The organism is Micromonospora sp. NPDC057141 (assembly GCF_042670805.1).
Lineage (GTDB): Bacteria > Actinomycetota > Actinomycetes > Mycobacteriales > Micromonosporaceae > Micromonospora.
The window spans coordinates 56,323-148,053 of record NZ_JBHUVA010000007.1 but is presented as its reverse complement, the minus strand read 5'-3'; the positions used below and the strand labels follow the sequence as shown (position 1 = coordinate 148,053).

87 protein-coding genes, 2 pseudogenes and 2 riboswitches (1 of these 91 only partly in view) are annotated in these 91,731 nt (G+C 74.1%); of the genes and pseudogenes, 41 read left to right on the top strand and 48 right to left on the bottom strand.

All coding sequences use genetic code 11. The features are described 5' to 3' along the window. Nucleotides 1-45: 45 nt before the first annotated feature. Entirely contained in the window at nucleotides 46-813 is a 768-nt protein-coding gene (locus ACFT41_RS07665) for a phosphoglyceromutase (protein WP_377582317.1), read from the bottom strand. A 151-nt stretch (nucleotides 814-964) separates the two neighbouring features. On the opposite strand from ACFT41_RS07665, the gene ACFT41_RS07660 reads away from it, so the two are divergent. Continuing rightward, nucleotides 965-2,242, top strand: coding sequence for an MDR family MFS transporter (locus ACFT41_RS07660; protein ID WP_377582315.1), 1,278 nt, complete (start codon nucleotides 965-967; stop codon nucleotides 2,240-2,242). Between the two features lie 408 nt (nucleotides 2,243-2,650). Here the strand turns inward: ACFT41_RS07660 and ACFT41_RS07655 are convergent, their stop codons facing one another. From ACFT41_RS07655 to mshA, 3 genes are all read right to left on the bottom strand, one after another. Then, entirely contained in the window at nucleotides 2,651-3,463 is an 813-nt protein-coding gene (locus tag ACFT41_RS07655; protein WP_377582312.1) for a hypothetical protein, read from the bottom strand. A gap of 78 nt (nucleotides 3,464-3,541) precedes the next feature. Continuing rightward, nucleotides 3,542-4,075 (bottom strand): YbjN domain-containing protein, encoded by a 534-nt coding sequence (locus ACFT41_RS07650; protein ID WP_377582309.1) that lies wholly within the window; start codon nucleotides 4,073-4,075, stop codon nucleotides 3,542-3,544. Between the two features lie 132 nt (nucleotides 4,076-4,207). Further along, nucleotides 4,208-5,572 (bottom strand): D-inositol-3-phosphate glycosyltransferase, encoded by a 1,365-nt coding sequence (gene mshA, locus ACFT41_RS07645; protein ID WP_377582306.1) that lies wholly within the window; start codon nucleotides 5,570-5,572, stop codon nucleotides 4,208-4,210. A 191-nt stretch (nucleotides 5,573-5,763) separates the two neighbouring features. On the opposite strand from mshA, the gene ACFT41_RS07640 reads away from it, so the two are divergent. Further along, on the top strand, nucleotides 5,764-6,528 hold the full coding sequence (locus ACFT41_RS07640; protein WP_377582303.1) for an SDR family NAD(P)-dependent oxidoreductase: 765 nt from the start codon (nucleotides 5,764-5,766) through the stop codon (nucleotides 6,526-6,528). 28 nt (nucleotides 6,529-6,556) lie between these two features. Next, nucleotides 6,557-7,342, top strand: coding sequence for a class I SAM-dependent methyltransferase (locus ACFT41_RS07635; protein WP_377582301.1), 786 nt, complete (start codon nucleotides 6,557-6,559; stop codon nucleotides 7,340-7,342). Nucleotides 7,343-7,376: 34 nt separating this feature from the next. On the opposite strand, the gene ACFT41_RS07630 is transcribed toward ACFT41_RS07635, so the two are convergent. Continuing rightward, a complete protein-coding gene (locus ACFT41_RS07630) occupies nucleotides 7,377-8,468 on the bottom strand; it encodes a UDP-N-acetylmuramate dehydrogenase (RefSeq protein ID WP_377582298.1) in 1,092 nt (363 codons plus the stop codon). 68 nt (nucleotides 8,469-8,536) lie between these two features. Here ACFT41_RS07630 and ACFT41_RS07625 point away from each other — a divergent pair, with 68 nt between their 5' ends. The 7 genes from ACFT41_RS07625 to ACFT41_RS07595 all read left to right on the top strand — a co-directional run bounded on the left by ACFT41_RS07625 (nucleotide 8,537) and on the right by ACFT41_RS07595 (nucleotide 15,662). Continuing rightward, complete coding sequence (locus ACFT41_RS07625) at nucleotides 8,537-9,295, top strand: maleylpyruvate isomerase N-terminal domain-containing protein (protein ID WP_377582295.1); 759 nt, start codon at nucleotides 8,537-8,539, stop codon at nucleotides 9,293-9,295. A gap of 186 nt (nucleotides 9,296-9,481) precedes the next feature. After that, nucleotides 9,482-10,786, top strand: coding sequence for an extracellular solute-binding protein (locus tag ACFT41_RS07620; RefSeq protein ID WP_377582292.1), 1,305 nt, complete (start codon nucleotides 9,482-9,484; stop codon nucleotides 10,784-10,786). A gap of 83 nt (nucleotides 10,787-10,869) precedes the next feature. Then, nucleotides 10,870-11,886 carry a carbohydrate ABC transporter permease gene (locus tag ACFT41_RS07615; RefSeq protein WP_377582289.1) on the top strand — a complete coding sequence of 339 codons (1,017 nt, stop codon included), beginning with the start codon at nucleotides 10,870-10,872 and terminating at the stop codon, nucleotides 11,884-11,886. Continuing rightward, nucleotides 11,883-12,716 (top strand): carbohydrate ABC transporter permease, encoded by an 834-nt coding sequence (locus tag ACFT41_RS07610; RefSeq protein ID WP_377582286.1) that lies wholly within the window; start codon nucleotides 11,883-11,885, stop codon nucleotides 12,714-12,716. The genes ACFT41_RS07615 and ACFT41_RS07610 overlap by 4 nt, the downstream gene beginning before the upstream one ends. Further along, complete coding sequence (locus tag ACFT41_RS07605; protein WP_377582283.1) at nucleotides 12,713-14,104, top strand: GH1 family beta-glucosidase; 1,392 nt, start codon at nucleotides 12,713-12,715, stop codon at nucleotides 14,102-14,104. The genes ACFT41_RS07610 and ACFT41_RS07605 overlap by 4 nt, the downstream gene beginning before the upstream one ends. Before the next feature lie 19 nt (nucleotides 14,105-14,123). Next, nucleotides 14,124-15,131, top strand: a complete 1,008-nt coding sequence (locus ACFT41_RS07600) for a LacI family DNA-binding transcriptional regulator (RefSeq protein ID WP_377582280.1) — start codon at nucleotides 14,124-14,126, stop codon at nucleotides 15,129-15,131. 126 nt (nucleotides 15,132-15,257) lie between these two features. Next, a complete protein-coding gene (locus tag ACFT41_RS07595) occupies nucleotides 15,258-15,662 on the top strand; it encodes a RidA family protein (protein ID WP_377582277.1) in 405 nt (134 codons plus the stop codon). A 51-nt stretch (nucleotides 15,663-15,713) separates the two neighbouring features. Here ACFT41_RS07595 and ACFT41_RS07590 read toward each other — a convergent pair whose 3' ends face one another. The 3 genes and pseudogenes from ACFT41_RS07590 to ACFT41_RS07580 all read right to left on the bottom strand — a co-directional run bounded on the left by ACFT41_RS07590 (nucleotide 15,714) and on the right by ACFT41_RS07580 (nucleotide 17,329). Continuing rightward, nucleotides 15,714-16,259, bottom strand: a complete 546-nt coding sequence (locus ACFT41_RS07590) for a hypothetical protein (RefSeq protein ID WP_377582274.1) — start codon at nucleotides 16,257-16,259, stop codon at nucleotides 15,714-15,716. A gap of 94 nt (nucleotides 16,260-16,353) precedes the next feature. Further along, nucleotides 16,354-16,467, bottom strand: a pseudogene (locus ACFT41_RS07585) (macro domain-containing protein); the annotation flags it as partial. A gap of 1 nt (nucleotide 16,468) precedes the next feature. Next, nucleotides 16,469-17,329, bottom strand: a complete 861-nt coding sequence (locus ACFT41_RS07580) for an EI24 domain-containing protein (RefSeq protein WP_377582272.1) — start codon at nucleotides 17,327-17,329, stop codon at nucleotides 16,469-16,471. A 64-nt stretch (nucleotides 17,330-17,393) separates the two neighbouring features. Between ACFT41_RS07580 and ACFT41_RS07575 the strand changes: the two genes are divergently transcribed. Beyond that, nucleotides 17,394-18,422: a helix-turn-helix transcriptional regulator gene (locus tag ACFT41_RS07575; RefSeq protein ID WP_377582269.1), complete on the top strand. Its 1,029-nt coding sequence runs from the start codon at nucleotides 17,394-17,396 to the stop codon at nucleotides 18,420-18,422. A 7-nt stretch (nucleotides 18,423-18,429) separates the two neighbouring features. Here ACFT41_RS07575 and ACFT41_RS07570 read toward each other — a convergent pair whose 3' ends face one another. Beyond that, nucleotides 18,430-19,350 (bottom strand): SDR family oxidoreductase, encoded by a 921-nt coding sequence (locus ACFT41_RS07570; RefSeq protein ID WP_377582266.1) that lies wholly within the window; start codon nucleotides 19,348-19,350, stop codon nucleotides 18,430-18,432. A gap of 75 nt (nucleotides 19,351-19,425) precedes the next feature. Here ACFT41_RS07570 and ACFT41_RS07565 point away from each other — a divergent pair, with 75 nt between their 5' ends. Next, nucleotides 19,426-20,115, top strand: coding sequence for a DNA polymerase beta superfamily protein (locus tag ACFT41_RS07565; RefSeq protein ID WP_377582263.1), 690 nt, complete (start codon nucleotides 19,426-19,428; stop codon nucleotides 20,113-20,115). Between the two features lie 27 nt (nucleotides 20,116-20,142). On the opposite strand, the gene ACFT41_RS07560 is transcribed toward ACFT41_RS07565, so the two are convergent. The 4 genes from ACFT41_RS07560 to ACFT41_RS07545 all read right to left on the bottom strand — a co-directional run bounded on the left by ACFT41_RS07560 (nucleotide 20,143) and on the right by ACFT41_RS07545 (nucleotide 23,067). Further along, nucleotides 20,143-21,030, bottom strand: a complete 888-nt coding sequence (locus ACFT41_RS07560; protein WP_377582260.1) for an alpha/beta fold hydrolase — start codon at nucleotides 21,028-21,030, stop codon at nucleotides 20,143-20,145. Further along, complete coding sequence (locus ACFT41_RS07555; RefSeq protein ID WP_377582257.1) at nucleotides 21,027-21,344, bottom strand: DUF2516 family protein; 318 nt, start codon at nucleotides 21,342-21,344, stop codon at nucleotides 21,027-21,029. Before ACFT41_RS07555 ends, ACFT41_RS07560 begins: the two co-directional genes overlap by 4 nt. Before the next feature lie 170 nt (nucleotides 21,345-21,514). Further along, nucleotides 21,515-22,393 (bottom strand): hypothetical protein, encoded by an 879-nt coding sequence (locus ACFT41_RS07550; protein WP_377582254.1) that lies wholly within the window; start codon nucleotides 22,391-22,393, stop codon nucleotides 21,515-21,517. After that, entirely contained in the window at nucleotides 22,390-23,067 is a 678-nt protein-coding gene (locus ACFT41_RS07545) for a helix-turn-helix domain-containing protein (RefSeq protein ID WP_377582251.1), read from the bottom strand. Before ACFT41_RS07545 ends, ACFT41_RS07550 begins: the two co-directional genes overlap by 4 nt. A 136-nt stretch (nucleotides 23,068-23,203) precedes the next feature. Here ACFT41_RS07545 and ACFT41_RS07540 point away from each other — a divergent pair, with 136 nt between their 5' ends. Beyond that, nucleotides 23,204-24,001, top strand: a complete 798-nt coding sequence (locus tag ACFT41_RS07540; RefSeq protein WP_377582248.1) for an alpha/beta fold hydrolase — start codon at nucleotides 23,204-23,206, stop codon at nucleotides 23,999-24,001. Nucleotides 24,002-24,040: 39 nt separating this feature from the next. Here ACFT41_RS07540 and ACFT41_RS07535 read toward each other — a convergent pair whose 3' ends face one another. The 4 genes from ACFT41_RS07535 to ACFT41_RS07520 all read right to left on the bottom strand — a co-directional run bounded on the left by ACFT41_RS07535 (nucleotide 24,041) and on the right by ACFT41_RS07520 (nucleotide 27,626). Next, nucleotides 24,041-25,000: an asparaginase gene (locus tag ACFT41_RS07535; protein WP_377582245.1), complete on the bottom strand. Its 960-nt coding sequence runs from the start codon at nucleotides 24,998-25,000 to the stop codon at nucleotides 24,041-24,043. A 123-nt stretch (nucleotides 25,001-25,123) separates the two neighbouring features. Then, nucleotides 25,124-25,960, bottom strand: coding sequence for a 3-keto-5-aminohexanoate cleavage protein (locus ACFT41_RS07530; protein ID WP_377582243.1), 837 nt, complete (start codon nucleotides 25,958-25,960; stop codon nucleotides 25,124-25,126). Between the two features lie 92 nt (nucleotides 25,961-26,052). Next, nucleotides 26,053-27,159, bottom strand: coding sequence for a YgfZ/GcvT domain-containing protein (locus ACFT41_RS07525; protein WP_377582240.1), 1,107 nt, complete (start codon nucleotides 27,157-27,159; stop codon nucleotides 26,053-26,055). Next, complete coding sequence (locus ACFT41_RS07520; RefSeq protein WP_377582237.1) at nucleotides 27,156-27,626, bottom strand: Fur family transcriptional regulator; 471 nt, start codon at nucleotides 27,624-27,626, stop codon at nucleotides 27,156-27,158. Before ACFT41_RS07520 ends, ACFT41_RS07525 begins: the two co-directional genes overlap by 4 nt. A gap of 96 nt (nucleotides 27,627-27,722) precedes the next feature. On the opposite strand from ACFT41_RS07520, the gene ACFT41_RS07515 reads away from it, so the two are divergent. Then, a complete protein-coding gene (locus tag ACFT41_RS07515) occupies nucleotides 27,723-28,568 on the top strand; it encodes an aminotransferase class IV (protein WP_377582326.1) in 846 nt (281 codons plus the stop codon). 61 nt (nucleotides 28,569-28,629) lie between these two features. Here the strand turns inward: ACFT41_RS07515 and ACFT41_RS07510 are convergent, their stop codons facing one another. Together ACFT41_RS07510 and mtfM are read right to left on the bottom strand one after the other, a co-directional pair. Continuing rightward, nucleotides 28,630-29,223: an FABP family protein gene (locus ACFT41_RS07510; RefSeq protein WP_377582234.1), complete on the bottom strand. Its 594-nt coding sequence runs from the start codon at nucleotides 29,221-29,223 to the stop codon at nucleotides 28,630-28,632. A 4-nt stretch (nucleotides 29,224-29,227) separates the two neighbouring features. Beyond that, entirely contained in the window at nucleotides 29,228-29,332 is a 105-nt protein-coding gene (mtfM, locus tag ACFT41_RS07505) for a small membrane protein MtfM (RefSeq protein ID WP_267897534.1), read from the bottom strand. Between the two features lie 23 nt (nucleotides 29,333-29,355). Here mtfM and ACFT41_RS07500 point away from each other — a divergent pair, with 23 nt between their 5' ends. From ACFT41_RS07500 to ACFT41_RS07490, 3 genes are read left to right on the top strand one after another with little or no spacing between them, the layout of a single operon-like run. Beyond that, on the top strand, nucleotides 29,356-29,718 hold the full coding sequence (locus ACFT41_RS07500) for a DsrE family protein (RefSeq protein WP_377582231.1): 363 nt from the start codon (nucleotides 29,356-29,358) through the stop codon (nucleotides 29,716-29,718). 48 nt (nucleotides 29,719-29,766) lie between these two features. Continuing rightward, nucleotides 29,767-30,159, top strand: coding sequence for a hypothetical protein (locus ACFT41_RS07495; protein WP_377582229.1), 393 nt, complete (start codon nucleotides 29,767-29,769; stop codon nucleotides 30,157-30,159). A gap of 10 nt (nucleotides 30,160-30,169) precedes the next feature. Further along, nucleotides 30,170-32,224 carry a glycogen debranching N-terminal domain-containing protein gene (locus tag ACFT41_RS07490; protein WP_377582226.1) on the top strand — a complete coding sequence of 685 codons (2,055 nt, stop codon included), beginning with the start codon at nucleotides 30,170-30,172 and terminating at the stop codon, nucleotides 32,222-32,224. A 28-nt stretch (nucleotides 32,225-32,252) separates the two neighbouring features. Here the strand turns inward: ACFT41_RS07490 and ACFT41_RS07485 are convergent, their stop codons facing one another. Next, nucleotides 32,253-33,107 (bottom strand): hypothetical protein, encoded by an 855-nt coding sequence (locus ACFT41_RS07485; protein ID WP_377582223.1) that lies wholly within the window; start codon nucleotides 33,105-33,107, stop codon nucleotides 32,253-32,255. A gap of 212 nt (nucleotides 33,108-33,319) precedes the next feature. On the opposite strand from ACFT41_RS07485, the gene ACFT41_RS07480 reads away from it, so the two are divergent. From ACFT41_RS07480 to ACFT41_RS07470, 3 genes are read left to right on the top strand one after another with little or no spacing between them, the layout of a single operon-like run. Next, nucleotides 33,320-34,525: a glycosyltransferase gene (locus ACFT41_RS07480; protein WP_377582220.1), complete on the top strand. Its 1,206-nt coding sequence runs from the start codon at nucleotides 33,320-33,322 to the stop codon at nucleotides 34,523-34,525. 11 nt (nucleotides 34,526-34,536) lie between these two features. After that, nucleotides 34,537-34,677: a hypothetical protein gene (locus ACFT41_RS07475; RefSeq protein ID WP_377582217.1), complete on the top strand. Its 141-nt coding sequence runs from the start codon at nucleotides 34,537-34,539 to the stop codon at nucleotides 34,675-34,677. A 56-nt stretch (nucleotides 34,678-34,733) separates the two neighbouring features. Further along, entirely contained in the window at nucleotides 34,734-35,321 is a 588-nt protein-coding gene (locus tag ACFT41_RS07470) for a DinB family protein (protein WP_377582214.1), read from the top strand. A gap of 211 nt (nucleotides 35,322-35,532) precedes the next feature. Here ACFT41_RS07470 and ACFT41_RS07465 read toward each other — a convergent pair whose 3' ends face one another. Next, the gene (locus ACFT41_RS07465) at nucleotides 35,533-35,772 is read right to left on the bottom strand and encodes a winged helix-turn-helix domain-containing protein (protein ID WP_377582210.1); all 240 of its coding nucleotides are present in this window, start codon (nucleotides 35,770-35,772) and stop codon (nucleotides 35,533-35,535) included. Nucleotides 35,773-35,874: 102 nt separating this feature from the next. On the opposite strand from ACFT41_RS07465, the gene ACFT41_RS07460 reads away from it, so the two are divergent. Then, on the top strand, nucleotides 35,875-36,474 hold the full coding sequence (locus tag ACFT41_RS07460; protein ID WP_377582207.1) for a DivIVA domain-containing protein: 600 nt from the start codon (nucleotides 35,875-35,877) through the stop codon (nucleotides 36,472-36,474). Next, nucleotides 36,471-36,719 (top strand): annotated as a pseudogene (locus ACFT41_RS07455) (hypothetical protein); the annotation flags it as partial. The gene ACFT41_RS07460 and the pseudogene ACFT41_RS07455, both read left to right, overlap by 4 nt. Nucleotides 36,720-36,838: 119 nt before the next feature. On the opposite strand, the gene ACFT41_RS07450 reads toward ACFT41_RS07455, so the two are convergent. From ACFT41_RS07450 to ACFT41_RS07425, 6 genes are all read right to left on the bottom strand, one after another. Beyond that, entirely contained in the window at nucleotides 36,839-38,287 is a 1,449-nt protein-coding gene (locus ACFT41_RS07450; protein ID WP_377582204.1) for an ATP-binding protein, read from the bottom strand. Between the two features lie 261 nt (nucleotides 38,288-38,548). Then, nucleotides 38,549-38,881: a DUF1416 domain-containing protein gene (locus tag ACFT41_RS07445; RefSeq protein ID WP_377582202.1), complete on the bottom strand. Its 333-nt coding sequence runs from the start codon at nucleotides 38,879-38,881 to the stop codon at nucleotides 38,549-38,551. 3 nt (nucleotides 38,882-38,884) lie between these two features. Then, entirely contained in the window at nucleotides 38,885-39,733 is an 849-nt protein-coding gene (locus ACFT41_RS07440) for a sulfurtransferase (RefSeq protein ID WP_377582199.1), read from the bottom strand. 206 nt (nucleotides 39,734-39,939) lie between these two features. Continuing rightward, nucleotides 39,940-40,017, bottom strand: coding sequence for an Ms5788A family Cys-rich leader peptide (locus ACFT41_RS07435; RefSeq protein ID WP_311202345.1), 78 nt, complete (start codon nucleotides 40,015-40,017; stop codon nucleotides 39,940-39,942). A 117-nt stretch (nucleotides 40,018-40,134) separates the two neighbouring features. Next, nucleotides 40,135-40,923 carry a DUF2993 domain-containing protein gene (locus tag ACFT41_RS07430; protein ID WP_377582196.1) on the bottom strand — a complete coding sequence of 263 codons (789 nt, stop codon included), beginning with the start codon at nucleotides 40,921-40,923 and terminating at the stop codon, nucleotides 40,135-40,137. Between the two features lie 135 nt (nucleotides 40,924-41,058). Further along, the gene (locus tag ACFT41_RS07425; protein WP_377582193.1) at nucleotides 41,059-42,111 is read right to left on the bottom strand and encodes a hypothetical protein; all 1,053 of its coding nucleotides are present in this window, start codon (nucleotides 42,109-42,111) and stop codon (nucleotides 41,059-41,061) included. A gap of 252 nt (nucleotides 42,112-42,363) precedes the next feature. Between ACFT41_RS07425 and ACFT41_RS07420 the strand changes: the two genes are divergently transcribed. From ACFT41_RS07420 to mshD, 3 genes are all read left to right on the top strand, one after another. Further along, nucleotides 42,364-43,077, top strand: coding sequence for a winged-helix domain-containing protein (locus tag ACFT41_RS07420; protein ID WP_377582190.1), 714 nt, complete (start codon nucleotides 42,364-42,366; stop codon nucleotides 43,075-43,077). Nucleotides 43,078-43,266: 189 nt separating this feature from the next. Next, nucleotides 43,267-44,157, top strand: a complete 891-nt coding sequence (locus tag ACFT41_RS07415) for a polysaccharide deacetylase family protein (protein WP_377582187.1) — start codon at nucleotides 43,267-43,269, stop codon at nucleotides 44,155-44,157. Between the two features lie 112 nt (nucleotides 44,158-44,269). Next, the gene (gene mshD / locus ACFT41_RS07410) at nucleotides 44,270-45,193 is read left to right on the top strand and encodes a mycothiol synthase (RefSeq protein ID WP_377582184.1); all 924 of its coding nucleotides are present in this window, start codon (nucleotides 44,270-44,272) and stop codon (nucleotides 45,191-45,193) included. 80 nt (nucleotides 45,194-45,273) lie between these two features. On the opposite strand, the gene ACFT41_RS07405 is transcribed toward mshD, so the two are convergent. Continuing rightward, the gene (locus tag ACFT41_RS07405; RefSeq protein ID WP_377582181.1) at nucleotides 45,274-46,107 is read right to left on the bottom strand and encodes an NUDIX hydrolase; all 834 of its coding nucleotides are present in this window, start codon (nucleotides 46,105-46,107) and stop codon (nucleotides 45,274-45,276) included. A 78-nt stretch (nucleotides 46,108-46,185) separates the two neighbouring features. Between ACFT41_RS07405 and ACFT41_RS07400 the strand changes: the two genes are divergently transcribed. Next, nucleotides 46,186-47,154: a Gfo/Idh/MocA family protein gene (locus tag ACFT41_RS07400; protein WP_377582178.1), complete on the top strand. Its 969-nt coding sequence runs from the start codon at nucleotides 46,186-46,188 to the stop codon at nucleotides 47,152-47,154. A gap of 125 nt (nucleotides 47,155-47,279) precedes the next feature. Here the strand turns inward: ACFT41_RS07400 and ACFT41_RS07395 are convergent, their stop codons facing one another. The 3 genes from ACFT41_RS07395 to ACFT41_RS07385 all read right to left on the bottom strand — a co-directional run bounded on the left by ACFT41_RS07395 (nucleotide 47,280) and on the right by ACFT41_RS07385 (nucleotide 50,027). Next, the gene (locus ACFT41_RS07395; protein WP_377582175.1) at nucleotides 47,280-48,287 is read right to left on the bottom strand and encodes an anion permease; all 1,008 of its coding nucleotides are present in this window, start codon (nucleotides 48,285-48,287) and stop codon (nucleotides 47,280-47,282) included. Nucleotides 48,288-48,291: 4 nt separating this feature from the next. Continuing rightward, nucleotides 48,292-48,918 carry a DUF47 domain-containing protein gene (locus tag ACFT41_RS07390; RefSeq protein ID WP_043965192.1) on the bottom strand — a complete coding sequence of 209 codons (627 nt, stop codon included), beginning with the start codon at nucleotides 48,916-48,918 and terminating at the stop codon, nucleotides 48,292-48,294. A gap of 197 nt (nucleotides 48,919-49,115) precedes the next feature. Continuing rightward, nucleotides 49,116-50,027 carry a PPK2 family polyphosphate kinase gene (locus ACFT41_RS07385; protein WP_377582324.1) on the bottom strand — a complete coding sequence of 304 codons (912 nt, stop codon included), beginning with the start codon at nucleotides 50,025-50,027 and terminating at the stop codon, nucleotides 49,116-49,118. A gap of 167 nt (nucleotides 50,028-50,194) precedes the next feature. Here ACFT41_RS07385 and ACFT41_RS07380 point away from each other — a divergent pair, with 167 nt between their 5' ends. Continuing rightward, nucleotides 50,195-50,890, top strand: coding sequence for a sigma-70 family RNA polymerase sigma factor (locus ACFT41_RS07380; protein ID WP_377582172.1), 696 nt, complete (start codon nucleotides 50,195-50,197; stop codon nucleotides 50,888-50,890). A 48-nt stretch (nucleotides 50,891-50,938) separates the two neighbouring features. Here the strand turns inward: ACFT41_RS07380 and ACFT41_RS07375 are convergent, their stop codons facing one another. After that, nucleotides 50,939-51,445 (bottom strand): DUF402 domain-containing protein, encoded by a 507-nt coding sequence (locus tag ACFT41_RS07375; RefSeq protein ID WP_377582169.1) that lies wholly within the window; start codon nucleotides 51,443-51,445, stop codon nucleotides 50,939-50,941. A gap of 138 nt (nucleotides 51,446-51,583) precedes the next feature. On the opposite strand from ACFT41_RS07375, the gene ACFT41_RS07370 reads away from it, so the two are divergent. Next, nucleotides 51,584-53,746 (top strand): ATP-dependent DNA helicase, encoded by a 2,163-nt coding sequence (locus tag ACFT41_RS07370; protein ID WP_377582166.1) that lies wholly within the window; start codon nucleotides 51,584-51,586, stop codon nucleotides 53,744-53,746. A 39-nt stretch (nucleotides 53,747-53,785) separates the two neighbouring features. On the opposite strand, the gene ACFT41_RS07365 is transcribed toward ACFT41_RS07370, so the two are convergent. Continuing rightward, nucleotides 53,786-55,189, bottom strand: a complete 1,404-nt coding sequence (locus ACFT41_RS07365) for an AI-2E family transporter (RefSeq protein WP_377582163.1) — start codon at nucleotides 55,187-55,189, stop codon at nucleotides 53,786-53,788. A 92-nt stretch (nucleotides 55,190-55,281) separates the two neighbouring features. Between ACFT41_RS07365 and ACFT41_RS07360 the strand changes: the two genes are divergently transcribed. After that, the gene (locus ACFT41_RS07360) at nucleotides 55,282-55,629 is read left to right on the top strand and encodes a GroES family chaperonin (protein WP_377582160.1); all 348 of its coding nucleotides are present in this window, start codon (nucleotides 55,282-55,284) and stop codon (nucleotides 55,627-55,629) included. Between the two features lie 161 nt (nucleotides 55,630-55,790). Further along, on the top strand, nucleotides 55,791-55,952 hold the full coding sequence (locus ACFT41_RS07355) for a hypothetical protein (RefSeq protein WP_377582329.1): 162 nt from the start codon (nucleotides 55,791-55,793) through the stop codon (nucleotides 55,950-55,952). A gap of 61 nt (nucleotides 55,953-56,013) precedes the next feature. On the opposite strand, the gene ACFT41_RS07350 is transcribed toward ACFT41_RS07355, so the two are convergent. Beyond that, a complete protein-coding gene (locus tag ACFT41_RS07350; protein WP_377582157.1) occupies nucleotides 56,014-57,519 on the bottom strand; it encodes a PrsW family intramembrane metalloprotease in 1,506 nt (501 codons plus the stop codon). A 24-nt stretch (nucleotides 57,520-57,543) separates the two neighbouring features. After that, a riboswitch (SAM riboswitch) is annotated at nucleotides 57,544-57,662 on the top strand. 46 nt (nucleotides 57,663-57,708) lie between these two features. Between ACFT41_RS07350 and ACFT41_RS07345 the strand changes: the two genes are divergently transcribed. Continuing rightward, entirely contained in the window at nucleotides 57,709-59,007 is a 1,299-nt protein-coding gene (locus ACFT41_RS07345; RefSeq protein ID WP_377582154.1) for an aminotransferase class V-fold PLP-dependent enzyme, read from the top strand. Nucleotides 59,008-59,059: 52 nt separating this feature from the next. On the opposite strand, the gene ACFT41_RS07340 is transcribed toward ACFT41_RS07345, so the two are convergent. Next, nucleotides 59,060-60,319 carry an aromatic acid exporter family protein gene (locus ACFT41_RS07340; protein WP_377582152.1) on the bottom strand — a complete coding sequence of 420 codons (1,260 nt, stop codon included), beginning with the start codon at nucleotides 60,317-60,319 and terminating at the stop codon, nucleotides 59,060-59,062. 332 nt (nucleotides 60,320-60,651) lie between these two features. Here ACFT41_RS07340 and ACFT41_RS07335 point away from each other — a divergent pair, with 332 nt between their 5' ends. After that, nucleotides 60,652-62,046 (top strand): FAD-binding oxidoreductase, encoded by a 1,395-nt coding sequence (locus ACFT41_RS07335; protein WP_377582149.1) that lies wholly within the window; start codon nucleotides 60,652-60,654, stop codon nucleotides 62,044-62,046. A 54-nt stretch (nucleotides 62,047-62,100) separates the two neighbouring features. Here the strand turns inward: ACFT41_RS07335 and ACFT41_RS07330 are convergent, their stop codons facing one another. Together ACFT41_RS07330 and ACFT41_RS07325 are read right to left on the bottom strand one after the other, a co-directional pair. Further along, a complete protein-coding gene (locus ACFT41_RS07330) occupies nucleotides 62,101-62,637 on the bottom strand; it encodes a hypothetical protein (RefSeq protein WP_377582146.1) in 537 nt (178 codons plus the stop codon). An 85-nt stretch (nucleotides 62,638-62,722) separates the two neighbouring features. Further along, nucleotides 62,723-64,555, bottom strand: coding sequence for a glycerol-3-phosphate dehydrogenase/oxidase (locus ACFT41_RS07325; protein ID WP_377582144.1), 1,833 nt, complete (start codon nucleotides 64,553-64,555; stop codon nucleotides 62,723-62,725). Between the two features lie 159 nt (nucleotides 64,556-64,714). On the opposite strand from ACFT41_RS07325, the gene ACFT41_RS07320 reads away from it, so the two are divergent. Both ACFT41_RS07320 and ACFT41_RS07315 read left to right on the top strand, forming a co-directional pair. Continuing rightward, nucleotides 64,715-67,264 carry a S8 family serine peptidase gene (locus ACFT41_RS07320; protein WP_377582141.1) on the top strand — a complete coding sequence of 850 codons (2,550 nt, stop codon included), beginning with the start codon at nucleotides 64,715-64,717 and terminating at the stop codon, nucleotides 67,262-67,264. Nucleotides 67,265-67,449: 185 nt separating this feature from the next. Continuing rightward, nucleotides 67,450-67,695, top strand: coding sequence for a hypothetical protein (locus ACFT41_RS07315; RefSeq protein ID WP_377582138.1), 246 nt, complete (start codon nucleotides 67,450-67,452; stop codon nucleotides 67,693-67,695). 108 nt (nucleotides 67,696-67,803) lie between these two features. Here the strand turns inward: ACFT41_RS07315 and groL are convergent, their stop codons facing one another. The 3 genes from groL to ACFT41_RS07300 form a co-directional block, all read right to left on the bottom strand. After that, complete coding sequence (gene groL / locus ACFT41_RS07310; protein WP_377582135.1) at nucleotides 67,804-69,426, bottom strand: chaperonin GroEL; 1,623 nt, start codon at nucleotides 69,424-69,426, stop codon at nucleotides 67,804-67,806. 317 nt (nucleotides 69,427-69,743) lie between these two features. After that, complete coding sequence (locus ACFT41_RS07305; protein WP_377582132.1) at nucleotides 69,744-70,772, bottom strand: hypothetical protein; 1,029 nt, start codon at nucleotides 70,770-70,772, stop codon at nucleotides 69,744-69,746. Nucleotides 70,773-71,074: 302 nt separating this feature from the next. Further along, nucleotides 71,075-71,278 (bottom strand): cold-shock protein, encoded by a 204-nt coding sequence (locus ACFT41_RS07300; RefSeq protein ID WP_007073263.1) that lies wholly within the window; start codon nucleotides 71,276-71,278, stop codon nucleotides 71,075-71,077. Nucleotides 71,279-71,646: 368 nt separating this feature from the next. Here ACFT41_RS07300 and ACFT41_RS07295 point away from each other — a divergent pair, with 368 nt between their 5' ends. Next, a complete protein-coding gene (locus ACFT41_RS07295; protein ID WP_377582322.1) occupies nucleotides 71,647-72,150 on the top strand; it encodes a GNAT family N-acetyltransferase in 504 nt (167 codons plus the stop codon). Between the two features lie 109 nt (nucleotides 72,151-72,259). On the opposite strand, the gene paaN is transcribed toward ACFT41_RS07295, so the two are convergent. The 3 genes from paaN to thrC all read right to left on the bottom strand — a co-directional run bounded on the left by paaN (nucleotide 72,260) and on the right by thrC (nucleotide 76,583). Next, nucleotides 72,260-73,933 (bottom strand): phenylacetic acid degradation protein PaaN, encoded by a 1,674-nt coding sequence (gene paaN, locus ACFT41_RS07290; protein ID WP_377582130.1) that lies wholly within the window; start codon nucleotides 73,931-73,933, stop codon nucleotides 72,260-72,262. 76 nt (nucleotides 73,934-74,009) lie between these two features. After that, a complete protein-coding gene (locus tag ACFT41_RS07285; protein WP_377582128.1) occupies nucleotides 74,010-75,029 on the bottom strand; it encodes a GNAT family N-acetyltransferase in 1,020 nt (339 codons plus the stop codon). 267 nt (nucleotides 75,030-75,296) lie between these two features. Continuing rightward, nucleotides 75,297-76,583: a threonine synthase gene (gene thrC, locus ACFT41_RS07280; protein ID WP_377582126.1), complete on the bottom strand. Its 1,287-nt coding sequence runs from the start codon at nucleotides 76,581-76,583 to the stop codon at nucleotides 75,297-75,299. Nucleotides 76,584-76,595: 12 nt separating this feature from the next. Then, nucleotides 76,596-76,727: riboswitch (SAM riboswitch) on the bottom strand. Nucleotides 76,728-76,912: 185 nt separating this feature from the next. Here thrC and ACFT41_RS07275 point away from each other — a divergent pair. After that, entirely contained in the window at nucleotides 76,913-77,395 is a 483-nt protein-coding gene (locus ACFT41_RS07275; RefSeq protein WP_377582123.1) for a hypothetical protein, read from the top strand. Between the two features lie 72 nt (nucleotides 77,396-77,467). Continuing rightward, nucleotides 77,468-78,172, top strand: a complete 705-nt coding sequence (locus tag ACFT41_RS07270) for a hypothetical protein (RefSeq protein ID WP_377582121.1) — start codon at nucleotides 77,468-77,470, stop codon at nucleotides 78,170-78,172. 131 nt (nucleotides 78,173-78,303) lie between these two features. Here the strand turns inward: ACFT41_RS07270 and ACFT41_RS07265 are convergent, their stop codons facing one another. From ACFT41_RS07265 to ACFT41_RS07255, 3 genes are all read right to left on the bottom strand, one after another. Next, nucleotides 78,304-78,753, bottom strand: coding sequence for a DoxX family protein (locus ACFT41_RS07265; protein WP_377582118.1), 450 nt, complete (start codon nucleotides 78,751-78,753; stop codon nucleotides 78,304-78,306). 286 nt (nucleotides 78,754-79,039) lie between these two features. Next, on the bottom strand, nucleotides 79,040-81,880 hold the full coding sequence (locus tag ACFT41_RS07260) for a hypothetical protein (RefSeq protein ID WP_377613761.1): 2,841 nt from the start codon (nucleotides 81,878-81,880) through the stop codon (nucleotides 79,040-79,042). 50 nt (nucleotides 81,881-81,930) lie between these two features. Continuing rightward, nucleotides 81,931-82,446 (bottom strand): hypothetical protein, encoded by a 516-nt coding sequence (locus ACFT41_RS07255; protein WP_377582112.1) that lies wholly within the window; start codon nucleotides 82,444-82,446, stop codon nucleotides 81,931-81,933. Between the two features lie 283 nt (nucleotides 82,447-82,729). On the opposite strand from ACFT41_RS07255, the gene ACFT41_RS07250 reads away from it, so the two are divergent. Next, nucleotides 82,730-83,413 carry a hypothetical protein gene (locus tag ACFT41_RS07250; protein WP_377582109.1) on the top strand — a complete coding sequence of 228 codons (684 nt, stop codon included), beginning with the start codon at nucleotides 82,730-82,732 and terminating at the stop codon, nucleotides 83,411-83,413. A gap of 21 nt (nucleotides 83,414-83,434) precedes the next feature. Here the strand turns inward: ACFT41_RS07250 and ACFT41_RS07245 are convergent, their stop codons facing one another. Then, a complete protein-coding gene (locus tag ACFT41_RS07245) occupies nucleotides 83,435-84,307 on the bottom strand; it encodes an ABC transporter permease subunit (protein WP_377582107.1) in 873 nt (290 codons plus the stop codon). Further along, entirely contained in the window at nucleotides 84,307-87,177 is a 2,871-nt protein-coding gene (locus ACFT41_RS07240; RefSeq protein ID WP_377582104.1) for an alpha/beta fold hydrolase, read from the bottom strand. The genes ACFT41_RS07245 and ACFT41_RS07240 overlap by 1 nt, the downstream gene beginning before the upstream one ends. Before the next feature lie 367 nt (nucleotides 87,178-87,544). Here ACFT41_RS07240 and ACFT41_RS07235 point away from each other — a divergent pair, with 367 nt between their 5' ends. The 3 genes in view from ACFT41_RS07235 to ACFT41_RS07225 are tightly spaced (each overlapping or abutting the next) and all read left to right on the top strand, a layout consistent with a single transcriptional unit that may run on beyond the window. Continuing rightward, nucleotides 87,545-88,780, top strand: coding sequence for a hypothetical protein (locus tag ACFT41_RS07235; protein ID WP_377582101.1), 1,236 nt, complete (start codon nucleotides 87,545-87,547; stop codon nucleotides 88,778-88,780). Continuing rightward, nucleotides 88,770-91,688, top strand: coding sequence for a nitrate- and nitrite sensing domain-containing protein (locus ACFT41_RS07230; protein WP_377582098.1), 2,919 nt, complete (start codon nucleotides 88,770-88,772; stop codon nucleotides 91,686-91,688). The genes ACFT41_RS07235 and ACFT41_RS07230 overlap by 11 nt, the downstream gene beginning before the upstream one ends. Beyond that, nucleotides 91,685-91,731: the 5' end (the start) of a roadblock/LC7 domain-containing protein gene (locus ACFT41_RS07225; protein WP_377582096.1), read on the top strand. It continues 418 nt past the right edge of the window; 47 of the gene's 465 nt are visible here — the first part of the coding sequence; its start codon is at nucleotides 91,685-91,687; its stop codon lies off the right edge, out of view. The genes ACFT41_RS07230 and ACFT41_RS07225 overlap by 4 nt, the downstream gene beginning before the upstream one ends.

Genomic DNA, 91,731 nt, shown 5'->3' with positions numbered 1-91,731 from the left:
GCCTTGTCATCGCGAAAGCGATGACAAGGGGCCCTTCCTTGCCGGTCAGCGGCCCTGGTTGGCGACCGCGGCGGCGGCCTCCTTGGCGGCGGCCGGATCGAGGTACGTCCCGCCGAGGACCTGCGGACGCAACTGCGGGTCCAGGTCGTAGCGCAGCGGGATGCCGGTCGGGATGTTCAGCTTGGCGATCGCGGAGTCGGAGATCTGGTCGAGGTGCTTGACCAGGGCGCGCAGCGAGTTGCCGTGCGCGGCCACCAGCACCGTCCGGCCCGCCAGGATGTCCGGCACGATCGAGTCGTACCAGTAGGGCAGCATCCGCTCGACGACATCCTTGAGGCACTCGGTGCGCGGCATCAGCTCGGTCGGCAGCAGCGCGTACCGGGGGTCGCCGACCTGCGACCACTCGTCGTCGTCGGCGATCGGCGGCGGCGGGGTGTCGTACGACCGGCGCCAGAGCATGAACTGCTCCTCGCCGTACTCGTCGAGGGTCTGCTTCTTGTTCTTGCCCTGCAGGGCGCCGTAGTGGCGCTCGTTGAGTCGCCACGACCGGCGCACCGCGATCCAGTGCCGGTCGGCGGCGTTCAGCGCCAGCTCGGCGGTGCGGATCGCCCGGCGCATCACGCTGGTGTGCACCACGTCCGGCAGCAGGCCGTGCTCGCGCATCAGCTCACCGCCGCGGCGCGCCTCCGCCTCGCCCTTGGCGGTCAGGTCGACGTCGACCCAGCCGGTGAAGAGGTTCTTCGCGTTCCAGTCGCTCTCGCCGTGCCGCAGCAGGACCAGCGTCCCGACGGTGGGCCCTTCGCTCGCAGTCATGCCGATCATCCTGCCGCACGCCGTCGATGGACACGCGGGGACCTGCGGTGACGACCACCACGTGGAAAAGCCGGTGACCAGCCTCCGCCCCCGCGACTAGGTTGTAAGGCGCATTGAATTGATCGGTCATTACCGAAGCGGGGGCGCGAGCGTGCGGACGATGCGGGGCTGGTTGCGGGACACCACCGGCGGGCTGCCGAGAACCTTCTGGTACCTGTGGACGGGCACCCTGATCAACCGCCTCGGCTCGTTCGTCCTGGTCTTCCTGGCCATCTACCTCACCCAGGAACGCGGCTTCGACGAGCTGGCGGCCGGCCTCGTGCTCGGCCTGTGGGGCGTCGGCGGCGCGGTCGGGACGACGCTGGGCGGGACGCTCGCCGACCGGTGGGGCCGGCGACCGACACTGCTCACCGCCCACCTCGGCGCGGCGGGCATGATGCTCACCCTCGGCTTCGCCCAGGAGCTCTGGGCCGTGGCCGGCGGCGCGCTGCTGCTCGGCCTGTTCGCCGAGGCGGCCCGCCCGGCGTTCGGCGCCATGATGGTCGACGTGGTGCCGGAGCGGGACCGGTTGCGCGCGTTCTCGCTCAACTACTGGGCGATCAACCTCGGCTTCGCCTGCGCGGCGATCCTCGCCGGCCTGGCCGCCGAGGCCAGCTACCTCCTGCTGTTCGTGATCGACGCGGCGACCACCCTGGCCACCGCCGTGATCATCTTCGCGAAGGTGGCCGAGACCCGCGTCCCGGTCCGCGTCGGTGCGGCCCCCGCCGGGGCCGCCCGCCCCCGGGGGGCGCTGCGCACCATCCTCGGCGACCGGGTCTACCTGGGCTTCGTGGCGCTCAACCTGCTCGGCGCGCTGGTCTTCCTCCAGCACATCTCGATGCTGCCGATCGCGATGGGCGACGACGGCCTGAGCCCGTCCACGTACGGCATGGTCATCGCGCTCAACGGGGTGCTCATCGTGGCCGGGCAGCTCTTCGTCCCCCGGCTGATCCACGGGCGCAGCCGCTCACACGTGCTCGCCCTCGCCGCCGTGGTGACGGGCGTCGGGTTCGGGCTGACCGCGTTCGCCGACGCCGCCTGGCTCTACGCCCTCACCGTGCTCGTCTGGACCCTCGGCGAGATGCTCAACTCGCCGTCGAACTCCACGCTGATCGCCGAGCTCTCCCCCGCCGACCTGCGCGGCCGGTACCAGGGCGTCTTCTCGCTGTCCTGGCAGGTCGCCGGGGCCAGCGCGCCGATCGTCGGCGGCCTGGTCCGGCAACAGGCCGGCAACGCGGCGCTCTGGCTGGGCTGCGCGGCGATCGGCGTCGTGGTGGCGGTCGCCCACCTGGCCTCCGGGCCGGCCCGGGAACGGCGGGCCACGGCGCTGCGCCCGCCGGCCGAGCCCGCGCCGGCGGAAAGTGGACAGTTGACGTCCGTCGTGAGCTGAAGATGTCCAAGATCCGGGTGTACGGGGGCCGGCGCGCCCGGGACGACGCAAAGCGCCCACCTCGACCCCTTGGTCGTGATGGACGCCCGCATCGTGCCGGCGGCGGCGGGCGACACTCACCCCCGTAAGCGTCGCCCGCTCGCGCCGCCGGTTCCAACGGGTGGCGCCGTCCCCCAACGGCGGGATCCACCCGTCCCTGCGCCTGTGCTCGTGCGCGGATCTGATCGATCCACCGCTCCCCCGAACGGTTACGAGCGTGGCGCGTGCAATAAAGCTAGTTTCCCCTGGTTGCGGATTCAACCCGGGACGGCTGTCTCGCCGGTCACAGCATCACCGTCCGAAACGGGATCTGCTCTCCGGGTCACTGCCGACACACCGGGACTACCCGTGGGCCGGTCCCGCAAACGCCTACGCGTCCTCACGATCGGGTGACTCCGTACGGAAGAAGTTGCTCTGCCGGCCGTCCCGCAGCTGCTCCTGGTAGATCAGGTTCAGTCGGCGGCCGTCGAAGGTCCGGAACCACTCGTCCCAGGTGATCTCCCGCACCCGGCTGCTCTCCCGGTACCCCGGCAGGTTGAACGTCAGCACCCCCGCCCGGCCGTTCCGCTCCGTACCCGCGATCGTGGCCGGCCGGGCGTTGCGCTCCCGCGCCCAGCGCCGGATCACGTCGTGGTTGGTGGTGACCAGGCTGCGTCCGGGACGCTCCGGCCGGTCCCGGAGCGAGGTGATCGGCTGCGAGGACCGCGCCGAGCGTGACGACGACCGACCGGTCCGGATCGCCGACCGCTGGGGTGCGCCCTGGCTGGCCCGCGCCCGGGCGGCCGGGGCCGCCTTCCTCCCCGGGGCGGCCCTGCGTGCCGGGGCCGGGGACGCCTTCGCCCGCGCCGGAGCCGCCTTCGCCCGGGCGGGGGCGGCGTTGCGCGTACCCCCGGTGGTCTTGGCCTTCGTGCCGCTGGCGCGGCCCGCGGGCCCGGTGCTGCGCCGCGCCGCGCCACGGCCCTCGGCTCGCAGGGTACGGGCCAGGGCCTTCACCAGCTCCGGCTTGCGCAGCGCGGAGATCCCGGCGACGCCCCGCCGGCGCAGCTGGCCACGGATGTCGTCCACCCGCATGCGGGAGATCTCCGACTCGGAGATCGTCGGGGTGTTCGGGGTCTGGTTGCCCGTCTGTCGTCTCGTCCTGGTCGCAGTCCCGCCGCGACCTGAGCTGTTCCGCTGAGCCATGGGATGCTCCGCTCCTTGACAGTCCGTCCTCGGCGCGCGGCGGATCCAAGTGCCGCACCGCGCGGTGCGGCATACCCGTCAGGACGGCTCCGAACCTCCCGCCGCAGCCTTGCCGGCGGGCGACGGCTCGAAGAGGTGCGCGAACGCCGCCAGGTTGGCCGTGGACTCGCCGCGCCTGACCCGCCACTCCCACTCCCGCCGGATGGCGGTGCCGAAGCCGATCTCCAGCATCGTGTCGAACGACTCGTCGGCGTACGTCAGCACGCTGCCGAGCAGCCGGTCCAGCTCGTCCTCGTCGACCCCTGCCAGGTTCACCCGCCCGGTCAGGTAGACGTCGCCGACCGCGTCGATGGAGAACGACACGGCGTACATCCGGGCGTTGCGCTGCAACAGCCAGGCCCACAGCTCCTCGCGCCGCTCGTCCGGCTGGCGCATCACGAACGCCTCGATCCGCAGCGCGTGCTCGCCGACGACGAGGTTGCAGATCGTCTTGAGCTTGTGGGTGCCGGGCAGGGTCACCGCGTACGACGCCTCGCCGGTGGACTCGACCGCCAACTCCCGCTCGGCGCAGACCGATTCGATCAGGGCGGCCACCTGGCTCCTCGCGCTCATCCGCCCCACTCTACGGCCGCCGCCGCCCACCCGCCGTGGGCGGCGACGGGGGCGGCGACGGCGACGTGGGCGGCGACGGGGTGAGAAGGGTGCCCTTCTCTACCGCAGGCGTCAACAGGGGCCCCTCCTTGCTCACCAGGCGCAGGAGAGCGCCGGGTCCACCGCGAGCCGGCCGGCGAGCCGGCCCCGGTGCTCGGCGATCGTCTCGCCGTAGACGGCGAGCAGGTTGCCGACCGTGCGGTCCCAGGAGAAGTTGCGGGCGTGCCGCTCGGCGCCCCGCCCCAGGCCCGCCCGGCGGGCCCGGTCCGGCAGCAGCCCCGCCAGCGTGCGGGCCCAGTCGGCCGGGTCGTGGCTGTCGACGAGCACCCCGCTGACCTGGTCGCGTACGGCAGTCACCAGGCCACCCACGGCGGCGGCCAGCACGGGCGTGCCGCACGCCTGCGCCTCCAGGGCGACCAGCCCGAACGACTCGTTGTGCGACGGCACGGCGACCAGGTCGGCGGCCCGGTACACGGCCGGCAGGTCGTCGCCGGTGCACGGCGGCAGGAAGCGCACCCGGTCGGCGATCCCGAGCGAGGCGGCCAGCTCGATCAGGGCCGTGGGCCGGTCCAGCCCGCTGCCGCTGGGCCCACCGACGATCGCCACCGTCAGCTCGTCGGCGAGCCGCGGGTCCCGTTCCCGCAGCGCGGCGGCGGCGCGGATCAGCACGTCGGGGGCCTTCAGCGGCTGGATCCGGCCGACGAAGGCCACCACGTATCCCTGCGTGGGCAGGCCGAGCCGGCGGCGGGCGGCGAGCATGGCCGCGTGCCGGCCCCCGGCGGCGGGCCGGAACCGGTCCAGGTCGACGCCGGGCTCGACCACGGCGACCCGGGCCGGGTCGGCGTCGTACCGGTCGAGCAGGTCGCGGGCCTCCACCCGGGTGTTCGCGACGAGCCGGTCGGCCTCGGCGACGACCTGTTCCTCGCCGATGACCCGGGCCTTCGGCTCGGGCCGGTCCCCGGCGGCGAGCCGGTCGTTCTTGACCTTGGCCAGGGTGTGCGCGGTGTGCACCAGCGGCACCCCCCAGCGCTCCTTGGCCAGCCAGCCGACCTGCCCGGAGAGCCAGTAGTGCGAGTGGATCAGGTCGTAGTGGCCCGGCGGGCGGGCCGCCTCGGTGCGCAGCACCCCGGCCGTGAACGCGCAGAGCTGACCGGGCAGCTCCTCCTTGGTCAGCCCCTCCAGGGGGCCCGCCGTGACGTGCCGGACGTGCACGCCCGGGGACATCTCGACCACCGGCGGCAGGTCGCCGGAGGTGGCCCGGGTGAAGATCTCCACCTCGACGTCGGCCTCGGCCAGCCGGCGGGCGACCTCCAGGATGTAGACGTTCATGCCGCCCGCGTCGCCCGTGCCGGGCTGATGCAGGGGCGAGGTGTGCACCGACAGGGTGGCGATGCGCCGGGGGCGCGGCCACGGCCGGGCACCTCGCTGACGACCGACGCCGGTGTGCTGTTCCGCCACGTCCGCTCCCTCTGTCACGGTTGATGCCGTCCCGCACGACCGGCGCTCCTCGGTCAACCCACGCGCCGCGTGTCATCTTCCCCATCGGGCACCGGAAATGCGTACCGGCGTCCCCCGGGCGTGACGGACCTCATCGGCGCGACCGCCCGGCCGGCGGCGCGCGCCCACCCCGGCGGGGTGAGAATGGCCCGATGACCTCTGTCGCGATCGTCACCGGGGCGTCCAGCGGGATCGGCGCGGCCACGGCCCGCCGGCTGGCCGCCGAGGGGTTCCACGTGCTCGCCGCCGCGCGGCGCACCGACCGGCTGGCCGCGCTCGTCGCGGACATCGGGGCGGCCGGCGGGGCCGCCACCGCCGTCGAGTGCGACGTCACGTCCGCGGCGTCGGTGGCGGGCCTCGCCGAAGCCGCCGCGGCGGCCCCCGGGCCGGTCACCCTCCTGGTCAACAACGCCGGCGGCGCGCGCGGGCTCGACCCGGTGGAGTCCGGGTCGGTGGGCGACTGGCAGTGGATGTACGACGTCAACGTGCTCGGCACCCTGCGCGTCACCCAGGCGCTGCTGCCCGCGTTGGAGGCGTCCGGGGCCGGCACGATCGTGATCGTCTCCTCGACCGCCGGCCACGTCGTCTACGAGGGCGGGGGCGGCTACAGCGCCGCGAAGCACGCGCAGACGGCGGTCGCCGGCACGCTGCGGCTGGAGCTGTGCGGCCGGCCCGTCCGGGTGATCGAGATCGACCCGGGGATGGTGCGGACCGACGAGTTCGCGCTGGTCCGCTTCGACGGCGACGCCGACCGGGCCGAAGCCGTCTACGCCGGGGTGGCCGAGCCGTTGGTCGCCGAGGACGTCGCCGACTGCGTCGCCTGGTGCGCGACCCGCCCGCAGCACGTCAACGTCGACCGGCTCGTGGTCCGCCCGCTGGCGCAGGCCGCGCAGCACAAGGTGCACCGGGCGGGCTGATGGGGCCCAGGTCGCGCGGGCGGAGGCGGTGACGGTGAGGCCGCAGGGGGTCGTCACCCGGGGCACGACCAACCCGAACCGGCTGCGCCGCGTCGACAACTGGATCGTCGAGACCTGCGGCGGCCGGCTGCGGGACGCGGCGGACCCGCTGGTGGTCGACCTCGGCTACGGCGCGACCCCGGTCACCGCCGTGGAGCTGCGCGCCCGGCTGGCCGCCGGGGTCCGCGCCGACGTGCGGGTGGTCGGGCTGGAGATCGATCCGGTACGCGTCGCCGCCGCGCAGCCCGCCGCCGACCCGCCGTGGCTCGCCTTCGCCCGGGGCGGGTTCGAGCTGGCCGGGCTGCGGCCCGCCCTGGTCCGGGCGTTCAATGTGCTCCGGCAGTACGACGAGGCCGAGGTCGCCGCCGCCTGGCGCACGGTCACCGACCGGCTGGCCCCGGGCGGCGTGCTGGTCGAGGGCACCTGCGACGAGCTGGGCCGGCTCGGCGGCTGGCTGCTGATCGACTCCGCCGGCCCGCGCACGCTCACCCTGGCGGCGAAGCTCACCACGCTGGGCAGCCCCGCCGAGCTGGCCGAGCGGCTGCCGAAGGCGCTGATCCACCGCAACGTGCCGGGCGAACGGATCCACGGCCTGCTCCGCGACCTGGACGACGCGTGGCGCTCCGCCGCCGCGTACGCCCCCTTCGGGCCCCGGCAGCGGTGGCTACGCGCGGTGGCGGCGGTCCGCGACGCGGGCTGGCCGGTCCTCGACGGGCCCCGCCGCTGGCGGCACGGCGAGCTCACCGTCGGCTGGCCCGCCGTCGCCCCCGCCTGAGCCGGCCCGCCCCTCGCCCTCGCCGGGAGGGTGGTCACACGGCGCAGTTGACCAGGACCGGTTCCGGGTGCAGGGGCACGCCGAAACGGGCGTGCACGCCGTCGCGGATGTCGCGGGCCAGGGCGATCAGCGCCGCGGTGCTGGCGGTGCCGCCCCGGTTGGTCAGGGCGAGAGTGTGCTTGCTGGAGATGGCCACCCCCTCCGGGCCGGGGTGGCCCTTGGCGAAGCCGGCCTTGTCGATCAGCCAGGCGGCGCTCACCTTCACCGTGTCGCCGGCCCCGGGCCAGTGCGGCGGCTCGCCGAGGTCGGCGGCGCGCTCGCGCAGCAGCTCGTACGCCTCGCCGTCGAGCACCGGGTTGGTGAAGAACGAGCCCACCGAGCGGGTGTCGGGGTCGGCGGGGTCGAGCACCATGCCCTTGCCGGCGCGCAGCCGCAGCACGGCGGCCCGGGCGTCGGCCAGCGGCACCGCGTCGCCGGGCTCGACGCCGAGTGCCCGGGCCAGCTCGGCGTAGCGGACGGGGCCGGACAGCGGGGAGCGGGCGAGCCGGAAGTCGACCGACAGCACCACCCAGCGTTCGCTGTACTTGAAGATGCTCGAGCGGTACGCGAAGCCGCAGTCGGCCGCCGCGACCCGGCCGAGGGTCTTCTCGGCGCGGTCGTACACCTCGACACCGGTGATCGTCTCGGCGACCTCCTGGCCGTACGCGCCGACGTTCTGGATCGGGGTGGCTCCGGCCGACCCGGGGATGCCGGAGAGGCACTCCAGCCCGGACCAGCCGTTGGCGACGGTGGCGGCGACGAGGTCGTCCCACGGCTCGCCGGCCTGGACCCGTACGGTGACGGTGTCGGCGTCCTCGGCGACGACCCGCAGCCCCCGGGAGCGCACCAGCACGACGGTGCCGGGGAAGCCGGCGTCGCCGATGACCACGTTGCTGCCGCCGGCGAGGATCAGGACCTCCTCGTCCCGCAGGCGGGCCTGCCGCACCTTTTGTACGATCTCCTCGGCGCTGGCAGCGGTCTCGATCCGTCCGGCCGGGCCACCGAGGCACAGGGTGGTGTATCCCGCCAACGTCGTCGAGTCGGCGGCGCGGGTTTCGGTGGCCGGGTGGGCACTAACGTCTGACACGCCTTTCACCCTAGGCTGAGAGGGAGCCGTGGCACCCACTGGTGGCCCGGTCGCCCGGGAGGATCGTGATGAGCAGACTGCACGGCACGAAGGACTTCTGGATCGGCGCGCTGCGGGCGGAGGGGCCCGCGTTCGCCGCCGCCGTCGCGGAGGCTCCCCCCGAGACACCCGTGCTTTCCTGCCCCGGCTGGACGATCACCGACCTGACCCGGCACCTCGGGGACGCCTACCACTGGATCACGATGATCGTGCGGGCCGGCGGCACGACCCGGCCCGCGCGCCCGGAGCCGGGAGCGTTGCCCGCCGGGACGTCCGCGCTGGAATACTGGCAGCAGGGGTACGACCGGCTGATGGCGACCTTCGACGGGCTTGACCCGGAGGCACCGGCGTGGAACTGGGCGCCGCAGCCGAAGAAGGCCGGCTTCTGGCCGCGCCGGGCGGCGCACGAGACGGCGGTGCACCGCTGGGACGCCCAGCTCGCCATCGCCGCCGGTGAGCCGATCGAGGCCAAGCTCGCGGCCGACGGGGTGAGCGAGGTGCTGGACACCTGGCTGCCGGCCGGTCGGCGCACGGCCAGCGGCCAGTGGCACGGGGTGGTGCACCTGGCCGCCCCCGACGCGGGTCAGGACTGGTACCTGCGGCTGCGTGGCGAGGGCGTGGCGCTGCTGGACACCGACACCCTCCTCGACCACGACGACCACCGCGCCCGGGCCGAGGTCACCGGCACGGCGAGCGACCTGCTGCTGGCGCTGATGGGCCGGGTCAGCTTCGACACCCTCGGGGTTCGGGGCGACCGGGCCCTCCTCGACGGCCTGCGCACCGGCTGACCTCCCCCACCTCGTCCTCGCGTGGCCCCCGGCGTCGCCGGGGGCCACGCGTCGTCGTGCCTGCCCGGAGAGCGCTCTATTGACATCGCGGCGGCCAGCGATCAATCTCTTGTGAGAGCGCTCTCTCGAAGGTTTCACCCCGTCCCCACCACCACCCGCACGACCTGAGAGGGGTCCGAGAACAAGATGGGTGTCTTTCCGCGCCGCCGCCTCGCGGCCGTGGCCCTCGTCGCGGCCACCGCACTGCTCACCACCGCCGGCTGCGGCGGGGACGAGCCCGCCGAGGGCGGGCCGGTCACGCTGACCGTCGACGTCTTCGGCCAGATGGGCTACCAGGAGCTCTACCAGGAGTACATGGCCGCCCACCCCGACGTGAAGATCGTCGAGCGGGGCACCGGCGGCAACCTCGACGAATACTCGCCGAAGCTCACCCAGTGGCTCGCCGCCGGCAAGGGCGCCGGTGACGTGGTCGCCATCGAGGAGGGCCTGCTCGTCGAGTACAAGGCCAACCCGCAGAACTTCGTCAACCTGCTCGACCACGGCGCGGCCGAGCTCAAGGGCAACTTCCTCGACTGGAAGTGGAACCAGGCGCTGACCGCCGACGGCAAGCAGCTCATCGGCCTCGGCACCGACGTCGGCGGCATGGCGATGTGCTACCGCAGCGACCTGTTCGCCAAGGCCGGGCTGCCGACCCAGCGCGACGAGGTGTCCAAGCTCTGGCCCACCTGGGCCGACTACGTCGCCACCGGCGAGAAGTTCAAGGCCGCCAACACCGGGGCCGCGTTCCTGGACTCGGCCACCAACATCTTCAACACGATCGTGTTGCAGACCGCCGGCAACGCGCAGGGCTACCACTACTACGACACCGCCAACAACCTGGTGGTGGACAGCAACCCGGCCGTGCGGCAGGCCTGGGACACCACGATGGACATCCTCGACTCCGGCCTGTCCGGCAAGTACGGCTCCTGGTCCGAGGAGTGGGTGTCGGCGTTCAAGCAGGCGAAGTTCGCCACCATCGCCTGCCCGGCCTGGATGACCGGCGTCATCGAGGGCAACGCCGGCCCGGCCGCCAAGGGCAAGTGGGACATCGCCCAGGTGCCCGGCAACGGCGGCAACTGGGGCGGCTCCTTCCTCGCCGTGCCCAAGCAGAGCAGGCACCAGGCCGAGGCGATCGAGCTGGCGAAGTTTCTGACCAGCGCCAAGGGCCAGATCGGCGCGTTCAAGGCCAAGGGCCCGCTGCCGTCCAACCCGCAGGCGCTGGACGACCCGGCCGTGGCCGACTCGACCAACGCGTACTTCTCCGACGCCCCCGTCGGCAAGATCTTCGCGGCCGGCGCGAAGAGCCTCAAGCCGGTCTACATGGGCCCGAAGAACCAGGCCGTCCGCACCGAGGTGGAGAACGCCGTGCGCACCGTCGACCTCGGCCAGCGCAGCCCCGAGCAGGCGTGGACCGACGCGGTGACCAACGCCAAGAAGGCCGCCGCCAAGTAGGCCCGACTCGGACGCGCGGGCGGGGCTCCGGTACGCCGGGGCGCCGCCCGCGCCGCGCAGACGCGGAAAGGAGTGACCGGGCCATGAGTGTCCAGCTCGACGCCCCGCCGCCGGTGACACCGGCGACCCGGGGCACCGCCCGCCCCCTGCGGGGCCACCGGCTCAGCCGGCTCGACGAGAAGTACTCCCCCTACCTCTACATCGCACCGTTCTTCCTGCTCTTCGGCGTGTTCGGGGCGTACCCGCTGGCGTACACGTTCTGGGTGTCGCTGCACGACTGGGACCTGCTCGCCGTGGAGCACCCGTTCGTCGGCGGGGAGAACTACACCCGGCTGCTGGCCGACCCCGACTTCTGGCACTCGGTGGTCAACACCCTCGGCATCTTCGTCATCTCGACCGTGCCGCAGCTGCTCGCCGCGCTCTGGCTGGCCAGCCTGCTCAACCGGCAACTGCGGGCCCGGACCACCTGGCGGATGGCGGTGCTGGTGCCGAACGTCACCTCGACCGCCGCCGTGGCGATCGTCTTCGGGGTGCTGTTCGGCCGGCAGTTCGGCATGATCAACTGGCTGCTCGACCTGGTCGGCGTCGGCGCGATCGACTGGAAGTCCAACCGGTTCGCCTCCTGGGTGGCCATCTCCACCATGGTCGACTGGCGGTGGACCGGCTACAACGCGCTGATCTTCCTGGCCGCCATGCAGGCCATCCCCCGCGACCTGTACGAGTCGGCGGCGATCGACGGGGCCAGCCGGGCCCGGCAGTTCTGGAAGATCACCGTGCCGCTGCTCAAGCCGACGATCATCTTCGCGGTGATCGTGTCGACCATCGGCGGCCTCCAGCTCTTCACCGAGCCCCGGATGTTCCACTCCGGCACCAACCCGATCCGGGGCGGGCCGCTGCGCGAGTCGCAGACGATGACCATGTACATGTTCGAGAACGCCTTCGCGCCGCACTACAACTTCGGCTACGGCTCGGCGGTCGCCTGGCTGCTGTTCGCCCTGATCGCGATCGTCGCGGCGATCAACGTGGTGATCCTGCGCCGGCTCGGCGGCACCGACGGGCCGACGCGGGTCCGCCGGCCCCGGAAGGAGCGCACCCGATGAACCGACTCTGGTCCGCCGGCCGGCTCACGTACGCCGCCCTGGCCGTCTCCGCCCTCCTGTCGGTCTTCCCGATCTACTGGATGTTCGTGGTGGCCAGCCGCTCCAGTGACGCGATGGGCCAGATACCACCGCCGGTCACCCCCGGCGGCAACCTGGGCGCGAACATCGCCCGGCTGTTCGCCAACACCGACGCGTACTTCCTCACCGGCCTGATCAACTCGGCGATCGTGGCGGTCACGGTCACCGTCTCGGTGGTCTTCTTCTCCACCCTCGCCGGGTTCGCCTTCGCCAAGCTGCGGTTCCGGGGCCGCAACGCGCTGCTGCTGGTGATCGTCGCGACGATGATGGTCCCCACCCAGCTCGGGGTGATCCCGCTGTACCTGCTGATGACGAAGCTGAACTGGAACGACCGGCTGCCGGCCGTGATCGTCCCGGCGCTGGTCACCGGGTTCGGGGTGTTCATGATGCGCCAGTACGCCAGCCAGGCCGTCAGCACCGAACTGATCGAGGCCGCCCGGATGGACGGCTGCGGCACCGCGCGGATCTACTGGAACGTGGTACTGCCGGCGCTGCGCCCGGCCGCCGCCGTCCTCGGCCTGCTGACGTTCATGACGACCTGGAACGACTTCCTCTGGCCGTACGCTGTGCTCAACGACCCGGAGAACCCGACGGTGCAACTGTCCCTGCGGGCACTGTCGGACGGCTACTACCAGGACATGTCGCAGGTCTTCACCGGCACGGCCATCGCGACCCTGCCCCTCTTGCTGGTCTTCGTCCTGTTCGGCCGCCAGATCATCGGCGGAATCATGGAAGGTGCGGTCAAGGCGTGAGCGCGAGCAGCGAGCTACGGTTCCCCGACAACTTCGTCTGGGGCGCGGCCACCGCCGCGTACCAGATCGAGGGCGCGGCCCGCGACGACGGCCGCGGCCCGTCCATCTGGGACACCTTCAGCCGTACGCCGGGCCGGGTCTTCGCCGGCCACACCGGCGACGTCGCCTGCGACCACTACCACCGGTACGCCGACGACGTGGCCCTGATGGCGGAGCTGGGGCTGAGGGCGTACCGGTTCTCGGTCGCGTGGCCCCGGATCCAGCCCGACGGCACCGGCCCGGTCGAGCCGCGCGGGCTGGACTTCTACGACCGGCTCACCGACGCGCTGCTCGACCGGGGCATCGATCCGATCGTCACGCTCTACCACTGGGACCTGCCGCAGGCCCTGGAGGACCGGGGCGGCTGGACCAGCCGGGAGACCGCCGAGCACTTCGCCACGTACGCGGCGGCCGTGCACGGCCGGCTCGGCGACCGCATCCGCACCTGGACCACGCTCAACGAGCCGTGGTGCTCGGCCTACCTCGGATACGCCAACGGGGTGCACGCCCCCGGCGTACAGGACGCGGGCGCGGCCTTCGCCGCCGTACACCATCTGCTGTTGGGGCACGGCCTCGCGGCCCGGGCGCTGCGCGCGGGCGGCGCGGAGGTCGTCGGGATCACCCTGAACCCGGCGGAGGTGCAGCCGGCGGACCCAGACAGCGCGGCGGACGCGGCGGCGGTCCGGCTGGTCGACGGGTTGCAGAACCGGATCTTCCTGGACCCGCTGACCGGTGCCGGCTACCCCGCCGACGTGCTGGAGCACGTGTCCCGGATGGTCGATCCGGCGTCGTTCGTCCGGGACGGCGACGAGAAGCTGATCGCCGCCCCGATCGACCTGCTCGGCATCAACTACTACGCCCCCACGTACGTGGCCGGGCGGCCGGACGGGGCGGGCGGCAGCGCCTGGCCGGGCACCGAGGGGGCGGTGCAGTTCCTGCCGGCAACCGGGCCCGTGAGCGACATGGGCTGGGCGATCGAGCCGGCCGGGCTGGGCCGGCTGCTCGACCGGCTGGCCGCCGACTACCCGGGCCTGCCGCTGATGATCACCGAGAACGGCGGCGCGTTCCCCGACCGCACGACCGAGGACGGCCCGGACTCCGCCGGTCGGGTGGCCGACGCCGACCGGATCGGCTACCTCGACGGGCACCTTCGGGCGGCGCACGCGGCCATCGCCCGGGGAGTGGACCTGCGCGGCTATCTCGTATGGTCGTTGCTGGACAACTTCGAGTGGGCCGAGGGCTACCGCAAGCGGTTCGGGATCGTCCACGTCGACTACCTGACCCAGCGGCGCACACCGAAGGCGAGCGCCCGGTGGTACCAGGAGGTGATCTCCCGGAACGGGCTGTGACGAGATGGGGAGCGCTCCGATGACGACGGCTCAGCGGCCAACCCTGGAGGCGGTGGCCCGGCGGGCCGGCGTCTCCAGGGCGACCGTGTCGCGGGTGGTGAACGGCTCCACCACCGTCGCCGCGCCGATCCGGGAGGCGGTCCGCCGGGCCGTGGCCGAGCTGGGGTACGTGCCGAACCTGGCCGCCCGCAGCCTGGTCACCCAGCGGACCGACTCCATCGCCCTCGTGCTGCCCGAGGAGGCCACCCGGGTCTTCTCCGACGACCAGGTGTTCCCGAGCATCATCCGGGGCGTCGCGCAGGAGCTGGAGGCGGCCGACAAGCAACTCGTGCTGATGCTCGCCGGCTCGCCGGCCGGGCACGCCCGGGTGGAGCGGTACACCACCGGGCGGCACGTCGACGGGGTCGTCTTCGCCTCGCTGCACGGCGCCGACCCGCTGCCGGCGAAGCTTGCCCGCATCGGCATCCCGGTGGTGTGCAGCGGCCGGCTCCTCGGCGACGCCGGGGTGCCGTACGTCGACGTCGACCACGTCGGCGGGGTGACCCGGGCCGTGCGGCACCTGCTCGACTCGGGGCGGCGGCGCATCGCCACCATCGCGGGGCCGCAGGACATGTTCGCCGGGGTGGAACGCCTCGCCGGCTACCGGGCCGCAGTCGCCGAGGCGGGGCTGCCGGAGCGGGTGGCCTACGGGGACTTCACCCGGGAATCGGGGGCGGCTGCGATGCGGCAACTCCTCGACGCCCACCCCGACCTGGACGCCGTCTTCGCCGCGTCCGACCTGATGGCGCACGCCGCCATGCGTACGCTGCGCGAGGCGGGACGGCGGGTGCCCGCCGACGTGGCGGTGATCGGGTTCGACGACATCGAGACGGCCGCGTACACGGACCCACCGCTGACCACCGTGCGGCAGCCGATCCTCGACCTGGGCCGGGAGGCGACCCGCCAGCTGCTGCGGATGGCGGCCGGCGAGGACGTCGAGCCGTCCCTCGTGCTCCCCACGGAGCTGGTCCTGCGCGCGTCGGCGTAGAAAGGAGGGGCCCCTTGTCAACGCATACGGTAGAGAGGGGTTCCCTTCTCACCACCTCCTGCTGGGCGCTGGCGCGGGGCGTTGTCGCGTGGCGGCAGGGCTGATGGGCGGGCTAGCGTCGCGCGGGTGAGCGATCCCGTGGCGCTGGTGCGCGTACCCGAACTCTCCGACGTCGCCGAGTACGCCTACGCGGCGACCGTCGACCCGCCGGCCCGGCTGGTGTTCGCCGCCGGCGCCTGCCCGCTGGACGCCGACGGGCGTACGGTCGCACCGGGCGACCCGGCGGCGCAGGCCCGGCAGGTGATGGCCAACCTGGAGGTCGCCCTCGCCGCCGCCGGGGCGCGGCTTGCCGACGTCGTCAAGACCACGGTGTACGTGGCGTCGTCCCGGCAGGCCGACCTGGTGGCCGCGTGGGAGGTGGTCCGGGACTCGTTCGGCGACCACGAGCCGCCGAGCACCCTGCTCGGGGTGACCGTGCTCGGCTACACCGACCAGCTCGTCGAGGTGGAGGCGGTCGCCGCCGTCCGGTAGCCCGGCCGGTGACGGTGCGCTCCGCCGGTGAGGTTGCACCGGGCAGGCCGCTCAGGACGACGGCGTCGCGAACGCCGGGCAGACCGCCACGAGCGCGAAGGACCCGGCGTTGCCGGCGATCGCCGCCGACCCGCCCGCCAGGGTCCAGCCGGCGGGCAGGCGCAGCCACGCCGCGCTGGCACCAGCATCGTCGACGGTCAACGCGCCGCCCTCGGTGGGCACGGTGAGGGCGACTCGTTCCCGGTCCGGGGCGATGAACTCGGGCGTCACCGCGACGAACCGGGCCCCGGCCCCACCGGCCGCCAGGCCGAACACCCACACGTCCTCGTCCGGATACGGCCCGCCGCCCAGTCCCGCGGTGCAGGCCGGCTCGCGCCCGGTCGCCTGGACCGGCACGTCGGCCGGGTCCAGCCGGATCGTCGTACGTGGACCGGGCAGGGGCGGGTGCGACGGCGGGTGCGGCGGCGCGGGCGGACGGCCGGTCGGCGGGTCGGGCCGGCCCTCGCGTCGGGGCAGACCCGCGACCCCGAGCACCATCAGGCAGGCCGTGGTCACCGAGACCGCAGACCTGAACCGGACGGCCCTCACGCGACGCATACCCGTATTGCACCTTTCACCCGATTTAGGATAGGCGCTCGCCGCTCACCCGTAGGGCGGATGGTTTTCTCCGCAGCACCCACGCATCGCCGCGCCGGTGGATCGCACCGTCCACGCCCCCGCCGCCCAGCAGCGACGAGTTGGCCGCGTTCACGATCGCGTCGACCCGCTGCGCGGTGATGTCCCCCTCGACCAGCGTGACCTCCACCTCAACGCTCCCCGACGTCGCGGGCCGGCTGCTCGATGGGCTGGCCCAGGGAGCGGCGGGTGAGCAGGGTCGCGCCGGCCACCGCAGCCGGCATGACCAGCACCGCGCCGAGCGGGATCAGGAAGCACACGAAGACGGCCACCCCGAAGCCCAGCGTCGTCGGCCGGTCGGCCTTGAGCAGGGAGCGGCGGTCGGGCAGCCGCATGCCGCGCCGGTAGAAGGGCGCCCCCGCCAGCTCCAGCGCGAGGAACCAGCCGCCCACGGCCGCCCCGATCACCGATACGACGGTCTGGCCGACCACCGGGATGAAGCCGGCCGCGAAGAGCGGAATGCCGACGAGCACGGAGATCGCCACCAGCCGCAGCGAGTCGACCACGCTGCGGCGCAGCGACGCCCAGAACGGCGCCTCCACCGCGCCGGGCGTGCCGCCGTAGCGCTCGTCGACCCGCTCGGAGATCTTCTCGTAGAACGGGTCGCCGATGACCAGGGTCACGGCGGTGAAGGTGAGCACCGCGAGCAGCCCGCCGACCCCGAGAAACGCCAGCCCCGCGATCACCCGGACGAGGCTGCGGGCGGTGCCGGACCAGTCGTCGGCGAACGGGGTGACCAGCGCGGCGAGGTCGTCCACGAAGTACACGAGGGTGGCGAAGGCGGCCACGAAGAGCGTGCCGGAGATCAGCGCCGGCACGATGCCGAGCAGCATCAGGCCGGGGCTGCGCACGTACAGGCCGATGCCGCGCAGGAGCAGCCCGATCCCGGAGAGGAAGCGGCCGACGACGCCGGTCACCGGCGCGGTGATACTGGGTACATTCACGACCGCTGAGCCTAACGGCGACCGGCACGCCCGGCCCGCCAACCACATTGCGGCGGGGTGAGAGGGGTTCCCTTCTATACCGCAGGCGTTAACAGGGGCCCTTCCTTGCACAATGTCGGGGGTGCGGGCCTCGCGGTTGATCTCGTTGGTGCTGCTGCTCCAGTCGCGGGAGGCGATGACGGCGGCCGAGCTGGCCCGCGAGCTGGAGGTCTCCGAACGGACCGTGTACCGGGACGTGCTGGCGCTGTCGGCCGCCGGGGTGCCCGTCTACGCCGACCGGGGCCGGGCCGGCGGGTACCGCCTGCTGGGCGGCTACCGGACCCGGCTGACCGGGCTCACCCGGGACGAGGCGGAGGCGCTGTTCCTCGCCGGGCTGCCCGGGCCGGCGGGCGACATGGGGCTGGCCGACGCGGTCGCCTCGGCCGAGCTGAAGGTGCTGGCCGCACTGCCGCCCGCGCTGCGCGACGCCCCCGCCCGCGCCGGGCAGCGGTTCCACCTGGACGTGCCGGGCTGGTTCCGCGACGCCGCGCCGCCGCCCCGGCTGGCCGAGCTGGCCCGCGCGGTGTGGGGCGACCGGGTCGTCGAGCTGCGCTACCGGCGCGGCGACGGCGAGGTCGTCCGGCGGGTCGAGCCGTACGGGCTCGTGCTCAAGAGCGCGGTCTGGTATCTGGTCGCCCGCGTCGGCGACGGCACGCGCACGTACCGGGTGGACCGGGTGGTCGACGTGACCGTGGACGGGGGGACGTTCGACCGCGACGAGGGCTTCGACCTGGGCGGATACTGGCGGGAGCAGGCCGAGGCGTTCCTGCGGGGCATGCAGCGGGCCCGGGTCCGCGTCCGGCTGAGCCCCGCCGGCCTGCGCGCGCTCCGCAACGCCCCGGAGACCCCTCTCGGGTACGCGGAGGCGACGGCCGCCGCCGGCGAGCCCGACGGCGCCGGCTGGGTGGTCACCTGGCTGCCCGTCGAGTCCGTCGACGTGGCGTACGACCTGGTGCTGCGGCTCGGGCCGGAGGTGGAGGTGCTCGACCCGCCGGAGCTGCGGGGGCGGGTGGCCGCTGCCGCCGCCCGGCTCACCGCGCTGTACGGCGGGCCGGGCGGCGGACGGGAGGGTCACGAGCAGCCGGGCGACGGTCGGCGGTAGTCGACGGTCAGCGGTAGTCGGCGACGTCGGCCTGCTTGCCGCCGTGCACGACCTCGGTGAGGTAGCGGAAGCCGTCCGGCCGGCTGCCGTCGAGGTCGGTGAAGCCGTACACCCGGCTCAGCTCGCCGGCGGAGACGGACCTGCCGTTCCAGCGGGCCCGGTCGGGGTCGGCGGCCAGCGCGGCGACGGCCCGCCCGACGTACGCCGGGGTCTCCGAGATGAGGAAGTGCGGGTCCTTCGCCGCGCCGTCGCGCCAGTTGGCCTCGGTGACCCCGAAGTGTTCCAGCATGAACTCGGAGCGGATCCAGCCGGGCGAGAGCGCGACGGCGGTGCCGCCGTGCGGCTCCAGCTCGTGCGCCTGGGTGAAGGCGAGCCGGTTCACGCAGGTCTTGGCCAGGTCGTAGAAGACCGACAGACGGTAGTTGGCGTCGTTGTACTCCCGGGTCCCGTCGCCGATCTCCACCACCAGCCCGCCGGGGCGGCGGATCAGCAGCGGCAGGGCGTAGTGGCTGGTGACGATGTGGGTGTCGACCGCGAGCCGCAGGGTGCGGAAGCCGGCCTCCAGGGGCTGTTCCCAGACGGGCTTCTCCCAGGTGATCAGGGGGTCGGCGCCCCACACGTCGTTGACCAGCACGTCGAGCCGGCCCTGCTCGGCGTCGATCCGGGCCACCAGGTCGCGGACCTGCTCGGGGACGAGATGGTCGACCCGGGCGGCGATGCCGGTGCCGCCGGCGGCGGTGACCAGCTCGGCGGTCTCCTCGATGGTCTCGGGCCGGTCCAGTTCGGAGCGGCCGGCGGTGCGGCTGCTGCGGCCGGTGGCGTACACCGTGGCACCGGCCGCGCCGAGTTGGACCGCGATCTGCCGGCCGGCGCCCCGGGTCGCCCCGGCGACGAGCGCGATCTTCCCGGTCAGGGGTTTCGTTGTCATGCGTCGACCCTGACAGCAATACCTGACAGCCGAAGTCCGGTTTCGCGGACGGGTGTCCTGCGTCATGCTCGGCGCATGCACCTGCTGCTCTCGGGGATCGTCGGCTCGGTGGCGTACGGGCTGGCCCGGCCCGGCTCCGACGTCGACCGGATCGGCGTGTTCGCCGCGCCGACCGTCGCCTTCCACGGCCTGCACCCGCCCCGCGAGTCGGTGGTCACCACCGACCCGGACGTCACCCTGCACGAGGCCGGCAAGTACGCCCGGCTGGCGCTGGGCGGCAACCCGACCGCCACCGAGCTGATGTGGCTGCCCGACGACTGCTACGAGGCCCGCACGGAGCTGGGCGACCGGCTGGTCGGCATCCGATCGGCGTTCCTGAGCGCACCCCGGGTCCGCGACGCCTACCTCGGGTACGCCGCGCAGCAGTTCCGCAAGCTGGCCTCCCGGGGCGACGGAACGTTCTCGGCCGACACGCGGCGGCGGACCGCCAAGCACGCCCGGCACCTGGCCCGGCTGGTGCACCAGGGCCGGCTGCTGTACGCCACCGGCGTCCTGGAGATCCGGCTGACCGACCCGGAGCGGTTCCGGGCGTTCGGGGAGCGGGTCGCCGGCGGGGAGCTGGCGGAGGCGCGGGACCTGCTCGCCGAGGCGGAACGGGACTTCGACACGACGCGTACGCCGTTGCCGCAGCGGCCCGACGAGGCGACCGTGGAGCGCTGGCTGCTCGACGTGCGGGCCGCCCACCTGCCGCCGGTCGGGGCGTGACACGGGTGACACCCCCGACGACCGGCGTCACCCGTTGAGGAACCCCGAGATCCGCTCCCGCAGGTCGGCGCGCTCCGACCAGAGCACGCCCGGGCGGTCGTAGACGTGGAGGGTGGCCCGGGGCAGGGCGGCCGCGAGCTGCTCGGCGACCTCGACCGGGTGCAGGTCGTCGCCCGCGCAGGCGAGCACCAGGGCCGGGGCGGTCACCGCGGCCAGCTCCGCCCCGTCGTCCAGCGGGGCCTGGTCGGGCAGGTCGGCGAGGCCCGCCGCGAGGCCGTCGCGGAGGAGCTGGTCGAGCCGCTGCCGCAGGTACGCCCACCCGGCGGGCGTGTTGCGCACGGCGGGCGGCAGCTCGGCCGAGACGACGTCGGCGGCGGCGGAGGCATCCCCGTTCTCCACCGCCTCGAGCAGGGCGGTGATCCGGTCCCGGGCGGCGGGAGCCCGGGGCCGGTCGAGCGCCGCGGGGAGGAAGAAGACCAGCCGGTCGAAGCGCTCCGGGCTCTCGGCGAGCAGCCGGCACAGCGCGCCCGCGCCGAGACTCGCGCCGAACGCGCGGGTGGCGTTGCCGAGGTCGGCGACGGCCCGCAGGTCCCGGGCGAGGTCGAGGTAGTTCCACGGGCCGGGGGGCGCCTCGGAGCGGCCGTGCCCCCGGAACTGGAAGAAGACCTTGCGGCCGGTGACGCCGCTGCCGAAGGGCCGGGTGGTGGCGATGCCGTTGCCCAGCCCGTGCGCGAACACGGTGACCGGGTCGCCGACGCCGGTGACGAGCTGTTCGAGGCGCACCCCGTGCGGGGTGGTGACCAGCTCGGTTTCCGGCTCGGGCAGGGCCGGCCGGCCCGTGCGCGGGGCGCCCGGGCCGGGGCCCCAGGTCCGTGGCCCGCCGTCCGGCGGCGGTGGCCAGCGAAACCCTCTCACCAGGAGGATCCCCGGCCGTCGTGCAGGTCACGCAGCCCGACCCGCACGTCCAGCAGGTAGATCAGAGCGGCGGCGATGCCGACCAGGCCGAAGATGTTCAGCACGTTGTTGGTCAGCAGGGTGAGTGCCAGGCAGACCGCGAGGATGGCGATCCACCCGCCCTTGGGCAGGGTCCCGATCGCGGCGAAGGCCTCGCCGCGCTGGGTGATCGCGTGCACGAGTGCCACCCCCTCGATGACGAGGGCGAACACCAGCAGCAGCATGGTGATCCAGTACTGGACCTGGAAGGCGAAGATCGGCGCGGCGATGGCCATGCCGGCAAGCTTATGCCGACGACCCCGGATCCGTCCGCCAGGACGTCTCCGGGGTCGTGCGACGTATCCCTCCGGCGGGCCGCATCGCCCGTCGCGGCCCAGCTCCCGACGGAACCGGTCGGCTACTCGGCGGCCGGGCGGGGCGGGCCGGCCACCGGGCGGGGCATCGGCTACTCGGCGGCCGGGCGGGTCCGGCGGGTGGCCTTGGGCAGCTTGGCCGACGGGGTGTCGGCGGCCTTCGGGGTCGTGCTGTCGGCGGCCTTGGCCTTGGCGGTGGCCTTGGCGGTGGTCGCCTTGGTCGCGCGGGTGCGCGGGGTCCGGGCGGTGGCCGGCTTGGCCTCGACGACCTCGGCCACGTCGGCCGGGGTCGGAACGTCGGCCTTCGCCGCCGGCGTGGCCTCGGGCTGCGACTTCGCGTCCGTCGCGGGCTGCGCCTGAGCGACCGGCGCGGTCTCGGCGGGGGCGGTCGGGGCCGGGTTCAGCTCGGCCTCGGTCGCCTCGATGTCGGCGTTGACCGTGCCGGCGGCCTCCAGCACGCCCGCACCGACCACCCGCTCGCCACGGGCGACCAGCTCGGCGTACGCGGCCAGGGCCCGCTCCTGGGCGGCCTGCGCGCCGGCGACGACGACGGCCGCGTTCCGGGCGGCCAGCCCGCGCAGCCGGTCGAGGTCGGTCAGCCCGCGCAGCCGGTCGAGGTCGGTCAGCCCGCGCAGCCGGTTGACGTCGGCGACCTCGCGCAGGCGGTTGACGTCAGCCGCCTCGCGCAGGCGGTTCAGGTCGGCCGCCTCGCGCAGGCGGCTGAGCTCGGCGGGAACGGACCTGCCGCGCAGCTCGGCGGCGGCCTGGTTCGCCGTACGCAGGGTCTCGGTGGCCTTCTGGCGCAGCTCGAAGCCGGTCACGATGGCCTTGCCGCCCAGGTCGGCGGCGACCTTTCCACTGAGGTCCGTGACCACGGTGGGCAGCTTGCGGAGCTGCTCCAGGGCCAGGTCGCCGGCGCCGGCGGCGGCGTAGAGCGGGGCCGGGATACGGTGGGTCTTCGGCTGGGTCATGACTTTCCCTCCTCGACCGCGGCGGCGGTCTGCTCGGTCGCCTTCTCGGCGGCCTTCCTCGCGGGCGTGCTGCTGGGCGGCGCGGGTGCCGGCCCGGCTTCGGTGACGGCGACCGACTCCAGGACCGCCTCGGTCGGGGTGCCCTCCACTGTGGTGGGCCCGGTCGCCGCCGGGGTGGTCGTGCCCGGGGCCTCCGGGGCGGTGCCCGGCGCGGACGGGGCGGCGGACCCGGTGGCGGGCTGGGCGGCGGCCTGGGTGGCTTCGGCGGCGGCCTCGGCGGCGGCCTCGGCGGCGGCCTCGGCCGCCTCGGTGGCGGCCGTCGCCTCGGCGAGCCGGCTGTTCTCCCGGCGGAAGGTCTCGTAGATCTGGGTCAGGGACTGCTTCTGCGCCATGGTGAGGTCGGGATCGACCGCGATGGCGGCGAGCACGCCCTGCCCCTCCTTGTCGTCGAGCAGGCCGGCCCGCAGGTACATCGCCGGGGTGGAGACCCGCAGCGCGCTGGCGAGCTGCTGGAGCACCTCGGCGCTGGGCTTGCGCAGGCCGCGCTCGATCTGGCTGAGATACGGGTTGCTGACGCCCGCCTGCTCGGCGAGCTGCCGCAGCGAGATCTTCGCGTTCCGCCGCAGGTCACGGATGAACCCGCCGACGTCAGGTAGGTCCTTGGGACTGGCCATGGCCCCACGCTAACCGGCCCCGCTAGCTGCTGCAAGCAAAACGCTAACCCCAGTTAGCAAGGTCTCACGGCCCTGGTCAGCGCCGCCCGCCTGCGGCCTGTTGCGCGCCGTCCGTCCGGTCCGTACCTTCCCCGGGATGACGAGGATCGAGATCAACGGCGCGAAGCTCGCGTACGACGACACGGGTGACGGAACGCCCGTGCTCCTGCTGCACGCCGGCATCGCCGACCGGCGCATGTGGCGGGAACAGGTGCCCGCTTTGGCCGCCCGGCACCGCGTGATCGCCGTCGACCTGCGCGGCTACGGCGACTCCGAGCTGCCCACCGACCCGTTCGCCCACCACGACGACGTCGTCGGCCTGCTGGACGCCCTGGAGCTGCCCCGGGCCGCGCTCGTCGGGTGCTCCTTCGGCGGCGCCGTGGCCGTCGACACCGCCCTCGCATACCCGGATCGGGTCGGCGCACTCGCCCTGTTCGGCACGGCCGTCAGCGGCAACGAGTGGTCCGAGGAGGCCAACGACCTCTGGGACGACCTGGTCGGCGAGACGGACCCCGAGGACTTCGCGGCCACGGCGGCCGGCGAGGTGCGGTTCTGGGTGGTCGGGCCGCGCCGCCGCCCCGAAGACGTCGACCCAGCGCTGATCCGGTTCGCCGAGGAGATGGACCGCCGGGCGCTCGCGGCCGAGCTGGCGTTGAGCGCCGTCGAGGTGACCGAACTCGACCCGCCCGCGATCGAGCGGCTCGGCGAGCTGCGCGTACCGGTGCTGGTGGCCGCCGGGGCCGCCGACGTGCCGGACATCGGCCGGCTCGCCGACCGGATCGCCGCCGAGGTGCCGGGCGCGGTGCGGCTGCCGGACGTACCGGACGCCGGACACCTGCTCCCCCTGGAACGCCCGGACGCCGTCAACGGCGCGCTGCTGGACTTCCTGCGGTAAGAACGATCCGGCGTCGTCCCCCGGGCCGGTCCGCCACCGTCACCAGACCGGGCGGACCGCCCCGACCGGGACCCCGCCGCCGAGCAGCGGCAGCTCGGCGTACTCGTCGAGGACGGGCGCCCGGACGCCCAGCCGGCGCAGCGCGGAGACCAGGACCGGCATCCGGGCCCGCGTCGCCCCGTCGTCGATCTTCAGCGCGACCGCGCCGACGCCCGGGAGCGCGGCGGCGATCACCCCCTCCGCGCCGATCTTCGCGAGTGCGCCGGGCAGGCCGCGCATCAGCCGGCTGTCCTCGGCCCAGGTGCCGCCGACCAGCTCCGGGTGCGCCCGCATGGCGTCCGCGACGACACGCTCCGGCGAGCCCGGCCCGGCGGAGACCAGCCGCAGGTACGCGCGGGCCAGCCCGGTCAGCGACACGGCCAGCACCGGCGCGCCGCAGCCGTCGACCCCGACCGCCGCCACCGGCTCCCCGGTGCACTCCTCCACGGCCGCCCGTAGCGCCCGCTGCAACGGGTGCTCCGGCTGCCGGTACCCCGCGCGGGGCCAGCCGGCCGCCAGGCAGGTGAGCAGCATGCCGGTGTGCTTGCCGGAGCAGTTCATCCGGCCCCGGGTCGGCCCGCCGCCCGCGCGCAGCACCGCCTCCCGAGCCAGCTCGCCCATCGGCAGGTCGGGCGGGCAGCCCAGGTCGGACTCGTCCAGCCCGGCGCCGGCCAGCAGCGCGCCGACCCGGGCCACGTGGAACTCCTCCCCGGCGTGGCTGGCCGACACGATCGCCACGTCGGCCGGGTCGGTCAGCGGCAGCCCGGCGCGGAGCATGCCGACGGCCTGTATCGGTTTGCTGGCCGAGCGGGGAAAGACCGGTGACCCGGCGTCCCCGGCGACCGCCACCGGCGCGCCGGCCGCGTCGAGCACCACCACCGAGCCGCGGTGCAGCCCCTCCACGAACCCGGAGCGGACCACCTCGACCAGCGGCACGCCACCCTCGTACGTCTTCGTCACACGCTGGACGGTACCGACACCGCCGGCGGCGGCCGGAGGGCGGGTGACCAGGGCGGTCGCCACCGCCACGACAGGGGCGGAGGCCGGTTCAGGGCTTACCGGCACGCGCCGCCCAGCCGGGATCTACCGGGGCGCGACGCCGAGCAGCGCGCGGGCCTCGGCGGTGGTCAGCGGCGGGCGCTGCGCGAGCTGGGCGAAGCCCACCGCCCGCGCCACGAGCTGCATGTTCGACTCGACCGGCCGGCCCTTCGCGTACGTCACCGTGTCCTCCATGCCGACCCGCAGGTGCCCGCCGGCCGACAGCGAGGCCAGCAGCACCGGGATCGTGCTGCGCCCGATGCCGGTGGCCGAGAACGTGGCGCCCTCCGGCAGGTCGCGCAGCGCCTGATGGGCGGCGGCCAGCGTCGACGTGGTGCCCGGCATGCCGCCCGGCACGCCCATCACGAAGTCGACGTGCACGTGCCCGCCGTGCGGCAGGCCATGCTTGCCGAGGAGCCGCGCAAGGGCGGTGAGGTGACCGAGGTCGAAGATCTCGTACTCGGGCACGATGCCGCGCTCCTGCATCCGGGTGTGCAGGTCGACGATGAACTCCCAGCGGTTGAGGAAGACGTCGTCGCCGAAGTTGAGCGTACCCATGGTGCAGGACGCCATGTCCGGCCCGGCGTCCAGCACGGCCAGCCGGTCGGCCTCCGGGTCGGTCACCGCGCCGCCGGTGGAGAGCTGCACGATCAGGTCGGTGCCCTCGCGCAGCGCCGCCACGGTCTCCCGCAGCCGCCCCTGGTCGAGGGTGGGCCGGGCCTCGCCGTCGCGGATGTGGACGTGGATCACGGCGGCGCCGAGCGCCTCGCACTCCTTGGCGGTCAGCAGCAGCTCGTCGAGGGTCACCGGCAGCGCCGGGACCTCGGCCTTGGCCGACTCCGCGCCGGTGGGGGCAACCGTGATCAACGTCCCTGTCGTCATGCCGGCGATCCTAGACGCCCCGCAGGGGCCCGGTCGACGGCGCGCGCTCCCACAGCGGACGCCACCGTCCGGCAGCCGGCCGCGTAGCTGCCTTACTCGATGGCGGCGGTCGACTCGCCGACCAGCAGGGTGGCGGAGTCCGGGACGTTGCGCTTCAGCACCGCCAGCGCGACCTGGCCCAGCTCGTGGTGCAGCACCGCCGTGCCGACGAAGCCGACCGCCCGGCCGTCGAGGGTCACCGGCGTGCCGGCGGCCGGCAGCCGGTCGGTGGTCACCCCGTCCAGGTGCAGCAGTACGAGGCGACGCGGCGGCCGCCCCATGTTGTGCACCCGGGCCACTGTCTCCTGCCCCCGGTAGCAGCCCTTGTCGAGGTGCACGGCCGAGGCGATCAGGTCCACCTCGGCCGGGATGGTCCGGTGGTCGGTGTCCACCCCGACCCGGGCCCGGCGGGCGGCCACCCGGATCGCCTCGTACGCCCACAACCCCACCGCCGGCACCCCCGCGTCGCGCAGCTCTGCGACGACCTGGTCCATGGCGGGCCGGGGCACCAGCAGGTCCACGCCGAGCGGGCCCCGGCGGGCCCAGCCGCCGGCCGGCAGCGGCGCGACCGCATACCGGACGGTGGGCCGGGACGGCAGCTCGCCGGCGCGGAACTTCGGGCCGGGCACCGCGACGGCGTCGGGCGCGGCGAGCCCGGTCACGCCCAGCGTGGCGAGCGCCCCGGCCGCCTCCGGGCCGACGAGCGAGAGCAGGGCGTGCTCGGCGGTGGCGTCGCGGGGCTCGACCTTGCTGAAGAAGCGCATCTTCTCCAGGTACGTCAGCAGGCCCCCGGTCGCGCCGGGCTCCGTGTCCAGCCAGGTGGTGTCGCCGTCCTCGGCGACCATGGCGTGCTGCTCGACGTGCCCGTGCGGGGAGAGCACCAGCAGCTCGGTGCCCTCGCCGGGGGCCAGCGTGGCCAGGTGCTGGGTGGTGAGGGTGTGCAGCCAGCCGATCCGTTCCTCGCCGGGCACGGCGACGACGCCCCGGTGCGACCGGTCGACGAGGCCGACGGCGGTGTCGAGGACGCGCTGCTCCCGCAGCGGGTCGCCGTAGTGGGCGGCGACGGACCGCACCCCCGCCGCCCGGTGCGCCGGCTCCGGCTGGTCCCGGGTCTCCTCGTCGATGGCCTCGGTGGCCACCGCGCCCGCGATGTCGATCATTTCCGCTCCCCGTCCTCGCTCCGGCCCGCTTCCGCGCCCGCCCCTGCTCTGCCGTCCGCGCAGTGGTCGCAGACGCCGAACAGCGCCACGTGCCCGATGTCCACCCGGAACCCGCGCTCGGCGACCAGCCGGTCGGCCAGCGGCCGGAGCAGCTCCGGGTCGATCTCGTCGATCGCGCCGCACTCCCGGCAGACGAGGTGGACGTGCTGGTGCTCGCCGGCCGCATGGTAGGTGGGCGAGCCGTGCGACAGGTGGGTGTGGGTCACCAGGCCGAGGCGTTCCAGCAGCTCCAGCGTGCGGTAGATGGTGGTGATGTTGACCCCGGCGGCGACCTCGCGGACGGCGGTGTGCACCTGCTCCGGGGTGGCGTGCCCGAGGTCCAGCACCGCCTGGAGGATCAGCTGCCGCTGCGCCGTCAGCCGCAGCCCACGGGCGCGGAGCACTTCCGCGAGGGATGATTCGGACACCGTCCGATCATAGTTCGGCCGCCGCGACGCGCCGGCCACCACGGGGGTACGCGGCTAGGCTGACCGGTCGGGGCGGAGGTGGCGAGCGTGGCGGACGTGGCGGACGTGAGGATCGCGGTGCTGGGGCGGGGCGTCGTGCTGGCCGGCGAGGCGGTGCTGCGCGGCGACGATCTGGGCGCCCTCCAGGGCGACGGGCTCTTCGAGACCATGCACGTGCGCGACGGGCGGCCGTGGCTGCGCGACGAGCACCTGGCCCGGCTGTCGCGGGGGGCGGCCCGGATCGGCCTGCCGCTGCCGCCGGCCGGGGTGCTGGTCGACCTGCTGGAGGAGGTCTGCGCGGGCTGGCCGGCCGAGGCGGAGGGCGCGCTGCGGCTGGTCTGCACGCGGGGGCCGGAGGGCGGCGGGCCGCCCTCGGTGCACGCGACGCTCGCCGGGGTGCCGGCCGCCGCGCGGCAGGCCCGGCGGGCCGGGATCTCCGTGGCGACCCTGCCGCTGGGCGTGGCCGCCACCGCCCGCCCCGCCCTGGGCTGGCTGCCGGTCGGGATCAAGTCGACGTCGTACGCGGTGAGTGTCGCCGCCCGCCGCTGGGCCGCCGGGCACGGCGTGGACGACGTGCTCTGGGTCTCCACCGACGGCTACGCCCTGGAGGGGCCGACTGCGAACGTCGTCTGGCTGGCCGGACGCACCCTGTGCACGGTGCCGGCCGCCGCCACCGGCATCCTGCCCGGGGTGACCGCCGCCTGGCTGCTGGCGCACGCCGCCGAGGTGGGCCTGACCGCCGAGGAGCGCATGGTCACCCCGGCCGGGCTGCGCGCCGCCGACGGGGTCTGGTTCACCTCGTCGCTGCGCGGCCTGGCCCCCGTGCACACCCTGGACGGGGTACGCCTGCCTCGCTCGGCGCACACCGACGCCGCCCAGGCCCTGCTCGCCCACCCCCGCTGACCGGCCCGAGGCGGGGCAGCGCAGGGCCAGGGCGGGCAGGCCGGGGCCGGGGCAGCGAGGGTCAGCCGGCGACGCGGAGCAGGCGGGCCGAGAGGTGCGGGGTCAGGGATTGGCCCACGGCGGCCATGTCCTGCGCGTACAGCAGGGCGCCCTCGACGATGCCGAAGAGGCGGTGGCCGGCGGTCACCTCCTTGGCGGTGGCGGTGCGCACCACGGCGTCGGTGACGAACTCCACCTGGGTGCCCTTGCGCTTGCCGATGTGCAGCTCCATCACGCCCGTCGGCACGGACATGAGAGCCTCCAGCTCGTCGGTGGCCCGGCCGTCGCCGTCGAGCACCGGACGCCACCAGCCGATCTCACGGCCGCCGGGGCGCACCGGCCTGCTCTGCTCGTCGAGGATCCACGCCCGCGACTCGTAGTGCAGGAACGGCCGGCCGTCGTGGCTGATCCGGATCTCCTGGGCGAAGTCGAAGTCCTCGATCGTCGGGTAGCCGCCCCGGCCCCGGCCGCGCCACACCCCGACGTACGGCAGCAGGCCGTCCAGCGTCGGATGCAGCTTCGGACCGACGCGCAGGTCGTGGCTCTCCTCGTACGGGTATTCATCGACCGGGGGCGCGTTCAGCCACGGCGGCTGGAGGGGGTTCTCGTCACTCACCGGGTCACCAGCGTCCTCTCGAAATGCGTACAGCCAGGTAGACCAGGCCACCGGCGAGCGCGCCCAGGCCGGCGACCAGCAGGCTGACGAACCCGATCTCGGTAACCATCCCGGCCATCCTATGCTGGGCCCATGGCCCGTTCTCTCGTCGTCAAGGCGACCGCCGGGGCCGACGCCCCGGAGCGGTGCGCCCAGGCCTTCACCGTCGCCGCCACGGCCACCGCCGCCGGTGTGGACGTGTCGCTCTGGCTGACCGGGGAGTCGACCTGGTTCGCGCTGCCGGGCCGGGCACAGGCGTTCGAGCTGCCGCACTCCGCGCCGCTGGGCGAGCTGCTGCACGTGATCCTGACGACGGGCCGGGTCACCGCCTGCACCCAGTGCGCGGCCCGCCGGGACATCGGCCCCGGCGACGTGCTGCCCGGGGTGCGGATCGCCGGGGCGGCGGTCTTCGTCGAGGAGGCGATGGCCGAGGGGGCGCGGGCACTCGTCTACTGAGTGCCGATAACCACCCGGTTCATCCGCTGCCCCGCCTACGATCGCCCTGTGACCGAGGCGACGACCGAGGCGACGGAACGGTTCTTCGCGACGCTGCCGGCGCGCGCCCCCGCGGTCCTGCGCGGCCCGGTGCGCGGCGCGCTCCTGCTCCGGATCACCACCGGCAACCACAGCGAGCACTGGCGGGTCGAGATGGCTCCCGGCTTCGCCCGGGTCACCCGGGAGGCCGGGCCGGCGGACGCCTACTGGTACGGCAGCGCCGACCTGTTCGACCAGCTCGTCACCGGCCGGGCGCACGGCGTGTCGTCGATGCTGCGCAACGAGAGCACGTTCACCGGGGACGTGGTGCTCTTCCTGGCCTTCCGGCGGTTCTTCCCCACCCGGCCGGGCACCCGGGACCCCCGGGTGGTGGCCCGGGAGCAGGCCGGGCGGCCGGCGTGAGGGAGCCGGTGTGACGGAGCAGGTCAGCATCCTCGACGGCAACACGTTCCTGGTCAGCGACCGGCGGGGCGACATCGAGCCGTCGCAGGACTTCCCCACCGGGCTGTTCTCCTTCGACACCCGGTTCCTGTCGACCTGGGTGCTGACCGTCGACGGGAAGCGGCTGCATTCGCTCTCCATCGACGACGCGTTCTCGTACCGCACCCGGTTCTTCCTGGTGCCCGGCGCGCCGACGCACTACCTGGACGCGAAGGTGTCGGTGATCCGCAGCCGGTCCATCGGCGGCAGCTTCGCCGAGGAGCTGACCGTGCTCAACCACTCCGGGCGGGAGGTCGAGTTCGTCGTCCGGCTCGACATGGGGGCCGACTTCGCCGACCTGTTCGAGATCAAGCAGACCCGGCGCAAGAAGGGCCGGGCCACCGCCACCCCGGGGGAGCACGAGCTGCGGTTCACGTACCGGCGCGAGGGTTTCCACCGGGAGACGGTGGTGAGCAGCAGCGCCACGGCGACCGTCGACCCGGCGGGCATGACGTTCCGGGTGTGCGTCGACCCGCGCGGGGAGTGGACGACCCGGCTCACCGTGGACACGGTGATCTACGGGGCCCGGGGGGAGGACATCCGGGCCAACCTGCCGCTCGGCGCGCACCGCTCGGTCGCCGAGATCCACGCCGAGCACGAGGAGACCGTCGCGCGGGCACCGAAGCTCGGCTGCGACTGCGAGCCGCTGGCCGGGGCGTACCTGCGGAGCCTGCACGACCTGGCGGCCCTGCGCTACGAGTCGATCGCCCTCGGGGTGCGGCTGATGGCCGCCGGGCTGCCCTGGTTCATGACGCTGTTCGGGCGGGACAGCATCTTCACCTCGCTCCAGGTGCTGCCGTTTCTGCCGGACCTGGTGCCGCCGACGATCACCATGCTGGCCGGGCTCCAGGGGTTCCGGGTCGACGACTTCCGCGACGAGGAGCCCGGCAAGATCCTGCACGAGCTGCGGTACGGCGAGACGGCGGGCTTCGAGGAGCAGCCGCACTCGCCGTACTACGGCTCCGCCGACGCCACGCCCCTGTTCGTCATCCTGCTCGACGAGTACGAGCGGTGGACCGGCGACGCTGCGCTCGTGCGGCAACTGGAGGCTTCGGCCCGGGCTGCGCTGGAGTGGATCGACACGTACGGCGACCTGCTGGGCACCGGGTACGTCTGGTACCGGACCCGCAACCCGGAGACGGGGCTTGCGAACCAGTGCTGGAAGGACTCCTGGGACGCCATCTCCTACTCCGACGGCCGGCTGCCGGGTTTCCCCCGGGCCACCTGCGAGACCCAGGGGTACGCGTACGACGCGAAGCTGCGCGGGGCGCGGCTGGCCCGCACGGTCTGGAACGATCCCGCGTACGCCGAGCGGCTGGAGCGGGAGGCGGCGGAGCTGAAGGAGCGGTTCAACCGGGACTTCTGGCTGCCCGACCGCGAGTACTACGCGCTGGCGCTGGACCCGGACGGGCGGCCCGTCGACGCCCTGTCGTCGAACATCGGTCACCTGCTGTGGAGCGGGATCGTCGACGCCGACAAGGCCGGTCGGGTCGCCGCGCACCTGCTCGGGCCCCGACTGTTCTCCGGCTGGGGCGTGCGTACGCTCGCCGACGACCAGGGCCGCTACAACCCGATCGGCTACCACGTCGGCACGGTGTGGCCGTTCGACAACTCGATCATCGCGTGGGGCCTGTGGCGGTACGGGTTCCGCGAGGAGGCCGGCCGGATCTGCGAGGGCATCTTCTCCGCGTCCCGGCACTTCGGCGGGCGGCTGCCCGAGGCGTTCGCCGGCTACGAGCGCAGCCTCACCGACTATCCGGTGGAGTATCCGACGGCGTGCAGCCCGCAGGCCTGGTCGGCCGGCACCTCGCTGCTGCTGTTGCGGGTGATGCTCGGCCTGGAGCCGCAGGGCGAGCACCTGATCATCGATCCGGCGGTGCCGGACGGCATGGGCCGGGTGGAGCTGCTCGACATCCCCGGCCGGTGGGGGCTGGTCGACGCGCTGGGCCGCAGCCGCACCGCGAGCGACCCGGTCCGCCGCCGGTGACCCCTGCCGGGCTGCTCCTTGCGGGGGCTCAGGGGCAGGGCGTGGTGGCGGTGAGGTGGTCGCCGGTCAGGGCCACCGTGACCCCGCCGGCACGGTAGGCGTACCCCTCGGGGGTGTCGAGCAGGACCGCGCCGCCGGCGGCCGGGGCGAGTGCGGTGGCCGGCGCGGCCGGGGCCGGGTCGAGGGTGACGCGGGCGGTGCGGGCCTGGCCGTCGCCGCCCGGGCAGGGCGCGGCGAGCAGTTCGGGGGCCGGCCCGGTGGGGGCGGCCAGCGCCCGCAGGGCGGCGGCGAGCGCGCCCGCCTCCGGGCCGCCCTGGGCGGACGGCGGGCGGTAGCCGTCGCCGACGGGCCGGCACCCGGTGCGGACGGTCAGCCGGAGCCGGCCGTCGCCGGCCGGGCGGCCCTCCACCAGCACGAACTCCCCCGCGTCGGCCCGCAGCCGGGGGCCGTCGCCGGTCACCCGGACGCCGGCCTGCCAGTCCGCCGGCAGCCGGCCGGCGACGTCGGTGAGCACCGCGCGCGGGTCGGCGGCGGGGTCGAGGATCTCCACGCCGCGCTCCAGGGTCGCGCCGTCGAGCATGGGGGTCACCCGGCAGCCCGCCTCGGTCCGGGCGGGCGTGAGCGCGACGGCCCGGTCGCCGGCCGCCGCGACCAGCTCGCCCACCGCGCGGTCGACCACCGGGCCGGCCTGGGCCAGGCTGCGCTGCTCGCGGACCGTCGGCCCGTCGTCGCGGACCGAGACCCAGGTGAGTACGCCGAGCAGCACCGCCCAGGCCACGGTCGCCGCGAGCAGCCAACGGGACCGGCGGCCCGGCGGGGTCGGCTCTCGTCTTCCGCCGGGGCCGGTCGGCGGGGCGTATCCGGCAGGGGCAGCACCACTCACCCGCTCATCGTGTCACGCGGGGCCGAGCGCCCGGTGGGCACGCCACTTCCAGCCCCTGACCGGCCGCTACTCCCCCGGCCGGCGACGGCGGGTCAACCGAACGGTCAGAACCCGGGCCGGCATTTGGCGACCACCAGGTGAACACGTAGCGTTACCGCAGCGCCGCAACGTGAGCGGCTTTCGCATACCCCCTCACCTGCGAAATGGGCCTCATGCGGGAAGCTTTCCTGATCTCCACAGTTACTCTCAGTGGGATCGTCCTGTTCCTCATCCTGTCCGCGTTCGGCTACGGTTTCCTCCGTCCCGAGCGGGTCACCCGGCACGGCGAGCGACCGGAGTTCCCCCGGTACCGGCCGGTCGCCCCCGACGAGGTGGCCATCATGATCGCCTGCCGGAACGGGGCGGCGACGATCGCCGGGGCGGTGCGGGCCGCCCGCGCCACCGGTGCCCGGGTCTACGTGGTCTCCGACGCCTCCACCGACGCCACGGCGCGGGAGGCCGGCGAGGCCGGGGCCGAGGTGCTGGAGCTGACGGAGAACATCGGCAAGCCGGCCGCCCTGCACGCCGGGTACGTCCGGTTCGGGCTGGGCACGGCGTACCGGGCCGTCGCCATCCTCGACGACGACGTGCTGATCGCACCCGACTTCGTCACCACCGCGCTGGAGCACCTCACCGAGCAGGTGGCGATCGTCGTCGGGCACAACGTCACCTGGTGGCCGCCGGAGCGGCGATGGAACCCGTGGCTGGCCAAGCGCGCCTACAGCTACTGGAACTACCAGGCCGTCGTACGCCGCATCCAGAGCCACTTCAACGTCATGAACTGCATCTCCGGCTCGAACTCGATCTACCGCACCGAGCTGCTCGACGTGCTGCTACCGCAGCAGCCGCCGTACATCGTCGACGACACGTACTGGGTGCTGGAGACGCACCGCCGGGGCCTGGGCCGCGTCGTGTACGCCCCCCGCGCCGTCGCGCTGTTGCAGGACCCGACGAACGGGCGGGACTGGTACAAGCAGAACCTGCGCTGGCTGTGGGGCACCTTCCAGGGGATCATCGGGCACCGCGTCGGCCGCCGGAACACCCGCTTCGACTACGCGTACGTGCTGCTGATGGCGCACTGGCTGGTCTACGTGCTCGGCGCGCCGCTCACGCTGTGGCTGCTCGCCACCGCCGGGCCCGGCCTCGGCACGGGCCTGCTGTTCCTGCTCGCCGGCCAGGGGCTCTGGGTCGCGCTCGCCGCCTGGCGGCTGCGCCGCCCCCGCCTGCTGCTGTTCCTGCCGGCGATCGTGCTGGCCGACCTGCTGTACCGGGTGATCCTGGTGCACGCCCTGGTCAAGGCCATCCGCCAACCAACGGTGGACCGGTGCGTGTGGGCCTCGCCCACCCGCTTCGCCGTCCCCGCCACGACCGACGCGTGAGGGAGGTGAACATGTCCGCGAGCCAGGATCTGCCGGTGACGGGGGCCTCCACGGCGGCCGTCGGCCTGATCGGCGCCCTCGCCCTCGGCCTCGGCGCGCTGCTGGTGACGGTGGCCCAGTGGGGCGCCAAGCTCCGCCGCCGAGGCAACTGACCCCCGGCCCGTTCCCCCGCCCGCCCCGGGCGGGGGGCGGGTGGCAGGGTGGGCGGATGACGCCACCGGACGCCAAGGCCGACCTGCACCAGTACCTGCGTGACGCCCGCCAGGCCCTGCTGTGGAAACTCGACGGGCTCCCCGAGTACGACATCCGCCGGCCGGTGACCCCGACCGGCACCAACCTGCTGGGGCTGGTCAAGCACCTGGCCGGCGTCGAGTTCGGCTACTTCGGGCCGACCTTCGGCCGGCCGTACGACGAGTCGATGCCCTTCGACTCCGACACCGACCCCAACGCGGACATGTGGGCGACCGCCGACGAGTCCCACGAGCAGATCGTCGCGCTCTACCGCCGGGCCTGGTCACACGCCGACGCCACGATCGAGGCGCTGCCGCTCGACGCGATCGGCACCGTCCCCTGGTGGCCGGCCGGGAGCAACCGGGTGACCCTGCACCTGGTCCTGGTGCACGTGACCGCCGAGAGCCACCGGCACGCCGGGCACGCGGACATCGTCCGAGAGATGATCGACGGCACCGCCGGCATGATGCAGAGCCACGACAACCTGCCGTACGGCGACGCGAGCCGGTGGGCGGAGCACCGCGCCCGGGTACAACGGGCAGCCGAGCAGGCGTCGGACGGATAGCGGGTAGCGACCGGGCGGGGCCACCCGTTCGGCCCCAAGATCGTGCTCGATCAGGGAAAGAGTGGCCTCCCAGCCCGGCTGATGCCACTCCTTCCGGGATCGAGCACGATCTTGCCCGCCTGCCCCGCCCCGTCACGCCCCGCCGGAAGTAGGAGATCTTGGAAGTTTGTGGCCCCTCCGGGGGCCGAAATCTTCCAAGATCTCGCCCCGGTCAGGGCTTGCGCAGCCAGGTCGCCGGATCAGTGACGAAGATGCCCTTGCCCTGGTGACGGCTGATCACCCCGAGCGCCTCAAGCCGCACGTTGACAAGCTGGATCGTCGACGGACTTACGAAGTACTGCTTACACAGTTGGGCAATCGAGGGCAACTTGTCCCCCGGCTTGTACTTCCCCGATCTGACGTCGGCAACTATCTCGTCAGCAATCCGGAGGTAGTCCGGGGTCGCAGGCATGGCACTCCTCGCGTGGCACCTCCGATTCGATCACGGCGACACACCTTCCGACAAGTTCCGCCCTTATCTTGTGTTCAACCTCTTCCTCATTTAAGTTAGGCGGTGAGCGCTCCTCGCGTGGCAACGAGTAGGGCTCTTCCCCCGGTCGGGGCGGGTATCGATGTTGGAAGGGGTATACCCGTCCCGGCCACCTTCCCCGGCAGCGCCGCTCCCGGCTGCCCTTGCGGAGAGGTGGTCCTCATCGTGCGCATACTCCTGCGGCTGTTCCGCCCGAACCGGTCGACGGCAACCCGCCGATCCGCAGCAGCTGAGCGACCCCCCGACCGCCGCCCACCGGCCCGACACCGCGCCACCACCCGGCCGGGGAACGGGCCACCCACGAGCACCCCACCCACAAACAGCCGACCTACGGCCGGCAGGGCTGCAAGCCGACCCGGGCCGCCGGGGCGGCACAATGCGGGCCACCATCACCGCTCGACGGCGTACCCGCCGCTCTGCGCCCGTCAGGTGCGGCAGCAGCGGTTCGGCCGGTGCCGGCGCGGGCTGGACCCGGCCGAGGTGGACGGCTACCTGCGCCGGATCGCCGACGAGCTGGCCGCGCTGCACGCCGAGTTGAGCCGTACCCGGGAGGAGAACGCGCGGATCAAGGGCGCGCTCCGCGACTGGCAGTCCCGGTTCGGGCCCCGGGTGGTGCGCGGGTGACCGCCGCGACCGGGCGCGAGCGGTACGTCGTACACCTGACCGTCGCCGCCGACGACCTGCCGGCGGCGCGGGTGCTGGCCCGCGCGATCGGCCGGTCGCTGGCGTTCCTGCCGGAGCTGGTGCTCGGCGAGACGACGGTGTCGCAGGAGGGCGCGCCGGACGCACAGCACCAGGTCTTCTGCGACCGGCGGCTCGGCGGTCGACGCCGCTGCGTGCGCCGCGTCGATCATGCCGGCGGCTGCACCTCGTAAGCGCATTCTCAGCCGGCTGCATCTGCCTCGCGGCACGGCTCGGGCCGGTCATCCCTGGACGGAGTGGCCGGCCCGAGCGCTCCTGCCGTGCTGATCTACGCCGCAAGCCCCGCCTAGGTTCGGCGTGGGGTGGGAGTCCGCCGGTATGTGGTGGGGCGGCCTCTGCCGCCGTCCTGGTGCACGAGGCCGCGATTGCGCAGGCTCCGCAGGGCCTTGCGGATGTTGGGTCCGGTCAGGTCGAGCGTGGTTTCGAGTTGGGCGACGGTTCTCGGTCCGGCGGCGAGCGCGTCGTAGATGCGTAGCTCGGTGGTGTTGAGCGCCGGGCTCGTTGGCGTGCTTGCGGGGCTGCGGAGCAGCACGGTGAACCTGATGTTGGTGTCGATGTACTGCGCCGGTGGCAGGGCCCGGTCCGCCAGTTCGTGAGCGATGGTGGGGATGCCGCTGGCGAGGGCCTCGATGACCCGGCCGCCGGTGGCGGCTGAGCGGACGTGTTGGCAGATGGCCACAAGGAGCCCGTTGCGGGCGGAGGTGACGGCGTCGCGGCCGAGGCGGTCGACGGTGATGCCGTACAGACCACCAGGGTTGGTGATGACAAGACGGTCGCGGCGTAGCCGCACCTCGATGGCGAATGCCTGCGACCAGTGGTCGAGGTCGCGGTGGATGAGGGCGTTGGCAACGATTTCACGAAACGCGACCAAGGGGTACGTGGGTCGATCGGCGACGCTGCCGTCGGGGTTGGCGACGATGGCCGTGTCGAACGTGCGCCGGGCCCAGTCCAGTGCGGTGTCGAGCATGCGGGGAATGGGGCCTGTGATCGTGATCTGGTTGCGCGCTCGCACCGTGGGTGAATCATGGGGCAGGGGTTCGGCGGCAGCCTGGATGACGTAACGGGGAAAGAACTGCTGCGGGTGGACGCCGAGGGCGAGCAGGCCAGCCGTGGTGGGTTGCCCGCCACTCACGGTCACGCCGGCCCGGCGCAACAACTCGGCGTCGTCGGCGAAGCGCCCCAGCCCGGCGGCGTCCCGCTCGCGTACCGTCGCCAGATACGAAGCGACCAGGGCTGGGTCGAGGTCATCGAAGCTGGCCCCGTCGACGGGTCGGCGGTCGAACAGTGGCGGTCGCCGGGCGGCAAGGAACCCTTGCGTCTCCAGGTCGGACAGCGGAAAGTCGCCGTCGTAGCCACGAAGGTAAGCGGTGCCCGTGGCGGTGACCCGGCACGGTTTTGCCGACGGATCACATTCGTGAACCCGAGCGACGATCACCGGTTGTCCGTCGACGATGCCGTCGTCGATGGAGAGGCGCACCGGCGGTGTGTATGCGCGCGCCTTCGTGGCGAGGCCCTGCTTGAGGACCTGCGGATCGGCCAGTGGCACCGGGCGGAAGCCGGTACGTTCGTCCAAGCCCAGAATGACCGTCCCACCACCGGGAAGGTTGGCCAAGGCACTCAACGAGGCGGTCAGCGAGACAGGCAACCCGCCTGCGGCGGCCTTGACTTCGACATTGGTCGTGTCCCCGCCTGAGGCGCGCAGCGCCTGTATCAGGTCGTCCAAGTTCTCGGCCATGGCGCGAAATGTAACTGCACAGGGGTTACATTTCAAGCTCTTGGGTTACATTTTGCGTTGCACCCACGACGGGGCGACGCCGCTGCGAACGGCGGCTGCGTCTTCTGAGTGCATTCTCCGCCGGCGTCTGCCTCGCGACACGGCTCGGGCCGGTCACCCCCTGGACGGGGCGGCCGGCCCGAGCCGATGCACACGGTGCGGAGGTGTTAAGAGGGGGCCCTTCCTATACAGAAAGCGTTAACAGGGGGCCCTTCCTTGCACCTACGGCGCTACGGTGACCGTCACCTCGTTGATGCCGCGGGCGGCGGTCACGGTGCTGTCGCCGTTGCCGTGCCGGGACAGCGCCCGCAGCGTCCAGGTGCCCGGCGCGGCGAAGAACCGGAACTGGCCGGCCGGGGAGGTGACCACCTCGGCGGTGAACTCGCCGGTCGAGTCGAGCAGCCGGACGTACGCGCCCGCGACGGCGTCGCCCGCCTCGGACCGGACGACGCCGGTGATGACGGTCTCCTTCTCCAGGTCCAGGCTGGCCGGCAGCGGGGCGGCCTGGTCGGGCGCGGCGCAGCCGGCAGCGGTCTGTGCGGTGGGAGCGGTCATGGCTCAGGCCTCCCCGGGCTCGTCGCCGAGCGCGACCGGCACGCCGACCAGCGAGCCGTACTCGGTCCAGGATCCGTCGTAGTTCTTCACGTTGGCGTGGCCGAGCAGCTCCTGGAGCACGAACCAGGTGTGCGACGAGCGCTCGCCGATCCGGCAGTAGGCGATCGTCTCCTTGCCGTCGTCCAGGCCGGCCGCGGCGTAGATCTTGCGCAGCTCGTCGTCGGACTTGAAGGTGCCGTCCTCGTTCGCCGCCTTGGACCACGGCACGCTGATCGCGGTGGGGATGTGACCGGCGCGCTGGGCCTGCTCCTGCGGGAGGTGGGCGGGGGCGAGCAGCCGGCCGGCGAACTCGTCGGGGCTGCGCACGTCGACCAGGTTCTTGGTGCCGATCGCGGCGACCACCTCGTCGCGGAAGGCGCGGATCGAGGTGTCCGGCTCCTGCGCGACGTACTGGGTGGCCGGGCGGGTCACCGCGTCGGCCACCAGCGGGCGGGCGTCCAGCTCCCACTTCTTGCGACCGCCGTCGAGCAGCTTGACGTCGCGGTGGCCGTAGAGCTTGAAGTACCAGTACGCGTACGCGGCGAACCAGTTGTTGTTGCCGCCGTACAGGACGACGACGTCGTCGTTGGAGATGCCGCGCTCGGAGAGCAGCGCCTCGAACTGGGACTTGTTGACGAAGTCCCGGCGGACCGGGTCCTGGAGGTCGGTGCGCCAGTCGAGCTTGATCGCGCCGGCGATGTGCCCGGTGTCGTAGGCCGAGGTGTCTTCGTCGACCTCGACGAAGACGACGCCCGGGGCGTCGATGCTCTTCTCGGCCCATTCGGCCGAGACGAGTGCGGTGTCGCGACTCATCAGATCACTCCCTGGTGAGGATGGATGGTGAGCCTGCGCGAGGACGAAGTCTGTGGCTGTCGCACCACGCGCGGGACCCAGTGGGAAGGACGGGATCACGGGTTCGTGCGACGGCGCCGCTGCCGGGCGTTCAGGGGGGAGAACCGGAGGGTACGCAGACCCTGTGGCCGGTGGCCGCCGTCAGGCGGCCGAGGACAGCCCCGCCGTCAGATGACGGGGCGACACAGGCAGGTGGCCACGCGGCACAGGTCGACCGCGCGCCGTTTGGTGAGGAGCGTCCCCATGAGCAGGGACACTACCAGCCATCCCGGGGACCGCCACCGGCCCGACCAGCATCCGGGACGCCCGTCCCGACGGACAGTCGCCGGACCGGCGCGCGCCGTGCCCGCCCCGCAGCGGGGTCAGCCGGCCGAGTTGATCGGGACCTCTTTGGCGGCGGCGGTCACCGCCAGGCCCTGCGGCAGCGGCTTGACCTCGCGCACCGCCAGCTGGAAGGGCAGGTCGGGCAGGGGGACGTCGATCGAGATGTCCTTGGCGTAGTTGCGCAGCAGGGTGCGGGCCCGCGGGACGTTCGGCAGCCCCTCGGCGTCGACGTCGTTGAAGCGCAGCGAGATCGCCCCCTCCTTGCCGACGGTCACGTCGGCGGTCCCGGTGAGCGTCAGCTTCTGCCCGAGGATGTCGACGGGGGCGGTGACGGCGAGCCGGCCGTCGCGCTCGCCGAGGGTCAGGCCGGGCCGGTCGAGGAGCGCGGCGAGGCTCGCGTACGTGATGGTGCCGGTGCCGTCGACGGTCTCGGCGACCACGTCGCCCTGTTGGGTGCGCAGGGTGTCCAGGGAGGCCCGCACGTTGCGGGCGTCGACATCGAGCTCCGGCAGGGCCACCGCGTCGCCGTTCACCGAGCCCTGCACGTCGCGCAGCCGGATGGAGATCCGCTCGTACCTGCCGTCGAGCACCTGGGTGAGGAAGGGGAAGCCGCCGACCTCGACCTCGGGCGGCGACGACTGGGCGCCCTGCTTGGTGATCTCCTGGGTGATCTGGTCGGTGATGGCCCGCTCGGCCACCCCGGCGGCCACCCGGTCGGCGGCCACCAGCAGCCCGCCGAGGATCAGCAGGAGGACCAGCAGCGTGATGAGCACCTTGCGCCCGCGTCGCCGGGGACGTTCCTCGTACGCCGGGTGGGCCGTCGCCACGCCGCCTCCTTCTGCCGTGCCGGCGCGCCCGTGGCACCGGTGCCGCCCGAGCGGCGCCCCGGAGAGTACCCGAAGGGAGAAAACCTCAACCCCCGGTCGCGCCCCGCCGCCCGGCCCGCCCCACCCGTCAGGCGGTCAGAGGAACAGCACACACATGGCGTACGCCGCCGGGGCGGCCAGGGCGAAGCCGCCGAGCGGGCCCTGCATGTGCCGGGCGACCCACATCGTCGGCGGCTCGCCGGCCATCAGCCGGCCCGCCTCCGCGTATCCGACGGCGAGGTCGGCCAGCACGGCGGTGCCGGCGGTGACCAGGCCGATCACCGCTCCGCTGGTCGGGGTGAAGCTGACCAGGTAGCTGCCGAGGACCGCGCCCGCGAGGGTGCCGACCATCGCGCCGATCACGACGCCCGCCGCGCCCCGGGGCACCTGCGGGGCGAGCCGGGGCCAGGGCAGCACCGCGTCGGTGATCCGGGCCACGGTCAGCGCGACGCCGGTGGCGGTGAGGCAGACGGTGATCGCCTGGGTGCCCGCCGGGATCCGGCTGAGCACGATCAGCGTGGCGAACGCGACCACGCCGACCACGATCAGCAGCGTGGTGCCGAGCGAGTCGGTGACCCGGACCCGGTCGACCCGGCGGACCAGTTGCCCGAGTACGCCGAGCAGGAAGCCCCCGGCCGCGAGGTAGCCCAGCGGCGCGAGGCCGGCGATGTCGGACTGCACGGCGGCGATGTCGGCGGCGGCGGCCACCACGGCGCTGGTGAGCGCCACCAGCAGCAGCGCGGGCGGGCGCATGGCCATCGTCCAGGCCAGGACGAAGATCAGCTGCACGCCGAAGATGATGAGGGCGAACGGCAGCCGGTGCCCCGGCCCGGCGGTCTGCGCGCCGAGCACCAGGCCGACGCCGAGCAGCGCGGCGAACCCGGCGACGGTGAGGGCGAGCGGCCGGCGTACTTCGACCGGCTCGATCTCCTCCTCGCCCGCCTCGTCGACGGCTTCGTCGTCGGGTCGCCGGGCGGGTTCGCCGCCCCGGCGCAGCCGGCGGGGTCGCCCACGGCGCACCGGGGGCCCGTCGTCGTCGACGAGCGGGCCGGTGCGCGGGGCCGGCGGGTGCGCACGACCGGCCGGCCCAGGGTGGACGTCGTCGACCCACGGGTCCCGGCCGGCCTCGGAGGAGGTCGAGGGAAACACGCCCTGATCGTGCCAGACCGGGGTGTCGGATCGGTGGCCACGGTTTCCGCGACGTTAAAACCTGCGGCGCGATCGTGGGCAAGACCGACAAACGGGAAACGACCTGGAGGCACGGGCGGGGCGATCGGTTACGCTCAAGCCGTTACCCGCCCGTCAGCGACGCCGGGACCCACGCAAGTTCTCAGCGCACCCCGCCTCAGGGTGCCGCTGGTCGCGCGCGGCCGTGAAGGCCGCCGGGACGGAGGTGATCGTGTGGAGATCCTTTTGCTGGTGACCGCGCGCGCAGGTGAACCATCGGTGGTGCTGCCGGCGCTCGACCTGCTGCCACACTCGGTGCGCACCGCGCCACGCGACGTCCGCACGCTGGTCGCCGGCCCAAGCCCGGACGCCGTCCTCGTTGACGCGCGCTCGGAGCTGAGCGAGGCCCGGGCCACCTGCCGGATGTTGCACGCCACCGGGCTCGGGGTGCCGCTGGTCGCGGTGGTCACCGAGGCCGGGCTGATCGCGCTCAACGCGGACTGGGGCGTCGACGACGTCATCCTCGCCAGCGCCGGTCCGGCCGAGGTGGAGGCGCGGCTGCGGCTGGCAGTCGGCCGGTTGAGCAACGCCACGTCCGGGGCCGGTGGCTCGATCCGGGCGGGCGAGCTGAGCATCGACCCCGACACGTACGCCGCGAAGCTCAAGGGTCGGCCGCTCGACCTGACATACAAGGAGTTCGAGCTGTTGAAGTTCCTGGCCCAGCACCCGGGTCGGGTCTTCACCCGGGACCAGCTGCTGCGCGAGGTCTGGGGTTACGACTACTTCGGCGGCACCCGCACGGTCGACGTGCACGTACGGCGACTGCGGGCGAAGCTCGGCTCGGAGTACGAGTCGATGATCGGCACCGTGCGCCAGGTCGGCTACAAGTTCGTCGTGCCGCCGTCGCGGTCGCTGGCCGAGTCGGAGCACGCCCCGATCCCCGTCTGACCTGCTCCGGTCCCCCGGCTGACCCGTCCCACTCATCACTCCAGCGCCCGATTGCCGGTTTGCCCTTTTTGCGCCACTCGCCAGTTTTATCCTGACTGGCGAGTGGCCGAGGAAAGGGGCAATGGTGCGTACGATGACCACGGGGGCGACGAGGGGCCGACCCCCGCAAGCGAGCGGCGGCGACCACTGATGCGCGTCGATGCAACCGGGCGGTTCGTGGCGCTCGCCACCCTGGTGGTGGCCTCCCTGCTCGGCTCCGCGTACGCGCTGGGCCGCAGCATGGTGCCCGAACCGAGCCGGCAGTCCACCGGGGTCACCGCGAGCGCGGACGACCCCAGCTTCGCCGACCAGCCGACGCAGACCGGCCCCGGCCGGGGCGGGGCGCCGCCCTCCGCCGCCGGCGGGCCCGCCGGGGCCGGCCAGGACAGCGAGGCCGGCCAGGACGGCGAGACCGGGCAGCCGCCGGAGACCGCCGACGGCCCGTTCGGCGCCCGGGTCACCACCGGGTCGCCCCAGGTGGCGCTCACCTTCGACGACGGGCCCGACCCGCAATACACGCCGCAGGTCCTGGCGCTGCTGCGGGAGCACGGCGTAACCGCCACGTTCTGCGTGGTCGGCGAGAACGCGCAGAACCACCCCGACCTGATCCAGGCGATCGTGGCCGACGGCCACACCCTGTGCAACCACTCCTGGCACCACGACGAGCTGCTCGGCAAGCGGTCGGTCGACGTCATCCGGGCCGACCTGCTGCGCACCAACGCGGCGATCCGGGCCGCTGTGCCGAACGCCCAGATCGCCTACTACCGCCAGCCGGGCGGCGCGTGGACGTACCCGGTGGTGTCGGTGGCCGAGGAGCTCGGCCTGGTCCCGCTGCACTGGACCGTCGACCCGTCGGACTGGCGGGCACCGGGGGCGTCCCGGATCGCCAATGTCGTCTCCGCCGAGGCGCAGCCCGGCTCGATCGTGCTGCTGCACGACGCCGGCGGCGACCGGCAGGGCACGGTGGACGCGCTGCACAGCCTCCTGCCGGACCTGGCGGCCCGGTTCCGGCTGGAGGCACTGCCCCCGGGCACCACCTGAGCCGGCGGCCCGCCCACGGGCACCCGGCCCGGCGGCCCCGCCCACCGGCGCCTGAGCCGACGGTCCCGCCCACCGGCCCCACCTGAGCGGCGGTCCCGCTACCGTTGGTCGGGTGAGCAGCGCCGAGCCGACGACCGACCGGGTGACCCGGGCCGATCTGCTGACGCCGGGCGAGGTGGCCGACGTGCTGGCCCTGGCCCGTGCGGCGGGCGACGCCGACGGCGCCGAGCCGTTCGACGAGCACACGCTGCTGCGGCTGCGCGACCCGCACGCCCCGGCCGTGCACCTCACGGCCCACGCGCCGGGCGGCGTCCTGACCGGGTACGCCCACCTGGACACCACCGACCCGGCCGGCGGCGTCGGCGTGGAGCTGGCCGTGCACCCCGCGCACCGGCGGCGGGGCGCCGGTCGGGCGCTGGCCCGGGAGGCGCTCGCGGCAGCCACCGGGCCGGTACGCGCCTGGGCGCACGGCGACCACCCGTCCGCCGCCGCGCTCGGCGTCGACCTCGGCCTCACCCGGGCCCGGGTGCTCTGGCAGCTGCGTCGGCCACTGGTGGACCCGCTGCCCGAGCCGCGTCTGCCCGACGGGGTGGCGCTGCGCGCGTTCGTCCCCGGGCAGGACGACGACGCCTGGCTCGCGCTCAACGCCCGGGCCTTTGCCAGTCACCCGGAGCAGGGCCGCTGGACGGCCACCGACCTGCGGGTACGCCTCGCCGAGCCGTGGTTCGACCCGGCCGGCTTCCTGCTCGCCGTCTCCGCGGAAACCGGCCGGCTGCTCGGCTTCCACTGGACCAAGGTGCACTCCCGGCCCGGCACGGCCGGCATCGGCGAGGTCTACGTGCTCGGCGTCGACCCGGCCGCGCACGGCGGCGGGCTCGGCAAGGCGCTCACCACGGCCGGGCTGGCACACCTGCGCAGGCGGGGGCTGGACCGGGTCATGCTCTACGTGGACGAGTCGAACACCGGGGCGGTCGCCCTCTACGAGCGGACCGGGTTCGCCCGCTGGTCCGCGCACGTCAACTACCACCTCGGCTGACCGGTCGCCCCGCCCGGGCGCGTCGCGACAGCCTCGCGACAGCGTCACGGCGGTGTCACGGGGTGGCCTCGGCGCGGCGCTCAGCCGAGCACGAAGCGGGGCTCGCCGTCGACGGGCAGGTCCAGACGCGGGGCGATCGGCGTCGCCGCGTCGCGGGTGGCCGACGCGCGGGCCACCCCGGTCAGGTCGCCGGCGGCGGCCACCTGGGCCAGCGTCACCAGGGTCGGCGGCAGCATGGTCAGCTCGCCGGCCTCCGCCCGGGCCAGGGCGTCCGCCGGGCGTACCCACATGGTGTGGTCGGCCTCGCCGGAGACGTCCCGGGTCCGCTGCCCGGCCGGCAGCAGTGCCACGAAGAAGTACGTGTCGAAGCGGCGCGGCTCGAACTCGGGAGTGATCCACCGGCTCCACGGCAGCAGCAGGTCCGACCGGAGGGTCAGCCCCCGCCCGGCGAGCAGGTCGGCGAAGCCCCGCCGACGGGCCTCCAGGTCCTGCCGGGCGGACTCCCAGTCGTCCCCGCTGACGTCGCCCACCACGGTCGCCGCGTCCGGGCCGGCCAGCAGCACCCCGGACTCCTCGAAGACCTCCCGGGCGGCGGCGCACACCACCGCCTGCGCGGCTTCCGGCGCGACGCCCAGCCGCCCGGCCCAGCCCGCCGGCTCGGGCCCGGCCCAGTCGAGGTGGGCCGCCGAGTCGGACGGGTCCACCCCGCCGCCGGGGAACGCGTACACGCCGCCGAAGGCCATCGCGGCGACGCGACGGATGACGTACACCTCGAAGTCGTCGCCGGCCGGACGCAGCAGCAGCACGGTGGCCGCGACCCGGGGCCGCGCGGGCGTGCCGCCCCCGGCGCGGAACCGGCGGGCGTGCTCGACCAGGGCCGGCGGGGCGGGGAAACCGTGACTGTCGATGGTCATGCGCCGAGCCTAGTCCCGCAGCATGGTTCGGCCGGTCCGGCGACCGTTGGGCCGCCCACGCCCGGCTAGCGTGGGCGCATGACACGTTGGGGGATTCTGGCCACCGGCCACATCGCCGGCCGCTTCGCCGAGGACCTGCGGCACGTGCCGGGGGCCGAGCTGGTCGCGGTCGGCTCGCGGACGCCGGAGGCGGCACGGTCGTTCGCCGACAGGCACGGCGCGCAGCGGGCGTACGGCTCCTGGGCGGAGCTGGCCGCCGACGACGAGGTGGACGCCATCTACGTGGCTACCCCGCACGCGGCGCACCACGAGGCGACCATGACCTGCCTGGCGGCGGGCCGGGCGGTGCTGGTGGAGAAGCCGTTCACCCTCGACCTGGCCGACAGCGCCGAGCTGGTCGGGGCGGCCCGCGCCCGGGGCGTCTTCCTCATGGAGGCCATGTGGATGCGCACGAACCCGCTGATCCTGCGGGTGGTCGAGCTGCTCGCCGACGGGGCGATCGGGCAGGTCACCGGCGTGCAGGCCGACTTCGGGGTGGCCGGGCCGTTCGCGCCGGAGAGCCGGATGCGCGCCCGCGCGCTCGGCGGGGGCGCCCTGCTCGACCTGGGCGTCTACCCGGTCAGCCTGGCCCACCTGCTGCTCGGCGTCCCGCAGCACGTGCGGGCCTGGGCGAAGATCGGCCCGGAGGAGGTGGACGAGAACACCGGCATCGTGTTCGGCTACGACTCGGGTGCCGTGGCGACGCTGAGCTGCGGCATGATCGGGGCCACCCCGCTGGTCGCCTCGATCACCGGCACCGCCGGCCGCATCGAGCTGCCCGCGCCGTTCTTCCGGCCGCCGTCGGCGACGCTGCACCGGGCCGGCGCGGAGCCGGAGACGATCCCCGCCGACCTGACCGGCGGCGGCTACCAGTACGAGGCGATCGAGGTGCAGCGCTGCCTCGCGGCGGGGCTGACGGAGAGCCCGCTGGTGCCGCACGCCACCACGCTGGAGGTGATGGCCCTGTTGGACGACATCCGCACCCAGATCGGCGTCCACTACAAGTGAGCTGCGGGGCGATGTGCAAGGAAGGGCCCCCTGTCAACGCATTCTGTTGTACAGGGGGCCCTTCCTAACCGCCGGGCCGGCGGGCGCGCCGACGCAGCGAGCGCGCAGGGGCGGCGGGGCGGCGGTCAGCCGAAGAGGGGGCGGACCAGCAGGTAGGTGAGGCAGGCGATCAGCGCCGCCGCCGGGAACGTGACGATCCAGGCGATCACGATGTTGCCCGCCACGTTCCAGCGGACCGCGGAGAGCCGCTTCGTGGCCCCCACGCCCATGATCGCCGAGGTGATCGTGTGGGTGGTGGAGATCGGCGCGTGGAGCACCAGGGCGTTGAAGTAGAGCACCGAGCTGGCCACCGTCTCGGCGGCGAAGCCCTCCGGCGGGCCCAGGTCGATGATCTTGCGGCCCAGCGTCCGGATGATGCGCCAGCCGCCGGCGTACGTGCCGGCCGCCAGCATGGCCGCCGAGGTCCAGAAGACCCAGCCGGGGATGTGGGTCTTGTCGTCCTGGAAGCCGCCCGTGTAGAGGGCGAGGACCACGATGCCCATGGTCTTCGCGGCGTCCTGCATGCCGTGGCCGACGGACATGGCCGCCGCCGACACGGTCTGCGCCCAGCGGAAGCCCCGGTTGAGCTTGCCCGGCTGCCCGTGGCGGAACAGCCACAGGATCGCCAGCATCAGCAGGTAGCCCAGGGCCAGGCCGACGATCGGCGAGAGCACCATCGGCAGCAGGACCTTCTCGGCGATGTTGACCCACTGCACGATGCCGCCGGTGGCCAGCAGGGTCGCCCCGACCAGGCCGCCGAACAGCGCGTGCGAGGACGACGACGGCAGGCCGAAGTACCAGGTGATCAGGTTCCAGGCGATCGCGCCGAGGACTCCGGCGAAGACCACCCCCAGGCTCGCGATGCCGGTGGGCAGGGTGACCAGGTCGTCGCCGACGGTCTTGGCGACCCCGGCGCCGAAGTGGGCGCCGACGAAGTTGCCGACGGCGGCGAGGGCGAGCGCGACCCGGGGTGTCAGTGCGCGGGTGGAGACGCTGGTCGCGATCGCGTTGGCGGCGTCGTGGAAGCCGTTGGTGTAGTCGAACGCCAGGGCCACCGCGATCACCGCCAGCACGGCGATGAGTTCGGGACTCACAGGATCAGGACTCCTTGACCGCGATGGTCTCGACGGTGTTGGCCACGTGCTCGAAGGCGTCGCAGGCGGCCTCCAGCTCGTCGGCGACCTCCTTCATCTTGAGCACCGTGAGCGCGTCGTACTCGCCGGAGAAGAGGCGGACCAGCAGCATCCGGTACGCCTGGTCGCCGTCGTTCTCCAGCCGGTTGCACTCGATCCAGTAGTCCTCGAGGTCCTTCATCGACTTGAGTCGGGGCATCGCCTCTGCGGTCAGCTTGGCCTGCTGGTCCAGCACGTTGACCAGCTCGTGCAGCTCGCGCGGGAGCGCCGGCAGCTTGGTCAGCCCGTAGAGGTAGAGCAGGTTGCCCACGGCCTCCAGGTGGTCCATCACGTCGTCGAGCAGGGAGCCCAGCCGGTAGATGTCCTCCCGGTCGAACGGGGTGATGAAGGTAGAGTTGATCTTCTTGTACAGGTCGTGGGTGATCTGGTCGCTGTCGTGCTCGACCTCGGTCAGCCGCTCGCTCACCGACTGCACGTCGACGCCCGGCAGGGCCAGCTCGTTCAGCAGCTCGGTGCCCCGCACCAGGTTCTGCGCGGCCCTGGTGAAGAGCTCGTAGAAGGCGCCCTCGGTGGGGCGGAAGGAAAACTTCACAGCCTGGACCTCGTCGTGTCGGTGGAAGGGTGGCGGACGCCCGGGGGTGCCTGCAACGGGAATGCTAGGAAACGGCGGAGCCGCGAATTCGTCGGCCCACCCCTGGCCAGCCGCCATTCACCGGTCGTTCACCTTCCGTTTACCTAGATCCGGTCAATCGGCCCGCAACCGCCGGTCGGGCGCCCGGCAACCGCCGGTCAGTCGCCCCGCAACCGCCGGCGTTCCGCCGCCACGTCGAAGTCCGCCGGCGGATACCCGAGATCCAGGTCGTCGAACGTCTCCCGGAGCAGGTGGGCCACCGCCCAGTCCCGGTACCACTTCCGGTCCGCCGGCACCACGTACCAGGGCGCGGCGTCCGCGCCGCACCGGCTCAGGGCCTCGGCGTACGCGGCCTGGTAGTCACCCCAGCGGGCCCGGGAGTCCAGGTCGCTCGGGTGGTACTTCCAGTGCTTCGTCGGGTCGGTCAGCCGCGCCAGCAGCCGCTCGCCCTGCTCGGCGTACGAGATGTGCAGCATGACCTTGACCAGCCGCACCCCGGCGTCGGTCAGCTCCCGCTCGAAGGCGTTGATCTCGTCGTACCGGGCCCGCCAGGTGGCCTCCGGCACCAGCGACTCCACCCGGGCGATCAGCACGTCCTCGTAGTGCGAGCGGTTGAAGACCCCGACGTACCCGGGCGGCGGCAGGGCCCGCCGGATCCGCCACAGGAAGTCGTGCCGCCGCTCCCGCTCCGTCGGTGGGCCGAACGAGCGGATGTGCAGCCCGAGCGGGTTCATCGCCCCGGCCACCCGCCGGATCGTGCCGTCCTTGCCGCCGCAGTCCATGGCCTGGAGCACCAGCAGCACCCGGTCGGGTCGGCCCCGCCCCGGCCCGGCGTCGGCCGCCGTGGCAGCGCCGGTGGGCGCGCCCGGACCGGCGGCGGCCTGCGCGGCGGCGTACAGCATCTCCTGTTGCCGCCCCAGGGTCGCGCCGAGCAGCCGCACCTGCTCGCGCGCCCACGCCTTGGGGCTCCCGTCGCTCTCGGCGGCGGACGCCGGCAGCCCCGGCGTCGACCGGGGATCGATCGCCGCCAGGTCGACGGCGCCCCCGCCCACCCGCAGCAGTTCCCGCATCGTCGCCCCCTCGGGCGGCACGACGTCACGAACAGCGTGGGCGGCATCCGCCCGCGCACCATCGAACCCGCTCATAACAGGATCATGACCCACCCCGGCCACTTCCGCCCGTCGGGCGCCGTGTCACGTTCGGGGTCGCCGGGGCGTCAGGTGGTGGGGAGAATCGTGTGCACCGGAGGTGGCGGCGTGACGGAGCTGGTCGACGGTTCGAGGCGGAGCGGGGGCGGCTGACCGCCCTGGCGCACCGGATGCTGGGCAGCCGCAGCGAGGCCGAGGACGCGGTCCAGGAGACCTGGCTGCGCTGCGCCGGCGCGCTGGGCGACCCGGCGCGGCGGGCGGAGGTCGGCAACCTGGCCGCCTGGCTGACCACCACCTGTGGGCGGATCTGCCTCGACGTGCTGCGCTCGGCCCGGGTGCGCCGGGAGACGTACCCGGGGCAGTGGCTGCCCGAGCCGGTCGTGACGCCGTTGGGCGGCGAGGGCTTCGCGCCCGACCCGGCCGAACGCGCCGCCCGCGCCGACCGGGTCGGCACGGCCCTGCTGGTGCTGCTGGAGCGGCTCGGCCCCGAGCAGCGGGTCGCCCTGGTGCTGCACGACGTGTTCGCGGTGCCGTTCGACGAGGTCGCCGAGGTGCTCGGCACGACGGCGGTGGCCGCCCGGCAGCTCGCCTCGCGGGCCCGGCGGGCCCTCGCCGCGCCCGACGCGCCCAGGCACACCGCCGACCTGGCCGAGCAGCGGCGGGTGGTCGCCGCGTTCGCCGTGCACGACGGCCGGATCACCGGCATCTTCAACCAGCTCAACCCGGACAAGCTGACCCGGCTGCCCGACCTCGGGGCGGAGGCCGACTGGCCGCCGCGCTGGTAACTGGTCACGGGCCGCCGCGCCGGCGACGGGCCGCGGGCGGCGGCGGGCTCAGACCACCAGGGCCAGCCACTTCCGGTACTCCGTGGCGAACGGCTCGCTGCCGTCACCGAGCGCGCCCAGCAGCCGGCGGGACGCGGCCTCCGCCTCGGCCACCAGGTCGTCGGGATAGCCGAACAGCTCCCGGTGCTCGGCGAACTCGTCCTCGTCGCGCAGCTCGACCAGCCCGGTGCCCCGGCGGCGCACCACGTCGAGGTCGAGGTCGAACAGGTGGACGGTGTCCTCGCCCTCCCAGCGGGCCGGGGTGGCGATGTCGCAGTAGACCTCGCTCGTGCGCGGCGGCGGGTTGAACATGCACGTCCACCAGGCGTGGTGCGGCACCAGCAGCACGAAGGGAATCTGCTCGACGGAGGGCCGGCCGTGGTAGACGGACTCGGTGCCGGCCGGCACGCCGAGCCACACGCCGAGGTCGTCGGTGGCCAGGCGGCGGGCCGGGTAGTCGCGGTGGGCGCTGCCGTCGTACTTGCGGTAGATCACGCGGACCACGTCGCTCGGCATGAGTCGCACCCTAGTCGATACCGCCCATCCGCCGCGCGGGGGGAAGTAACGGAATCGATGCCGGGAGATTCCGTACCGTGACCCCGCCACGCGGGGCGGGGGCGGACCGGTGTCGGCGGCGACGGGTACCGTCGCACGGTGACTCCGCCGCGCACCGCTCCCGGTTCCGCCCTCCCCCGCACCTCCGCCCGGCGGCGCGGAAAGCGGGCCGACGCCGGGGAGCTGCTCGCCGCGGCGGTCGGCGCGGTCCCCGGCGGCGCGGCCCGCCCCGGCCAGCAGCAGATGGCCACGGCGATCGAGGAGTGCGTTGCCTCCGGCGAGCACCTGCTGGTGCAGGCCGGCACCGGCACCGGCAAGTCGCTGGCCTACCTGGCCCCGGCCCTGACCGTGGACGGCCCGGTGGTGGTCTCCACCGCGACCCTGGCGTTGCAGTCCCAGCTCGTCGAGCACGACCTGCCCCGGCTCGCCGACGCCGTGGAGCCGGTGCTCGGCCGCCGGCCCACCTTCGCCGTGCTCAAGGGCCGCCACCACTACCTGTGCCTGGCCCGGCTGGACAACTCGACGGAGGACGAGCCGACGGACACCCTGTTCGACGCCGTCGAGCCCCGGCCGGGCGGCGGGGGCGGGAAGTGGCTCGGCGAGGCCGGCCGGCTCGGCAAGCAGATCGAACGGCTGCGCGACTGGGCGGCGGAGACCGACACCGGCGACCGCGACGAGCTGGACCCGGGCGTCGACGACCTGGCCTGGCGGCTGGTGTCGATGCCGGCCCGGGAGTGCGTGGGGGCGTCCCGCTGCCCGTTCGGCGCGGAGTGCTTCGCCGAGGCGTCCCGGGCCCGCGCCCGGGAGGCCGACATCGTGGTCACCAACCACAGCCTGCTCGCCGTCGACATGATCGCCGGGCGGCACATCGTGCCGCCGCACAAGCTGCTGATCGTCGACGAGGCGCACGAGCTGGCCGACCGGGTCTCCTCGGCGGCCCAGGCCGAGCTGGTGCCGGAGCTGATCGACCGGTCCACCCGGCGGGCCCGGCCGCTGCTACGCCCGGAGGTCGCCGAACGGCTCACCGAGGCCGGCGACGCGCTCGCCGTCGGGCTGGCCGAGGTGCCCGCCGGCCGCCTCACGGCCGGGCTGCCCGGCCCGCTGCGCGAGGCGTGCACGCTGCTCGACGCCGCCACCCGGGCCGCGCTGGACGCGATCGGCGACGTCAAGTCCGACGACCCCGACCCGGTCCGCAAGCAGCAGGCCAAGGCGGTGCTCGACGAGCTGTCCGCCACCGCCCAGCGGCTGCTGGAGGAGGCCGAGCACGACGTGGCGTGGGTGGAGAAGCCCGACAACGGCAGCCGCCGGGCCCTGGTGGTGGCCCCCCTGTCGGTCGCCGGCACCCTCGCCACCCACCTGTACGACGAGCGCACCGTCGTCGCCACGTCGGCGACCCTGGCGCTGGGCGGCCGGTTCGACACGGTGGCCCGGGCGCTGGGGCTGGACGCACCGCCGCCCGCCCCGCCGTCCCCGGCCGCCGCCGCGCTGGCCGCCACCACGGCCCGGGGGGACGCCCCGGCCGGCGCGACACCGGTGGCCGCAGGCCCGGGCAGCCGCCCCGGCACCGGCACCGTGCCCGCCACGGAGGGGCCGGGCTGGCGGTCGCTCGACGTGGGTTCCCCGTTCGACTACGCCCGGCAGGGCATCCTGTACGTCGCCGCGCACCTGCCCCGCCCGGCCGCCTCCGGGCTGCCCGACGCGGCCGGCGAGGAGCTGCTGGCGCTGGTCGGGGCGCTCGGTGGGCGTACCCTCGGGCTCTTCTCCTCCCGGCGGGCCGCGCAGCAGGCGGCGGAGCTGCTGCGCGCGAAGACCGACCTGCCGGTCCTGCTCCAGGGCGAGGAGGCGCTGCCGCTGCTGGTGCGCAGGTTCCGCGAGGAGCGGTCGAGCTGCCTGTTCGGCGTGATGTCGCTGTGGCAGGGGGTCGACGTGCCGGGCGATGCCTGCCAGCTCGTGGTGATCGACCGGCTGCCGTTCCCCCGGCCGGACGAGCCGCTCGCGGCGGCCCGCGCCGCCGCAGTGGACGCGGGCGGCGGCTCGGGGTTCTCCGCCGTCAGCGTGCCGATCGCGGCGGTCCGGCTGGCGCAGGGGGTGGGCCGGCTGATCCGGGCCACCGGGGACCGGGGCGTGGTCGCGGTGCTCGACTCACGGCTGGAGACGGCGCGGGGCTACGGCCCGTTCCTGCGCCGCTCGCTGCCCCCGTTCTGGTATACGACGCGCCCCGAGGTCGCCCGGGGGGCGCTGGAGCGACTCGGCAAGCCGTGACCGGGCCCGACCCACCCCGGAGAGGCCTGGTCCGGCCGGTCAGGGCACCCGCGAGGCGACCACCACGGCGTCCGCCGGGGTGTCCGGCACCGTACGCGCGGCGAGCCGGCGGACGGCCGTGTTGAGCACCGCGATCAGCGGCACCGAGACCAGCGCGCCGGTGATCCCGGCGAGCACCACGCCGGCAGCAATCCCGATGATCACTGCGAGCGGGTGGATGGCCACCGCCCGGCCCATGATCAGCGGCTGGAGCACGTGCCCCTCGACCTGCTGCACGCCGATCACCACGCCCAGGATGATCAGTGCGGTGACCGGGCCGCTGTCGACCATCGCCACCAGCACCGCGACGACGCCGGAGAGCGCGGCGCCGACGATCGGGATGAACGCACCGAGAAAGACCAGCGCGGCCAGCGGGAACGCGAACGGGATGTCGAAGATGACCAGAAAGGTGCCGATCCCGACCGCGTCGATGAACGCGACCAGCACCGTGGCCCGCACGTAGGCGCCCAGCGTCTCCCAGGACGCCCGGCCGGCGTCGTCGACCTTCCACCGGGCCGCCACCGGCAGCAGCCGCACCAGGAAACGCCAGATCCGGCTGCCGTCACGCAGGAAGAAGAACGTGGCGAAGAGCACCAGCACGATGCCGGTCAGCACCTCGGCCAGGGTCGCCGCCGTAGAGACGGCCCCGCTGGTGAACCGCTCGGTGTTGTTGTTGATCCAGGCCTGTGCCTCCTCGATGTACCGGTCGAGCTGGCTGTCCGACAGGTGCAGCGGGCCGGTCTTCAGCCAGTCCTGGATCTGCCGGACGCCCTCGGAGGACTTCTTGCTCAGCTCCGGCACGCCCTGGATGAACTCGTTCACCACCAGCGTCAGCGTGCCGATCACGGCGGCCAGGCCACCGACCAGCACCACCGCGGTCGCCAGCGAACGCGGGAAACGCGCCCGCAGCAGCCAGCCCACGGCCGGCGCGAGCAGCGCCGAGAGCAGCATGGCGATGGCCAACGGGATGATCACGATGCTGACGGTGGCGACGACCTTCAGCAGCGCCCAGAGCACGACGCCGATGACGATGAGCCGCCACGACCAGGCGGCCCCGATGCGCAGCCCGTGCGGCACGTCCGCGTCGTCCCGGCTGGAGGTGGAGTTGTGCAGCGCGGCGGGCGGCTCGGCGCCGACCACGACCGCCGTCGGCGGTGCCACCGGCCCCGGCGAGCGGGGCGAGGCCACCCCGGCCTCGTCCGGCACGTCGATGCTGCCGGGCAGCGCGCGACGACCCGTCACGTCGGCCCGCCCGGTCGGGTCGGCGCGGGCCTGCCGCACCGCGTCCCGTCCCGCCTCGTACGCGCGGCGCAGCCGTCCCCGTACCCGCTCGAAGCGGCTCAAGCGCACCTCCCGCAGCAGAACCCGCGCCCAGACGACAGGGGGCAGGATACGTCCGACCACCCCAGCCTAGGGCGGTTGCGCCAACATTGCCCCGGGCCGCGACCGCGTAACCACCGGCGGACCGGTCCACGGGGACGCGGTACCGTTCCGTCGTGACCGCCGATGACAATCTCGACGCCGGCCTGCCGATCCGCCTGCTGCACGACCGGGTGCTGGTGCGGATGGAGGGGAGCGAGGGTGAGCGCCGCTCCACCGCCGGCATCGTGATCCCGGCGACCGCCGCCGTCGGCAAGCGCCTCGCCTGGGCAACCGCCGTCGGGGTGGGCCCTCACGTCCGCTCGATCGTCTCCGGCGACCGGGTCCTCTTCGACCCTGACGACCGCTCGGAGGTGGAGCTGCACGGCCGGGGATACGTGCTGCTGCGCGAGCGGGACGTGCACGCCGTGGCCGCCGAACGAATCGAGCCGGAGTCGACGGGCTCCACCGGCCTCTACTTGTAGGGAAGGGCCCCCTGTCAACGCTTCAGGTAGAGCAGGGGCCCCCTGTTAACACTCCTCCCCCCGGGGCGCATCGTGTGCGGCCTGGCGGGGGTGCTTCGTTTGCGGCCGTCCGCGAGGGGAACGCCAGGCACGTCCAGCACCCTGGGGAGGGGAGCCTGCCGGTGTTCGTGAAGAAGGTGTTCCTCTGGGGCGGCGTCGCGTTCCTGATCTACTTCGTGGCGTTCCGGCCGGACGGCGCGGCGCAGGTGTGCAGGTCGGTCGGCGTGGGCCTGATGGCGATGGCCCAGGGCATGGGTGACTTCCTCACCGGCCTGACAACCTGACCCGGCCCTGACCTGGCCCGGCCTGACCCGACTCGGCCCGGCCCGGAGGGCTGCCGGGCTGTCACCCCAGGCGCGGTGGCCAGGGTGCGGGCTGGTGCGGGCCGTGCCAGCCGGGCGGGGTGTAGCCTGCCGGATGGGCCGGGGCCGGAGGCGGGGGCGGCGGAACGAGCACCACCGGGATCGGCACCACCGGTTCGTCCGGCGCGTCGACCGGCCGGTGCGAGCCGTCGGGGAACCGCAGGTGGTAGCGGTGGCCGTCCCAGCTGCCGACCGGGGTCTGCGGGTCCCGGCCGACGAAGAACGACCGGTACGCGGTGAGCGCGTCCAGCAGCTCCCGTTCCTCCCGCACGGTCCGTTCCCGGTCGACCGGCCGGCGGTCCAGCCCCCGGCGCGTCCCGTCGCGCAGCAGCGCCAGCCGGGTGGCCGAGAACTGGTATCCCCGCATCGCCTTGAGGCCCGCGTCGCCGGCCACCCGGCGGGCCCACGTGCGGGCGGCGTGCCGCCGGCCGAGGCTGCCCAGCGACGCCACCTCGGGCGGGGTGAGCCAGCCGGCCCGCACGTAGTCGGGCAGGGTGCGTTCGGTCAGCCGCCCCTCCCAGCCGCGCAGCCAGACGGCCAGCCCGACCATGGCGAAGAAGATCGGCACCATCACGCCGAGGTAGCCGTACAGGGCGATCATGGCCTCTCCGGTGGCCTGGGCCAGCGACGGCAGCAGGTTCCAGGTGCCGTGCAGCATCATCGCCAGCAGCAGGCCGGCGAGCGGGGCGAGGAACCGCACCCGCCGGTCGGCCGTCCGGGCGGCGATGCCGAGCCCCACCCCCGTCATCGAGGTGAACAGCGGGTGCGCGAACCCGAACAGCAGGATCCGGACGATGAAGATCGCGATGACCTGCCGCGCGCCGGTGGCGGGGCCGTACTCGTCGACGCCGGAGGCGTAGCCGTAGCCGCCCAGGTAGAGGATGTTCTCCACCATGGCGAAGCCGACCGCCGACAACCCGCAGTAGACCAGGCCGTCGGTGATCCCGGACCACTCGCGGCGGCGGAAGATCAGCAGCAGGATGGGCCCGAGCGCCTTGGTCAGCTCCTCGATGAACGGGGCGACCAGCACCCCGGTGAGGGCGTTCGGCAGCCCCCAGTCCGCGAACCGGGCGGCGAAGAACTCGTTCACGGTCAGCGAGGCGGCCGTGGAGACGAACGCCCCCCACGCGAAGCAGAAGATCAGGTACTTCAGCGGCTCCGGCTCGTACCGGTCGAGCCACAGGAAGCAGGAGACGAGCACCGGCACCGGCAGGATCGCGGCGACCACGCCGATCAGCAGCGCCTGAGGCCCGAGGTTGGAGCCGAGCACGAACAGCATGTAGACCGCGCAGGCCGCGATCAGCAGCACCACCAGGGCCAGCACCAGGAACCGCCGCCAGCCCAGCCGGCGCAGCGGCATCCGGGGGGCGGCCCCGCCGGGCGGCGGGGGGACGTCGGGCGCGGTCCACGGCGGCACAGGGGCGCCGCCGGGCGGGGTGTCGGCCATTCTGTCAGCGTAGTCACCCCCCGCCGGCCGTTCCGGGCGCATCCGGCGACCGTTATCCTGTCGTCAGGTCACGAGCGCCAGCGTCAAGCCCCGGCTTGCTGGCCGGCAACCCTCGTCGAGTTCGCGGTGGGGTGCCCCGGGTGATGACCGGGCCCAGCCCGTCCGGCGCTGGGCAAGCGCGGACCCCGTCCCGGTGACGTCACCCGGGGTCCCCGGACCCGGAGGTCGGCCATGACCGTCACCCTCGTACCCCCGCTCGCCCCGCTGCCCGCGCGGACCGCGCCGGCGTCGTCGCGGCCGCTCGACGTGCTCGGCGTGCCGGGCCAGACCAACCTGGACCACGCGGCCAGCGCGCCGTGCGCGCGGGCGGCGGCCGACGCCGTGGCCGAGCTGCTTCCCTGGTACGCCAGCGTGCATCGCGGCGCCGGGGCGCTGTCGCGGCGCTGCACCCTCGCCTACGAGCGGGCCCGGCAGACCGTCGGCGACTTCTTCGGCGCCCGGGCCGGCGACCACGTGATCTTCACCCGCAACACGACGGACGCGCTGAACCTGCTGGCCCGCGCCCTGCCCGCCGGGACGACGGTGGTGACGTTCGCCGGGGAGCACCACGCCAACCTGCTGCCCTGGCCGCGTGGCTCGGTGCGGCTGCCCGTGCCGGCCAGCCCCGGCGAGGCGGTCCGGGCGCTGGACGCGGCGCTGACCGAGCTGCGCCGGGACGCGACAGCCGCGACCGCCGGCGCAGCGGGCACCGCCGGCCCGCCGGTCCTGGTGGCGGTCACCGGGGCGAGCAACGTGACCGGGGAGCGCTGGCCGGTGGCCGAGCTGGCCGCCGTCGCCCGCCGGCACGCCGCCCGGATCGTCGTGGACGCCGCCCAGCTCGCCCCGCACGCCCCGGTCGACGTGGCCGCGCTCGGCGTGGACTACCTGGCGGTCTCCGGGCACAAGTTGTACGCGCCGTTCGGCGCGGGGGTCCTGCTCGGGCGGGGCGACTGGCTCGATGCCGCCCCGCCGTACCTGGCCGGTGGGGGCGCGACCAGCCACGTCGGGGACGCCACGCACGAGGTGCGCTGGGCCGCCGGCCCGGCACGGCACGAGGCGGGCACCCCCAACCTGCTCGGCGCGGTCGCCCTCGCGGCGGTCTGCGCGGCCCTCGCCGCCGCCGACCGGGACGCGCTGCACGCCCGGGAGCAGGCCCTGCTGGCCCGGCTCCGGCAGGGCCTGGCCGCCCTGCCGCACGTGGTCGAGCTGCGCACCTTCGGTCCGGACGCGCCCCGGGTCGGCATCGTCTCGTTCGTCGTCGCCGGCCGGGACTCCGCCGAGGTGGCGACCGAGCTGGCCGCCCGGCACGACGTCGGGGTGCGCGACGGGCTGTTCTGCGCCCACCCGCTGGCCCGGCGGCTGCTCGCCGAGGCGGCGACCCGCAGCGGCCGGGCGGACCTGCCGCCGACCGCCCTGCGGGCGAGTCTGGGCCTGGGCAGCACGGCGCGGGACGTCGACCGCCTGCTGGTCGCCCTCGCCGAGCTGGGCTGAGCAGCCTCACTGGGCTGGGCTGGGCTGATCGCGGATCCGCCCGTCCCGTCCTTCAGCCGACGGGCGGGGCGACGGGCGGCTTCGGGGAGCCCTCGGACCCGCCCGTGCCCGGGGTCGGCTTCTCCTGCTCGCCGAAGGACTCCCGGACCAGCCGGTTCGCCTCCTGCTGATCGATGCCGGAGGCCACCAGCAGGTCGCTGGCGGTGGTCCGTACCTGCGCGACCACCACGCTGCCGGAGAAGCCGACCCCCCGCTCGTACGCCCGGCCGGCCTCGCTCACGGCCCGCAGGGACCGCTCCCGGGCCTTCTCCGGGTCCGCCCCGACGGCGAACTCGTGGCAGAGCAGGCGGACCGCCTCGGCGAGGTGGGCCACCGCGTCGGGCATGGGGTCGGGCACCGGCTCCCCGTCCTCGATCATGGTGACCGAGCGCCGGATCAGGGTGCCGCTGTTGCGCATCGCCCGGTCGATGGGCTCGGCAGCGTCGGCGTAGTGGGTCAGCTCGCTGCGCCGGTGCCAGCGGGCCGGGGAGAGGGTGCTGGTCTCCTTCGCGCCCTCGATCGCCTCCGTGAAGGTGGCCAGCTCCGCCTTGTTCTCCCGGAGCCGCTCCAGGGCGCCCTGGGCGCGGTCCCGGTCGCGGTCGCGCAGCGCTCCGGCGGCCACGTCGAGCTGGTCGGCGAGCAGGTCGAGCGCCGGCCGGGCGGCCCGGTTGATCACCCGCAGCGGGTTCAGCGGCAGCAGGATCGCCGTCACCGCCAGCGCGATCCCGCCGCCGACGAACGCGTCCACGAAGCGCGGTATCTCCAGGTTCTGGGTGGACGGGCTGAGCGTGACGATCAGCACGGCCGTGGCGGCGGCCTGGATGACGATCGCCACGCTCGCGCCGAAGAAGATGGTCAGCAGGATCGCCGCCGTCACCACGATCCCGAGCTGCCAGCCGCCGGTGCCCAGAAAATAGATCAGCACATCGCCGAGGAACACCCCGACCGCCACCCCGATGATCAGCTCGACGGTCCGCCGCAGTCGCTGGCCGAGCGACGCGGCCAGCGTGCCGACCGCCGAGATCGGCGCGAAGACCGGCTGCGGGTTGTGCAGCAGCTCATAGGAGACGATCCAGGCCAGCGCGGCGGCCAGCCCGGCCTGGACGGCCAGCCCGAGCGCCATCCGGACCCGGTGCAGCCGGTCGTGCAGCGTGGCCCGGCCCCGGTGGCGCAACTGCTCCATGGCCGCCGCGATCCGTGGCGCGTCGACGTCGCCGTCGCGCTTCCCGGCATGCCGCAGCAACGAGGGTCGGCGGTCCCGGGCCACGGCCATGGCGGGGACTACCCGCAGCGGGGACGGTGAATCCTCGCCCGCTGCGGCAGAGTCGGCCGGGTGACAGAACTGGGCGACGACCGGGGCGGCGGCGCACTCGACGGCCCCGCGCTGGCCCGCCCGAGGAGTACGACCGCTCCGCCGCCATCCGCCATCCGCCAGGAGTACGCACACGTGCCGGAGCGGGACTTCCGGCAGGGCCGCGCAAGCATCCTGGAGTCCCTCCTGTCCCTGCCCAGCCTCTTCCCCTCGCCACGCAAGGAAGGGCCCCCTGTACAACAGGGCCCTTCCTTGCGTGGCCGCCGACCTGGGCGGCGGTTAGCCTCTGCTGCATGTCACCCCTCCTCGCTGAGCTGCGCGCCGTCCTCGGCGACGCCGCCGTCCTGACCGACCCGGACCTGCTGCGGATGCACGAGCGGGACGAGGCCGACCTGTGCGCCTCCGGCACGCCGCTGGTGGTGGTCCGCCCGCGCGACACCGGGGAGGTGGCCGGCGTGGTGCGGGCGGCGGCCCGGCACGGCGTACCCGTGGTGCCGCAGGGGGCGCGGACGGGGCTGGCCGGCGCGGCGAACGCGGTGGACGGCGCGGTGGTGCTGAGCACCGTGGCGATGGACCGGATCCTGGAGATCGACCCGGTGGGCCGGATCGCCGTGGTCCAGCCCGGCGTGGTGAACGCGACGCTGGCCGGGGCGGTCCGCCGGGAGGGGCTCTACTACCCGCCGGACCCGGGCTCCTGGGAGTCGTCCACCATCGGCGGCAACGTCGCCACCAACGCGGGCGGCATGTGCTGCGTCAAGTACGGGGTGACCACCGAGTACGTGCTCGGCCTGGAGGTGGTGCTCGCCTCCGGCGAGGTGCTGCGCACCGGCCGGCGCACCGCCAAGGGCGTCGCCGGATACGACCTGACCCGGCTCTTCGTCGGCTCGGAGGGCACCCTCGGCGTGATCACCGAGGTGACCGTCGCGCTGCGGCCCGCCCCGGAGGAGTCGCTGACCCTGGTCGCCGTCTTCGACTCCACCGCGGACGCCGGCACGGCGGTGGCCCAGATCGCCGCGAAGGGGCTCACCCCGAGCCTGCTGGAGCTGCTCGACCGCACCCACCTGCGGGCGATCGAGGCGTACCAGCCGATGGGGCTGCGCACCGACGCGCAGGCGCTGCTGCTCGCCGCCGTCGACACGGGTTCGCGGGCCGCCGACGACCTGGCCCGGATCGCCGAGGTGTGCGAGAGCGCCGGTGCCGACGAGGTGTACGCGGCCACCGACGCCGTGGAGGCGGCGGCGCTGTTGCAGGCCCGCCGGCTGGCCCACCCGGCGATGGAGAAGTTCGCCGCCGACGCGTACCCGGGTGGCAACGGCGGGCTGGTCATCGACGACGTGGCGGTGCCGCGCGGAGCGCTCGCCGAGCTGCTGGACGGGGTGGCCCGCATCGCCGAGGAGTGCGCCGTGCCGATCGGGGTGGTGGGGCACGCGGGCGACGGCAACCTGCACCCGAACATCGTGGTCGACCGCGCCGACCCGGCGAGCGTGGAGCGGGGCCGGCGGGCGTTCGACGAGATCATGCGGCTTGGTCTGGCGCTGGGCGGCACCTGCACCGGCGAGCACGGGGTGGGGCTGCTCAAACGGGACTGGCTGGCCCGGGAGATCGGGCCGGTCGGAGTGCGGGTGCACCAGGCGATCAGGGCTGCGCTCGACCCGGCGGGGCTGTTCAACCCCGGCAAGGTGCTCTGACTGACGCCGGCCGCCGGTCGGGAATCGAACAGCCGGGCCCGATCGAACAGACCGTCAGGCGGTGGCCTCCGCCGGGGTGGCCTGGGTGAGCAGCAGCAGGATCTCGTACCCCAGGGGTGGGCGCTTTTCTCCCGGGCAGTCCTCGATCGTGATCTGGCCGAACGACGTCACCAGGACGGACGCCAAGGCGTCGATGCAGCTGACCCGGTAGCCCCGGGCCGTGTCGGTCTCGGCGGCGAGCCGTTCGTCGGTGAGCAGCCCGCGCAGCCGCTGCGTCTGCTCCGCGTCGAGCTGCCCGGTCGACCTGACGTCGTCGCCGGCGCAGTTGGTGCAGTCCCACCGCCCGTCGGGCGACACGGACAGGACCCGCACCGCGCCGTCCTGGCCGTGCTTCTGCCACAGGTTCACCCGCGCCGGCCCGCTGGCCGCCGCGCCGCCGGGCGGGGACACCGGCGACCCGTCGGGCGGTGGGGCGGTCGCCGTGCCGGCCCGCCGGACCGGCCCGACCGCCGAACAGGCGGCGAGCGCCACGACGAGCAGTGCGCCGGCCGCCAACGGGATGATCGAACGCGCGCGGAAAGGGCGGATCACGCGCCGGAACGTACCCGATCATGCTGCCGCCGGGTACCGGCCGAGCGGCCGGACAGGGGTGGACCGCCTTCCGGTAAGGGTTCGGCTACCGGGGGGACGACGGAAGTTCGACGGGATCGCCGTCGGCGCCCCGGTCCGCCGCGAAGCCGCGCACGTCCGGCGCGCCGAGCCGGGCCGCGTCCGCCGTCGCGTCGTCCGGCATCAGCTGGGACTCCCGCTCCGCCTCCACCCGGGCCCGGTAGTGCGCGACCTCACGCTCCCGGGTCGCCGCGTCCCAGCCCAGGACCGAACCCATCAGCTCGGCGGTGTGCCCGGCCGATTCCAGGCCGCGGTGGGTGGTCTCGAAGGAGATCCGGGTACGCCGGGTCAGCACGTCCTCCAGGTGCAGCGCCCCCTCGGCGCGGGCCGCGTACGTCACCTCGGCCGCCAGGTATTCCGGCGCGCCGGCCAGCGGGGAGGCGAGCAGCGGATCCGCGTCGACCAGCGCCAACAGGTCGAGGGTGAGGGTGCCGTACCGCTCCAGCAGGTGCTCGACCACCCCGACCGGCACCCCGTGCCGGCGGGCCAGGTCGGCCCGGTCCCGCCACATCGCGGCGTATCCGTCGGCGCCGAGCAACGGCAGGTCGGCCGTGCGGGACGGGCGGACCCCGCCGAGCCGGCGGGCCGCGCGGTCCACCACGTCGGAGGCCATCACCCGGTACGTCGTGTACTTGCCCCCGGCGACCAGCAGCAGCCCGAGCATGGGCTCGACCACCGCGTGCTCGCGGGACAGCTTGGAGGTGGAGTCCGCCTCGCCGGCCAGCAGCGGCCGCAGGCCGGCGTAGACGCCCTCGATGTCGGCGGTGGTCAGCGGCCGGTCCAGCACCGTGTTGACCTGCTCCAGCAGGTAGGCGATGTCGCGGGCGGACGCGGCCGGGTGGGACCGGTCGAGCCGCCAGTCGGTGTCGGTCGTGCCGATGATCCAGTGCCCGCCCCAGGGAATGACGAACAGCACGCTGGTGGCGGTACGCAGGATCAGCCCCGCCTCGCCGGTGATCGCCGAGCGGGGCACCACCAGGTGCACCCCCTTCGACGCCCGGACCCGGACCCCGCGGCGCAGCCCGACGTCGTCGAGCATCCGCGACATGTCGTCGGTCCACACGCCGGTGGCGGCGATGACCGTGCGGGCGTGCACGTCGAACTCGGCGTCCGGTGAGCCCGGCGGGGCCTCCAGGTCCCGGACCCGGACCCCGGTCACCTCGCGCGCCTGCCGGACGAGGCCGACCGCGCGGGCGCTGCTGACCACGGTCGCCCCCAGGCTGGCCGCGGTGCGGGCCAGGGTGACCACCAGCCGGGCGTCGTCGACCTGCCCGTCGTAGTAGCGGATCGCCCCGGCGAGGCCGTCGGCGCGCAGGCTCGGGAAGACCCGCCGCGCGCCCTCCCGGGTGAGGTGCCGGTGCAGCGGCATCCCCCGCCCGCCCCCGAACAGCCCGGCGAACGCGTCGTACGCGGCCACGCCGAGGCCGTAGTAGGAGCGGCGGAAGGTGCGGCCGGGCAGGTCGCGCACGCCCTTGCCGGCGGGCAGCGGCACCAGGATCGGCACCGGCCGGACCAGGTGCGGGGCGAGCCGGGTGGCGAGCAGACCCCGCTCGGTGAGCGCCTCGTGGACCAGGTGGAACTCCAACTGCTCCAGGTAGCGCAGGCCGCCGTGGATCAGTTTGCTGGACCGGCTGGAGGTGCCGGCGGCGTAGTCGCGGGCCTCCACCAGGGCCACCTTCAGGCCCCGGGAGGCGGCGTCGAGCGCCGCACCGGTGCCGGTGGCGCCGCCGCCGATCACCAGGACGTCGAACCGTTCGGCACGCAGTCGCCGCAGGTCGGCGGCGCGGCGCACCGGGGAGAGTTGGCCGGCGACGCTTCGGGAGACGTTGGGGTCACGCACCCGTCCACCGTATCCGCCGGGGCCACCACGCGGCACGTGGTGATCCGGCCGTAGGTGGGAAGCCCAGCACCCGGGCTGAACGGCAACAGGTCACCACGCCACTTCACGTCGACCCAGACACGCGCCCGGGGAGGCGGGGCGGCGTCGTACCGTTCTTCAATGCCGAGCGATCCGCCCCACCAGCCGAGCCACCACTCGTTGCCCCCCGCGCCGGACCGCCCCGGCCCGTGGCCGGTGGTGGCCGCGGCGTTGATCGGGTGCTGGACGGTCGCGGTCGTCGCGCCGGGCGAGCTGGTCGGCTGGCTGGCCGACCAGGTCCGGCTCGCCACCGGGCTGGACCGGGTGGTCTGGCTGTGGCCGGTGGTCGCCGCCGTGACGGTGCTGCTGACCGGGGTGCCGGCGCTGCTGCTGGCCCTGCTGCCCCGCTCCGGGGCGGTCCGGGCCACCGGCCGGGCCTGGCTCGCCGGGCTGCTCGCCCTCGGCGCGCTCACCCTGCCGCGGGCCCTGCCGCCGGTGCACCACGAGGCGTACCTGGCCGCGCTGGCGGCGACGGCCGCCCTGCTCGCCGTGGTGCCGCCCCGGCTGACCCGGGGCCCCGCGCCCACCCCCGCGCCGCCGCCGACGACGCCGACGAGGCCGCCGACGCCGACGCCGACAGCCTGCCCCGACCGGCCGCACGACCCTGCCGCGCCTGCTGGGCCGGCTGGACCGGCTGGACCCGACGCCCCCGCCGGCCCGCGCCGGCCCGTTCCGGCGGCCCCGCCGGCCGTGACGTGGCTGGCGGTGGCCGCCGGGCTGGCGACGCTGCTGCCCTGGGCGTGGTTCGGGGCGCTCGGCGGGCTGCTGGAGACCGTGCTCGCGGCGGCGGCTGCGGCGGCCGTCGGCGGCCTCGCCGGTGCGCTGCTCGACGCCCGGTTCTGGGCGCACCTCGCGGGCGGGCCGCCGCCCCGGCCGGCGCGGCTGGTGCTGGTCGGCGGCCTGGTGGCCGGGGTGACGCTGCTGCTGCTCGCCGCCGGCACCGGGCAGGCCGGCGCGCAGCTGCCCGCCCTGCTGACCCTGCCGCCGCTCGGCTTCGCGCTGGCCGCCCTCCAGGCGCCCGCGCTGCGGGCCGGCGGGCCCGCCGGCCCCGCGCCCGTGCGCTGGCTGGTCGGGCTCGCCGCGTTCGGGCCGCTGGCCTTCGCCGACCCGGAGGAGATCACCCTGCTCCTGGCGACCACCCGGGACGTCCCGTTCTGGGTGGCGGTCGCCGCCGCCGCCGGGCTCGCGGTGGCCGCGCTCCTGGCCGTCGCGTACGGCGTGCTGCTGGCCCGCCCGCGCGACCGCGCGCCGAGCCGGCCGGTGGCGGCGGCGACCGCCGTGGTCCTGCTCGCCGGGGCGGCGCTGGTCCACCTCGGCCCCGGCCAGCCGGGCCTGCACGGCGAGCGGCTGCTCGTGGTGCTGCGCGAGCAGGCCGACCTGGGCGGCGTGCCGGCCGGCGGGGCGGGGCAGGCGGGCCGGGACGCCCGCGCCCGGGAGGTCTACCGGCGGCTGGTGGCCACGGCCGGGCGCACCCAGGCCGGCCTGCGCCGCGACCTGACCCGGCTCGGGCTCGACCCGACGCCGTACTACCTGGTCAACGCGATCGAGGTGGACGGCGGGCCGGCCGTGCGGGCCTGGCTGTCGCGCCGCCCGGAGGTGGACCGGGTGCTGCTGAGCCAGCGGCTGCGCCCGCTGCCGGCCGGGGCACCGACCAGCCGGGGCGATCAGGCGGCACCCGCCGGGCCGGCCTGGAACGTCTCCCTGCTCCGCGCCGACCGGGTCTGGTCGCAGCTCGGGGTCACCGGGGCCGGCGTCGTCGTCGGCAGCTCCGACTCCGGGGTGGACGGCCGGCACCCGGCCCTGTCCGGCGGCTTCCGGGGCGGCGACGACTCCTGGTACGACCCGTGGGACGACACCCGGACGCCCACCGACCAGGGCGGCCACGGCACCCACACGACGGGCAGCGCCGTCGGGCGGGACGGGGTCGGGGTGGCCCCCGGGGCGAGCTGGGTCGGCTGCGTCAACCTGGACCGCAACCTCGGCAGCCCGGCGCGCTACCTCGACTGCCTCCAGTTCATGCTGGCCCCGTTCCCGGCCGGCGGCGACCCGTTCACCGACGGGCGGCCGGAGCGGGCCCCGCAGGTGCTGACGAACTCGTGGGGCTGCCCGCCGATCGAGGGCTGCGACCCGGCGGCGCTGCGGCCGGCGACCGCCGCCCTGGACGCGGCCGGCATCTTCGTCGTCGCGGCGGCCGGCAACACCGGGCCGGACTGCCGGTCGATCGAGGACCCGCCGGCGACGTACCCGGACGTGTTCACGGTCGGGGCGACCGACCGGGACCGCCAGGTCGCCGACTTCTCCAGCCGGGGGCCGGTGCCCGGCGCGGCGAAGCCGGACGTGGTCGCTCCGGGCGTGGGAGTGCTCTCCGCGATGCCCGGCGGCGGGTACGCCACCCTCGACGGCACGTCGATGGCGGCCCCGCAGGTCGCGGGCGTGGTGGCGCTGATGTGGTCGGCGAACCCGGCGCTGGTCGGTGACCTGGAGCGCACCCGCCGGATCCTGCGCGACACCGCCGTCCCGGCCGGGGCCACGTACGCCTCCCGTGCTCCGGCGGACGCCTGCGGCGGCGACGCGAACATCACCGGGGCGGGCCTGGTCGACGCGTACGCCGCGGTCCGCGCGGCGCTGTGAGTGAGAGGAGGGGCCCCTTGTTAACGCATACGGTAGAGAGGGGTCCCCTTCTCACCACCGCCGCCGGCGCGCCCGACGCGTGGCGGCACACCCCGGCGGCGGGTGAAACGGGCACGGGGTCGTATAGCGCCGTTCGGCCGCCCCGGCCATCGACGGCCACCTACCGTCGAGGTGAGGAGGCAACCATGACCACCGACGACGAGCAGGCCGCCGACCCCCGCCCCGCCACCTGGATACCGGTCGAGGAGATCCCGGAGCAACTGCCGTTCGACCGGCTGGACTACGGCGACGCCGAGCAGCTCGCGGAGATGGCCGGGGCCGACGCGCTCCCGGCCGAGGAGCCGGTCGCCCTCGTCGACGAGCCGATCCGCATCCGCCGGCCGTACGACCGGCCCCGGAGGCGACGCGACCAGCCGCCCCTGCCGACGTGAGGGCCGCCAACCCGAGACGGTACGACACGGAAGGGGCGGGCCGCTGACGCGACCCGCCCCTTCGGCGTGCGGTGGAGCTGAACTCGGTTCAGCCCGGTGGGGCTGGACTCAGAAGTCCATGTCCCCGCCACCCGGGCCAGCCGGGGCGGCCGGGGTCTTCTCCGGCTTGTCCGCGACGACGGCCTCGGTGGTGAGGAAGAGCGCCGCGATCGACGCGGCGTTCTGCAGCGCCGACCGGGTCACCTTGGCCGGGTCGATGATGCCCGCGGCCAGCAGGTCGACGTACTCGCCGCTGGCGGCGTTGAGGCCGTGGCCCGGGTCGAGGTTGCGGACGCGCTCGACGACGACGCCACCCTCGAGGCCGGCGTTGACGGCGATCTGCCGCAGCGGGGCGTCCAGCGCGATCTTGACGATCTGCGCGCCGGTCGCCTCGTCGCCGGCCAGGTCCAGCTTGTCGAATGCGGTCTTGCCGGCCTGCACCAGCGCGACGCCACCACCCGGGACGATGCCCTCCTCGACGGCGGCCTTCGCGTTGCGGACGGCGTCCTCGATGCGGTGCTTGCGCTCCTTCAGCTCGACCTCGGTGGCCGCGCCGACCTTGATCACCGCAACACCGCCGGCCAGCTTGGCCAGGCGCTCCTGCAGCTTCTCGCGGTCGTAGTCGGAGTCGCTCTTGTCGATCTCGGCCCGGATCTGGTTGACCCGGCCCTGGATCTGGTCGGCGTCGCCGGCACCGTCGACGATGGTGGTCTCGTCCTTGGTCACCACGACCTTGCGGGCGCGGCCCAGCATGTCGAGGCCGACGGCGTCGAGCTTGAGGCCGACCTCCTCGCTGATGACCTGGCCACCGGTGAGGATGGCGATGTCGGCCAGCATGGCCTTGCGGCGGTCACCGAAGCCCGGCGCCTTGACGGCGACCGACTTGAAGGTGCCGCGGACCTTGTTGACCACGAGGGTGGCCAGGGCCTCGCCCTCGATGTCCTCGGCGATGATCAGCAGCGGCTTGCCCGACTGCATGACCTTCTCCAGGATCGGGAGCAGGTCCTTCACCGAGGAGATCTTGCTGTTGACGATCAGGAGGTACGGGTCGTCGAAGACGGCCTCCATACGCTCCGGGTCGGTCATGAAGTAGGCGGAGATGTAGCCCTTGTCGAAGCGCATGCCCTCGGTGAGCTCAAGCTCCAGGCCGAAGGTGTTGCTCTCCTCGACGGTGATGACGCCTTCCTTGCCGACCTTGTCCATCGCCTCGGCGATGATCTCGCCGACGGTGCTGTCACCGGCGGAGATGGAGGCGGTGGAGGCGATCTGCTCCTTGGTCTCGACGTCCTTGGCGAGCTTGGACAGCTCCTCCGAGACGCTGGCCACGGCGGCCTCGATGCCCCGCTTCAGGGCCATCGGGTTGGCGCCGGCGGCCACGTTGCGCAGGCCCTCGCGGACCAGGGCCTGGGCCAGGACGGTCGCCGTCGTCGTGCCGTCACCGGCAACGTCGTCGGTCTTCTTGGCGACCTCCTTGACCAGCTCGGCGCCGATCTTCTCGTACGGGTCCTCGAGCTCGATCTCCTTGGCGATGCTCACACCATCGTTGGTGATGGTGGGGGCACCCCACTTCTTCTCGAGCACCACGTTGCGGCCCTTCGGGCCGAGGGTCACCTTCACGGCGTCGGCGAGCTGGTTCATGCCCCGCTCGAGGCCGCGGCGAGCCTCTTCGTCGAACGCGATCATCTTGGCCATACGGCGTTGTCCTCCTGGACACTCACGGGCCACCCGAGTGTGTGTCCCGGATGGGCCGCCTGGTGTACACACCTTGGGACGTCGCCACCTGGCGACGACGACGTCTCCTCGGCCGGGCCGGATAGCCCGCGACGACTGGCCATGTGCCACCCGACGGATTTCCGCCGTGCGGCCGTGGCCCCACCGTCCCGACCATTGGCACTCACCCAAGGCGAGTGCCAATGACTTGTTTAGCACTCTCCCCTGTCGAGTGCAAGCACGATGCGGCGGACGGGCCGGGTTCACGCCGCCTGACCAGCGCGACCCGGCCCACCGGTTCAGCCGATTTCACCCGCCAGCCGGGCGGCGGTAACCGGGCCCTCGTGCGCCCGCTGCTCGGCGTACGTGACGACCAGGCCGACCAGGTACACCAGGGCGACCGGGACCGCGACCAGGGCCGCGCCGACGGCGTACGCGACGTTCCACCCGTCCAGCGAGGCGGCGTCGGCCGGGTCGGCGAACAGGATGGCCGCGAACTGGATCGGGGCCACGACCATGGACGCGAAGGAGGCGGCGAGCCCGATCAGCGCGATCCGCCCGAGCACGGGCCCGAGGCGGGCGTGGAACATCTGCCGGGCCCGGCCGAGCGGCGCGCCGCGCTCGAAGAGGAGCACCGGGCCGAACAGGCTCAGCGCGGCCATCACGTACAGGCCGGGCAGGTAGCACAACACGAAGCCGATCAGCATCAGCAGGCCGTAGACCAGCGTCCAGCCCCACAGCGCCGGGGCCCGGCGCAGGCCGTACACCAGGGCGTCGCCCACCGATGTCGGCTCGCCCGCGGCCTGCCGCGCCACCACCCGGGTGCCGGCGGCCCAGCCGACCGCCTGGACGAACCCGAGCAGGCAGCCGAGGCCGATCATCGTGGCGAAGAAGACCCCGAGGTCACCGAGGTAGCCGTCGGGCAGCGGGGGCGGCGGCTCGCCGGGCGCGGTGGGTTCCAGCGGCGGCAGCGGGTACAGCGGCACGGTCACCAGCAGCAGCACGAGCGTCGGCAGGGCATGGGTGAGGGCCAGGACCGGCACCAGCAGCCGCCAGCTGCGGCGCAGCGTGCCGGAACACCGGGAGAACCACCCGCTCAGCCCTTCACCGGGCAGGGTGACCAGCGGATCGGCCGGGTCGTAGCCGGGCGGCGGCCAGGGCGCGGCGTAGCCCGGCGGATAGCCCGGCGGCAGCGCCGGGCCGGGGTGGGGCTGCGGGCCCGGGTGGGCCGGGAGCCCGGCGTAGGTGCCACCGGCGGGCGACTGCTGCGGGTACGCCCACCCGGTGGGCGCGGCCCCCGGCTCGGGCGCGGCCCGCAGCTCAGGCACGGCGGGATCCTGGGCCGGCGGGGGACCGGCCGCAGCCGGACCCTCGGGACCCGGGTGGGATCGATCGGGTGGGGGCGGCTGGGACATGAACCCTCCTGAGCGGTGACGCCGGAACGGCTCATGATCTTCCCTGGTCAGGCCGGCGCCACTCCCCCGGGGCAGCGTGCTACGACCGCACCCGGCCGGCCGCCCCCCGACGAGGGCCTCTCCGGTCGCCGCCCCGCGCGAGAGCCGACCCGGCACCCGCGCCCCGGTGGAACGGCTCGGGCCCGCCCGCCCGCGGGCCCCAACCGGCCCGGCGGTCAGGCGACGACGCGCACGCGTTCGGCCTGCGGCCCCTTCTGCCCCTGGGCGATCTCGAACTCCACGCGCTGCCCGTCGTCCAGCGCCTTGTAGCCGTCCATCTCGATGGCGGAGAAATGGACGAAGACGTCCTGCCCTCCGTCGACGGCGATGAAGCCGTAGCCCTTCTCGGCGTTGAACCACTTCACGGTGCCCTGTGCCACGGTGCACTTCCTAACGTCGCGCGGCCTTCCACGAGCGGGTGCGCCGGCGGAACCGGCGGCCCCGGGAACACCGGTTTCGCCGGTCGACGACGACCGCGAAAACAGTGACCGAAATCGCACGCTACACGAGGAGTGACGATGGCGCACGACCACAAATGTGACCATAACGGACCGACCTCGACCCGGTGCTACATAGGCGTCCATCACTGCGGTAGGTATGCGGGATGACAGCAGGTTCCCGCCCGCCGACCGGTCCGGGCAGCGCCCCGACGGGGGCGGCCGACCCCGCCGCACGGGCGACCGACGTACGCCCGGTGGCCGACGTACGCCCGGTGGCCCACGCACACCCGGTGGCCCACGTACGCCGGATGGCGCCGCCGGACGCGGCGCGGATGCGCGCGCTGCGGCTGGAGATGCTCGCCGACGCGCCGCTGGCCTTCCTGGAGACCCTGGCGGAGGCCGCCGCCCGTCCGCACGCCGAGTACGCGGCCCGCGTCGCGTCGGTCGCCAGCGGCCGGCACACCGCCCAGTTCGTCGCCGACCCCGGTGCGGACCGGCCGGGTGGCCCCGCCGGACGGTTCGTGGGGCACGCCGGTGGGACGGTCTCCCCGGACGAGCCCGGCCTCACCATCGTCTACGCCGTCTACGTCACGCCGGCCCGGCGCGGCAGCGGGCTGCTCGCCGAGCTGGTCGAGGGAGTCGCCGGGTGGTCCCGGGAGTGCGGTCGTCCGGAGCTGATGCTGGAGGTGGTCGTCGGCAACGACCGCGCCTACCGGGCGTACCGGAGGCTGGGCTTCGTCGATACGGGCGGGCGGGTCCCGCACCCGAGGATCCCCGCCCTGCGCGAGCTACAGATGCGCCGACCGGCGTGACGCCGACCGGAAACGGGGTGCCCGCGCGCCGCCGCGCCACCCCGGGCCGGGGCGTGAGAAGGGGCCCCCTCTAGACAGAACGCGTTAACAAGGGGCCCCTCCCTGCACCTCAGGCGGGGCGGCGGCTCTGGACGATGCGGAACCGGTTCGCCACGTACGCGCCGTCGGTCAGCGCCGCGTTCGCCGCCGGGTTGGCGCCGCTGCCGTGGAAGTCGGAGAACGCCGCCGACTGGTTCACGAAGACGCCGCCGGTCAGGTTGCACGACAGGTGCACCCCGACGTCGATCGCCGCCGCCTCGGCCGCGTCCAGCACCGCCGCGTCGGTCGAGTAGACGGCGGCGGTCAGCGCGCCGGACTCCCCCACCGTGGCGCGCAGGATCTCCAGGCTGTGCGCGGTGGAGTCGGTGGCGATCACGAACGAGATCGGCCCGAACCACTCCCGGCCGTACGTCGCGGTGTCGTCGGCGGCCAGCCGCACGATGGTCGGCGTCCGCACCACCGCGCCGGGGAAGGCCGGGTGCTCGACGGTACGCGACTCCAGCACCGCCGCGCCGACCTTGGTGGCCTCGTCGAGGCGCTCCAGCACCCCGTCGTTGACGATCGCGCCGGTCAGCTCGACGCCCCGGGCCGGGTCGGCGGTGAGCTTGCCGACGGTGGCGGCGATCCCGGCGGCCACCTCGTCGAAGCTCTTGTGCCCCTGGTCGGTGTCGATGCCGCCGGCCGGGATGAGGATGTTCTGCGAGGTGGTGCACATCTGGCCGCTGTAGAGGGTCAGCGTGAAGCCGAGGTTGCGGCACATCCCGGCGAAGTCGTCGGTGGAGTCGATCACCACCGCGTTCAGGCCGGCCTTCTCCGTGTAGACCGTCGCCTGCCGGGCGTTGGCCTCCAGCCAGTCGCCGTACTCGGTGGAGCCGGTGAAGTCGACGATCTTCACGGCCGGGTGCAGGGCCAGGGTCGAGGCCAGCTTCTCGCCGGGGGCCTCGGGGGCGAGCAGCACCAGGTTCGGGTCGAAGCCGGCCTCGGCGAGCACCTCGCGGGCGTACTTCACGGTGATCGCGAGCGGCAGCACCGCGCGGGGGTGCGGCTTGACGAGCACCGGGTTGCCGGTGACCAGCGAGGCGAACAGCCCCGGGTACGAGTTCCAGGTCGGGAAGGTGTTGCAGCCCACGACGAGGGCCACCCCGCGCGGCACCACGTGGAACGTCTTGGTCATCCGCAGCGGGTCGCCCTTGCCGGCGGCCTTCTCCCAGCCGGCCGTCCCCGGGTGCCGGGTCATCTCCGCGTACGCGTAGGCGACCGCTTCCAGGGCCCGGTCCAGCGCGTGCGCGCCGCCGGCCTGGAAGGCCATCACGAACGCCTGGCCGCTGGTGAACTGCACCGCGTTGGCCAGCTCGAAGACGTGCCTGTGCAGCCGGTCGAGGATCTCCAGGCAGACGCCCGCGCGGGCCTGCGGGCCGGCGTCGCGCCAGCCGGGCAGGGCGGCGGAGGCGGCGGCCACCAGCTCGTCGGCGCCCGGGTGCGGATAGCGGACGTTCAGCTCCAGCCCGAACGGACTCGCCTCCGTGGCGACGCGGTCGCCGGCGCCAGGCTGGTCGAGCGGAAAATCGCCGTTCAGGTACGCCTCGAAGGCGGCCTTGCCGTCGGCGGCGGCGGTCTCGCCGTACACCCGGGGGCTGGGTGACTCGGGATAGGCGGACCAGTACCCACGCTCCGTGATCGCGGTCAGCGCCCGGTGCAGGGTGTCGGCGTGCTTGTCGTACTCGGGATGCGGGGTCTCCGTCATGCCCGCCATCATGCCGCAGCCGGCGGACGGGCAGTAGGGTCGGCGGACGCCGCCGGGAGGGCCGGCCCGGCTGCGGTCAGAGGGTGAGCTGCCAGTCGGTCCAGGCGTCGACCGGGCGGAAGCCGAGCGCCTCGTTGATGGCGATCATGTGGGCGTTGGCCTCCGCGTTGAAGGTGTCCACCGCGCGCAGCCCCGGCTCGTGGTCGAGCGCGTACCGCAGGTTCGCGGCCTTCACGAGCAGCCCGAGCCGGTGGCCCCGGTGCACCGGGTCGACGATGGTGATCTGCTGGAACGCGTGCCACGGCGCGCTGGGGCCGACGTCGAGCGTCGTCCAGGCGACCAGCCGGCCGGACGCGACGTGCACCGCCCCGTGGTGGTAGCGGCGGCGGCCCCGGGCGTCGAGCGCCCGTTCGACGCCCCGGACCCGCTCGACGTCGACCCGCTCCGGCTCCCACTCCAGCTCGCCCAGCGGGGCGTCGGTCATCAGCCGGCCGTCGAGGTGGGCGACGTCGGCGACGTACTCCTCGGGGGCCGCCCCCCGCCAGCGGACCGTGCCGTAGCCGGCGGCGCGGGACCGGGCGTCGGCGAGCGTGTCGGCGAGCGCGGCCGGGTCGAGCCGGGTGGGGTCGAGCCGGCGGCGGACCTCGGCGAGCACCGGTCGCGCCCCCGTCGCGGCGGCGAACGCCCCGCCGGACCCGTCGCGCGCCGGCCCCCCGGGCAGCGCGGAGACCGCCATCCCGACCACCCGCTTGCGGCCCCGCTCGCGCAGCAGCTCCCGGCCGTGCGCGTGCAGCGCCCGGCCGACCCCGCGCCGCCGGTGCGTCGGGTGCGTGAACAGGTCGCCGCTGGCGTTCTCGGTGTTGTCGAGCTGCGGCAGGTCGAGGGCGAGCACGCCGGCCGGCGTGCCGTCGAGGCGGGCGAGCGCCCAGACCGGCACGTTGCCCGGCATCGGGTGCCGGATCGCCGCCTCGAAGCGCCGCCGGCACAGCGGCGGGAAGTCGGGGACGTCCGCCTGGTCGGCCGCCGCCCTGACCTCGTACGCCGCGTCGACCGCGCACTGGTCCGCCGGGTCGATCGGCGTGATCGTGATGCCCATGGGCCGAGGGTGGCCGGAAAAGGACGATCGGGCCAGCGAATTTCCCGCTGGCCCGATCGGACGTTGGTCGGGAGGGACGATCGCACAACGCCTCCGGCGTTGGGTCGCAAGAACGTAAAGTCTTCGGCGAAACGCCCTCCCGCACGGAGCATCTTGCGCCGCCCGGTTCCTGCCGTCAAGTCCCCGGCGGCGGGTTTTCGCGTACGGAGGGCAAAACGTCGGTTACCCGACGGATCGGCGCGCTCGCCCTCGGGGCGGGGATCAGGATCAGCCGAGGAGGCCGGCGTCGCGGGCGGCGCGCAGCGACGGCTTGATCCGGTGGGTCGGGCCGACCTCGGCGGCGACGGCGTCGATGGTCTTGAGCCCTTCGCCGGTGTTGAACACGACGGTCTCCGCCGTCGGGTCGAGCCGGCCGGACTCGACCAGCTTACGCAGCACCGCCACGGTCACCCCGCCGGCGGTTTCGGCGAAGACTCCGGTGGTCCGGGCCAGCAGCCGGATGCCGGCGCGGATCTCGTCGTCGTCGACGTACTCCATCCACCCGCCGGTGCGCCGCACGGCCTCCAGGGCGTAGAGGCCGGCGGCGGGGTCGCCGATGTTCAGCGACTTGGCGATGCCGGTCGGTTTGACCGGGGTGATGGTGTCGGTGTCGGCGTGCAGGGCCGCCGCGATCGGGTTGCAGCCGGCCGACTGCGCGCCGAACACCTTCCAGCCGCCGGCCGGGGCGTCGACGAGGCCGATCTCGACCAGTTCGCTGAACGCCTTGTCGATCTTGGTGAGCAGCTCGCCGCTCGCCATCGGGATGACCACCTGGGCCGGGATCCGCCAGCCGAGCTGCTCGGCCACCTCGTACCCGAGGGTCTTGGAGCCTTCCGCGTAGTAGGGCCGGACGTTGACGTTGACGAAGGCGGTGTCCTCGAACTCGTCGGTCTCCACCAGCTCGCCGCAGAGCCGGTTCACGTCGTCGTACGAGCCGTCGATGGCGACCAGCTCCCCGCCGTAGACGGCGGTGGTGACCACCTTGCCCGGCTCCAGGTCGCTGGGGATGAACACGATCGACGGGACCCCGGCCCGGGCCGCGTGGGCGGCGACCGAGTTGGCCAGGTTGCCGGTCGACGCGCAGGCGAACCGGGTGAAGCCGAGCGCCCGGGCGGCGGTGAGCGCCACCGAGACCACCCGGTCCTTGAACGAGTGGGTGGGGTTGGCGCTGTCGTCCTTGACCCAGAGCGGGGCCGTGATGCCCAGCTCGGCGGCGAGGTTGCCGGCGGCGACCAGCGGGGTCAGCCCCGGATCCACGGTCACCCGGGTGGCCGGGTCCTGGCCGGCGGGCAGGAGGGCGGCATACCGCCAGAGGTTCTGCGGGCCGGCCTCGATCTGCTCCCGGGTGACCCGGGCCAGGGCCGCCGTGTCGTAGTCGACTTCGAGCGGGCCGAAACACTCGTAGCAGGCGTGCTGCGCGGCGAGCGGGTAGCGCGCGGAACACGCGCGGCAGACCAGGGCGCGGGCGGGGCTGGCGGTGGTGTCGATGCCGGGCGCGGCGAGGGTCGACGTCATGTCGAGGAGGTCCTCTCATCTTTCCCCGCATCGCACCCTGCGGCGGGGACGGAATTGGCACCTGTCCGCGCCGTTCGCCATCGAACGCACGGGTGGTTGCCGGGGCTTCGTCGGGCCGTATCCCTCTGCCCCTCTGGATGAGGTATTCAGTTGTGCCCCGAGTCTACGGCGAAGCGCGGCGGCAGCCGCCCTCGGTTCCCAGCGTATGGGCCGGATCGCGGGTGCCGACTTGGTCACACCGTCGCTTTCCGCACCACCTCCGACACCCACAGCTACGACTTCCGGGGCTCCAGGAAGGGCGGGTGGCCTGCGGTTTCTAGCCTGACGGCGTGACCTATCCCCCGACGCCCGGGCCGCCGCCGAGCCCCGGCGTGCCCGGGCCGCCCCCGAAGCCGCGTGCACCCGGCCGGACGACCCGTACCGTGATCATCGTGGCCGCCGTGGTGGCGCTGCTCTGTTGCGCCGGCGCGTTCGCCGGTGGCGGCATCTGGTTCTTCCGCACCGTGCAGGGCGCGACCGCGCCCGCCCGGAACGCCGCGACCGGGTACCTGGACGACGCGCGGGCGGGCAACTACCCGGCCGCGTACGCCCGGCTCTGCGCGCGGCTGCGCAGCCAGCTGACCGAGGAGGAGTTCACCCGTGCCTGGTCGGCCGAGCCGCCCCTGGGCGGGTACCGGGTCACCCGCACCGAGGTGAGCAGCGGCACCGAAAGCCGGTCCCGGGCCGAGGTCACCGTCACGAGCGGGGACCGGGAGAAGGTCCTCACCCTGGTCGAGGAGGGCGGCGACTGGCGGGTCTGCGGAGGCCTCTGACCGGGTCCACCGCCCGGGTGGCGGGCGATCGCTACGGTGCGGGCAACCGCCACCCGAGAGAGGAACTGGCCGATGCGCCGGACCCTGCCCACCTTCGCGATCGCCGCCCTGGCCTGCCTGTTGACCGCGGGTTGCGGCGACGACGGCACCACCGCCTCTGCGGGTACGACCACCGCGCCGGCCGCCGACGCACCGGCCACCACGGAGCCGGCCGCCGCCGCACCGGCCACGGCGACGACCGAGCCCGCCGCCGCGCCGTCGACGGCGGCGGCCACCACCGAGCCGCCGAAGCCCACCCCGAAGAAGGTGCCCGCGCTGACCTGCAAGCAGCTCGCCGGCGCGCACGTCGGCAGCACCGAGGTCCCCTACCAGGGGTACGCCGACTACCTCCCGCTGTCCGAGGGCGTCTGGTCCGGGGAGGACGGCGCCACGGTCACCCTCCAGAAGCCCTGCGGGATCGGCGACCTCGACGGCGACGGGGCGGCGGACGCGGTCGGCGCGGTCGCCCTGAAGGCCGGGGGCACCGGCACCTTCCACACGCTGGTCGTGTGGCACAACGCCGACGGCGAGCCGGTCTACCGCAGCCTCGCGGAGCTGGGCGACCGGACCCCGGTCGAGTCGATCAGCGTCTCGGGCGGCGCGGCGAAGGTCGTCTGGCTGACCCGCTCCGACGGCCGGAGCATGGCCGAGCTGGACATCCGGCGGACGTCGATCTATCAGCTCTCCGGCAGCACGTTCTCCGAGGTGAGTCGCACCGACGCCCCGTACGCGCCGTAGCGGCCGGGTCAGCGGTGGCGCCGCCGGTGCGCCTCCCGTGCCAGGCGGGTGGACGCCCCGCCAGCCACAGCGACCCGCCCCGGCGACGGCACGACGGTCAGCCGAGCGTGACGGTCAGACGGGAGCGACGGTCACGCCGGCACCGAGCGCTTGCGCGGGGCGGGGGCCGCGACGGCCGGCTCCCGGCGGCGGCCCAGCAGGGTGTCGGCGGCCCACGTACCGGGGCCCAGCACCGAGATGAGCACGAATGCCCAGCAGAACAGCACCGACAGCTCACCGCCGTTGCGCAGCGGCAGCAGCCCTTCCGGCTGGTGCACCACGAAGTACGCGTACGCCATCGAGCCGGAGGCGAGCAGCGCGGCGGGTCGGGTGAACAGCCCGGCCAGCACCAGCGCGCCGCAGACGGCCTGGATCAGGGCTGCGTACCAGCCTGGCCAGGTGCCGAGTGGAACAGCCTGGCCGGTTCCTCGGGCACCGCCGAAGACACCGAACAGTGACGACAGGCCGTGGAACAGGAAGAGCAGGCCGATCACCATGCGGAACAGGGACAGGACCGGACCAGCGAGTCGGTCAAGGTTCATACCACACCTCCAGTGACAGAAGTCAATGCGATTAGGATGCGGTAAGAATTTGATAAGGTCGATACTTGTCCCTCTCCGTGGGAACGCTCCCACGGCATGTGGGACTCCCCCCTGGTCAACCGTCCCGGCAGTCACCGAACAGGCGCGACCGAGTGCGTCAGCGCCGGCGACAAGCACATAGATGCTGGTGCAAGCACCCCTGGAGGGCACCTCGCACCAGCATCTACCCCGCCGGCGGCCGGGCACGGGCCATCCGCCCGCCCCGACCGCCCCGTAACGAGGCCCCTCAGCTCATCGGATACGGCGACCCGCAACTGCGACCGTTGGCATAGCCGGGCACATTGACGAAGGCGATGGCGTCGTACGCCACGTCCACCGTGCCGTCGGCACCGTCGACGATGTTGTCGAGCTGCACCTTGGCCCCGGGGTAGAGCCAGGTCCAGCCGAGCGAGACCCACTTGTCGTCGTATGCGGTGACGTTCTGGTCGATCTCGCAGACGATCTGGTGGTCGGACCCGCCGGCCCCTCCGTCGCCCTGGGAGATCACGTACTTGACCTGTTCGTTCGCCCCGTGCGACGGCAGATGGACGACGATCTCGTAGTCGTCGGAGGGCAGGTCGGTCGTCCATGTTCCGAGAACCCGGTGGTGCTGAGCGTCGGCCCCGTCGTACGAGTGCGTGAACCATGTGTGGCCGAGGTAGCCGGCACCCAGCTGGTGCAGGTCGACCTGCCCGTAGAGCCCGGCGGTAGAGCCGAAAGGGCTGCCGGTGCGCAGGGTAAACTTGCCGCCCCTGGGTTGAGGCGCGCACCCGAGCCGGTTCACCCCGGACTCGTTGTTGAGGTTGTCGATGACAGCCGCCACCGTCCCGATGTCCGCCTGGAACGGTGTGCACGAAGGCGAGTACACGTAGCTGACCGGCGGCTCGGGCGCGCTCAGCGAATGGGCGAGATTCCCGGTGGCGCACTTGGCCGCGCAACCGTCGCCCCAGCTGGTCGTGCCGTGCCACCAGCAGTTCGAGTTCCAGGAGGGACACGGGTCGCTGGCATTGGGCGTGCAGTAGTTGACCGACCCGCAGAACTGGAAGCGACCGGGCAGTTGAAGGACGTCGCCGGAGCCCACGCCGAAGTTCGGCTCAGCGTACTTCGTCAGCGGGGGAATCCACTGCCACTGTGGGGTCTCCGCCCAGCCCATGATCTTCTCGGGATAGGACCAGTCGGCCGGGTGGCTGGCGTCGTCCAGGGAGGCGCGCAGGAACGGGGTGCGGTTCGCCGGGTAGTCTGGGTTGGCGGGGTTGTTGAACCAACCCACGCCGTACGGGCCACCCGTGTTCTGGTAGATCCCAGAGTTGTACCCCCAGACCGCGAGAAACCAGTTCTCGATGTACCGCGGGTCGCCGTTGTTCACTTGCGAACCGGTCGCCTGGACCTCCTGCCACTTCTGCACCAGGATCTTCAGCCCGGCTGCGATGTTCGCCATGTAGTCGACCGCGATGGCCTCCTGCTGCTCGGAGCTGTACGACGTCTGTCCGCTGGCCATCCCGTCGGTCACCTGCGAGATGCCGTAGCCGCAGTCCGCCTCGCCGTAGTCGATGATCTTGATGTTCTCACCGTGGGGGCGGTTGCCGTAGTAGTCCGAGATCAGCGGATTTCCGGCGTCACCCGGCACCGCGTGCCACGACGCCTGCGCGAGGTTCGTCTCCTGCGCCAGGATCGCCAGCATGAGCTGGGCCGGAACGAGCGGCGAACCCGCCGGCAGGCTGAACATCACCTGCGGCTTGTAGGTGGGAATTCCGGGGATCGTTCGATCGACGCGCAGCAGGTTGTTCACCGCCAGGTCGACGGCCCACTCGACCTGGTTGGCGCTGGGCTGGAACACCTGGTAATACACGTTGTTCCGGGGGATCGCACACCTCGGTTGGCCCGGGTCCGGCGGGACGGCAAGGGCTGCCATGCCCGCAGGGACCGGCCCAGCCAGCACCGTCACGTCCGCCGCCGTCCGGCGCTCGGTGCGAACCAGACCCGACCGGACCGCGCCGGCCCTGGGCGCCTGCACGGTGACCCGCAGTTCGCCGTCCCCCGGCGCCCGTTTGGACGTTCGCGCGTCCTGGCGCTCCGTCCTCATGCCGTGCACCATCAGGTGCCCCTCACGGGAGACCGCACGCGCCGGCCGGCTGCTACGCAGCAGGACGAGATCCTTGGCCGAGCCCTTCGTCAGGCCGTCGATCTCCCCGATCAGGGCGTTGCGCCCCCCGGAGAGGCCGAGCAACTCCAACTGCTTGCCCGGCGAGGTGCCGAGGTGGGTCAGCCGGCCCACCCGGTAGCGGTACGCTGCCGACTGCTCCGCCTCGCCGCCAGGCTTGACGGTCAGTAGGTCGACAGCGCCATCGGCGGTCGCCCGAACGGCGTACGGCTGTCCACCCGGCGTGGCGAGCCGGGTGAGCCGACCGCCCTTGCCCACTCGAACCAGCTCCCCGCGGACCACGCCGTAGTCGCCGTCGGCGGCGGGCGCGGGCGTGGTGAACTGGGCCTTGATCCGCCGGGTCTCGGTGACCCGGGCCGCCGCGGCATCGACGGTCAGTAGGTCGGTTTCCTCGTGGTCACGACCGATGGCCCGGGTGAGCAGGACCCGGTCCCCGGGACCACACGCCGGGTTGAAGTAGGCGAGCTGCACGCCACGGACCACCTGACGGGCCTTACCGGTCCGCACGTCGACCACGGCGGCGTACGCCCCGGCCAGCATTCGCGCCGGCTTGTTGGTCGCGATCACCGGGGCATACACCACGACGGCGTACCGGCCGGAGCCGGTGAGGCAGACGTAACCGGTCCAGCTGCCGACCCCGTTCTGGCCGTCGTTGAGGGTGGCGAGGGTGGACCAGGCGAAGGCGTCCTTCTCCCGAGCCAGATAGACGTGGAAGCCGTTGGTGTCGCCGGCACCGGCGACCAGCAGGTCCGACGACCGCCGCCAACCCGGGCCCAGTACGGTCGCCGGGTCGGCGATGGACGCCTGGCTGCCCATGTCGGGCACCGGGGCGGCCGGCGCAGCGGCGGAGACGGCCTGCGGGGCGACAGCAACCGTCGCGCCGAGAACGAGTGTCGACATCAGCGCCCGAAGGCGAGTGGCAAGCATGAACGGTCCTTCCTGGAGGGCGCGAGACAAACGCGGGGTGGCAACTGACGTCAGTGCCAGTTGGAACATCCGCCGGTCGCGCCCGCACCGGTGCTCTCCGGGTCGGGGTCGACGTCCTGCGATGTCGGATACGAGTCCGAGTAGCAGATCTTCACCGAGTAGTCCCAGCTCGCCATGACCGTGCGGTAGGTCTTGGTCGTCCCGGCCACCAGCGTGAAGTGCGCGCCGGAACCATGGCGCAGGATCCCTCCCTTGCCGCCGTACTGCGGCTGCCACCACAGTTGCAGGTTGAGGTAGGTGAAGTCGCCCGGGTCGCGCTGGAACACGAACTCTCCCCAGGTCGCCCCGCAGCCTCGGGAGCGATAGATGGTGGCGCGCCCGTCGACATCGAGGGAGCCCATGTCGATCTCCCTGACCTTCACCTGGTCGTCCCGGCAGCCCCATTCGCCGGGCCAGTTGCCATTGCAGTCCCAGCCGCTGCAATCAGGCGCCGCCTGGGCCGGACCCGCCGCGACGGCGGTCGTGGCGAGAGTGAGGAGCAGAGCGGTCAGAAGTGCGGTCAGCACCGAACGCGGGCGTGCTCGGCCCATCGACGTACCCCCGCAACTAGGAAACCGACCGCAACCGTAGCGAGACACAGCGCAACAGTGACAGAGTTGTATGGATGAGATGCTTGTGGTAGACATCGACTCGCACGCCGCTGTATCGGCCGGTGCACAACGGGGAGCACGAATTGACGATGTCGACATGACGCCCGGGTCCGACGACGCACGACCCACGACGCACGACGTTCGGGTCGCTCACCCACCCACTCGGCCCCGCCGGATCTTGTTCGTTGCCGCCGGTGCCGTGGCGGCCGCCGCACTGGTCGGGGTGCTGGTCGCCACCGTGGGGCTCGGCGGCCCCGACGACACCACCCCGACCGGAGACACCGCCGCCGCACCCTCAACCGACGAAACGAACGGCCCGAGCAGGCAGAGCGGCCCTGGCCCGACATCGTCGGCGACGGCCCCCGCGTCGCCCCCGCCCGGCCCTGCCGCCACTCCGGTGCCGGGCCGCTCGTTCGACTTCCAGGGCCGGCAGCCGCTTCCCGGCGTCGACCCTGACGTGATCGTGGCCGACCTGACCCGGCGGTGGCAGCTCACCTTCGCCTCGAGCGATCTGTACGGGGTGGGCACTCGCCGGTCCGGCGGGCGACAGGACAAGGAGAGCGGTCATCGGCAGGCGATAGTCATGGCCGACCGGAACCACCGACTGCGGACCCTGCACTGTCGGGCCGGCAACCCCGACGGGAGCCCGCTCAGCGCCGAGGGCTGGCGGTTCCTCGACGACTGCGCGCTGCGGGCCTATCCCGCAGGAGCGAACCGCACCGCCCTCGCCTCGTGGCTGGACGACCAGTTGCCCCGGGGCGGGCCCGCGACGGCGGGAGGCACCGACCTGCGGACGGAGCAGACCACGATCGGTAGCTGCGGCGTGACGCTGGAGTACGGCCCTGGGCTGGTCGCGGTGGAGGTCTACGGGGCCAGCGGCTGAATCCGGTGCCCGGCCCCGCCGTCAGCTCGTGACGTCCTTGCGGGTGAAGCGCCAGAAGGCCAGCGACCAGAACAGGGTGGCGTAGGCGATCGCGGAGATGCAGCCGCGCACCAGGTCGTCGGTCTGCACCGGCGTCGACAGCAGGCCCAGCCACGCGTTGGCGTAATGGGTCGGCAGGAACGCCCGGATCCCGCCGAGCGCCGTGATCTGATCCAGGATGCTGGACAGGATCCACAGCAGCACCGCACCGCCGACCGCGCCGAGCGCCGCGTCCGTGACGACGGAGAGCAGGAACGCCAGCCCGGCCACCGCCAGCAGGACGACCGCCAGGTAGCCGAGCACGGCCACCAGCCGCAGCAGCCCCTCGGCCGGGTCGAGCTGGGCGGAGACCTGGCTGCGCAGCGGCTCCCAGCCGTACCGGAGGGTGCCGGCGAGCAGGGCGGTGCCGGCGAGCAGCAGCAGGGCCAGCCCCGAGTACGCGAGCGCCACCAGCAGCTTCACCGCGAGCAGCCGGGCCCGGGGCACCGGCACGGCCAGCAGGTAGCGCAGGCTGCCCCAGCTCGCCTCGCTGGCCACCGTGTCGCCGCAGAACAGCGCCACCACCACGACCAGCAGGAACGACGCCGAGACCAGCAGGCAGAAGAGGGTGAAGTTGAGCCCGCCCGAGGTGGCCAGGTCGGCCAGGCTGCCGAACTCGCCCCCTCCCCCGCCGTCGTCGTCGCCGGAGTCGAACTGGAACGCGACCAGCACGATCAGCGGCAGCAGCACCATGAACCCGAGCGCGAGCTGGGTACGCCGCCGCGACGCCTGCCGGCGGAACTCCGCCGCGAACGGCAGGGTCGCCGACGGCCGGTAGCCGGCCGCCGCGCCCACCGTGGAAGACGACTGCGTCATCACCGGTCCCCGCTTCCCCGAGAGTTCTCGCCCACCAGGGCGAGGAACGCGTCCTCCAGGCGGCGGCGCGGCACCACCCGGTCCACCCCGATCCCGGCCCGGACCAGCTCGGCCACCACCTCGCTGCGGGCGGTGCCGTTGGTGTCCACCACCAGCTGCCCCTCGGCGTCGGGCAGCACGGTCACGCCGGCCAGCCGGCCCAGCACGTCGCGCGCCGCCGCCTGGTCGGTCACGTCGAACAGCACGCTCGGCGACTCGCCGACGATCTCCTCCACCGGGCCGGACGCGACGATCCGCCCCTTGTTGACCACCACGGCGTGGGTGCAGGTCTGCTCCACCTCGGCGAGCAGGTGGCTGGAGACCAGCACCGCCCGCCCGTCGGTGGCGTAGCGCTGGAGCACCCGGCGCATCTCGGCGATCTGCGGCGGGTCCAGGCCGTCCGTCGGCTCGTCGAGCACCAGCAGCTCGGGCAGGCCCAGCATGGCCTGGGCGATGGCCAGGCGCTGCCGCATGCCGTGGCTGTACTTGCGGGTCCGGCGGTGCACCGAGTCGCCCAGCCCGGCGATCTCCAGCGCCTCGTCGAAGTGCGCGTCGTCCCACGGCCGGCCGGTCGCCCGCCAGTATGCCTTCAGGTTGTCCAGGCCGGACAGGTGCGGCAGGAAGCCGGGCCCCTCGACCAGCGCGCCGATGCGGGACAGCACCGGCGAGCCGGGCACCAGCCGCCGGCCGAAGACGTAGATCTCCCCGGCGGTGGGCTGGGTCAGCCCCATCAGCACCCGCAGGGTGGTGGTCTTGCCCGCGCCGTTGGGCCCGAGCAGGCCGACGACCTGGCCGGGGTGCACCTCGAAGTCGACGTTCGACACGGCGACGAAGCCGTCGGCGTACTCCTTGCGCAGTTGGCGCACGGCCAGCGGCGTGTTCGCGTACTCGGGATGCACCGAGCTGTCCTGGCGGCGGTGCCGGCGACGGGCGATCAGGACGACCGCGGCGAGCCCGACCGCGATGGCGGCCAGCAGCCCGGCCAGCACCCAGCGCCAGACGACGGCCGTGGTGGGGATCGGCTCGCCGGCCACGGTCGGCAGCACGAGCGGGCCGTCGCCGACGGCCACCGTGTGGACCGCCGGTTCGGCCGGCGTCGTGTACGCCTGGTCGGACGTGGCCACCACGACCCGCAGCCGGTGCCCGGCCTCGACCCGGCGGACGATCGCCGGCAGGGTGACGGTGACCGGCTTCGCGGCCCCGATCTCCGCCGGCAGGCCGGTGAGCCGGACCGGGGCGACCAGCCCGTTGGGCAGGGTCGCCGCGCCCTGCGGGTCGACGTCGTAGAGCTTCACGAACAGCACCGCCTCGCCGCTGGCCGACGCGGCCCGCAGCGTGACGGTCGGCGACCCGGCCACGTCCACCGCCTCGGGCAGCGGCGCGGACTCGAACCGGGCGTGCTGGCCGGGCACGTCGCCGGCCACGCCGCCGAGCAACGAGCCGAGCGCGCCCGCGAACGGCACCGAGGAGATGGCCGCCGGGTTACCGTCGGGCGGGTTGGCGACCGGCTGGGCCGGGCCGGTCACCGCGACCTCGCGGCGCGCGTCGCCGGCCAGCCCCGGGTAGTCGGTGGTGCGGTAGCCGGTGGCGACCAGGCCGCGGTCGAGGGCGTCGAACCCGGCGATCCGCGAGTACGTGAAGTCGTCGCCGGGTGCCGCGCCCGCGCCCTTGACGTAGTGGTCGAGCCACTGGACGGTCAGGTACTTCACCCGGTCGGAGTCGTTACGCGGCCCGTCGCCGCCGTCGTGGCCGCCGGTGAACCAGGCCACCCGGACGGGGGTCCCGGCGGCGGCGATGCCGCGCGCGTTGGCGTCGGCCTCGGCGAGCGGGAAGAGCGTGTCGGCCTCGCCCTGCACCAGCAGGGTCGGTGCCTCGATCCGGTCGAGCACGCCGGCCGGGCTGGACCGGCGGAGCAGGTCCACGGCCGCCTGGTCGCCCCGCCCGGTGGTGGCGATCCGCAGGTACGCGGCGCAGACGTCGGCGGCGAACCGGCCGCAGGACGGGTCAGCGGCCCCGGTCGGCGCGCGCCCCGACCCGGTGCCCGGCCCCGCGCCCGGCGCCGGGCTCGGCGGGCCCGCCGACGCGGGGGCACCCTCGGGCTGGGCGGCCGAGTCCCCGGAGAGCCCGGCCGGACCGGAGCCGGCGTTGCCGCCGCCGCCGAAGAACAGCCCGGCCCAGCCCTTCTTGAACACGCCGGAGGTGGCGGGCCCGCCGGTGCTCTCCGGTAGGAACGCGCGGGACAGGTCGTTCCAGGTGATCATCGGGACGATCGCGTCGACCCGCTTGTCCTGGGCGGCCAGCAGCAGGGCCAGGCCGCCGCCGTACGAGCCGCCGACCACGCCGACCCGGGGGTCGCCGGCGGCGTCGGTGCGCACCTCGGGGCGGGCGGCCAGCCAGTCCAGCAGCCGTTCGGCGTCCCGCACCTCGTAATCGGGGCTGTCCAGGTGGATCTGGCCGCCGCTGCGGCCGAAGCCGCGCGCGGTCCAGGCGAGCACGGCGTACCCCTGGCCGGCCAGCTCCTCGGCGTCGGACCGGACCGACTCCTTGGTGCCGCCGAAGCCGTGCGCGAGCAGCACCGCCGGCACCCGGCGGTCAGCCGAGGCGCCGTCGGGCAGGTAGAAGGTGGTGTCCAGGTCGACCGGCTCGTCGCCGGCCGGCCCGGAGCGGACGGTGATCATCGCGGGCTCGGCGCGGAAGCCGGCCTCGCCGGGTCGGGCCGCCCAGAGGACGGCGGCGGCCAGCAGCACGGCCGCCACCGAACCGGCGACGATCCGGCGGGGGCGGGTGGCCAGGGCCCGTCGGACCGGTGCGGCCGACAACGGCGATCTCATGCGGCAACGGTACGGGGCGGATCCTGAGCGTTCGCTGAGATCCTCCGTACGTCCGTCCGGGCCGGCCGATCGGCGATCTGATGTGATCGTTTGCGCAGCGTCCGGCGCATCCCAGCGAGTTGAATTCGGATCACGTGAATTCCGATGTTCAACCGAAATCGCACCTGATCGGCCCATGTCCGCCGAGCTGTCGCCACCGACGGTGCCCCAGCGGTGGACGCGCGGTGACATCGCTCGAAGTGACGCAAAACTGACCGACTGACGGCTCTGCGTGTCGGTGCCGGTCCGCTAGTTTTCCGGTCCGGTGAACGGGACTGCTCGGCAGCCCCGGCACCTGCCCGTATCCGCCGTCGCCGGAGGAGAACACATGACCGTCCCCGCGCAGCGGGACCGCCGACGGCCCAACCGGACCGGCCGTTTTCTGCCGCTGGTGCTCGTGGTCGTGCTCCTCGCCCCGGTGGCGTTCCTCTTCGTCCAGCAGCGCCGCCTCAGCGGCGACGAACGCGACCTGGTGGTCCGCGAGCGGCTCGGCGTGGAGTACCTGCGCGCCCTCGGCCCCGTCACCCTCGCCCTGGTCGACGCGCAGTCCGCCGCCGTCGCCGGCCGGACCGTGTCCCGCGAGACGCTGAGCCGGGCCGTGGAGGACGTCGCCGCCGTGGACACCCGCCTCGGCGACGAGCTGCGCACCCACGAGCGGTGGGCCGGGCTGCGGGCCAAGCTGGAGGCGCTGCCCGAGAAGGGGCTGACCGACCCGCAGGCGACCTTCGCCGCGTACGGTGAGGTCACCGACCTGCTGCTGGCCCTGCACCGCAAGGTACGCGAGGCCTCCGGGCTGGTCCGGGACCGGCAGGCCGACTCGTACTACCTCCAGGACGCGATCAGCGACGAGCTGCCCGAATCGGTGGTGGCGACCGGCCGGCTCGCCGACCTGGCCGCCGTCGCCGCCGGACTCCCGACCGCCCAGCGCATCGCCATGGTGTCCCAGCTCGGCGCCCTGTGGACGAGCGCCGTCAGCCCCGCCAACGACCTGATCACCAACCTGCGCGCGGCTGTGGACAGCACGGACAGCACCAACCTCGGCGCGAACGTGCTCACCCCGCTGGACACCTACCAGCGCTCCATCGAGCGGCTCGGCGCACTCGCCGACCCGACCGCCTCGTCCAGCGTGACGGACGAGGCGGCGGCGGCCCGGGGGCTCACCAACCTCATCGCCGCCCGCACCGCCGCGCAGGAAGCCGCCAGGCAGCTCCAGCCCGTCATCCTCGACGAGTTGGACGGGCTGCTGGCCGACCGGATCGACCAGATCGACCGGGACCGCCGGCTCGCCGCCGGGGCTGCCGGCCTGGCCGTCCTGCTCCTCGCCGCGCTCGGCGCGGTGCTGGTCGCCGCCGCTCGGCGCGACCGACAGGCCGAGCGGGACCGCCGGCCGGCCGACGGGGACACCGGCCCACCGGCCGACGAGACCGGCTGGGACATTCGGGCCGACCCCCGGGGGCCCGCGCCGGCCGGCACGCTCGCCCCGATCGAGCCCCGGATGCTCCAGCCGGCCGGGCAGGGCCGCACCGCCGGCGCCGAGCCGTGGGGGCCCTTCGATGCTCGCTAGGCTCCGCATCCGGGGCAAGCTCGCCCTGCTGGTGATCGTCCCACTGCTCAGCACGGTCGGGCTCGCCGTGCCGATCGTCCTCGACCGGGTCGCCGCCGCCGGGCGGGCAGCGGACACCGCCGAGGCCGTCCGGGTGGCCAGCCGGGTCGGCAGCCTGGTCCAGGACCTCCAGCAGGAGCGGCTGCTCTCCGTCGGTCTGCTGCTCGGCCGGGCGCCCCGCACCGACGTGATCCAGCAGTCGGCCACCGTGGACGACCGGGTCGCCGACATCCGCGCCGAGCTGGGCGGCCAGCTCACCGACCGGGTCAGGCTCGCCCTCGACCAGGTACGGGGGCTCGCCGACGTGCGTGCCGCCGTGCTCGCCGGCCGCGCCACCCCGGCCAAGGTCATGGACGCCTTCGGCCCGCTCGCCCTGGAGCTGATCGACTCGCTGCGGCTGGCCTGGCAGGTGGACACCACCACCCCGGTCGGCCAGCAGGTGCTGGCCCTGGACGGGCTGCTGCGCGCCGACGAGAGTCTGGGCGCGTGCGCCACCCTGATCGTCCTGGTCAGGGCGACCAGCGACCCGAAGACCGTCGCCAGCTACATCGCCTGCATGGCCGCGCTGAACGTGGACACCAACCGGTTCCGCAGCCTCGTCACCCCCGAGCAGTTGGAGCTGGCCCTGCTGGACGACGCGGCGGTGGCCGCCCGGACCAGCCCGACGTTCATCGTCGACAGCGAGAAGGACCCCGTGGCCGCCATCGCCACGGTGCCGGTGGACACGCTCTTCCCCTCCGTCCAGTCGATGATCACCCTCGGTCAGTTCGTGGAGAAGAAGATCGCCGCGGACGTCACCACGCAGGTGCGCACGGAGCAGCGGCGGGCGCTCGGCGCCGCCTGGGTGGTCGGCGGCACGGCCGCCCTGATCCTGCTCGTCGTGGTGCTGCTCAGCATGGCGGTGGCCCGGCTGGTCGCCCGCCCGCTGACCCGGCTCACCCGCTCCGCCGACCGGGTCGCCCGGGCCGCCGAGGCGGAGCTGGTGCGGGTCACCGACGACGAGAGCGAGAACGTCCCGCCGGTCCACCTCGACCCGGTCGACGTCCGGGGCCGCGACGAGATCGGCGACCTGGCCCGCGCGTTCGAGCGCGTGCAGACCACCGCCGCCCGGCTGGTCGAGCGGCAGGTCGCCGGCCGGCGCAACGTGGCGCAGATGTTCGGGCACGTCGGGCGGCGTACGCAGAACCTGGTGGGCCGGCAGATCGCGCTCATCGACCGGCTGGAACAGCAGGAGACCGACCCCGGGCGGCTGGAGCACCTGTACCGGCTGGACCACGTCTCCAGCCGGCTGCGCCGCAACGCGGGCAGCCTCGTGGTGCTCTCCGGCTCGACCGGCACCGACGGGCACGTGGCCCCGGTGCCGCTGGCCGACGTGGTCCGCCTCGCGCTCGGCGAGATCGAGGACTACACCCGGGTCGACGTGCAGGTCCCCGCCGGGGTGTCGGCGGCACCGGCCACCGTGGGTGACCTGGTGCTGGCGCTGGCCGAGCTGATGGAGAACGCCACCATCTTCTCCCCTCCGCACACTCGCGTGGTGGTGACCGCCGCGCCGACCGGGCACGGCGTGCGGCTGTCCGTGGTGGACCACGGCATCGGAATGACCGAGGAGCGGCTGGCGGAGGAGAACTCCCGGCTCACCCGCCGGGAGCGGCTCGACCTCGTCCCGACCGAGGTGCTCGGCCTCTTCGTGGTGGGCCGGCTCGCCCGTCGGCACGGCTGGACGGCGGACCTCGCCCCGACCGCCGGCGGCGGGGTCACCGCCCGGCTGGAGGTCCCGTCGGCGCTGCTGGTCGTACCGCCAGCCGACCAGGCCGGAAGCACGGCGGCCCGGGCTACCGTGCCGGACCGCCCGGCCGGAACCGGCCGCCCGCAGCCGACCGGTTCCGGCCGGGCGCTGGCCGCCGTCGCCGCCTCGCCCCACCCCGCGCCCGCCGGCACCCGGCCGGTGGACGGGCTGGTGGACGAGGCCGTGGCGCTCGGCGTGGCGCTCGGCGTGGACCGCGAGCTGCTCACCCGCGCCACCCGATCGATGGAGTCGGGCAACTCCTGGAACGCCTTCGAGGCGGTCGCGGAGCCGCCGGCCGCCGCATCCGGGCAGGCGGGAACACCCACCCTGGACGCCCCGCCGACCGTCGGCGGCACTCCGGTCGTACCCGGCACCGCCGCTCCCCCGGCGGCCCCCGGCACGGTCCGGCCGTCCCGTGCCGCCGATCCGGTCGGCGGGGCCGGCAGCACGCCGGTCCTGCCGACGCGGTCCCGGGACATCTCCTTCCCGGCCGGCCCGCAGCCCGGCGGCCAGCCGGCCGGCCCGGCCGGCCTCGCGCCCCAGCCCGGCCTGTCCGGCCAGCGGCCCGGCCTCGTGCCGCCGCCCGGCGGGTCGGGCGGGTCGGTGGCCGGGGCCCTGCGGGGCGCGTCCGGCATCCGCCAGCGCGTGCCCGGCGCGAGCCTGCCCCACACCGGCCCGGTCGTCGGCCCGGTGGACGCCACCACCGCCGACCCGGCCGCCGCCCGCGCGCTGGTCGAGGAGTTCCAAGCCGGGGTACGCCGGGCCGAACTGCACCCCCCGGAGGCTCCCCCGGTGACGGCTCCCCCGGTGACGGCCCACCCGGCAGCGTCGCGCCCGGTGGTGGCCGCCTCCCCGGTGGCCGCTCCTCCGCTTGCACCTCCTCTGCTCGCCGACCGTCCCCGGCTGACCCGACGGGTTCCCGGCGCCAACCTGACCGTCCCGCCGCCCCGGCCCGCTCCGCCGGCCGATCCCGGCGACCCGGGGGAGGTACGCGACCTGATCAACCAGTTCGAGGCGGGCGTCGCCCGCGCACTGCGTGAAGCCCGTCCAGACCGCCGCTACGAAGAGGGATCAACACGGTGACCAGCCCGTACCTGCACGAGAACGTCGAGCACCAGCACCCCAC

Coding starts and splice junctions, on each gene's coding strand:
- ACFT41_RS07665 (WP_377582317.1), bottom strand. CDS start 813: ATGACTGCGAGCGAAGGGCCCACCGTCGGGACGCTGGTCCTGCTGCGG.
- ACFT41_RS07655 (WP_377582312.1), bottom strand. CDS start 3,463: ATGGCTCAGCGGAACAGCTCAGGTCGCGGCGGGACTGCGACCAGGACG.
- ACFT41_RS07650 (WP_377582309.1), bottom strand. CDS start 4,075: ATGAGCGCGAGGAGCCAGGTGGCCGCCCTGATCGAATCGGTCTGCGCC.
- ACFT41_RS07640 (WP_377582303.1), top strand. CDS start 5,764: ATGACCTCTGTCGCGATCGTCACCGGGGCGTCCAGCGGGATCGGCGCG.
- ACFT41_RS07625 (WP_377582295.1), top strand. CDS start 8,537: ATGAGCAGACTGCACGGCACGAAGGACTTCTGGATCGGCGCGCTGCGG.
- ACFT41_RS07620 (WP_377582292.1), top strand. CDS start 9,482: ATGGGTGTCTTTCCGCGCCGCCGCCTCGCGGCCGTGGCCCTCGTCGCG.
- ACFT41_RS07615 (WP_377582289.1), top strand. CDS start 10,870: ATGAGTGTCCAGCTCGACGCCCCGCCGCCGGTGACACCGGCGACCCGG.
- ACFT41_RS07610 (WP_377582286.1), top strand. CDS start 11,883: ATGAACCGACTCTGGTCCGCCGGCCGGCTCACGTACGCCGCCCTGGCC.
- ACFT41_RS07600 (WP_377582280.1), top strand. CDS start 14,124: ATGACGACGGCTCAGCGGCCAACCCTGGAGGCGGTGGCCCGGCGGGCC.
- ACFT41_RS07590 (WP_377582274.1), bottom strand. CDS start 16,259: ATGCGTCGCGTGAGGGCCGTCCGGTTCAGGTCTGCGGTCTCGGTGACC.
- ACFT41_RS07580 (WP_377582272.1), bottom strand. CDS start 17,329: ATGTGGTTGGCGGGCCGGGCGTGCCGGTCGCCGTTAGGCTCAGCGGTC.
- ACFT41_RS07575 (WP_377582269.1), top strand. CDS start 17,394: ATGTCGGGGGTGCGGGCCTCGCGGTTGATCTCGTTGGTGCTGCTGCTC.
- ACFT41_RS07570 (WP_377582266.1), bottom strand. CDS start 19,350: ATGACAACGAAACCCCTGACCGGGAAGATCGCGCTCGTCGCCGGGGCG.
- ACFT41_RS07565 (WP_377582263.1), top strand. CDS start 19,426: ATGCACCTGCTGCTCTCGGGGATCGTCGGCTCGGTGGCGTACGGGCTG.
- ACFT41_RS07555 (WP_377582257.1), bottom strand. CDS start 21,344: ATGGCCATCGCCGCGCCGATCTTCGCCTTCCAGGTCCAGTACTGGATC.
- ACFT41_RS07550 (WP_377582254.1), bottom strand. CDS start 22,393: ATGACCCAGCCGAAGACCCACCGTATCCCGGCCCCGCTCTACGCCGCC.
- ACFT41_RS07545 (WP_377582251.1), bottom strand. CDS start 23,067: ATGGCCAGTCCCAAGGACCTACCTGACGTCGGCGGGTTCATCCGTGAC.
- ACFT41_RS07540 (WP_377582248.1), top strand. CDS start 23,204: ATGACGAGGATCGAGATCAACGGCGCGAAGCTCGCGTACGACGACACG.
- ACFT41_RS07530 (WP_377582243.1), bottom strand. CDS start 25,960: ATGACGACAGGGACGTTGATCACGGTTGCCCCCACCGGCGCGGAGTCG.
- ACFT41_RS07525 (WP_377582240.1), bottom strand. CDS start 27,159: ATGATCGACATCGCGGGCGCGGTGGCCACCGAGGCCATCGACGAGGAG.
- mtfM (WP_267897534.1), bottom strand. CDS start 29,332: ATGGTTACCGAGATCGGGTTCGTCAGCCTGCTGGTCGCCGGCCTGGGC.
- ACFT41_RS07500 (WP_377582231.1), top strand. CDS start 29,356: ATGGCCCGTTCTCTCGTCGTCAAGGCGACCGCCGGGGCCGACGCCCCG.
- ACFT41_RS07480 (WP_377582220.1), top strand. CDS start 33,320: ATGCGGGAAGCTTTCCTGATCTCCACAGTTACTCTCAGTGGGATCGTC.
- ACFT41_RS07475 (WP_377582217.1), top strand. CDS start 34,537: ATGTCCGCGAGCCAGGATCTGCCGGTGACGGGGGCCTCCACGGCGGCC.
- ACFT41_RS07470 (WP_377582214.1), top strand. CDS start 34,734: ATGACGCCACCGGACGCCAAGGCCGACCTGCACCAGTACCTGCGTGAC.
- ACFT41_RS07465 (WP_377582210.1), bottom strand. CDS start 35,772: ATGCCTGCGACCCCGGACTACCTCCGGATTGCTGACGAGATAGTTGCC.
- ACFT41_RS07450 (WP_377582204.1), bottom strand. CDS start 38,287: ATGGCCGAGAACTTGGACGACCTGATACAGGCGCTGCGCGCCTCAGGC.
- ACFT41_RS07445 (WP_377582202.1), bottom strand. CDS start 38,881: ATGACCGCTCCCACCGCACAGACCGCTGCCGGCTGCGCCGCGCCCGAC.
- ACFT41_RS07440 (WP_377582199.1), bottom strand. CDS start 39,733: ATGAGTCGCGACACCGCACTCGTCTCGGCCGAATGGGCCGAGAAGAGC.
- ACFT41_RS07435 (WP_311202345.1), bottom strand. CDS start 40,017: ATGGGGACGCTCCTCACCAAACGGCGCGCGGTCGACCTGTGCCGCGTG.
- ACFT41_RS07415 (WP_377582187.1), top strand. CDS start 43,267: ATGCGCGTCGATGCAACCGGGCGGTTCGTGGCGCTCGCCACCCTGGTG.
- ACFT41_RS07405 (WP_377582181.1), bottom strand. CDS start 46,107: ATGACCATCGACAGTCACGGTTTCCCCGCCCCGCCGGCCCTGGTCGAG.
- ACFT41_RS07400 (WP_377582178.1), top strand. CDS start 46,186: ATGACACGTTGGGGGATTCTGGCCACCGGCCACATCGCCGGCCGCTTC.
- ACFT41_RS07385 (WP_377582324.1), bottom strand. CDS start 50,027: ATGCGGGAACTGCTGCGGGTGGGCGGGGGCGCCGTCGACCTGGCGGCG.
- ACFT41_RS07375 (WP_377582169.1), bottom strand. CDS start 51,445: ATGCCGAGCGACGTGGTCCGCGTGATCTACCGCAAGTACGACGGCAGC.
- ACFT41_RS07350 (WP_377582157.1), bottom strand. CDS start 57,519: ATGCGCCCGGAACGGCCGGCGGGGGGTGACTACGCTGACAGAATGGCC.
- ACFT41_RS07345 (WP_377582154.1), top strand. CDS start 57,709: ATGACCGTCACCCTCGTACCCCCGCTCGCCCCGCTGCCCGCGCGGACC.
- ACFT41_RS07340 (WP_377582152.1), bottom strand. CDS start 60,319: ATGGCCGTGGCCCGGGACCGCCGACCCTCGTTGCTGCGGCATGCCGGG.
- ACFT41_RS07335 (WP_377582149.1), top strand. CDS start 60,652: ATGTCACCCCTCCTCGCTGAGCTGCGCGCCGTCCTCGGCGACGCCGCC.
- ACFT41_RS07320 (WP_377582141.1), top strand. CDS start 64,715: ATGCCGAGCGATCCGCCCCACCAGCCGAGCCACCACTCGTTGCCCCCC.
- ACFT41_RS07315 (WP_377582138.1), top strand. CDS start 67,450: ATGACCACCGACGACGAGCAGGCCGCCGACCCCCGCCCCGCCACCTGG.
- groL (WP_377582135.1), bottom strand. CDS start 69,426: ATGGCCAAGATGATCGCGTTCGACGAAGAGGCTCGCCGCGGCCTCGAG.
- ACFT41_RS07295 (WP_377582322.1), top strand. CDS start 71,647: ATGGCGCCGCCGGACGCGGCGCGGATGCGCGCGCTGCGGCTGGAGATG.
- paaN (WP_377582130.1), bottom strand. CDS start 73,933: ATGACGGAGACCCCGCATCCCGAGTACGACAAGCACGCCGACACCCTG.
- ACFT41_RS07285 (WP_377582128.1), bottom strand. CDS start 75,029: ATGGGCATCACGATCACGCCGATCGACCCGGCGGACCAGTGCGCGGTC.
- thrC (WP_377582126.1), bottom strand. CDS start 76,583: ATGACGTCGACCCTCGCCGCGCCCGGCATCGACACCACCGCCAGCCCC.
- ACFT41_RS07270 (WP_377582121.1), top strand. CDS start 77,468: ATGCGCCGGACCCTGCCCACCTTCGCGATCGCCGCCCTGGCCTGCCTG.
- ACFT41_RS07265 (WP_377582118.1), bottom strand. CDS start 78,753: ATGAACCTTGACCGACTCGCTGGTCCGGTCCTGTCCCTGTTCCGCATG.
- ACFT41_RS07260 (WP_377613761.1), bottom strand. CDS start 81,880: ATGCTTGCCACTCGCCTTCGGGCGCTGATGTCGACACTCGTTCTCGGC.
- ACFT41_RS07245 (WP_377582107.1), bottom strand. CDS start 84,307: ATGACGCAGTCGTCTTCCACGGTGGGCGCGGCGGCCGGCTACCGGCCG.
- ACFT41_RS07240 (WP_377582104.1), bottom strand. CDS start 87,177: ATGAGATCGCCGTTGTCGGCCGCACCGGTCCGACGGGCCCTGGCCACC.
- ACFT41_RS07235 (WP_377582101.1), top strand. CDS start 87,545: ATGACCGTCCCCGCGCAGCGGGACCGCCGACGGCCCAACCGGACCGGC.
- ACFT41_RS07230 (WP_377582098.1), top strand. CDS start 88,770: ATGCTCGCTAGGCTCCGCATCCGGGGCAAGCTCGCCCTGCTGGTGATC.